We start from the raw sequence: 115,343 nt of genomic DNA, 5'->3' as shown, positions 1-115,343 counted from the left end.
TGAAATCCAAGGCTAAAGAAAGAGGAGAAATTCTCGGCATGTTTGTTTTTTTCGGCATAACCAAAATAGCAAAATCTTTTTTATGATCTTCTCCCCACAAATTATTGGACGGCATTTCCCGGGGCTCAATCAAACAAAAAGCACGCCCATCAGGAATTCCATGTCGAGACCCAAACTTGACTACTAATTCCTTTATCCCAAAAACAACATGTCCCGCGGTGATGATAAAGTAATTTTCTTGGTCTTCGGCAAAAATAAATCCTCTTCCGCTAAATTTATTCGCTGGGTCAGTAAGTTCAACATACGGCAGACTAGAGTCATCACGCCTGATAAAATTTTCTGATCCCGTTGCCGACTCGGGATTAGCATTCAACACCCCCCCTTTTTCCTTCTCCTTGCGATCGTTGATTGGGCCGAAGCGACGCGCGAGCGCCGCTGATGCCCCTGTCCTCGTCGCCTTGCCCTTTGCTACTCGCACGGCCTCGGCCTCGAACATATTCGTCATGAATTCCTGCGTATCCGCCATGGCGCGGGATTCATCGGCTTCGTTATGCGTAATATGGCTGATCAACTCATGATAGAAAATCTCGAGACGCTTGGCGGTACTGACTTGCGTATCGAAATAATACGGATGGAACAATACGCTCGATGAAGGAATATGCGAGGCGGCCACATACGGTGCGCCGGTCGGCGAAGCGACCAAGCGGCCCTTGCCGGTCTTGGTGGTCACGATCACGGTGAAGGCCTGCGGGACGCTGAACGCCGGCGGCGCACGTGAAGCCTTCACTAATGACAGCACGCGATCCTTGATCTGGCCTTCCCAACCAGCTTCAAGCGCGCCCGATTGAGGTTCAATCGTCACCTTCTCGCCATTGACCGTGACCTCGACCGTCGCGATATCCTTAGTGCCAAATTTCGTCACCGCCGCCTGGTGCTTCTCCACCGGCACGGCCGTCTGGCTATAGGGGTGCGTGGTCTGATCCTGGCTGTGAACATCCTGAACGGCCTCGGCGATTTTCTTGACGTCATACAGCACACGGTAATCCCTGCCGCCCGTTCTCTTTTGGACTTCCAGGAGGGCCAGGGCCTGTTTGATCAAATAGACCTTAACTTCCGGCCACTTCGCCGCAACTTCAGCCACATCCGCTTCACGGTAAATCAGCGCGCCGCGGTTCTTCTTGGCGCTCACGGAAGCGGCGCCCATATCGGTACGAATCTCGGGATGGACCACCGGGTGCAGGGTTTCCTTGAACTTCGCCGGATTGCGGCTTCTGGCATACATCACTTCTTCGCTCTCGCTGTCGCCGGCCATCACGTAATCAAATGCGCTGTCCAAACTCATGCCGACGGCTTCGGTCAACACATCTATCAATTCAGCCGGTTTGTAATTCAGCGTCTCGTTGTCATACGTGCCGTTCATCAGCATGATCACCGTGACACCCCGGCTCTTCGCTCGATGCAGGGCCGAGGCGAGACCGTCCACCATGAAGTGGGGCAGGATCGAGGTGTAGAAGCTGCCCGGACCCACGATGATGATGTCGCCCTTCTTGGCGCTCAAAATTTCTTCCAGCACCTTCTCGTTCGGCAGCTGACGGACCGGCATCGCGGGCACACGGCCCTTCAGACCCAGGCCCCTTTCGAGGAACCCGGCTTCTTCGATCTTCGAGAAATTGATGGTCTCGGTGATATTCGTCTGCATCTTCACCAGCGTGGAGCGCAGGTACATCTGCAGAGACACGTTGCTGGCCGCCACCTCAAACAGCGGCTGAATGTCTTCGACCCCGCTTTTGCCCTCATACAACTTGGCGCGGCCCGTGCCGTCCGCGGCCAGGCCGATCTCGGCCGTGACCTTGGTCTCCTCTTTCCCTTCCCGTTCAATTTGCAGCAGCCGGATGTTGTTAATATCCGAATCTTCAACGCGGTAAAGGTCGCGGCCGACAACCAGGTGGAGCTTGCCATGGATAAGGCTCACCGCCACCGGCAGGAGGTCCGTCGGATAATTCTTGTCCAGCTGGTCGAGAACGACGGTCTGCCACTCCTCGGCATACTGAACGCTGCCTGTCTCCGGCGACAGGACGCGCATCCGCGCGCCGTCCCCGGTCTGGACCAGGCCGAAGACGACCGTGCGGATCGAATGGTCCGGCAGCATCCGGGCAATGACCTTTAGGGTATCGTCGTCTTTCTTGAGGCCGAATTTCGCCAGGACTTCGGCGACCTTCTTGTAATCCGGCTCGATCATGCGGCTCAGATACGTGAGCAACGCGGCCTGGGCGGCTTCCTCCATGTCAGCCGCTTCCTCAATATTGTCGCTGATGACCTTACGGACGGCGTTCAGGTCCACCACGCGGTAAAGGAGGGTGTAATCGCGGTATCTGACGTATTCCGTCTTCGGATCAAAGCTGGAGACCGTGACGTACATCTCATGCACGCCGGCCGCCCGGGCCATGGCCTTGGCCGCCTGCTCGTAAGCCGCCTGTTCCTCGGCGGTGTCCACGGCGGGCCTGTTGATCTTGGCGTCGGACGGATTGTTCAAAAGCCCGAATTCCTTCAGGAACCCTAACAGGTAGATGTTGCGGATGCTGACCTGCCTGACCGGCAATTCCGCGACCTTTTCGCCGGCCGTTCGGGACTGGTTCACGGCGCGGATCTGGTCGTTCAGCTCGTCCACGTGGCGGGCGGCTTCGATCAGCATCCGGACGAAATAGAAGAAGTCGGGTTCAATGACCGTGACGTTTTCCGTGTCGTTCAGGGTCCTGCGGACAACTTCAAAGATGGCTTCGACAAATTTGGCCGGGACATTGTCCGCCGGCAGGCGGCCGCTGTCGCCCATGATGTGCTCGCGCTTGTCGGAGGTCATGCGGCCCTGCAGGGTGTTGATCTGGTCGCCCGGAGGAGGAATGATGCCGAACCCGGCCCGGTTGAGGGTATTCACGATGGTATAACTGCTGCCGCCGTCGTCCACGTTGCCCACAACCCCGACCATGTCCGCGTGCTGAAGGGCCGGGATCATGCGCAGGACCGTGCCCCAGAGCGTGCCGGTGGCCGTGCCGCCGGAGATGAGGACCGCCTTCTTGCGGCTGTCGTTCTTTCTGTCCTTGGCGAACCGCTGGCTGTATTTCAGCAGCTCGGAAATGCTCTTTTTCCCGACCTGGTCATGGCTCATGTGCACGATCAGTTCCGTGGTCAGGGCATCCAGCGCGATCCGGGCGCCCTGGTCGCCCGTGGACTTGGCGAAATAGGCGAGCATGTTGCGGACCGCGGCGACCCTGGCGGCGTAATCGCGGCTGGTGGTCAGGGTCTCTATGAACCGGACGTTGCTGCGCAGGCCGTAAATCACTGCGAAGACCTCGGAATCCGTGACGGCCATCTTCTCGTCGCGGATGCCGCGGGTGATGTGGCTGACCAGTTCGTGATAGACGATCTTGAGCTGAACTTTGCCGTCTTGCTCGAAGAAGAACGGATGGAGGATGACACGCTTGTTGTTGATGTCAGAAGCCGCGATGTAAGGCAGGCCTGCCTGGCCGGCAGGCAGGCCTGCGGGGCTGGCGACCAGGTCGCTCGGCGAGACCCTGGTGGTGACCTCGATCATGAACTCCGCCGGGAGCGTGAAGCGCGGCGGGGCGCGCTGGGCCTGCACGAGCTTTTCGATCCGGCTGGTCAGCGTTTCTCTCCAGGCATTGTTCGCCAGCCCGGACACCTGGATCACGTGAACTTCTTCATTGGCGATGATGACCTTGAACTTCGCGACCAGGTCTTCGCGGCCGTCGCTGTAGGCGCTCTTGGCCTGACTGTGCTTGTCCGCCGGCACAGGGATCTGCGAATACGGATGCGTTTCCTTGGACTGCATCACGGCCTGCATATGCTCAAACTGCTGGTTATGGCCGTTGATGACCGCAACAAGATCCGCGTTTTCACCGATCTTGCTGACGGCGTAACGGGCCCTCTTATATTGATTGCTGGTCACGTCTTCCTTGTCCAGCACGGCGGTCAGCTGGACAGCCACCCAGACGATCTGTTCGTGGGTCAGGGATTGCTGCCGGACGAATTCGGTGATGATCTGGCCGGCGTGGAAATGACGATGAATGATATCCAGCACGGTGCGCTGGTCGTCCGGCGTCTGCCACAGGAGGTCATGTCTGACCAACCCCAGGAACTCGCCGCGGCTGATGATCCAGGAGACACCGTGACGGACGTTCTCGCGGTCCTCTTCGAACAGGAGGCGGCGGAGAACTTCTTTGTAATTCTCGACGAATTCCCGGGATTCCTTGTTGTCGAGGAAGAACCGGTAGAACTCGCCGGCCCAAGCGTTGCGGAACGTGCCGATCATGCGCAGGGCCTCGCGGTAGATCTCTTCCTTGTCCATGTGGGCGGCGTAACCCTTGCGGCTCGGCTGACGGGCCTGCTGGGCGCGGGCCTGGGCGGCCTGGACGGCCTTGATGATCGCCTGCTGAACGCGTTCCGGCGTTGCGATCATGCGGAAGATCGGCGGCGCCTTCGGGTCGCGGGCCGGCTGTTTGACCGAGATCATGGTCTCGACGTCATTGACCACCTTGACGCCCTGCTCTTCCAGCCAATCCAGGCCGTAGGCCGGAGCGCGGATGGCGCCCTTGTTGGAGCCGGCGTTGTAGGCGGCCCGGGTCGCCTCGTCGTGCTTGCCGTAATCGTTGACCACGATGACGTCGAAGTAATCGCCGAATCTCTGCTTGCTGCCCATGGTCTCGGAGATGTGCTCTTCGATCTTCTCGATGATGCGGCGGAAGCTGTGGCCGGAGGTTTCTTCGTCGTAGACCGCGTTCATGAAGAACACGCGCACAGCCTTGCTCTCTTTGAGTTCCTGCAGGAGCTCTTTGTGCAGGAGCAGGGTCGCCATCAAGCTGGTGAAGTCGGTGTAGCCGGCCACGATGAGCTTGGCCTGTTCCATCGGCGTGCCGGACCGGGTGGAGATGCCGCTTCTCGGGAACAGGTAGCTGATGCGCTCGATGCGGTTGCCGACCTGGGCGGTCACGTGCGGCACGTGGGAAATGTGGTCCTGGCCGTAGCGTCTCATGCCGTCGCGGTACTGCGCCACCAGGACGTTGGACTCGGTGAAGCTCGGCAGGGCGATGGTGTTCAGCCCGAGGATTTCGGAAAGGTGCCTCATCCCGGCGTAAATCCCGGCGTCGTTGACCAGGTCTTTTTCATAACCCTGGGCGTGCATCCAGCTGCCGATCAACAGCAGGTTGCGCAAGCTGTTACCGGCCAGGTTCAGCAGGCCCGGACGGGTGAGGTTGTTGTCGACAATGTTGTAAAGCTCGATGATCTGCGCTTTCACAATGGCGAAGTGCTCTTTGAGTTGGTCGGCTTCGTCCACGGCTTGCCGGGCGGCCGCGTTTTCTTCCGTTGATTCCGCCAACTGAAGCTGTTGCAAGGCCTTCTTTTCCTGCTCTTCCACCATCCACTGCGCCCAAAGGACCCAAGCCCTGGCCTGTTCGGCGTTGTCCTGGCCGATGGCATCTTTCATACTCCGGGCGCGCTCGGTCACCTCGCTAAAGAGCGTGGCGCCCTGGAAGTTGTCCTTCACGCTGAAGCGCTGGTCGGCCATGACCTTGAGCCACTTCGGAGCGCCGGTCAGCATGGCGCGGGCCGCATCGCCCGGAGCCACGAGACGGACACCCCAGAAATAGAGGAACATCCATTTGAGAATTTTGGTCGAACCGCCATCGTCGTCCGGCGACTGCAGGATGGCGATGAGGCCGTTCGGATCCAGCACCAGGTCCTGCGGCAGTTTGCGGATGGCGCGGACAAAGGTGTCCAAAGCCCCGCCGCCGGAGATGATGACCGCTTCGGGCTGGCCTTCCACGATCTGCTTGTGCTGACGTCTCAACACCGTGACCTCGGCCAGCTGGTGCAGGTTGTTGACGATGGATTCGATGGACTCGAGCAGGGCCGGGATATAGGCTTCCGGCGTCCGGCGGGCCTGCTGGATGCGCTGCTGGAAGGCGATCTTGGCCGATTCCGGCAGAGCGGAATTCTGGATCTTCAATTCATAAAGGGCTCCGGCAAAGGCGATCAGCGTCTTCTGGGCCTGGCGGATGAGGATGACCGGCAGGGCGGTGGTGTTGTCCAGTTCCTTGCGGCGGTCCACCATCCAGCGCAGGGAATCCAGAAGGCCGACGGCGTTATACCCGATCTCCGCGGCGGCTTCGATGGCCTGGCGTCTCTTCTCCACATCCAGACCGCGGTTCCAGATGAGGTCGGCCATGGCGCTCAAGCCCACGGTCCTGGGCTCGGTCAGGTCGAACTGCTCTTTGATACCGGCGGCGTCGTTGACGTTCATCATCTGCTCGCGCACGCGGCGTCTCTTGATGGCGTCGCGGGTGTAGGACGCGGCGGTCTGCAGGAACGGCACCGGGTTGGCGGCTTCGGCTTCGGTCATGAGCACCGTCACCGGCTCGGCGCGGCCTTCGGCGCGGCGGACGTCGGCCACGGCGGCCAGGGCGGCTTCGGTGGCGGCGTCGTTGAAATGGCGCAGGATGTAGGCGGTCTGTTCGCGCAGCCAGTAATACCCTTCGGCGCGGGTACGGCTGTTGTGCAGGACTTCGATCAGCGCCTTGCGGATCTTCACGACATTCACCTGCGACGACGTCTGCAGGATGCCGGTCAAAATGTCTTCAAGGGCGTTGAGCATGAACAGGCCGCGCTCGACGTATTCGGCGGCCCTGTTCTCGACGGCTTCCAGCTCCTGCTTGTCGCGGGCCGTGTGCTCGGACTTGCGGTACTTGACGCGGGCTTCTTCAACGCCGAACAGCGGCTGGTCGGCCGCGCGCTTCACGCGCTCGATCAGAGCGTCGATGGCCTGTTCGCTGACAACCAGCCCCAGAAGATTGATGGCCTGGGTGGCCACGCTCACGTCTTCATGATCGATCCGGGTCAGGAGGATGGCCGCCAGCTCGTCTCTGCCGTAGGCCTTGAACTTGTCGGACGCGAAGGCCTGCGGAACGATCACGTTCCTTCTCAAGGCCTCTTCGATGGCCAGAGGATGGTATTTGCGGACCAGGTCATTCATCTGGTCGGCGTTGACCGCCGCTGACCAGCCGTCGGCCTCTTCCACATGGATCAGGGCCGTCAGGAGATGGTCCTGGGTGTTGGTCATGGCCGCGGCTTCCAGCAGGCCCAACACGCGGGCTTCGTAGGTTTCCGGCTGGACCGGCAGGACGGCTTCGGCGTAGGCCTTCAGCTCGGCTTCGAAGGCCTGGCGGGCCGCTTCATTGCCAAGCTGGCCGGCCATGCCGTTGAACTGGCTGTCCAGCGAGAAGCCCAGCATGGCGAGCCGGGTATCGTTCTGGGCCGCGGCTTCGTCAGTGATGCCGCGGACGATGTGGCTGACCAGCTCATGGTAGAAGATTTCAAATTGCTTGCTGATGGATTGTTCGAAATAGAACGGATGGAAGATGACTTCTTTGGCGGCGATGTTCGCGGCGGCCACATACGGCAGGCCTTCCGGAGAGGCGACCAGACGGCCTGCCTGATCGGCAGGCAGGCCGTTGCCGGCCAGAGTCGTCACGATCACCGTGAAGGAAGCAGGGAGCGTAAACACCGGGGGTGCCCGCTGGGCGTTGACCATCCGCTTGATCTGCTCAACCACAACCGCTTCCCAGCCGCCCTGGAACTGCCCTTCGATGACCGCAACATTCACCTGCCCGTTGCTGATCGTCACCTTCGCCTTGACGATGTCCTTCTCGCCGAACTGCCCCACCGCCGCCTGGTGCTTGTCGGCCGGCACCGGGAGCTTGGAATAGGGATACATATCATCCCTCCAGCTGTTTGGATCTTCTTCTTGGGCAGGAGATTCGTTAGACGGCAGGTCATACGAATCTTGACCTTCCTCGCTCCCGTAATTCGCGGCGGAATCATCGTCATCGCTGCTGCTCTCGGAACTCTCGTAGGTGGTGCTTTCATATTCTGTGCTCTCACTGCTCGCAACTGCCAAACGGGCGGCCTTCTCTTCTTCCGTCACCAACGGTTCGCCGATTGTGCCGACCATCAGCTCTTTCCCGGCCTTGCTCATAATGGCATTCTTCATGGCCGCTTCGTCCCCGAAGTAATCTCTGCTGCCGAGGATGATCCGGGTGACCTTCACCGCTGTCGCCGGTTCCTTGTGCAGGTAAACATACACATCGCCCTCAACGATGTGCACGAGCACGTGCTTGTCGTCTTCCCGGACAAACCACCCGCGCAATTCGAGGCCGTATTTTCTGCCGACATGCTTGCGCAGCTCAATCGGATCATTGCGGAACACCTCTTCATAGAGCGTCTGTCTTTCGAGCTGCGAGCCCATCACGATCAACACGGCTTCTTCCCCGTTGACAAAGACGAAAGCCGCTGTCCGGCTGAATTGATGCTGCCGGTAGAACTCATTGAGTCGCTCGATCTTCCGCTCGGCCTGCGCGTCCGCGCCGGTCTGCGGGAAGGTTTCCTCGATCCGGTTGGCGGCCGCGGAGAACTCACCGCCGGATATAGATATTGTCGTTGGCGTCAAAACCTCGCTGCCAATTGTCAGAGGCGATTTCCAGCCCTGCTCAACGCCCGGCAGGAGGCCGATTTCGCATGCGCACGTGACGTTCTCTCTGACTAACACATACACCTGGGCGATCCTGACCCAGGCCCGCTGATCGACATATTGGGATTTGATGACTTTCTTGCCTTCTCTGTCGCGATACCAGAAGATCTCCGGCCGGTTGGAATATCTGAACCCGGCATATAAGAATTGCCCATCCGTGGTCCATTCGATAAAGTTGTTCGTGATCAGTTCCCAGCGGCCGGTTTCCAAGAGCAGGTTGGTCACATTGGACTTCCCGGAGTGCGGCACGCCCAGGATCATGATCCCCTGCGCTGTTTCGCGATTGCGCAGGATGACCCCATGAGCCCGCCACAATTGCTCTTCCCGTTCAGTTCTTCTAATAGTTTCTTCGGCCGTCTCATCGTCAGCTTTGATGGCCTGGAAGGCCATAGCATCCTTGAATCGCCGGGTATCGGCCTGGGCGGCGGCTTCGTCGCTGATGCCCTTGGCAATGTGGCTGATGAGTTCGTGGTAGAAGATCGTGAACTGCTCGGTGCTGGCTCTTTCGAAGAAGTAAGGATGGACGAGGACTTCCTTGGCGGAAATGTTGGCGGCCGCGATGTAAGGCGTGCCTGCCTGGCCGGCAGGCAGGCCTTCCGGGGAGGCGACCAGCTTGCCGGTGCCGGTTTCGGTGGTGACCACAACCGTGAACTCGGCCGGCATGCTGAAGCCCGGAGGAGCTCTCTGGGACCTGGCCAGGCGGGCGGCGAGGTCTTTGATCACATTTCTCCAATTCGCTTCAAACTGACCTTCCACAACCTCAATGCCCACGCTCTCGCCCGTCACCACAACCTTGGCCTTCACGATGATTTTCTCACCGAACGCCCCCACCGCCGCCTGGTGCTTCTCCACCGGAACGGCCGTCTGGCTATACGGATGCGTCATCTGCGCCGCCCGGATGCCCATCCATTCGCGGGCTTGCATGACCATCAGGGCCAGTCTCTGCGGCGTAAAGAGCCGCTGTTTCAATCCGGCGGCGGCCAAATCTCTGGCAATCCGCACAGCCGCCTTCAGCACAAATGCCGTGCCTGTTTCCAATCCACCCACCCGGTTACGATGGAGTTCTTTGGCGATGTCCTTGCTTGCTTTATTGGACACGGACACCGCGCGGTCAAATCCGATTTTCTTGAAGGCGACAAAATCATTGCCGCTCTCTTCGCCGTTATCACCCAGATAAATGATATCCAGCCGGCTCATGTCGACCGGTTGCTTGAGTTCGCGCAGGGCATTCAGGCGATACCCCTCGGTTTCAACCAATTCTCCATGTCTGTTGAATATCGCCAGATTTGCGGCACCGTTGGCGAAGATAAGGACACGGTTACGCAGATGTTTGGGAATGCCATTCTTTGTCAAAATCCTATGAGCTGTGCGGTTGAGGTCATTGCCGGAGATGACCACATACACGCCGCCGATCGAGAGGAAGTCCAGGAGGTCTTTACGGGCGGCGCTGTCCGCGAAGATCGGCTGGGTCTTATTCGGTTTTCCGTAGGTGGTCCCGTCGCCGTCGGCAGTCGCCACCGTCCGTGTGGCGCGTGCATCGATGAGGCCGGGCGTGTAACCCATGAGATCCAGCAAATCGTTGAAGTTGCGGACAAGGTAATGAAGCGCCAGGGCCTTGTCAACGTTACGGACGTTAAACTCGAGCGTGGCTTCGCCGCCTTTCTTAACGATAAAGGTCAAGGCCTGCAGTTCATCCGTAATCAATTTCTTGTATTCATCGCGCAAAGGATCAATGAATCCGCGCAGGGCGACCTGGGTCCCGTTGCCGCGGATCTCGATACGCACATGGTTCTTGAACACCCCACCCTCGGTATGCCCTTTGGTCATCAGGGCTTCATCGGTGAATTCCTCCGGATGGCTTATGGACCGTTTGGCCTCATCCAGAATTTCTTTGCGCTGATCCATATGGTCATAATGACCTGCGGCCAGGGACGGCTTGCCGGCCAGTTCGGAGAGGTATTGACGCATGAACCGGCCGCCGACCTTGGTCAGGGCTTCCACCTCCGCAGGCGAGAAGGCGGTCCCGTGGTCCTGCCACAATCGGCGGGAAGCGCGGAACCGAAGCGTATCGGCCATGGCCTTGTGCTCGTTCTTTTCGTTATGGACAATATGGCTGAAGAGTTCATGATAGAGGATCTCGATACGTTTGGTCTGGTCGATGAGGGCAAAGTAGATCGGATGTATATAAACCGTGCGGGCGGCAATATCGACCGCCGCTGCGTAGAAGGTTTTCCTGCTATGATTATCACGTAAGTGGGAAGGATTGGTCGTCAGGACAATCTTGAATTCACCCAAGCGGTCAATAATTTTCTTGAGATAAGCCGGCGGGGCTCGGACGGCCTTCTGCAGAAGGGCCAAATCCTCGCGGATCAATGCCCATTCTGTGTTGAATTGCGCCTGGCCGCCGGCCAAATGGACGCCTTCCATCCCCCACACGCCTTCGGCATAATCAATCTCGCGTTCCTGATTGCGCTTGGAAGCGAAATACTTCGCCTTGGCCGCGTCATGCTTGCCGACCGCCACAGGAAGCGCGCTGTAGGTGTGCGTCTGGCCCTGGGTATAAACGTCTCTGACGGCTTCGGCGATCTTGTTGATGTCATACAGCACGCGGTAATCCTTGCCGCCCGTTCTCTTCTGGACTTCCAGGAGCGCCAGGGCCTGCTTCACCAGATACATCTTCACATCCGGCCACTTCGCCGTCACTTCGGCCACGTCCTCGGCATGATAGATCATCGCCCCGCGGTTCTTCTTGGCGCTCACTGAGCTTGCACTCATATCGTCTCTGATCTCGGCATGCACGACCGGGTGCAATGTCGCCAAGAATTTCGCCGGATTGCTCGAGCGGGCGGCCATGGCTTCATCTGTCTCAAACTCAGCGGCCATTACATAATCAAACGCGCGGTCCAAACTCATGCCCACGGCCTCTGTCAGCGCTTCCAGCAGTTCGACCGGCTTATAGTTCACGGTCTCGTTGTCATACGTGCCGTTCATCAGCATGATGACCTTGACGCCCTTGCTCTTGGCTCTGTGCAGGGCCGAGGCGAGGCCGTCCACCATGAAGTGAGGCAGGATGGACGTGTAGAAGCTGCCCGGCCCGATGATGATGATGTCGCCCTTCTTCGCGCTCAGGATCTCTTCCAGCACCTTTTCGTTCGGCAGCTGACGGACCGGCATCGCAGGCACCTGGCCGTTCAGCCCGAGGCCTCTTTCGAGGAACCCGGCTTCTTCGATCTTCGAGAAGTTGATGGTCTCGGTGATGTTGGTCTGCATATTCACGAGCTTGGAGCGCAGATACATCTGCAGGGACACGTCGCCGGATTCGATCTCGAACAGCGGACGGATGTCTTCAACGCCGCCCTTGCCTTCAAACACCTTGGCGCGGCCCGTGCCGTCCGCGGCGAGCGCGATCTCGTTGGTGATGCTGGGCTTGCCTTCAAAACTTTCGATCTTCGCCAGCTGGATGTTGTTGATATCCGCGTCCATGATCCTGTAGAGACCGCCGTTGATGACCAGATGGATGCTGTTGCCGTAGAGAATGGCGGCTGTCGGCGTCATCTCCTGCGGATACGTTTCATCCAGGAGATCCATGCTCACCGGAACGTATTCCTCGACCATGAGCTTTCTGTCAAGCTCGGGAACTTCGACGCGCAGCCAATTCACGTCGTTCTTCCGGGCGATCCCCAGCACGACGGCGCGGATGGAATGATCCGGCAAGCTCTTGGCCATGACCTTGGCAACATCGTTTTCTGTCTTGATGCCGAACTTCGCCAGGGCCTTCTTGACCTTCTTGTAATCGGCATCGGTGATGCGGGACAGGATGTTGACCAGTTCCTGCCGGCGTTCCGGCTCGAGGTCGGCGGCCTCGGCCACGTTCTTCAGGAGCACGTCTCTGACCGCGGTCTTGCTGACCGTTCTGTAGAGCAGGGTGTAATCGCGGTATCTGACGTATTCAGTCTTCGGATCGAAGCTGGAAACGGTGACATACATCTCGTTCACGCCGGCCGCTTTGGCCATGGCCTTGGCCGCCTTCTCGTAGGCCAGCTGTTCTTCGGAGGTGTCGACCGCGGACTTGTTGACCTTGGCCGGCGCCGGTTCGCGGAGCAAGCCGAACTCTCTCAAGAACCCGAGCAGGTAGAGGTTGCGGATGCTCGCCCCGGCGACCGGCAGTTCGGCGAACTTCTGCTCGGCGGCCCGGGCGTGGTTCATGGCGCGGATCTGCTCGTTCAATTCATCCACGTGCCGGACGGCCTCGAGCAGCATTCTCACGAAGTAGAAGAAGTCGGTCTCGACCGCCGGAACGTTTTCGAGGTCTTCGAGGGTCTTCTTCACGAAGCTGAACACGCCTTCGACAAAGCTGGCCGGAACTTCGTCGGACGAGAGGCGGCCGCTGTCGCCCATGATGTGCTCGCGCTTGTCTGAGCTCATGCGGCCCTGCAGGGTGTTGATCTGGTCGCCCGGAGGAGGAATGATGCCGAACCCGGCCTCATTGAGGATCTTCACGATGGTGTAGCTGCTGCCGCCGTCGTCCACGTTGCTGACCACGCCGACCATGTCCACGTCCTTCAGGCCCGGGATCATACTGAAGACCTTGCCCCAGAGCGTGCCGGTGGCCGTGCCGCCGGAGATCAGGACCGCCTTCTTGCGGTCTTCGTTCTTTCTGTCTTTGGCGAAGCGCTCGCTGTATCTCAAGAGATCGGTGATGCCGCGGCTTCTGACCTGGCGGCTCATCTGGTCGATCAGAGCGGCGGTCAGGGCTTCGAGCTGGGCCTTGGCGCCCTGGTCGACTTTGGCGAACTTGACCAGGGTATTGCGGGTGGAGGCGACCTCGGCCGCGAACTTCGGCATGGTCGTCAGGGTTTCAAGAATGCCTGTGTGCTGTTCGAACAGGGTGATGATGACAAAGGCCTTGGTGTCGGCCTGGGCCAGATCTTCATCGCGGATGCCGCGGGTGATGTGGCTGACAAGTTCGTGATAGATGATGCGGAACTGATCTTTTCTGTTCTGTTCGAAGAAGAACGGATGAAGGATGACGCGCTTGTTCTCGATGTCGGCGGCGGCGACATACGGCAGGCCTGCCGGCGTCCGAACGAGGTCATTGGCGGAGATCTTGGTGGTGATCTCGACCGTGAATTCGGATGTCAGCGTGAAGCGCGGAGGAGCTCTCTGGGCCTGCACGAGTCTGCGGAGCTTGCGGATCAGCGTTTCTCTCCAGGCGTCCTCGAGCTGGCCGGAGACCAGAACCAGGTTGACTTCGTCGTTGGTGATGGTGACCTTGACCCTGGCGATCACGTCTTCCTGGCCGGCGGTGTAGGCGATCTTGGCGGCCTGGTGCTTGTCGGCCGGCACCGGCAGGTTCGAATACGGCATGGTGGACGGCGTGACCGGCGGCACCGGCATGACCGGAGCCGGGGTGACGCCGGCCGGGACCACCGGGGTGACCGCCGGAACGTTGACGCCGGGCTTGATCTTTAAGATCGCGCGGTATTTCTGGCTCAATTCTTCTCTGATGGTGCCTAACTTCTCGTCCTTGTCCATGACCTTGATTTCCTTCATCATCTTGCGGACCAGCTTGATGCGCTTGACCTTGTTATCCGGACTGAACACGTTGTTGACAAAATCCTTGGCGTCCTTGAAGCCGGCCTGTTTCACGAACTTGTCGAGCTCATCGCCCAACTCTTTCTTCACGGCGTCTTTGTCCTTGTCCTTGAGCGACAGGAGGCGGAAGATGACCGGAACGGCGGTCTCGCGCTCGGTGATCACGATCTTGATCGCCGCCAATTGCTTCTCGAGGATCTTGATTCTGGCATTCAGGGCGGCCTCTCTCCTCGCCAGCTCTGTGGTTGTCAAAGACTTGTCCACCGGCAACATAAACAATTTGTCCTGGGCCGCAAGCAGTTCGCGCTCAAACGCAACCTTTTGCCTGCCCTTGGCCTCGACTTCTTCGGCCATGTCTTTCAGGGTCTTCTCGACACCGCGTGACCAGACCAGGTTCTGGGCCGGGACGGTCATCACGCGGCCGGTCAAAGGATCTTTCTGCTTGACGTCGAATTTGCCCTTGCCGAGGATGATGCCGGCCGGTGAGGAAGCCACGATCATGGCCTTGGCGTCCTTGCTGAACCCGGTCAGGCCAGCGATCGTGGCGCCCTTGCTCATGAGGATATGGAGCCGGTTCAAGCCCTCGACCTGGGTGGACTCGGCGTTGGCCTGGCCCTTGGTGAGGACCAACACGTCATTCTGCTCGAGGACATTCCTCAACTGCTTCGAGAGGTGCGCCAGATCAATGCCCTGCAAGCCAGGCCCCTGGGTGATGACCTTAAAGCGTTTGGTCGGCTCTGCGGCGTTATCGCCTTCGACATATTCAACCTGTTCGTTCAAGAACACGCGGTCGGCTGCGGACTTGGCATCGCGGACGAAGATGCCGCTGCTGGCTTTGTCGGCCAGGACGTTTCTGACATCCTGCACCGAGAAGTCGTTGCTGACATTGATGTTCTTCACGACCGCGTAGATCGTGAGGTTCGGATTTTCTTCGAGCATCCTCTGGATGAACAGGAGGTCGAATTCGCCTTCGAAGTTGTTGTCGAAGATGTAAGCAATCGTCCTCTTCTCCCGGGAATACACATATTCCTCGAGGAAGAGCCGCACATCTTCGTCGTCATGCTCGGTGGCCAGGGCTTCGAGCGACTTCTTGTAGATGTATTTATTGAAGAACTCATCGAGTTTGCCCTGTTCCTTATAATGGAGGAACTCGGCCTTGATGTCCGGATTGTTGATATCCATGACACCGCCCACGATCACGAGCTTGCCCAGGTATTCGAGGGAGTAACGCCGGGCCGCTCTCTCTTCGTCTTCGGCGAGTTTCTTGATGGCCTTCATCGCGTTCTTGTGGGCGAACTCGTTGTTGTATTCGTGCGGATGGAAGAGTTCATCTTCTTTGACCGTAAAGATATCCAACAATTCAGCTCTCTTGGCATTTTCTTGCGCTGCCTTATCCTTACCCTTCTCCTCCTTAATTAATTTCTTATACATTAATGTCCGGACATCCTCTGTCGTAAGCTCCTTAGCCCTGGCCTGGATGGCGGCTTCCTGCGCCTTTCTGGCAATGCTCATATACTGGACATTGCCCAGGCGGTCTCTCAAATAACGTTTTTCGCTCGCCGGCACCCAGCGCAGGGCGGCGTAAACATATTCTTTGACCTTGTCTTCGTAGAGTTCCACGAAGTCTTTGATATAGGTCTTGATCTTCTCTTCGTTAACAGCCATGAAGGTTTCCAGATCTTCTTCCGTCACCAACCCGAGTTTATTGGCCTGGGCCGTGAGGATCTTGCGGATGCGGATTTCAGCCGTGTATTCCAACTCCGTTTCAACGGCCTCGAGGGCGGTGTTCTCATAATTGAGGTAGAAGTTCTGGTCGCGCTGTTCGCCATGGGAAGCCAGGCCGGCGAAATACTTTTTCACATCAATGCCCTTGAGGGCGAGCTCTCCAAGTTTGTAACCCAGGAGATGGGCCACCAATTTCTCCTCTTTCTTCTCTCTCGTGTCATCAACGTCAAAGATGCGATGGCCGGCGAACAGCTCCAGCATCGCCTCGGTGTTGACCTCGCCCATCACCGGCGCGACAATATCCATCCTCTGCTTCACAAGCTTCTTGTCGGCATCGGACAGGGACTCAAGGATCAGGCCCATCTTCGTGGGCACGCCGAAGAGCGCGACAGCCAGGGACGTGTAACGGCCGGGCTCATAAGCGCGGCCGAGCAATTCCTGGGCGATGGCCACGGCCTTTTCTTCGGACGCGGCGCTCAACTTCGCCATCAGTCTCTGCTCTTCCTGCATAATGGTCTCAATCACGGCGCCCGGCTCAATTCTGCGGCCTTCCGGAGCAACGGTATTTTTCAGGACCGCGTTCATGATCACCGTGCGGCCGCCTTCAACCCTCATCTCCGTGCCGGCGCCCGGGAACACGATCGAGTTCTCGACCGTGCTGTTGATGACCGAGGTGAAGCTGTCGACCAGCTTCTGGTTGTAGATCGGCAGCAACAGGACCTTCTGCTCGCTGATCAAACGGTGATCGACAAAGATGCTGTCCTTGACCTTGCTTTCCAGCACGCCCCAGCCGTGGCCGATATAGCTCACCACGACTTCAGCATTGCGCAGGTAAACGTAGAACCCGACCTTGGAATCGAGATCGATCCACAAGCTCTCGAAGATCCTGGCGGAATCCGGTTCCTTGGACCCGCCCTGGACCTCGTTCTTGAAGACCTCAACCAGCTTCTTCAGGTTCTTTTCATCCAGCTTCACGCCCGCAGGCAGGTAGATGCGAATATTGAGCGGGTTGGTCATGATGCCGCCCTTCTTCACGTTCTCGTCAAAGGCCTTGATGACTTTTTCTCTGCTCTCGTAAATGTCCTTGAATTTGACCTCTTTGCCGCGCTTGGTCGTGTAGCCTTCGCTGGCAATGTAGCCGGCAACACCCTTCAAATCTTCGATGGTCTCAACGCGGGTGTTCGCCAGGGTGAGGCGGAGCTCTTCATACATCTCTTCGCTCACTTCGCGGCCCGCGGCGTCGACCACGCGGCCTTCCGGCGAAACCATCAAGGTTTCGACCGCGCCGTTTTCAAGCAGACGCTTGATGACGCCTTCGTCCTTGAGCCAGATGAAGTTTTTATCGAGGTTGACTACCACAAAGCCCCTGACCTCGTTGAGGCCGAACTTGCGGATGAACTCTTCGGTCAAACTCTTGCCTTCGGTCGTGGCGACCTGCAGGGACAGGGATTCGGCATGTCTGGCCACGCCGGCTCTCTCGAACTTGCGGCCCCAATCCTCCTGGAACTTGCCGAAGAGCTTGGCCGCGTCAGCCATGTTCTTGGTCCCGGAAGACGCCCAGCCCGTGGACTTGTAGCCCGGATACGAAACATCGATCGCCGCCACCGGATACAGGCCGTAGAACGACTGGCGGACCTTGACCGGCAGACTGCGGAAGGTGCGGCGGATGGCCCGGATCGTATCCCAGGCGAGGAACTCGGAGGTCATGTTGCCGGCGTCAACACCGACATACTCGTCGTAAACGGCCTGCTCCCGGAGGAACGGATACACCTTGCTCGAGAAGATGCCCTTGTTGGCGTTGATGGGCATATAGGCCTCGTGGCCCTTCTTCTCGGCCGCTTCCTTCTTCTTCTTGAACTCTCTCAACAATCTCTCCTGCTCGTAGGTGAGCAGGTCCCAATCCTTGAGACCCTTGTCATCCACGCCTTCGAGCCCAAGCTCCTTGATCGCGAACTTGTTGATCTCCTTAAGGATCTCCTGGATCTGGGCGACTTCTTTCTTGAACGCTTCCTTGTCGATCTCCTTTTTCTCCAGCATTTTGTGCAGGTCCTTGCCCTTATACTGCAGCAGCCAGGCCTTGGCCTTGGTCACGTCACCGGGCACTTCCTTGCCCCTCTCGGCCGCGATCCGCTCGAGCTCGGCGATCCGTCTCAAGGCCTCGCCGCGGCGCAGGGAGTCGCGGCTGACCGACGTTCTCTTGTGGATGTCGGTGATGTTCATCAGGCGGCCCATGGAATCGAAGATGAAGTTGCCCTTGTTGGCGATGGTCGTGTCCTGTCTGGAGGACGCGGACACAAGCTGGTTCTTGTAGGCGTTGTGGAACAACTGCTCAAGATAGGTGACCAGTGCGGAATGGATCATGGTCTCCAGGGCCAGCGGCGAGTGTTCGCCGAAGTGGACCTGGAAGGCGACCACTTTGTCCAGCTCGCCCTTGGCGAACACTTCGTCAAAGGCATACTTCTGCTGGCTGCCATGGCCGCCCAACCCGCCTTCGCCCTTTTGGCTGCTCATGCCTTCAGGAGGAACCACGTTCTTTTTCTTGTCCATGTCGGCATATTTTGCATCATCAACAGCGCCTTTGATCTTCTTGACCTCGGCATACATCTCGGCTTCGTTCTTGAGGAACAGGCCGATGAATCTCATGCCCAGCGGCAGAACCGGCTTGGCGCCGACGCTGGTGAATTTGACGGCCTGCCAGACCAGGTGCATGTTGGTGGCGCCGTAGATGGACTCGAGGGCCTTGTGGACCAGGAACATCGGGCTGTAACGGGTGGCCTCGCCGGAACCGATGATGATGTTGACCAGGCCTAAGAATCTCCTGGCTTCCTCTTCACTGATGTCCTCGACTTTCTTGCCGCGGTATTCGCGGTTCAAGCGGATGACCGCGCCGGTTACGGCCTTCAGGGTCAGGACTCTGGCCTCTTTCTTGAGCTTCTCGACAACCACCGGCAATTCCAACAGGCGGTTGATTCCTGCAATGGCCTTCTGGATTTCTTCGGCCTTTTTGATATGCTCGGCCAGGTCGTTCTTCCTGGCTCTGTCGGCAGTCTCCTCTTCCTCTCTGTTCTTGGTGTTCAGTTTATTGACCAGCTGGTTGATGGCCTTGATGGCTTCGGTCAACACGTCCGGAACCTTGTGATGCTCGCCTTCCTGGACCAGGGCCAACCCGGCCTTGATCTGGGCATTCAAATGACGCAGGGCCTTGATCAAGCTCTTGGCCTCCGCAGCCATGTCCTTATTGCCCTTGACCATCTTCCCGATCGCCTTCATATCCTCCAATTTTTCGCGGGCCTGGTCGGCGATACGGATGGCCAATATCTCGAGCTGTTTGGCCTTAACTTCCTGCTCGATGACCTTTTCATCAGCGCCGGACTGTTTCAGGGCGGCGATCTTTTCCTTGACCGCGTTGATCTTGTCAAAGAGATTGAGCAGGTTGTCCAATTTCTTGGTCAATTTCTTAAAGTCTTTTCCCTTCTTCTCGGCGATCCCAAATTTCTTCTTGAGGTCCTCGTCCGCCGGAGCGGCTTCCGCCTTGACCTTGGCTTCGGCCGTCTTGCCGGCCAGATACGCGGCCATCAGTTTCCCAACCTCCTGAATGGCATTGAGCAACGCCTTTTGCTCTGAGGCTTCAAAATTCTTTTCCAAAGAAGCGTTGAACAAAGCGAGCGCCGCTTTATACTTGCTCTTCAATTCATCGCCGATCTCTTTCTTGGCCTCTTCAACGGCTCTCAAGATATCCGCGGCCGCTTCCTTGGTGCCGTTGGCAACTTCACCGCCCAGTTCAAGCTCTTCGTTCAGATACCTTCTCTGGCCTTCGAGGATGTCCTTGCCGTCCCAGAATTTGGCTTCCATGCGCTTGCGGAGATCGACCATAATCGCCTCTTCGAGCTTGCTCACCAGGGCCTGGCCTTCGAGGCCGTCGAAGGCGCTGGCCGGCAGACCGGTCATCTCGATCACGGCGCGCTTGACGTCGGCGATGACGTCTTCCCTGGTCTTGTTCAGGTCCAGAGCATACATCGTCACGATCTCCCGCAGGCCCTTGATATTCCGGGCGATCTTGTTGAACTTCTTCTGGCGGGCCAGGGACTTGCGGGCTTCCAGAATCTCGCTCTTGATGGCCGCCGCGGCATCATTCTTGACCTCGAACTTGCCCTGGTTGTCGCCGCTCGTGATCTCCTGCAGGTAGACCGGAACGATCTCGCCGCGAATTTTGGCCTTGGTTTCCTTGTCATCGACCTGTTCCAAAAGTTTGTTCACATCCAGGACTTCGTCTTCAAACGTCTCTTCCATGCGCTTGGACAACGGCTCGCCGAGCTCGATCATGTTGCGGATGGCGGTCTTGGCATACTCGAACATCAGGGCTCTGGCGACCTTGACGCTGCCTTCTTCGATGGCGGTATTGACGTCCATGCTGTAGGAAGCTTCCTCGCGGTGATTGAACAACTGATGCAGGATCACGGCGATCTGCGGGCTGTCCAAGTTCTCCATCAAGAACAGGGACAGGCGGATCCGGAACGTGCCTGCCGCGGTCTTTTCGATCCTCGCCAGCTGTTTGTTGCCCTTGCTGGAGAGGCGATAGTCGTAAACAATGCGGTGCTCTTCTTCGGCTTTCTTCAGGTTGATGGCTGCGTAGGAATCAACCTTCTTGAGGGCGGCGATGGTCTTCTCGAACACCTCATAGAGGACCGTGTCATGGGCCAGCAGAGGCGCGGTATGCTCATCCGGCATCGGGCTGATCTGCACAGCGCCCTGGCGGACGGCGCGCCACCAGACTAAGTTGCGGCGCGGCAGGTTCATCATGCGGCCGGTCAGCGGATCGGCCTGCTTGGTGTCGAAGGCGCCCTTGCCCAGCACAACGCCCTTGGGCAGGTAAGCCACCACCATGGCCTTAGCGTCCTTGCTGAACCCGGTCAGGCCGGCGATGGTGGCGCCCTTGCTGATGAGGATGTGGAGGCGGCGCAGGCTGCTCACCTGGCTGACCTCGGCGTTGGCCTGGCCCTTGGTCACGAGGATGGTGTTGTCGTCCTCGAGCACGGCCTTGACCTGTTTGGAGATATGGGCCAGGTCCATGCCCTGCAGGCCCGGACCCTGGGTGAGGACCTTGAAGCGCTTGTCGGCCGCGCCCTGGATGTTCTCGCCCGTGATCTCTTCCATCATGCCCTTAAGCCCGGCAAACACCTTCCGGCCGATCGTGTCGTTGAGGACGTCCCGGATATCCTGGACTGAGAAGTCGTTGCTGACGTTGAGCTTCTTCGGCAGAGCGTAAACGGTCAGGTTCGGGTTTTTCTCCAGGATGCTCTGGAGGAAGTAGAGGTCGAACACGCCTTCGAAGTTATTGTCGAAGATGTAAACGATGGTCTTCTTCCGGCCGCTCTTGTCGTAAACGAATTCCTGCAAGAAATTGTTGAGGTCGAGTTCGTCATCGGCCGTGGCCAGGTTCTCTTTGGATTTCTTGAAAATGTATTTCTTGAAGAAGTCTGCGAGCTGGCCGGCCGCCTTGTAGCTCAAGAACTCTTCCTTAATATCCGGATTGTTGACGTCCAGGATGCCGCCGACAATGACGAGCTTGGCCTGGTCTTCGAGGGAAATTTCCTTGCCGGTCTTGGCCGCATCTTCCACAAGTTTCTCAACGGCCTTCAGCGCGCCCTCTTTGTTGGCGAAATCATTGTTATACAGGTGCGGGTGGAAGAGTTCGTCGTCTTTAACTCTATAGGGGCTGTCTTCGGGTTCTGTCAGGGCCACGTCATGGATCGCCGCGGACTGGGCCATGCGGGCGATGCTCAAATACTGGACGTTGCCCAGGCGATGGGCCACCGGCTTGACGCTGAAGTGGTCGCCGTTGGCCATGGCCTTGCCGTAAATGAGCGGCGCCCAGGCGAGCGCGGAGGCCACATATTCATAGACCGTGCCGATGTATTTGCCGACGAAGTCTTCGATATACGGCTGAACTTCATGCTCATGCTCGAACTCATAATTCTCGAGATACTGCTCCTGGGTGAGGCCCTGGGCGCTCAAGTAATCCTCGGCCGTCTGTTTGGCATTGGCGGCGCTCTCGGCCAGTTCCTTCATGGCTTTCTCGAGCATGGCGCGGCGGACGCGGGACTCGGCGAAGTAGGTCAATTCGACGCGGACCGTGGCCAGGGTGTTATTGAGATAGTTCGTCTGGAACTGCTTGTTCTGTTCGCCGAAGGATGCGAGCCCGGCAAAGTAGGAAATCCACAGGTCGTCGAGGGACTCATCCGTGGGTTCATAGCCCAGGAGATACCCTAACAGTTTCTGTTCATCCTCCTGCTCGCCGCTCAACTTCAACTGCTTGCGCAAGGTTTCAGACTTGATGGCGATGTTGCGGAAGTCGTCGAACGCCGTCTTGCGCTGGAAGCGCTGCTTGATGAGCTGACCGGCGGTGAGGACATGGAAGTAGGTGCCGAAGGCCTTTTCGATGACGGCCTTGCGGGCCATGACCTCGCCGCGGGCCTTGCTGTCGACCTTGCTCAACAGCCCTTCATACTGCGGCAGGGCCGCGATGGCCACGGCCACCGAGGTGAAGCGGCCCTTGTCTTCTTCGTTCATGAGGATCTTGGCGATGATGTCTTCGGCTTCTTCCCGGCTGGCCATGTATAACGTCTCGATCAATTTGCGTTCCACGTCCATGAGGCCTGTGATGCGGGCGCCCGGCTGGACCTTGCGGCCTTCGGGAACGATGGTGTTTCTCAAAATCGCGTTCACGATGGCGGTGCGGCCGCCTTCGATCCTCATTTCGATGCCGGCTCCGGGGAAGATGAGCGAATTCTCGGCCGTGGTGTTGATAAGCGACGTGAAGGTGTCGGTGAACTTCTGGTTGAAGATCGGCAACAGGAGGTATTTCTTCTCGCTGATCAAGCGGTGGTCGACCAGCATGGTGTTGTTAAGTTTGCTTCTCACCAGGCCCCAGCCGCGGCCGACATAGCTGACCACGATCTCGGCGTCGCGCAGATAGACGTAGAAGCCGACTCTGGACTCGAGGTCGATCCAGAGATTCTCAAAGACCCTGGCGCCGTCCGGCCCCTTGTTGCCGCGCTCGCCTTCATGCGTGAAGGTGTCGATCAGCTTCTTCAGGGTCTGCTCATCCAGCTTGACGCCTTCGGGCAGGTAGATGCGCATGTTCAGAGGATTGCTCAAAATGCCGCCCTTCTTGATTTCCTCAAGCGTCTTCTTGATCTTTTCAGGGCTTTCGTAAACATTTTTGAATCTGACCACCTTGCCGCGTTTGGAATGACCTGCCTTAAAGTACTCTTCGATGCTCTTGGCCGTTGTCTCGACCTCAACGCGGGTCTTGTCGCGGCCCAGGTTGAAGGATTCGTATTCGGCTTCGGAGATCTCCTCGCTACCCTTAAGGACTTTACCTTCGGCGGTGACGGCCAATTCTTCGAGCGTCTTGTCCGCCAATGCGCGGATGATTCTGTTTTCGTCCTTCAGCCAGATGAACTCTTTATCCAGATTAACAACCACGAACCCTTTGAGCACAAAATCTTTACGCTCGGCAAGTTTGAATTTATTGATGAACTCTTCGTTCAAGGTCTTGCCTGTGGTGGTCGTGACCTGCAGGGACAATGTTTCTTTATGCGTCTTGACCCCGGCGGCCTCGAACTTGCGGCCCCAGTCCTTCTGGAATTCGCCGAAGAGCTTGGCCGCGTTGCCCACGTCCTTGGTCCCGGAGGACGCCCAGCCGGTGGACTTGTAGCCGGTGTAAGAAACGTCGATGGCCGCCACCGGATACAGGCCGTAGAAGGCCTGGCGCAGCCGGACCGGCAGACTGCGGAAGGTGTTATGGATGGCGCGGATGGTGTCCCAGGCCAGGAACTCGGAGTTCGTGTTGCTGGCATCGAATCCGACATATTCCTCGTAGTTTTTCTCGTCCCTGATGAACGGATACACCTTGCTGGAGAAGATGCCCTTGTTGGCGTTGATGGGCATGTAGGCCTCTTTGCCTTTCGCTGCCAACTCATCCTTCTTCTGCTTGAACTCTCTCAACAATCTTTCCTGCTCATAGGTGATGAGGTCCCATTCCTTCTCAACGGCCTTCTTGTCAACGTCACCCAGGCCCAGCGCCTTCATGGCGAACTTGTTGATTTCCTTAAGGTGCTCCTGGATTTCCTTGATCTCTGTCTCAATCTCTTTCTTCAGGGCAGGCCGCTGGTCCTTCGGCGTATCCTGGAACATTCTGTGGAGGTCCTTGCCGCGGTACTTCATCAACAGCGCCTTGGCCTTACCCAAGTCCGCATATTCAAGTTTACTTTCGCCTTCTCTGCTGATGCGTTCAAGTTCGGCGATCCTGCGCAAGGCCTCGCCGCGGCGCAGGGAGTCGCGGCTGACCGACGTTCTCTTGTGGATGTCGGTGATGTTCAACAGGCGGCCCATGGAATCAAAGATGAAGTTGCCCTTGTTGGCGATGGTCGTGTCCTGTCTGGAAGACGCCGACACCAGTTGGTCCTTGTAGGCGTTGTGGAACAACTGCTCGAGGTAAGTGACCATGGCGGAATGGATCATGGTCTCCAGGGCCAACGGCGCGTGCTCACCGAAGTGGACCTGGAAGGCCGCCACCTTGTCGAGTTCACCCATGTCGTAGACTTCATCGAATGCGTACTTCTGCTGGCTGCCGTGGCCGCCCAGCCCGCCTTCGCCCTTCTTGCTCACCAGGCCTTCGGCCGGAACGACGTTCTGCTTCTTGTCCGCGTCAATGTATTCCTCATCTTCAACCGCGCCTTCGATCTTGTTCACTTCGTCATACATCTGCGGATTCTTAAGGAAGAGACCGATGAACCTCATGTTGACCGGCAGAACCGGCTGGGCGCCGACGCTCATCGGACTGACGGCCTGCCAAACCACGTGCATGCTGGTGGCGCCGTAGATGGATTCCATGGCCTTGTGGACGAGGAACGCCGGGCTGTAACGGGTGGCCTCGCCGGAACCGATGATGATGTTGACCAGGCCGATGAACGGCTTGGCCTGTTCCTTGGTCATGTTCGCGACCTTCTTGCCGCGGTATTCGCGGTTGAGCCGGATGGCCGCGCCGGTCACGGCCTTGAGGGTGAGGACCCTGGCTTCTTCTTTAAGTTTCTTGACAGCTTCGGGCAGGTCTAACAAGCGCTTGAGCTCGGCCAGGGCCTTCTGGGTCTCTTCGGCCTTCTTCAATTCTTCCTTCAATTTATTCTTGGCTGCTCTGTCCTTCTCGGCCTTGATCTTCTTGTTCAGGTCGTTCACAGCGTTCAGATTCTTGATAATCAAGTCTTTTAACTGGTCTTCCGTCACGTCGCCTGTGATGGCGATCTTCTTGTCGCTCACAATGTGCGCCATACGGAGCTTCAGAATCTCCGCCTGTTTGGCCTGAATGGCATCCTCTGAAGCGCCCGTCGTTTTCAGGTTGCTGATTTCGACCTTAAGTTCCTTGATCTTGTTCGCCAACTTCACTTGCTCGGCCAGCTTCTTGGCTTGTTTATCCAAATCTTTTGCCTTCTTCTCTGCGCTTTCGAGCTTTTTCTTGAGGTCTTCATCGGTCGGGTTCGCGTCCAACGCGGCTTTCGCGGCAACTTTCTTGGCATTCAAGGCATCGATGAACAGCGCAAGCATCTCTTTCACGGCATCCGCCAGCTCCTGCTCTTCAGCGTCTGTCAGATTCTGTTTCAGCGAAAGCTTGAACAGTTCAAGGGCTCTTTCATACTTGGTCTTCATATCACCAGCGATTTCGCTCTTGGCTTCTTCCAGCGTCCGCAAGGCGTCTGCCTGCAGTTCTTTAACGTTGGTGGCAACACCGCCGCCCAGCTCAAGCTCTTCGGTCAGGTATCTCCTCTGTCCTTCGAGGATGTCCTTGCCGTCCCAGAATCTCGTTTCCATGCCCTTGCGAAGTTCACCCATAATGATGTCTTCCAGCTTCTTCACCAGGGCGTCGCCGTCCAGTCCGATAAACTCGTATTCCGGCATCCCTGTCAACTCAATAACGGCGCGCTTGATGTCTTCGATGACCTCGGCCTCTTTCTTGTTCAGGTCGAGGGCATACATTGCGATGATATCCTTGAGGCCCTTCATGTCACCCGCGATGGCCCGGAACTTCTTCTGGCGTTCCACCAGCGCCATGGCTTCGGCCAGTTCGATCTTAATGATGCCGGAGAGGTCGCTCTTGAGCGCGTATTTGACGTTGCCTTCGCCGGCCGCCACCTTTTCGAAATAGAGTCCGACCAGTTCTCTTTCGATCTTTCCTCTCACATCCTCATCACCGATCTGCTCCAGGATTTTTTCAACAGCCAGCTGATTGATCGCCTCTTCCATCTTCTTGGTGACCTTCATGCGGGCGTTGATGGCGTTGCGCAAGGAGGTTTTGACAAACGCGGTGATCAGGCCGCGGGCGACCGTCAAGGTGCTATTGCCGACCAGTGTCGTGTCGGCCTTGAACTCATACTTCCCTGCTGTTTCTTTATACTGGCTGTAGAGCTGATGCAGGATCACGGCGACCTGCGGGCTGTCCAGGTTCTCCATGAGGAATCTGGAGATGCGGATGCGGAAGCCAGCTTCCATCTGCTCGATGTAGGCGACGGTGTTCATGTAAGGTTCATCGACCATCAAACGGTAATCATAGATGATACGGTGCTCTTCTTCGGCGATCCTCAAGGCCTCGGCAACGTCCTCGTCCTCTTCCTTCAGGGCCTTGATGGTCTTCTCGAAGATTTCATACATGACCGTGTCGTGGGCCAGGAGAGGAACGGTATACACTTTGCCGTCCTTTGATTTGCCGTCTTCCGGCATGGCCAGCGGCGTTCTGGTCATCGGAATGAACTTGACGATGATTTCGCCCCGCTTCTCCCGGCTCGGGTTGATGTCGATGCCGAACTGGGTGAGTTCAACAGGTTTCTCTTCCCAGAACTTCTTTTCGAGGAGCTTCTCATCCGCGGCCTTGACCTCTTCCTTGGTCGGCTGTTTCTCGGAGAAGAAGTAGATCAACGGCGTCCTGATATGCTTGCTACGGCTGACTTTATAGGCCTGGTAGAAGACATTCACGAAGGACTTGGCGGAAAGCTGATTGACCATCGGCCTCGCATAACCCATCCAGAGCTGGGCCATGAAGGCGGTGAATTCCGGATTGTTGATCTCGCGGATATAACCCATGATGGCCTTGATCTCGCTGCTCAACTTGCTCTTGCCGAGCAGGAGGCCGAGGCGCTGTTCCACCACCGCTTCGTCACTCAAAGCGACCTGCTGCTCGATGTAATCCGCGTCCGTCAGCTGATAGAGAATCTCGCGGAGCTTGTTGCTGTCGATATCCCTGCCGTAACCGATGCCGCTGATGTCCGCCACGTTGGCAATGGCTGCGGCGGCCAAGAGGTTCGTCAACTGCTCCGGCGAAATCCAGTCGGCAACGCCTTCGCGCACCAGTTGCTCCCTGACGCCGGCATACGTGTCATACCCGGAATTGAGACGGGTATACAAGCTGTGATGCAGAACGATAAACCTGGCCAGGGTGATGTCGTGCTCATGCGTAAAGCCGAGGCGGACCATCACTCTCTGGGCCAACTCCGGCCCCAGGGCCACGTGCTGCTGGACATCGATGGTCTTAGCCAGGTCATGGAAGAGGATGGTCAGGAAGAAGAAGATCTTGCGGTCAAGTTCGCTCTGTCTATCGGCGCTCTTGAGCTCGATGCTCACGGCTCTCTTATACACGGCGACCAGGTGTTTGAATTCCTCAATGGTCAGCTCATGCAGGCCCGGCACATCCGCGAGGTAGCGCTCATAAACTTCGCGATAGGTATCGGAATCATCCGCGATGCCGGCGGCTTCAAGCCGGGCGGCCTCTTCGATGAAGTAGAGCCGGCTCAAGACCTGGACAACGTGCTTATACATATTGAAGCCGTAATGACTGCTGGTATAGGCGATTTTTTCAAGTTCCTTGAATTCCGGCAGAAGCGCGTTCAACCGGCCCTGGTAGAAGAGGTTCTCAATGACCTGGACCGGGTTGACGCCAACGGAAAGCTCGCGTTTCAGATCGGCGTAATCCTTGATGTCCTGACGGCTCGTGACAGGTTTCTCTTTCATCTCCGTCATCTGCTTATAGAGGGTGGAGATAGCCTTGTCCTCACCCTGCTGGGTCTGGTCTCTCAACTTCTCGCGCTTGATCTGTTCCTTAAGGTCCTCTGTTTGATCCTTGATTTCCTTAATTTCTTTTTCGACTTCGGCTTTGGCTGCATCGTCCTTGGCCTCTTCCCTTTTCATTTTGAAATTCTCTTCGGTATTACTGACCAACAGGTTGTATAAGATGTCGATCATCTCGTCACCGTAAACCGCGAGTTCGCGCAGCATTTCGCTGTAGGAGAACATGTGCATGGCGTTGGCGGCCATACCGACGCTGTTGTCGGCAACGCCCAGCCGGCGGCCTTCTTCCAGGGTGTGCTTGAGACTGCCTTCCTTCATGGCCTTGCCGGCTTCCTCTCTCAAGGAGCCCTTGTGCGACTTGAAGGCGTTGGTGGCGCCGACGATGATGAACTTCACGTAATCCTGGAAGACGATCTCTTTGAGCTCTTCGATCTCCAGGTCTTTCTCGAATCTTTCCTTAAGGGTTTCGGCCGGGATCTCGAACTGGTCGTTGATCAGCTTCTTCAGGACGTCGGCGTATTCCTTGTCGTCCTTCTGCAGGTCCACGATCCAGGCCTTGACGTTGCCGCCCAAATAGGTATAAGCGAAGTGCACGGCCTTGACCGACGGATTCGAGCCGTAGTTGGCCAGGAGGTTCTGCATCCAGCGGTCGAACTGCCAGCCGTTGTTCTCGCGGATGAGCGCGAGGCCGACCTGCTTGACCGCTTCCGGAACGCCCTTCAGGTCCTTGACCATGAAGGTGATACCGGTCGGACCCCAGCGGCCGGTTTCCTGGCTCGGGGTGAGCCGCAACTGCGGCGTCTCGGTGGTCTTAAGGGCGTCGGATTTGTCCAGGGCCTTCTTGGCTCTCTTCTGGAAGCCGGGCTCGACGCCGCCGCGCAGCCCGCCCTTGAGGAGGATGATGGCGCTGGACTTCTTGTTGGCAATCCTGTTGTCCAGGATCGCCAGGATCTTCTCGATGGTGCTGCTCACGCGGATTTCTCTGGCTTTGACAACATCCGCGATCTTTTCGGTAATAGCCAGCGGGTTGTCCTCTTCGCTGGAGACAACTTCAAAGGTCCCGGGATAATTTCTCAAATTCTCGTCCGTGGCGTCCTCGATGTCGCGTTCCGCGATGTCTTTCCTGGCCTTTTCGAGCTCTTCCCGGTTCTCCGGAGCTTCAGGATTCATGCTCTTGGCGCGCAGGGCGTTGGCCGCTCTCTTCTCGATGCTGGCGGTGAGGTAGATATCCAAGTAGGTCTTGTCCAGATACTGGTTCGGATAATACCCGCGGGACGAGAGGATGACCCACGTGGTCCTCGGCACGCTGAAGACGATTTCGCGGTCTTTCTCGCGCAGGAAATCCTCGACCTTCGGATGATCTTTCGTCATCTTGGACAGGGTCTTCCCGACCTCTTCACTGTGAAGCTGGGCATCGGAGAGATACGCGCCGTTCAGGTAGATATTGTTGTCGCGGATGACCACGTGGGCGCCGCGCAAGGCATAGACCAGGTTCTCATCAGATTCAAGAAGATTGACGTAACCTCTCTCGACCATCTCTTTGATATAGAAGGCATAGGCGCGGTAGAGCAACCCGATGTCGATGATCTCGGCGTTCTCGCCGCGCTTCACAAGCCAATCATAGATCAGCTTGGTCTGGGTGGACTTACCGGCGCGGGCCTGACCGACCAGGTTGATGACGCGGAACGGCACAAATTTGTCCAAAAGCTCCACGAGCGACAAGCTGCTCTTGGACTTGCCGAACTCTTCCTTGTGCTTGAGGACAAGCGCGAGGATATCCTTCTGGTAGACATTGACGCCGCTTAAATCTTTACCGGCGTAACCCACCGTCTTGATGACCTGGCCGAGGATTTCAACGCTGATGTATTTATCCAGCGTGAGCTGCCAGATCTGGACAAGAACTCTTTCTCTTAATTTGGCATCTCTCTTCTGGACCTTGTTGGCAAGGCGAACCAAGCGGCGTTCCAACGCCTCCTGGACCGGCTTATAGGCAGCGTGCGTGAGACCGAAGAACCGGCGGGTCGCCTTGGCCAGGCGGATGAGGTCTTTGGTATTCAAGTTGTAAATCTCAACAGCGTCCACCGGCAGGAACACGACCGCGACCTTGCGGGCGTCCACGGCGGCGTTCAGGTAAGCGATGTAATTACCCAGCACGTCGCTCTCGCTTCTGCCGGTGATCCTGGCGATCAACTGCTGATTCTCGGCGAGTTTTTCGCGCTTGATGGAAGCCATCTCATACGAGGAGCGGTTATAATCCGCGTAACCTTCGCTCTTCACCAGATATTCTTCGCGCTTCTTCAGGTCATCCAGGTCTTCCTGGGCGCGCTGGGCCGAGGCGACCAGTTCGGCAAAGCTCACTTTGGCCACCATGTTGCCGCCGGCGCTGGTGTAAGACGGCTCGAGGCGGGCCATGTAGGACGACTGCCAGAGCTGACGCAGGAACTGGTCATCGGCCTGGTCGGCGGACGTGCGGAAATTCTCTAAGGACGGCAGCTCGAGATAGCTCAAGAAGCTCTTCACCTGGGTCTCCTCTTTCTCGAACGTGCCCGCCACCGACTCGACCATGTTGCGCAGCCGGGTGTCGATCATCTCCTGCGGGCCGCGGACAACGGCGAAGAGCATGGACCCGCGCTCGCCGGTCAGGACATAGGCCTTGTCGCTGTCTTCCTTGACCTTGATGGTCTTGACCAGCCGGTCTTTCGCCAACTGGGCCTTGACCGCGTCCTGCCAGCGGGTCAGGTATTCCTTGGCCTCATGGTGGCTCGTCTTCTTGATCAATGCCTGATACGAGTAGGCCTTGCCTTCGTAGTGGAAGATCGGCGAGATGCCGACAAAGAAGGTCTTGTCGCCTTCTTCTGGTTTGGATTCGGGCGTTGTCCCGGCCGCTTCGTCAGCATCGAGCAGGTTGACCAGGAGCTCGAATAGGTTGGTGACTTCCTTGACTTCGCTATGGGTCCGGTTGCCGTAGATTTCCACCAGCTTCAGGCGGGACGACCGCTGGGACTTGACGCGGGCGGCGAGTTCCCGGATATCGGACAGAACGTTGACGATCTTGACCAGGTTGAATTCTTTCCCGCTCATTGTGGTGAAGGCCTCGTAGGTCTGGCCTTCGGCGCCGATCAGCCAGGTGAACACATGATAGAAAGCGTTCAGGTCCTTGAGCTGTCTCATCTCGAACATGAAGCGCTCAAAATGATAGAAGTAGGTCGGATCGGCATGCAGTCTCTTAATTTCGTCCTTGGCCGTCGTAAACGCCGCGCCGGCATTCAGGTTCAGGAGCCGGATGAACAGGGCCAGCCGGACCTTGAGGGCATGTTTGTCGGTATCCGAGATCGTGGCCGCGACCTCGTTGTGCGTGGCCATGATAAAGCTGAAGAGATCTTCTTCTTCGGCCGTCAGTTCGATCTTGCCGCGGAGCACATCGTTCGGTTTCGTTACGGCAAAGGTCTGCGCGGCGGAGATGTCGATATTCCTGTCGAAGGCGGGCACAACGCCGCCGTTCTTGACATAGGCCGCGTTGGAAACCAGGATCGTGCGCAGGAGATGGCCGAGTTGCTTGGTGATGGTGGACTTGATGATCTGGCCGTTGCGCAGCTCGATCGGATGGCCGAGGTTGACTTCGCTGAACGGATAGAATGGCCCATACGCCTGGGCTTCGAGGATGTCCAGGAGGATGCGGTCTGTCAAATGGATGTCGTTCTTTGTTCTCTGGGCGTTGGTCAGGGCGGGCAGGTCTTCATGGGCGTTGAACAACTTGTGGGCCTTCAACCATTCCGTGACCTGCTGCAGGCGGCCGCTTTCGAGACGCTTGCCATCCAGATAAACTGTGGCGACGAAACGGCCTTTCTTTCTAAGAGCATTGCGGTCTTCTTCATACTTCGGCGCGACCACGAATTCGATGACGCTGTTGATGTCTTTCTCGGTCAGGTCGTTCCTCTGGCTGATCAACAGGGCCTTGATGAAGGCCGGCATGATACCTTCGGCCATACTGTCGATGAAGCGGAACTTCGCGGCTTTTCTGGCTTCGGCAGAGCCGACGATGTGCTCGAGACGCGCCCACGTTTCTCTGGCGGCCTTGGCGAACTCTTCGTCTTCCTTAACGGTCTGGTTAAACTTGTTCAGAAGGAGCCGCCAGAAGTTGCCGTTCTCGGCGACCTCGGAAACCGTGGCGACCATGCGTCTCATCACGTAATGGACATAATCCAGACGGTCGCGGGAAATGTGGAAGACCCAGTTATTGTCGAGATACGCGGCCTTGTCGGCGGCCATCTGATACCCGGCGACGAAGTAGTTGGCGCCGTCGCGGGCGACATAGATATTTCTGATGCCGTTGGAATGACTGATCAAGAATTCGGCGACCTCTACCTGCAGGCGGCTGATCGCCACAAGCGCGGTGTGGAAGGTGTAGCGCGGCTGGGCTTTGTCGGCATAGGCCTCCTGGATGCCCTGGGCCAGGTAAAGCAGGCGCTGCTCGAGGTCATACTGGGAATCGATATCCAAGCCGGCAAGACCCGGATGAGTATTGATAAACTCACGGAGGATAACAATAATTTCCTGCGGCTTAATATATTGACCGGCATACGGCGCTAAATACTTATAGGCCTCAAGATAAAGGTTCTGCAGGTTCTTCGGTTCTTCTTCCTTCACAACCGTGACCGTCCCGGCCGGCGGCGCATTAGACGCATAGGTCTTATGGATATCCGGGGTCAGGGCATTGACATCCTTCTGCCAGACAGCCCATTCATGTCCGAGCTCATCCTGATACGGCGTGTGGACGGCGTTGGCGCCGGCAAAGATGGCGTGATACGGCACGTTCATCTTCTTGGCGTTCTCAACGATGTCCTTCAGGAAGCCGTACATCAACTGTTCGCGGACAAGGCCTCTTAACGTGCGGCGGTTCTCAAGCGTCTGGGCAGGCCCGACGATGATGTTCAGGAAGTCCTGGGTGGAGAGTTCCGAAACGTTTTGGATCTCGACCGCCGCGCCGTTGGGCTTGGCGCTCTGGGCGTTGAACCACTTCACGGCTTCTTCTTCGGTCAGGCCGAACTGCTTGAGGACTTCAACGCGGTTGTTGGTATCTTTCTCTGTCACAACCACGGCCTGGACCGGCCTGGCGAGATACTGCCACAGGAAGACCAGAGCGACAAAGTGAGCTGACTCCAGCGGATGCTTGCCGGCCTTGGCGTTCATGTCTGCCAAAGCCATTCTCTTCTCAACCGCGTCAGCCACTTCTTTCTCTTTGGTCTCAATCCATTTCGCGAATCTTTCCGCTTCGGCAGCGATCGGATTCATGGCAATCGTCTTCAACTCCTCGATTTCCTGGAGTGTCTTTTCATCTGTAACATCTTTGGCCAGCGATTCCAATCTCTTGAAGATACCGGTCCTGCCCCAAACCGTTAAGATCTCCTTCGGACTCAACGCTCTGGGCAGGGCGAACCGGACATCGGCCCACGGCTCTAACGCGTTGACCAACAGGCGGCGGACGTAGAAATCAACGTCCTTGAAGGCCAGCAGGCCGACTTGTTTCGCCGTCCCGAGGGCAGCCATCTCGGCCGGCAATTCCTTAACGGCGTAAGGTCTGGTCGCAACAACTGGCTTGGCCTTCGGCGTAATGGCCAGTTCAGGAACCGTTCTCTGGTCCTTGAATGTGACCTTGTTCCCTCCGTTGAGCTTGCTGACATTGGACAGCTTGCTGATCTCGATGGACATCTCATCATACTGCTCTTCCACATCCGACTTCCCATAGAATCTGGTCATGAATTTCTCGGTATCGCTCTGGGCATGTGACTCAATAAAGATTCTCTTGGCGATATGGCTGACCAGTTCGTGATACAGGATCTTGAGTGTCAGATACTCACCCTGCTCAAAGTAATACGGATGGAGGATAACCGTCTTCTTTAAGATGCTGGAAGAGGCGATATACGGCTGGACTTCATTGGCGGCCACCAGATGCCCTACTCCGGCTTTGGTGGTGACAATAATGGTGAATTCTTCAGGCAATGTGAAGCCCGGAGGCGCCCGTTGAGCATTGACCAGCTTCCTCAACTGCTCAATCAGGACTTCTCTCCAGCCAAGCTCCAAATCCCCTTCTTCAATATGGAGAGTGATGTCCTTGTTATCTTTCAAAGTCACCTTAACTTTGGCAATTGTGCTTTCCCCATATTGTGCTATCGCTTTCCGCTGGGTTTCCACAGGGACGGGCAATGAGGAATAAGGATTCTCATCACCAAAATTCAACTTCTTCCCACCTTTTTCTTGAATTCCCTTAAGTGTATTTTTGCTAATATCTACCTTCTTGCCTGTCGCAGCTTCGATTCGAGCTTTAGCTCTGGCAAATCTTTGATCTTCTTTTTCAGCCTGACGAGGATGGACAAAATGATCGTGAGGAACAACAATATCAATATCCGCATTCTCGTCTACCGTTCCACGAGCCCGGCTGCCAAAAAGACGCCAATCTGCAATTCCTTCCTCTTGTAAAATTTGATTTATCTGCCGGTACGATATCTCTTTAACACGTGTCGATCTCGACCTCGACCCTGAACCTCTTATAGGCCAAGCAACCATTTGCGCAAGACGAGTTATCTCCTCTTCATCAAGGGTTATATCTAGACTCCTAATTGCTCGGACTAGGAATCTTACTCTTCGGTCTGTCACGCTCCAATTCGGATTACCAATAGGCGAACTCATCTCCTTATAGGCACTGACTAGTCGCTTCTGCAATTCTCCAATAACGGATTTGTCTCCCAACAGTGCTAGGTGATTCGCAGCCAATTCCTGTACTTCCGAATCCCCGTTTTTCAGAGCAGCGAGAGCAGCCCTCGTTTTTTGTGTATTGTTCGCGCCCAACTTTTGCAAGTTCTCCATCAGGCTTTGATACTGGGCAGCAGTATGAGCATGTCTTGCTTGAATCATCAAATAATTTTTCACTATCCAGTTAAACACATTCAAAGTCCTAGTTAATCGAGCCATCGCAGCTGTACGCACCCGGTCTTGGTGGGCGTACGCATAATCGTGAAGTCCTGCATACCAACTCTCATCAACATAAGAGTACTTGGATTTAATAATATTCCGTATCAATACAACCGAATTCCACAATACGAACGAAAGTAGGACCGCCACCCCTAAAACAACAATGACAATTAATGCAGACAGATACCACGGCCCCAAGACCACCTTAGCGACTATCATCATGAATATTGCACTTACACTGTTCCAGGCCCCTGTTAAAAGTAACGCCCAGATTGCACTCATTCCTAAAATCCCGATAAGAGCAGATATCATGTATATCCGAGAAATGAACCCTCGCGGGTAATGTTTTCCTCGCAGAGCATCGATAATTTTGGTTAACTTTTTATGAAGCATTGTGCTTTTATAGCCCCGAGCATAATACCCATCATCTGGGCCACCATCACCACGGTCCCATACGGAAGGTGAGAATCTCTCGAATTTTGACTCCACCAACCTCAAAAATCCTATTACAATCCAACGAATTACCGGGATAAAAACAACAACTAATGTCGCAATCGCTAACCATGGATAAGCGGCAATTATACCCATTATCAATTTGGCAACCTCGGGTACCCCTAAGAAGGCCAAGAATATGTTGGTATATAACCGGGTACCTTGGGCTTCATGGTCCCTATGTACGACCTGGGAAAGCTTCTCTTTAATAACGTCCATCTTGCTCTTCTCTTTCTTGTATTCCATCGCGCCGATGGACAGCGTGAAGGCGGGCAGGACCTGCATGACTCTGGCCCGGACAGCGATGTTTTTTCTCAAGGTCAACACACCGTTGACGGCCTCGAGGATATGCTCGAGCGATTCTTCGGCGGTGAGCGGGTTCTCGATGTCGAACATGAAGGTGTAGCGGCCGTTCCATTCGACCAGTTCAGCACCCAATTGCGCGGAAATGGCCTTCAGGGATTCCTTGTCCTGGAGGGTCACGTCCGTGATCTCGGCAACGGCCAGGCGGTAAATGCTCTCCTGGACAACGCCCTTGCGGATCTGGTCAAGCAGGGCATGGGCGAGTTCGGCGCTGACGCCCTGGATGAGGATGATGCTTTCGTCGCCGCGTCCCTGCAGGAGCTTGATCTTGAGGTTCGTGAATCGCTTATCCTGCTTTTCCTTGGCCTTATCATCTTCCTTGGCCGCCTCTTCGATCCTGTGGATGACATCCTGCAACATGATGCGGATCTTACCGGCGAGTTTGTGCTGACGGCCCAATACCGCGTGATAACGGGTCAGGTGGTCTGTATCCACAAAAGCCATGACGAATTTCTCCCCGCTCTGCATCAACTTAAAGGTTTCCTCCTTGCCGCTGGCCTCAGGCGTGATCTCCGGATTTCTTCTCATGATCGGGCCGCGATATTCGAGCGAGGTCTTCTTCAGGGCCTCGGCGACCTCGGCCGGGACGACCTTGCCGTAGATGCCCGGCTTCAAGGTCTCGCTCACCGGGCCTTCCGGCAGTTTGTCCTCGTCCTTGACCTTTTTGTCCTTGCTCTCTTCGGTCTTCTTCACGATCACCAGGCGGCCGGAGCGGACAAACGCGCTCAGGTTGATGAATTTCTCTTCCATCAACTGCTCGAGGCCTTCTCTGCTAATGCGTGGCGCGGCCGAAAGATACGTTCTGCCGGCCGGGACGAGGTAGACCTCAACATAAGGATGCTTGGCCATGATCTGCTCGATCTCCTTGAGGGCCTTGACGGTCGCTTTAAGGTCGCCCAGCACGACAACGAGCTTGATGGTATTCTCGTATTCCGCAAGGTTGACCGTGCCGGCCGCGATCGTGCCGAGCTCAAGCTTCTTAATACTTTCCTTCTCCTGCTTCTTCATGAGCTTGGCCGCGTCCACGCCCTTGACTCTCTTCAAAGCGACCTCGACCGCGCGGGCAACCGCGGTCTGGAGCTGTTCTTTGGTCTGGATCATTTCCTTGATCGTCTTCGTCTCAAAAATCGGCTTCCAGGCGAGGGTCTTTCTGACAAATCTGCGGATAGCCGCGACATCTTTAATGCTTAACTTCTGATGGGCCTTCAATTCTTTTTCAATCTGGCTTAACAATTGTTTGATGATATCTGTAATTACCTTTAAGGTAATGGGAGACGTGGCGATATCGGTTTCGGTCATATCCTTCCAGGCCACGCGAATGTTCTTGAAGAAGTCCTTCATCGGCTTCTCGATATCCGTGCCCAGCAGGATCTTCATCAACGCTTCATCGATCTCTTCTCTGGTCTTGTCCTTGATGTCGATGACCTTTTCCTGATAGAAGGCGATCACGGTCTCAACGCCCTCTTCGCGGTCGAAGTTGGCCTTGCCTGTGACCTTGCTCAAAATGTCTTTCTTCTGCCTGGCCTGCTTAATCATGTCCTTGAGATCGATGCCGAAGAGCTCGAGGAAGGCCGTTACCCCTAAGCGTTCCATCACCTGCAGGGCCACGATCGCATCCGGGGCGTGAAGGAAGATGCGTTCGACCATCTCATCGATGCCGTACTTGTCGTTGTACATGGCTCTCAAATCTTTGGCCGCGCGCGCCTGGATTTCTTCTTCGGACAATTTCGGACCAGCCGCCGGAGCCGCTACTGCCGCACCGGCAGGAGCCGCTGCCGCCGCGCCTGTGCCAGCCGCTTTGCCGGCCGCAGGTTTCGCCGCTGCCGCACCGGTTCCAGCCGCTGCCTTGGCACCGGCTGCAGGAGCCGCCGCAGCGCCTGTCCCAGCCGCTTTGCCAGCCGCGGGTTTCGCCGCTGCCGCACCGGTTCCAGCCGCCGCCTTGGCGCCAGCCGCCGGAGCCGCCGCAGCGCCCGTCCCAGCCGCTTTGCCGGCCGCAGGTTTCGCCGCTGCCGCGCCCGTGCCGCTCATCGCCGCCGGAGCCGCTGCCGCAGCCGCCGGAGCCGCCGCGCCACCCTGGGCCTTCAGACGGCTTTCGATACCGGCCTTGAGCTCCAACAATTCCTTAATCACGACAAACTTGTTCTCATCGGTCTCGTCTGTGATGCTGCGGAAGAATTTCTCCAGCAATTCCAGGTCCTTGGGCTCGACCGACGCCTCGCCGTAATGTCTGACAATCTCCATCACCATGCGCATGGCCTGCGGCAGATCGATGTGGCCTTCTCTCTCTTCCATGGTCAGTTCCGGATTGTTCTCGTCATAGCCGCGATACGGGTTGCGGATCGCCAGATGGCGGGCCTGAAGATCGTCGATACTGCCCTTATCGGCCCAGAAGGCGCCGGTCTTCAGGTCAACCGCCACGCGGTCAACCGAGAAGTAGAAGAGATTCTTCTTAAAGAGGTGCTCAAACCCGTCCTTGATATAAAGGTAGCCCTCTTCATCAATGGCGCCCAGGATGTCGATGGATTTATGATCGACAACCTTGACCGACTTGGCCAGGGCTTCCTCTTTGCCCGCGAAGACTTTCTTCATGGCTTCTTCAGCCACGCCCTTGCGCAATGTCCAATAGAGGAAGTGATAGAGGTCCTTGAACGTCTGCACATCATCGCCCTTGGTGGCGACAAATTTCTCGCCGCCGAAGGACAATCCGGCCAGCAGGTATTTCTCGACCGATCTCTCGAAGATCTCTTTACTCCCGCCCTTGAGTTTGGCGGAGATAACGGCCTTGACCTTCAGGAAATACCAGGCCTTGGCGATAGTCAGGATAAACGCCGGCGTCATGGTCCCGGCGATCTTCTCGACCTCCGGCTGGGTGCCGTCTAGGATCGTCTTGTAGGCCGCGATGGCGATGGCCAGTTTCTGCTTTCTGGTGATCCGGACAGGAATGAGGATATCGATGTCGCCGGCCGGATTCAGGAGCTTATCAAGCGTCAAGGTGCGGTCCTTCTTGAGATGAATGTCCCTGATGCTGCCGCCGAACACCATGGCTTCTCCGGCCTTCAGCCCGGCGTCGGCGACAAAGGTCTTGAGCTTCGCTTGCACTTCGGCCTTGACCTGGCCCTGCTTCTCCAGCTTCACGGGTTCTTTGGCTTCCTTCTTCTCGAAGAAGGCCTTGTCCGGATAGGTGAAGGCATAGAAGATGCCGACGATACCAGATACGATCCCCGCAAACAACGGGTGCCCGACATTCTGAACAAACGGCTTGGTCCCGTCGCCGAGCAGGAATGTCACGATCTTCTTGCCGTTGAACATGAACGGCCCGAAGATGAAGGCGAGCGGGAACACATGGAAGAAGAACTGGCCGACAACGCCTAACGGATGCAGCGGAGCCAGGATCAGCGTCAACAGGAGATACACGCCCATGCGGATGGACGGGGCAAAGACCTTGGCCAAAACCTCGAACGGAATGATCGGCTGTTTGGTGATCTTCTCACCGCGGGTGAACACGCCCGGCGTGCCGGCGATGGCCTGGCGGACCTTTTCATCATGGAGCGGGATGAACGGCAGGAACATGAACACCAGACTCCAGAAGATGGTGATGTAACCCATCTTGCCCGTTGTCATGTAGGTCTTCCAGAATTCTTTCTTAACAAATCTGCTCCAGAACCCTGCGGTCAAGATATTCTTCCAGTTGCCGTCCTTCAAAATCTTTTCTTCCTTCGGATGAGCATCCATGAAGGCCTTGACGCCGGCGGAGGTGATGGACTGCGTGAAGATATACTGGACGCCCATCAGGAACAGCGGCCAGGCGATGTGGCTGAACGGCGAGAACAACAGGAAGAAGGAGAACACGAAGATCATGATGTTGTAACGAGGAATGATCGGCTTGTTGAAGTAGAAGTCCCAGAGCATGAAGAGGCCGGCTTTCTCGGTCCAATGGACCTTGTCGCTCTTCATCAGGAGCTGGAAGGCGATGTTGAACGATTCTTCCGTGGTCAGACCCGGGAAGCGGGTGATGAACGACTGCATATACGGCAGGGTCTTTTCACGGCCTCTGCGCAGGACAACCATACGGCTGGAATCAATGCGATAACCTTCCTCAAGCACGGCATTACCGGAGGTACTGTCTTCAATGTAGCTTTCATGACGGAGGTTTCTCGACAAGGCCTCGAATTTCCAGATGGACGGACCGTATTCGGACTGGGCCGCGCCGCGGCTCTGGCCGAGAAGCACGCGCAGGTTGAAGGCGTTTTCGCTGACGGCCTGGTTGCGGCTGGTCGTGGTGATGTCCTCATCTCCGCCCTTGAGGGCCGGGGTCACCAGCCCGAGGCGCTCGTTCGTGCTGATGCCATAAATTTCAAACGGCAGCAGGAAGAAGTCCACCGGGAAGGCGAGGTGATCCCAGTCGCCGGCGAACACCGCGGCCGGCCGTTCTTCGCTGTGCTCGATGAACGGTGCGGCAAAGGCCCAGCGCTGGCTCTTGACGGTGGCGCCTTCCTCACCGAGAGCGTTCTCAAAGTTCACAATGGTCCTGGCGCCCTTCTTGTTCAACTGCCACGGCTCAATACCGTCTTCCATCAATTCTTTCACGAGGTCTTTGCCGTACTGGTCGAGGTTGTTCGGGAAGAAGCTGTAGGTGGCGACGAACCTCACGTAGTCCTCGACCTTCCTGTTGAGGCCTTCCTCGGAAAGGTTCTTGTTCCTGGCCTTGAGGGCGTGCTTGAGGAAGAGCCGGTAGCTCAAGTAGGCCGACGTGTACTGGGACTTGACCGTCTTGTAGTAGTTGGTCGAACGGTAGGAAATCCATTCGGTGATCAGCTGACGGGAAATTTCTTCTTTGCTCTTTCTCACGCCGTTCTGACGCAGGACAATCTGGATGATCTCAACGCTGCGCTTGAAGGTGGTGTCCGCCTTGAACAGCTCCAGCACCAGAGCTGGCGTCGTCTTTTCTTTGTTCAGATCCATGCCCTTGAAGATCTTCTCCCGGATATAAATGTCCCATTCCTGGGCAAAGGTGTCTTTGATCATCCGGAACGTGGTCCTGTCGGCCGGGACCAGTTTGCCGCTGATTTCATCCACGACCTCGGTCGCATCCAGCTCTTCGTCGGTCGGCAGGAACAATTCGTGGACGCCGGTCATCAAGAAGTACAAGCGGCGCAGACGGTTCAAGTCGATGTTCTCGGCCTTCGGCGACAGCCCTTTGGCCTTGTAAACAACCACCGTGTTAAAGAACTGGGTGACCATCCGTTTGGCGCGGGCCACCTTGAGAGGCGGAAGGGCCTTTTTGTCCTTCAGGGCTTCGCGGAGCATCCGGGCCTCTTCTTCGGTGACCATCGAATAGTTCAACAAAGTGCCCTTCACCAGCACTTCTTCAAAGGATTCCTTCAAGAATTCGTCTTCGCGGACCACATCCATGATCTTCTTGCCCTGTTTGCCGCGGAACAGTTCGGCGGACTTGGACACCCGGTTGCCTTCGGCATCGATCTTGGCGCTGTTGACCTGTTGATAGGTCTTGATCGCGTTCAGATTCTCATCTTTCTCCAGCGCCTGGGCCTGGGATTCGACCATCAGATACCACCAGGCCCTCAAGCTGACGCGCAGGTTGATAAGGAAGATGAGCCCCATGAGCGGCCAGGCGATGAGCGGCACCATGCCGATGGTGAACCAGATAAAGGCGCCCAGCAGGACCGAGTTGCTGATCGCCCACCAGCCGAAGTAGGAGTTGAAGAAGTAAATCTGGTGTTTGAGTCTCGCCTGATCGTCATCCGTCCTCGTCATCGGAATGTATTTCGAGGAGAAGATATCCAGGAGGATCCGCGGCAAGTGCTTGAAGTGGAAGGCCAAATACGGCAACGTCACGTAAAATTCCCTGGACAGGAGCGCGAAGATGCCGACCGTGAAGAGCCACTTGCCGAACCCGAGGGCCGGGAAGAGATAGATGGCCAGGCCGATGAAGGCAAAGGTCATGACGCTCCAAACCGCGCGCATCACGGCCCCGCCCTGGACCGGATAACTCGAAAATTTGTAGCCCTTCTTCTCAAGGTTGACCTGGAGGTAATCCTTGATCGCCGGCATGATTTTCTCCTGGATGAGGAGCTGTCTCTCTTCTTTGCTGTCATGGACCATCTGGCGCAGATAACGGGTCCCCAGGAGGCCGACCGCATCGTCATCGTTCTCTCTGGCCAGATCCAGGAACAATCTGAATTCGCGGTCCGTGATCCGGATGTCGAACTTGCGTTCGCCGGTGCTGTAGGTCCTGAACTCGTTGAAGATCTCGGTGACGATCCCGAGGAAGAGCTTGGCCACCGGCTTCACGAAGAATTCGCCCTTGAAGTCGAGCATGGCCTCTTCATCGTCGGCCTCGACCTTTCTGTTCTTGAACTCTTCCTTGATTTCCTGCTGCATCATGAAGTAGATGTTCTTGAGTTCTTCATTGGGGGCCGAGTTCACCGGATAGAACCGGTTCAACAAGGTGTCGATATCCTGCTCATAAATCTCGGCCATGTATGCGACCGCCTGATCGATCAGGGAAAGATGCGGCACCATCTTCTGGATGCGGGCCAGGATCTTCTTGTCGATTTGCTTGATATCGGCTTGCACGGCCGCCGCCGGCTTGGCCCCGCTGGTCTTCCGAACCATCTTGACCGTGCCGAAGATCACGCCCTTGACCAGCGCGCCAATCCAGGCAACCGGCTTACCCACGCCTCTCAATAACCTCATGGCCTTTTTGCTCAAAGTCTTGGACAAAAATTTCGTTGCGCCCAGAAGCAGAAGCGGCAACAGAACGGTGATCAACACCGCGCCGATGCCGACGACCATCACCAGTGTCACCAAGACATTACGCTCGCCAGTGAACTGTTCAGTGAAGTTGGCATACCAGGAGTTTTTGATATGCTTGTTAAACGTGACCCAGAAGTATTCGGTCACCGATTCCCAGCCCTCGGACTTGTAATCTCTCCAGATGACCGGGTTGAACTTGTTGGCGACTTCGTACTTGGCGATGTCGAGATAGTAGACCGTGCCCTTGCGCTGGCCGACCGTAAGCGCTTCGTTTCTCGGCATGATCCGCAGGAACGGCGACTGGTTGTTGACCTTCTCGCCCCTGGCGCTGAACGCGGCGGTGGTCGCCTCGCGCCCGTCGATGAAGTTGTTGCGGAAGATGTCCAGCGAGAAGACGTCGTAGAGCATCGAGCCCCAGCTTCTCTGTCTCCACGGCTTGCGGATATCCTGGTCCCAGACCACGAACACGCTGTGGGTCTTTTCGACGGAAGCGTCGTCCTCGAGATACTGCGGGTTGACCTTCATGGTCGCGGGTTCGACCAGGGCGGTGAAATGTCTGGTATACGGCGTTCTCACGCGGGCGTCCTCGAGGGCCAGGGCCTCGTCGAACCCGGCTTCCGGCCGGTAGGTCTTGACCGGATAGCTGTGGGCGTCGAAGAACACGATCTTCGGCTCGGACGCCAACGGTGTGCCTTCATGGTATTCGGCGAAGAGCCGGCCGTCATCGAGCCGGACCACGCGTCCCCGGATGCTCTGCTTGGCGCGGCGGACGTCCGCGGCGCCGTAGACCACGACCGGCACTTCCTGGCCGGTGATGTCCTGGGCCTTGACGATCCGGCGGTTGGAGCTGGTGACGATGGCCGGGCTGCCTTCGTAATTGACTTCGTCCACGCCCTTGGCCTTTTCATAGAGGACGGTCTTGCTGCCCTCGGCCAGGCGGTCGTCGCCGCTGTCGGCATACTGCAGGAAGGTGATGAAGGCCGCGGAATTGTCCGTCGGGAAGCCGGTCTTCGGATCGAACGTCTGGGAACCGGTCATGGTCAGCACCAGTTTGCCCTGGCCGTTGCGGCGCTCTTCGCGGGTTTCGGACAGATAGCGGAAATTGATGTCGTCGCGCGTTCTCAAATACGTCCTCAGGAAATCATAGCGTCCCTCGCGACCTTCGGAGCGGTTGAGAGCTTCGTTCAACTCATCGTTGACGAACCCGCGCTTGACCTTGTAGATGATGTGGCCGCGGACCTCATCCAAATCCGTGTTGTTGGAGTAAGAGTCGATCGTTTCGCTGCCGTCCGGATGGACCAGCGTGGCGATGGTCCGGGTGGCGATGTCGAACAACCCGTACTTCTTCTCGCCGTCGGATTCGTAAAAGCTGTAAATCTTGTAGGCCGGCACGAACAGGCCGAATTCCATGCGGCCGAAGTGGACTTCATGCACGTTGCCCTTGGCGTCACGGATTTCCTGATAATCGATGCGGACCGGCTCAAGCTCGCCGGGCACGCTGTAATACCGCTCGCCCTGGAAGCGGATCTTCCGGATGCTGTTGAAGATCTTGGTGAGGTCAACGGCGTTGACATCACGGATCGCCTTGCCGTCGGCATACAGAACGGTGCTGCGGTCGATCAGCTCGCCGACGGTGCCGTCGGAGTTGACGAGGTAGGTTTCGGAACGGTTGGCCAAGTCGATCATGCCTGTCGTGCCCTCGTAGTAGATCTTCGTCACCTTGGACGGCACAAATCTCTTGGTCAGGGAGTCGATTTCGCCTTCGAATTTCTCAACCACGCGGCCACGGCCGTCCTTGACTTCCTGCCAGACCAGGCCGGTCTTGTGGGCCTTGATCTGGACATACAGCTTGCCGTTCTCTAACTTCAGCGTCGTGGAGGTCGTGAACGCGCCCTTCTCCCCGCCTTCCAGGATGCGGGTGACGGCTTCCCAGGCAATGCCGTACTTGTCGTACTTCGCAAACTCGATGACTCTCTGCCGCACGAAGCGGCCGTTGTTGTCCAGGATGCCTTCAAACTTCTGGAGAAGCGTATCTTCAGCGTCTTTGAGCTCCTGCCAGACAAGACCGCTCAGATGGTTTGTGGTCTGGTCAAGCACCGCGCCGGTCACCGGATTGACATTGACAACCGTCGTGCTCTTCAGCTTCAGGCCGAGCCCATCCACCGCGTTGCGGTCATAGAGATGCGTGACGCCTTCGTAGAGCGGCTGTTTGTTCAGGCCCAGGGTGGAACTCTCGGTATAGACCGTGACGACCTGACGCTGGAACTGGCCGTTCTTGAGAACGCCGTCGTATTTTCTCTCCTTGCGGCCGGCCACATCGATGACTTCCTGCCAGACCAGGTTGCCGCCGTTGACCTTGGCTTTGTGGTCGGTGATCTCGACCGTGGTCTTGCCGGTGGACTCGTCATACGCGACGGTGCGGCCGGAGCTCACCAGCTCGATCTTCCGGCCGTTCTCCATGATATAGGTTTCGGCCCGGTCCGGAGCGCCGTAGCGGTTGTTGTAGGAGCCGGCCTCGGTGCCGTAAATGTAATAGGTTCTCTTGTCTTTCAGGTCCAGCGTGGCCAGGTCGTTGTTCTGCTCCCATATCTTCTTGCGGGCGTCGGCCTTGAGATACGCCTCGGTGCGGGACTTGTAGATATTGCCGACGTCGTTCAGCTCGTCGCGGCGGACCACCAGAGCTTCCTGGCCGTCCACAACCTCAATGCCGAGGTCATGGGACACGGCCACCGGCTGGCCGGTGAAGCTGAACTGTTTGAAGCTGACCGGCAGTTTCGCGGCTTCAAGAGCCTTGAGCTCTTCCTGCTGTTTCTTGAGCTCGGCCTCGACCTGCTTGAGGTCGTTCTCGAGCTGGCGGATGTCCTGCTGATCATCCGGCTGGGCCGCGACAGCGGCGGCATAGGCGTTACGGACGCCGAAGAGGCGGGCCGGCACGCCGGATTCATCCATGACTTCGCCTTCGCCCGTCAACACGGACGGTCTGGCCGGAACCGCGGCCGCCAGGAGGTAAGACGGATTCACAACCGGCACGGGCTGGACCGGCACAGGCGCAACGCCCGCAGGCACGTTGATCACCGGAACGGCCGGCACGTTGATCTCGACCTGCGGCCGGGCCGGAACGGCCTTGAGCTGTTCTTTGCGTCTCTCGAGTTCCTTCTGGATCTTTTCTTTGCGCTCGATGTTCAGCCGGATCTGCTCTTTCAATTCCTTGATCTTCTCGGCATGCGCAGGAACCGCGACGCCCGGCAGGACCTCGGTCTGCTCGGCCGTCGGGTTGGCCGCGTCAAGCTTGTAATGCTTGGCTTCGCGGCCTTCGATCACAGACACTTCGTTGACGCCGAGGGAAATCCGCTCCACGGTCTTGACGCCGACGCCGCGCACGACTTCGACCCTTTCTACCTGAACGCCCTTGCGGATCAGGTCGTTCCGGTTGGCCATCACATAATCCGCGTCGCGGAAGTAGCCGCGGCCGTCCTTCTCCAGAAGCAGATAATGGGTCTTGGCCATGGCCTCCATGTAAAGCTCGCCCAGCCGCCCGAGCTTGAGCACGGAGCTGTCGGCCGTGACGTCTTTGCCGGAAATGGTCGTGAGCCTGGCGCCCATGATGACCGGACGGCGGGTGGCGTTGCCGTTCTCGTCGTAATCGCCGGTCGGCATGTAGTTGATCCAGCCGTTGGCGCCTTCGGCCATGGCCTTGAGCGTCGCGGCGTCGAGCTTGACCATGCCTTCCGGCGTGTAGACCGCGCCGAAGCCGTTCAGGGCGGCCATGGATTCCGTGATCATCCGCACCGTGGACTGGACCACGACCGGCTTATCGCTCTCGAAGCTCACGACGCCGTTCTTCTTCGCCTCGGCGAGCACGGCCGGCAGGATGACCATGGTGTCGCCTTTGCCGATGCCGTTCTCATCCAGCTCGTCCAGATACTTCGTATACTTGATGCCCTTGTACTCAAGGCGGATGTAATGGCGGCCGTTGACGTCGCGGCGGATGCCGGCCTTGGCCAGGTCTTCGATCGAAATGTCCTTGAGCGGCTTGGCGAGGGCATACTGGCTGTCGGTCAGGGCGGCCGGCTTCTTGCCGTCGAGGAACAGGGCCAAGCCGGCGCCGCTGCCCTGGTAAAGATCTCTGGTCAGCTTCATCATCTCTTCGCCGAACACGACCACGCCGCCGAACGGATCCAGGTCGGCGCGGATGCTGTAGAGGGCTTCTCTCACGCGCTTGGCCTCATCGGCGTTCGCCGCGTCAACCCCGCCCACGCGGAACTTGGCCTCGAGGTCGGTCAACTCGCCGAGGTCATACGGGGCGATCACGCCGTCGGTCGCGAGATCGTAGTCCGCGCCGATGCCCTTGATCTTGATGGCGTCCAGCTTCCTGAACTCTTCCTTGAGCTTGGCCAGCTTTTCTTCCTTCTCTTTCGTGTCGTGCTTGCTCTTGGTCCCCTTGTCCTTCTTGGCCTTCGTGATCTCAGACTCGAGCGTGGCGATCTCGGTGGCGAGTTCGTACTTGGTCTTCTCTTCCTTCTTCCAGAAGGTGAGGAACTTCTTGAAATCATCCAGGCGCAGGAGGTTCAATTTGGCGCGGAACGACGGGGTGCCGTCGCCCGTCATGCCGGCCGCGACCTCGCCGGTCTTGCTGGATTTGGTCATGCTCAAAGAGCCGTTGAAGTTGCCGCGGACGTCCTGGCCGACGCCGATGCGCAGGTAATCGGTCACCCTCAGGTTCATGCCGTAGGTCGCGGCGCCCTCGATGCTGCGGAAGTAGGCGGTCAGGTTCTTGTAGGTACCGCTGAAGCCGTAACGTTCGGCCCCGATGCCGTATTCGCCGGTCACGAACACCGGGCCGAGCCGGGCATCGGCGCCCACGGAACCGAAGGTGCTCGTCTGCTCTTCCCAGAGGTCGAGGAAGCTGCCTTCATGCACGCGGTTCATGGAGAAGTTCAGCGTCAGGTTGTCGTTCACTTCGTGCTTGAAGGTGAGCTTCTGGAAGTCGTATTCATCCTGGCTACGCAGGGTGATGTTGTTCGCCTCGTAGGCCACCTCGTTGGTCAGCGTGTCCATGATCTTGATGTCGGTCTGGGCCGTGCGGCTGGCGTCGGCGTAGCCGATCTCGAGGACCAGGCGGTTGCGCTCGTTGATGTCTTTCTCGATGATCCCGGACAGGCCGCGGGTGGTGCTCTGGTCGCCGGTCGTGTTGACCTTCAGGATGCCGGCGATGCCCATCCGGACCGTCTTGTCGCTGATCGCGATACTGTCGATGATCAGGATGGCGTTCTCTCTGATCTCCTTGTCTTCGGACGCATCGCCGAGGGACGCCAGGGCCGACTGCTGATACTGGTAGCCCTGCTTGTAACCCACGGCGATCTTGTGGATGGCGCGGTCGTTGTCCACGCCGGACGTGGTGACGTTCAACAGCATATAGCGGTTCTGGGCGGCGCCGGGCGCGGTCGCCTGCAGGGTGCCGACGTAGAAGTCGATGTTCGGCAGGAAGTTCTTCAGCGCGAACTGCTGGAAGGTCGGAATCAGTTCATCCATGCCCGTGTGGATGTTCTCGACGCTGGCGAACCCGGCCTCGGCCAGCTCGATCTTGGTCCGGCCGTTGAAGGCGGCCATCTTCGCGTACGGGGAAACATCTCTGGTCTTGGGCACATACACATAAATCTGGTCGCCGATCACGGTCATGGCCGGCGGCGCGCGCGTGAGTTTGCTGAAGTAGATCTGCAGGGCGCGGGCCTGGTCTTCTTCCTTGCTGGTCTGGACCGGCCTGGCATTGATGACTGCCAGCATTTCGCTATGAACGGCGGCCAGCTTGGCGTTGTATTTCAGAAGGTTCGCGGTGTAAAGCTGCAGGGCCTTCTTGGCCTTGTCCTGGGCGGACGTGGCCAGGTTACGGGTCTCGCCGATGATCTGATTTTCCTTCAACTGCTTGAGGTTCGCCTGGTTGATGTTGGACAGCTCGGTCAACAGGTGCTCGAGCGGGTTCTTGCCGAACCCGATTCTTTCGGCCACGTTCTTCAGGGCCTGCAGGGCGGCGTCGGTCTCGAAGTCGAGGATGGCGCCGATCCTCTCCCCGGCCTCCTTACGGAAGTATTTTTTGTTCGCGATCAGGGCTTCCATGGCGTTGACGATGCGGCGTCTCTCAGTCAGCATCTCGATCTCTTTAAGGTAATACGGTCTCTTGCGGGCGATGATGGACTCGATCGATTCGTACGGCGCCGTGTCGATCCTGGCATCTCTCGGCAGCTGGACATCGCGAAGGCCGTACTCGGAGTTCAGGTACAGGTTCTTTTCCTGGTCCAGCGTCGGCAGGAAGGCTCTGATCAAATCAACAGCGTCCTTGGTCAGGAGGGCCTCCTCGTTGACCGGCTTGCCGTCGGCGTCAAAGTCGTTGTAATCGATGACCTTCTGCAGGTACACCCGGTCGTCCTCGTCGATGCGGTACAGGCGGCCCTTGGTCGTCCGGGCCTTGACCTCGGTGTCGTCGACTTCCCAGTAATTGGTGACTTCGGCGATCGTGCGGACCTTGCGGGCCTCGATCGCGGTCTTGTTAAACTCGATCTGCTCGGCCGTCAGCGTGACAGGGAAGATGGGCAGGCCGGTGTAATCGATGGCGCGGCCGGTCTTGGACTGCTCGAGCAGGACCTTGTCGCGAAGCAGCAGGTCATTCTTGCTGCTCAACAGCCCGGAGACATTGCCGAGCAGGGCCGTGGCCTGCTGGAGCTGCGGCGTGCCGTTTCTGATCTCAGCCCAAACGTCGCGGGTCGAATTCGGGTCACTGCTGTGTCTGCGCAGGGCGTCAATGACCCACTTGTAGGCCCAGAGCTGGCTGTTGAACCCGTGTTCAAGGTTCAGCCACGCTTCGGTGTGCGTTAACCATTCCTGGGTGTACTGATGCCATTCCGGCTGGGACATCGCGGCAGAGCGCGCAACCTGTTTCTGCCAGTACGGGATGGCGTCGTTCTGCAGGGAAGCGATGCGGCCGGGCCGGTTCTGGTACATGAACGGATTGAACGGATTATGGCCGTAATAATCCACGCCGCCGGTGACTTCATCCACGGTTGGGATCAGGTTCTCATAATTCCGGGTGGTGAGCATGCCGTTGACGGAAACGAGGTCTCTCAGCACCGGCTCGCCGTTCTTGGTTTCCAGCTCAAGGCCGTCGTCCTTTACTTTGACTTTGTACTGCTGTTTGTCGGCCGGCAGGCGGTCCGTCACGCCCGGCACGTCAAAGCCGAGATTATGGCGCTGGCGGTCGATGCGCACCAGCGACAGGTTGACGGCGGAGATGAAGCCGGCTTCGGTGGTGGGCAGGTGGCCCTGCTCGTCCTTCTCGCCGAGGCCGTGCACCTGGGCCCAGATCCGGCCGCTGCCGGCCAGGGTCCGGTTGAGGATGTCCAGCCCGTCGTTGGCCGCGTCGATCCGCTCGCTCAGGTCGGCGATGGCGTTGATCCCGAAGACCGTGGCCGTGGCGCGGTTCTTGAAGTCCATGATCTCCCCGCGGATGATCTCTTCCATGCTCTTGCCGGTCTTGTTTCTTTCGGCTCTCAACTCGGCGAGGTACTCTTCATAGGTCTTGAAGTTGCTGGCCGCCATGATGTGCAGGACTCTGGAGAGGGCGTTGCCGGAATCAAGCTTCACGTCCTCTTCGCCGAGCGCCTGCAGAAGCTTGTGGATGGCCTGGGCTTCTTCGAGGAACACCTTCTCGCCTCTGTGCTTCTCAAGGATCTGCAGGCGTCTCTGCAGTTCGGTGACCTGCCTGGAAACCGTTTCAAGTTCTTTCTGTTTGCCGTCCATGTCCCTCAGGGCGCCCTGCAGGGTGCTGAGGCCCTTGCGCAGGCTGTCGGTCAGCTTAAAGCCGGCGTCATTCAGGATCTTCTCCATGTCGCCGATGACCGCCTGGCCGTACCGGGCGGCCCTGGTCAACGGAGCGCCTTCGGATTTTTCCTGCGGGACGTTCAGCATGGCCCGCGTCGTCGGAGGCAGGAAGTGACCGTCCTGCAGATACGTCAGCTTGCCGGCTTCCTGGACAGCGGCCAGGGCCTGCTTCTTTCTCATCTGCTCATAAATGTTCGAGAAGTTCACGCTGTAATCCAGGCGGGCGACCTGGTCCTTGGTGCTGTCGAGGCCGTAGCCGGCGAGCATGATCCTCTGCGGCTTGCTGTCGCGGCCGGTCTGATAGTCGAGGATGACGGCGTCCTTCTCCTTGATCTGGCCGTCTCTGCTGTCCGCCAGGTCAACCCTCACGACCGTGTTCTCATCCAGGTCCTTGGCGACCAGGCCGTATCTGTTGGCTTCCTGTTCGCTGTAGAGGTAGATCGAACGGTCGCCGATGAAGTCCACTCTGGCCTTGGGCATCTTGGCCGGTTTGCCGACCAGGATCCCGATCTCGCCGTTGACAAAGGCGCCGCTCTTCAAGGCCCAGACGTTGGCGAGATTTTCTTCCTTCACGCCCTTGACCAGCGACGCGTTCAAGCCGGGCGCGGCCACGACCACCGGCGTGCCGGCCGGCAGTTTGACTTCCTCTAAGCTCTCGGTCTTGGCCTTGAGGTCCGGCTTGGTCATGTGCAGGCTGCGCTTCACCACAGTCCCATCGGATTTCTTCTGGCCGTAGACCAGCATATCCATGACGATCTTTTCGCCCGGCTTCACTTCGATCGTTCTCTGGTATTCGCCCTGGGCGTTGAAGACCAGCACGTGCTCGATTTTCTCGTTCTCAAATTTGGTGTTGTACCAGTAGCCGAGCTCGGCGGCCTTGCGGCTGTAGATGATGATCGGGTGGACCTTGCCCAGGCTCTTGGTGGAATCCACGTCGACCTCGACTTCTTTTTCGCCGAAATAGATCGTCATGCCGTCGCGTTTGGCCATCTTCACCGGGATCACGGAAGGCAGGCCGTCGAAGTCATAGTAGCGGGCCAGGATCTCGCCGGTCACCGGATGAATCGCGGCGGCCAGGATCGTGTTCTTGTTGGCGTCCTCGCCGCGGTAAACTTCGTGCAGTTCCTGCAGATGATCCAGAGAGGCCTTGCTGGGCACGATGTAGGCCTGGCCCGGCTTCATGTCGAACCCGAGGTTCTTCGGATGCTTGAAGAAGTCGGCGGCCACCGGATCGGTCTCGTTCTTCAGGGTGTAGAAGCGCTGGGACACGAACAGGACCTCTTTGCCCTTGATCTCGTTGAGGCCGTTCTTCAGGGCCGACGTCTTGATCGTGTTCAGGTTGTACTTCATGTAGAACACTCTCTGTTCCGGATTCGTGACCGTGGTGCCGTCGGCGAGCTTGACGACCTGGCCGGCCCTGCCGCGTTCGATGGCGTAGACGATGTTCTTGTCCTCGTTCTTCATGGCTTCGGCCAGGAACTCGATCTCCTTGAGGCCCGGCAGGTACACGGCGCGGAACTGCTTGCTCTCCCACACCGAGTCATGGGCGTCGATCTCCTTGTTGCCCGTGTTGCCCAGGATCCTGCTGATGGGTTTGCCGATGAGCGGGATGCCCTGCAGGAATTCACCGACTTCCTTCGGCAATTCCTGGATGCCGCTGGCCAGAGGAATGACGATCATGTTGGCCTTCTTGATGTCCTCGAACGTCATCTCGCCGTTCTTGCCTTCCGTCAGGTACGGGTTGCTGATCTTCTTGGTCGAGGTGTCGAGGAGGAGCCTGCTGAGATCTTTGGCGCCCTTCGGTTTCCAGAACGGATTCTGGCTGACCACGATGAGGCCGCCGCGCTCGTTCAGCTTCAGGCGTTTGTCCTGAAGCATGTTATACACGTCGGCCGCGGCCTTGGCGTAGAACAGGAAGCCCAGGGCCTGGCTGGCGGCCGAGGCGCTGAGGAGATCTTCGAAGCCCATGCCCATGTTGATCAGGTCGAGATACGGGGCGGCGCTGTTCTCGAGCCCGAGCATGAAGTTGGCGTTCATGTCGTCGTTGATCTTCACCGACTGGTTGAAGAAGGCGTTGCCCGGGTTCCAGTTCAGGGCGATCGCGCCGAAGAGATTGATGCGGTCCTTCTCGGTCGGGTTCATTTCCTTATACTGCTCATAGATCGCGTTGGCCACGACCCCGGCATGAGAGCTGACCGTGTGGGTGTAGGCATCCATGTAATCAAATCTGGCCTTGGCCGCCTTGCGGTCGGCTTCGGGCTGGTCGATATTAGCCATCATCTCGAACTTCTTCAGGTCCAGCTCAACCTGGCGAAGCTCCTGATCCAGTATCCTCTGCTCGTCGCCCAGGTCGGCGATCTGTTCTTCGATCGTCTTTTCTTTCCGTTCGATGCGGCCGGTCTCGGCCAGGTAATTCTGGCGTTGCCGGTCATTCATGGCCTTGCGGGCGGCCTCGACAGCGGCGGCGTCAGACACGGCGATCTTCGCGGGCAGAGGCGTGGTGAGGTCTCTGTCCTCGCCGTTGATACTGATCTTCAAGAGATACCGGGACAGGGAACCCTGGGCCGCGGTGATGCCGATCACATCGCCCTGCTTGATCTCCTGGCCGCTCTTCACGCCGCTGAACAGCGATCCCACATGGCCGAAGATCTGCTGGATCGTGTCAGCGCCGACCTTGGTCTCGATCACGACGGTCCAGCCGAAGCGGGTCAGGTCCGTCTCGACCACGCGGCCGCCGGCCACGGCCCTGACTTCGCTGTAGGCCGGAACAACATGCTCGACAACCGTCTGGGTCAGGCCCTGGTAGACGGCGTATTGCGGCTTGTCTTCGACGTAAAGCTTTTGGGCCCTCTCGCTGTCGATGTAATTGCCGATCTCGATCTGTTCTCTGCTGCCCATCTCGCCCTTGGCCGCCGGACGAGTGAAATGATACATCGGGAAGTTCGAGGTGAAGACCATCTGGGTCGCGTGAATGCTGGTCTTGTAAGCCGCGTTGAGATTGACGAACAGTTCAAAGAGGATCTTGCGCAGGAGGGCTTCTTCCCTGGTGCGGTCGTTCTCGCCCACCACCAGCACAACGCCCATGGCCGGGCCGGTCCTGCCGGCGATGACCTTGGTGCTGTCGCTGAAGATCGCGTTCAATTGCTCGACCACGCTTTCCGGCATCTTCACAGCGCCGGTCTTCCGGGTTGTGATCGTTTGATATTGCTTGTCGCCGATGCGCACAACCAGGAACGATTCCTTGAATTCGTTATGTTTATTGACCATCGTATAACCGCGGCCTTCGGCTTCAAATCTGTCGCCCGGCGTGGATTCGATGACTGCGATCACCGGATACGCCGCCTTGCCGTTTCTGGCTTCCTCTTTACTGACGATGGCGTTCAGGGACCTGGCCTTCACCCCGGCTTCGGCCTGGGCGGTCTTGGCCGGCAGGTTGCGGTCGGCGCGGATATTGATGAAGCTCGGAGCCGGCGAGGTGAATTCGACCTGCGGGTTCTTGAGCTCGGCCATCACGGTCTTGGCGAACGGTGTGGCCTCAATGCCGGCGACGACCGGATTGACCTTGCCCTGCTCAAAGTTCACCAGGGCCAGGGTCAGGACCTCATCCATGCTCTTGCCGGCGGCCGTCTTGCTGATCTCGCTGACGAGATACTGGAAGTAGGCCGTGGCCGCGAGCAGGTTGTTCATGACATCAAAGGTCTGTTCATACGTGAGGGCCGTGCGGTGATCCATGCCCAGCCGGATGTTCAGGCGGGACGCCTGCAGGAGCTCGGCGCCTTTGGTCCACTGCTCGGCGGACATCGGGATCAGGCCGCGGCGATCTTCGGCGGAGCGGAAGTCGCTGGTGAAGTTGCTGGTATTACTGATAACACTGAGGAAGAATCTCCGGAACGCTTCGGACGGCTCGCCGAACTTGAAGACCGAGTTGAAGTTGACGCGGGCCGCGTCGGTGCGGACGCGGGCCAGGGTGAGGGCGATCCCGGCCTCCTTGACGGAGACGGTCGTTCCGGCCGCGCCCGGATATCTCATGGCTTCAAAGGCCTTGAACTTGCTGTCCTTGACGACCTTGCCGGCGTTGCCGTTGCGTTCGTTCAGCAGGGCCTGGAGAATTCTCTTGTCGGCGTCGGTGGCTTCGCCGGCGGCCAGCAGTTTGCGCAGGGCCTCGATGAGTTCGTCCTTGGCCACATCGAACTTGCCGGCAGTAGCCGCTTCGACGGAGGCGGCAAACAGGGCCTTGCGGTTTTCTTCGGCCGCCTTGGCCTTCGCCGCCGCGTCTTCGGTCTTCTTGGTTTCTTCGGCATTCACATCAGCGGCCTTGACCGGTTCGGTCTTCACAGCCGCGCTGCGGCCGGTCGTCTGATCCACGACGGCCTTGATTCTCTCCGTGACTTTTTTGATCGCCGCCATGTCCTCGCTGTAGATGGCATCCGGAAGTTTGGCGATTTCTTGGGCCATCTCATCGCGTGTGGCCTGGTCGAGCTTGTGAACAATGTCAAGCAGGTTGGCATTGCCGGTCTGGGTATAAACATCCCCGATCTGCTGCGCCACGGCGGCCAATTGCTCTTGAATAGCGTCGGCCTTCTGGTTGATGTACTCCTGGGCACCGGGTTCATGGTCCACGGTGTTGCGATACTGATCCAGAACACCGTTGGCCGTCTGCTGGAATAACTGCAATCCGAGCAGGCCGGCGTAGGTCAACCGGGTCAACTGACGCTTGGCTTTCTCGATTCTGAATTTGATCTGGTCGCCAAAACTGCTCAAGGACTCATCCGTCTTGCCTTCGATTTCGCTCAACAGAGCTTTATCTTTCTCGATAGCAGCATTCACGCCCTCGGTGACCACGGTCAGCCGCAACGGTTCAAGCTCCTGGGCTTCTTTCAAGGCCTCGGCCGTCTTCTTGTCGGTCAGGCGGACAATCTCGCTCTCAACCAGCCGCTTGCGGAAGTCAGCGTCTTTCTCGGCCTTGGCCAGGGCATTCAGAGAAGTTTCGCGCTGGGTCAATCTGTTCGCAAAATACTGGGCCAACTGCAGCAGGGCGATGGCGTTGTCCTGGGCATCCTTGTTTTCGCTATATTCGATATCGATTGTCGCGCCGGCTGCGACGTTCATGGTCTTGCGGATATACACCGGCAGAGTCCAAGCGGAGACACCGGCTTCGCGGGCGGCCTGACCGGCCACGGTCCTCATCTCGGCCATCGGCAAGCCGGTGTCTCTGGACACCTGCAGGACGACCTGCAGGCGCTCGGTGTCCTTGATCTGATTCTTGAGGAATTCGACGGCGCTGTCCTTGCTGTTTCTCTTGAACAGTCCGGCCACGCGGCTCCAGAAGGACGGTCTCTCGAGCATCTTGACCGCATTCTCGCGGGCGGCCTGGACCAGCATGACCTGGCGCAGGGTCAACTCGGCGATCTTACGGCTGACGCTTTCAATCTTTTCGCTGACAATTTTCTTTTCGTTTTCTTTGATCGTGGTCACGAGCTCGGCCTGCAGGGATTCTTTGGCCTGTCTCAAAATCCTCAATTCGTTCTTCACCTTGCCGACGGCTTCAAGGCGGCGGGCTGTTTCGGCCATGACCGCGGCGAAGGACGCATCCTCGTCCTTCAGCCAGAGACCGGCGAAGAACTCGACGGCCTGTTCCATCTGCTCGCGGGAACTGTGCACAACCGGCCAGCCGGACTGCGTAAAGGCCTTGCGCATCGCGCCGAACAGTTTCGCGTTCTCGGCCTTCATGACCTCGTCCAGCGTCATGCCGCGTCTGACGATCTGCTTGACGTCTCTGAGCATCTGTTCGTCGGCATTGCTGTTGTCCAGCTCGCTGCGGACGGCCGTGAGTTCGGCCAGCGTGAACTTCTTGTTTTCCTTGGCAGGCACGAAGTGGAACTTGCCTTCCATCTTGGCATCCACGGCCTGCGCGAGCTGCTGGACAGCGTAACGGTTCAGGTCCACGAGATAATTGTGAGACACGGTCAGAACGCTGCCCTCGAACTTGAAGTCTTCCATCTGCTCGGCGATGCGGACAGCCACGGCCGCGCCCTTGCCGGCCTTGAGCCCGGCGGCCTTGTTCAGGGCCGCGGCCAGCGGAGCTTCGAGCGTAAAGGTGTTTTCCTTGGAAATGTTCACGGCCGCGCGCAAGTCTTTGCGGGACATCTCGACGGCAATGAACATGTCTTCAAGTTTGGCGTAACCTCTGGCCAGGTCCTGGTCACGCTGGGCCACAAATTTGACAATGATGCTGCTGGAAATCTCTTGCGGCAGGTTAAAGGTCACGGCCTCGACCGGCGTCACCGTGAGGGCGCTGCGGATCGCGGCCAGTTTCTCGGCCAGGCGGCCGGCAATGATGTCTTCCGGAGCGATGACCAGGATCGCGTCCTTGCCGGCGGTCAGCGTCTCGATGCCGTAGTTGGCGGGCAACTCGCCCATGGTCCCGGCCTTGCCGTCACCGGTGATTCTCTCGTAGGTGCCGTTGATCGCCCGGACCAGGACCGTTTCTTCGCCGGCAACCACGGCGGCGATGTTCGCGGTGTATTCGCCTTCTCTGCCGGTTGGCTGGGCGGCGTCTTTCAGGGCCTGGCGGAGGATGGACGCCATGGCCTTCTGCTCATCCAGCTTCTTCACCAGGTCATCCTGGCTGGCAACGGTGCGGATATCAACGGCGCTGGCCGCGGCGCGGACATCTTCAATGGTCTTCAACTGCTCGAGGATTCTGTAAATCTGCCTGTTCTCTTCGGCTTCCTCGACGAATTCGGCGAGCGTGAGGGCGCCGCCATTGAGGACTTCGGCCTTTCTCAAAGCATCCTGGCTCAACACCTCGACCACGCGGCCTTCGACCATGGTGAGGGCGGCGGCGCCGCGGCGGTAGGCCAGATAAGCGTCGGTCAAATCAAATGTTCTTTCCTTGCCGCCGAAGAACGTGTAAACCGCCTTGGCCGGATTCACGATCACGCGGTTGACCTGGTCGCTGTCCTTATTGAAATGCTTGTCAGCCACGTTTTCAGCGCCCTCCAGAATGTCGGCGCCCAGGGTGAGCAAGCTGCCGCGATGATCAACCTTGGAACCTTCGATCGAGTGGATGATCGTTTCCACCGGTCCGCCGATCAGTTCGGCGCCGGAGACAACCCAGTCGATTTCATAGTTGATCGCGATCAGGCCGATGAGGCCGGAGTAGAAGGTCATCTTCAGAGAGCCCATGGTCCTGGCGGCCGCGGCGGTCTTCTTGGATTTGGCGCTGAAGCCGAGCAAGCGAGCCGCCCAATCGAACGGCACGATCAGGTTGGCGAAGAACAACACCGCCGCGGCGGCATACAGGGCAACCTTGACCATTCTGCCCTTGAAGGACGGACGGCCGTATTCGGCTTTGAGCTGGGCCAGCAAGTTCTTGTCGGTCTCGGCGTAGAGCAGGCCGCCCATATAAGCGTTCTTGACGCGGGTCATGCGGGTCCAGTTATTGAGCGAAATGTTGTTTTTCTTGGCCGCGATCAGGATGCGTTCGATGGACAAGGTCGGCAAGCCATGCTGATCCACCAGGCCGCGGGCGAAGAGGCCGTCCGCCAGAACGCGGTTGGCGATCGTCTTCACCTGCGTGCGGACCTGCAGGAGGATGTTCAGGACAAAGGTGTGGCCGATCTTGGCCAGGATCTTGACCAGGACTTCACCGGCGATATACCCGGCCAGGATCGGAATACCGATCGCCGCGACCCATTTGCTGAGGAAGGCCAGGGTCAAGCGGCCGAAGGCGAATCTGAAGGTGTTGTAAACGACCGGGTGCTTAAACTTGTATTCGATCGCGTCGACTTTCACGCTCGATATGTTCTCGGCCTCATGCAGGGCGGAGAGAATCAAAGCGGCCGGGATGATGATCTGCTTCGCGGCAACTTTTCTGTTGAACGCGTAGAGCCGGGTCGCGTGCGGAGCCACAAAGTAATAGGTCACCTTGCCCAGCAGATACACAATCGTGGCCGGCAGGAGCACCGCGGCCACCGGCGTCTTCACGAACAGGCGGACCAGACCGTTTTTCGGCAGGTAGGCGTTGACCGTGCTGTAGAAGTTGTAAGCCTCTTCAATCGCTTCAATGACCTCGCGGGCCGTGCCGATCCTCTTGATGCGGGAGGCCATCCGGGACAGGACGTTGGTGGCGACTTCCTTCTTGGCCGCGCCCAGGTCGGTCTGATCGATCTTGAACTGACGGTTCTTCAAGAGCACTGCGGCGCGTCTGATCAGCTGGGCGTCGCCGGATTCGAGGATTTTCTTGATCCCAGCCACCGCGACCGGCTCGAGACCCTTGATGTTCATCACGGCTTCGAGATACTCCTTGTCATCCAGACCCTTGGGCAGGCCGCCCTGGAAGCTTTCCTTCAGGACAACCGCCAGGGCCACGAAGACCAGACCGAAGACAGCCATGATGCCGAAGGCACTCAGGAACGTTGCGCCGGCGATGAACTTCGCAGAAACGATGGCTAAGACACTGCTCAAGCCCATGAGCCCGAAGAAGGCGGCCAGGCCCTTCAGGGCCGGCTTAATCACGCTGTCCTTGACCATCAGGCCGGCCGCCAGGGCAACCGCAGCCAGGACCGCGCTGGAGGCCACAAACACGCTGGAAGCGAGCATCTTGACCAGGAAGGCTCCCACAACCGGCAGGAACAGAGCCCAAACATTTGGCAGGAGAATCAAACTCACAGCCGCCACAACCACGCCCAAACCGAACTTGACAGCGACTTCGCGGCCTTTTTCGGTCTGCAGGTATTCCTTTAAAGTCTTGCCGCTATCTTTCACATGCCTGTAGGCCACATAGGCCACCAAGGCGATGCCGACCACGACCAGCGCGGCAACAGCCCAAATCACCCAAGGAGCCACGGCCGGAGCGGCTAAGGCGGCCTTGGCCGCAACGTCCGCGGAAACGGCAGCCACGGCATTGGTCCCGGTTGTCACAGCGGCCACAGCGTTCGTGCCGGCCGGAACAGCAACGGCGCCAGCCGCCATGGCCTTGCCGCCGAAGAACACCTTGGCGGCCAAGAGCCCGGATGTGACAACTGTGCCGGTTTTATAAACCCTGGCGGTTGTCGTATTCCGGACAGGAGCATCTTCCTGTCTATGAACCACAGGAGAGATAATCTCGTTGGCCTTAATCGGATATTGTGTCGTGTTTTCGTAGACAACACCGCCCAAGGAATCGAGATAACGATTGACGTAACTCATCGGGATGACCACGTCGATCTTATCGTCTTCTTCCGATTTATTGACGTCGATCAGAATCCTGACGTTCAAACGATCCGCTATCTTCTGAAGGAGTTTCCGGACTGCGGCCTCCTGCACGCCCAACGTGACGTTATCGTTGGTGTAAATCTTTTCTCTCACATACACGAATTCCGCGCCGGATTCGCCCACATAAACGCCGTGCAGCAACACAAAGCCGGTCACCTGGCCATGCTGGTTGCGGATCAGGATAATCAATTCCTGGGCATCGCCGATGAAGCTCATCAAACTATTCTTATTCACGCCCGGCTGGGTGCAGCTCTGGCAGTTTCCTGTCCCGTTATTGCCGTAGCGGCCGACTTTAAGGGTTTCTTTGAGGTCATAACTGACTTCGGCGGTCATGGTTCTTGCGGCCTTGACTTCGGATGTTTCTTCCAGGAATTTCACCAAATTCTGCAGAAGGGCAATCATCTCGGAAACGATCTGGGCTTCCGGCTTTTGCAAGTCCACCAACTGCTTATGAATGACCTTCAGGGCGGAGATGAGATCGGGCAAGAGAGGGGCATATTCCCGGGCAACGGCCACGGTCTGTTGCTGCTGGTTCTCCACGGGCTCTTGGGCGATCCGGCGAATTCTTTCAACGATGTGGACCGCATCCTGTAAGCTGTTTTCCTGTTTGAGAGCGTTCAATTTCTGGATCAGACCCAAGGCACGGTTACGCAATTTATTCAACCCATTGGCCAACGTCATGGCCTTCAGGGCTGTCAGATCTCTTTGTGCAATGGCCTTGGCGAAATCAGAACCTTCAGACGCTTGCGAAGCCAGGGCCTTTAACTCGGCTTCGACTCTCGCGATCTCCTGAGGATCGGCCTTTTTGACTTCCGCAGGATTGAAATGATGTTCTGCGGAGTGACGGTCGTAATTCTCCAATGTATTGCGGAAGAATTGATCGAAGAAGGAAACTTGTTCTCCCTCGCCTTCCCTGGCCTCGGCAGAAAGTCCGGGTAAGGAGGCGATCAAATCTCTGACGGCCTTCGGCGCCTGGGCACGTTTTTCATCCGCAGGCTGGCCATAAACTTTGCCGACCGCGAGGTCATGGCTGATCTTGTATTGGGCCACCCCGTCAGCCCCTTCTTCAAAGTAGACCCTGACCAGCGTCACAAGGATTTCTCTGGCCGTGCCGTTATAATTCTTGGCGAAGGTCAAGAGATCCATAAGGAATTCCGTGTCTGCCAGGGCGGCCTTGGCATCAGCGTGGATCACCGGCTGACCCTGCTCGTCCCGCTGGAATGGAATCCCCAAGACCTCTCCGACTCTTTCCTGGGCCAGACGGGCGATTGATTCTTCAAAGTTGCCGGAGATGACGGCGGTCGCCAACCCTTCATCACTGATGATGCCTTCTCTGTGTAAAGTCGCGGCCGTGGCAAAATAATTGACGGCGCCAAGGAAGTTCTTCTTTTCGTTCACGATCAATTGAGCAAAATATTCGATATCCCTGACGTTCTCAATGAGTATGAACAAAGCGCGGGTGACCAAGGCCCGGCGAATGTTCAACGTTTCTTTCTGCAGATATTCGGTGAGCGCCTGACGGGTCGCTGCGTTAAGAGTCGCCGTTGTGAATCTTCTTCCTTCTCCAGCGGCGTAAGAATATGTGAAGTTGAGCATGAATTCTTCAATGATGTTCAAGCCCGTATTCTTCCGCTCGAACTTGAGAAGCGCGACCAGCATGTACCCGTAGAACGCACCGCCGGTTGTTTTGAGCAGACCAAAATTTTTCAGATGCAACAGCGTTAAGTCTTTATCTTCTGGGGTGATCTTGCCTTGCATCAACAGCAGGGCTGTCCAAACCTCCGCGTCGCCGGTCAAAAGTTGCCTCAAGGCATCCTGATGCTTCACGGACAAGTCAACCAGCGGTTTAATACCGAACGCCTCGATGACCGGGCTCAAAGTTTCAAGGCGCCCTTTCAATTCCTCAAACGCGATGGATCTGGAAGCAAGGGTGGCAATATCTGCCACCCCAAATTCTCTGATCAATGCCATAAATTCTTCAAACGTTTCTTTGCCCTCCACCTTATCCGAGCCAGCCAAGGATGCGTTCAGGAATGCCCCGACCCGACTCGTGATCTCCTCCTCTTTCAATGGTGATCTGCCGCCGTCATCGAATAAGTTTGCCCCATGACCCCTCTCTTTATTTGCTGTGATGACTGCAACCGCTGCTGCAACCGTCTCAAAAGTGACCCGGGCACGAAGCGGTTCAGCGATCTTCGACCTGACTTTCTCGAACAATGTGACAGCATCTTCAGGAGTCTTCCTCACAACAAGTATGCTTGTGGAAGAACGGTTCATTTCCGTTACTAATAACATGAGGCCATGGGGGCCGAACTCCAGAAGCAAGGCCTTGTATTTCAAAAGCCAAGTCAGATGATCGCTGCCAAAAAACTTGAGATTTTCTTGCTCTCTATGACCGAGCTGGATGAGGCCGACAAGCCCGTGACGTTGAATCACGTCTCTTAATTCTGTCAATACTCTATAGGCTGTCGTTGCGCCCAAGCCCAATCTGAGGAGGTCCTCAATGGTGGCGAGATCTTGTTGACCAAAGCGGCCGTTAACTGTTCTCACAAATTCGACCAGATTGATCAGCGGCCGAACATTTGCCTGGATCTCTGCAGCACGATCTCTTCCGAACAAGTCAATAGACATAAACTTCTCTTGAACCATCCTCTTACTTGATTCCTGGTTATCCAATTCCATCAATTTCATGAAAGGCTCAACACCCAACTGCACCACCAGATCGCCGATGGAGGAAGATCTCAAGACATCAGCCATGATTTCCTCGTCTGTGCGCTGATCTTTCGGCTGCGCCTGGGCTTGAGCAGCCATGTTGCTCAAGAATAATTCAAAAGCCTTCTTCTCTGCGTTCTTCTTATGAATGCGATAAGCAAGATATGCCCCGGCGGCCAAGACAACAACCGCCAGCAACACCACACCCCAGCCCAGGACGCCGAGGCCGAGGAACGTCGCCTTGCCTGCGACAGCGGCCTTGGCAACGGCCGTGCCCGTGACCGCAGCCATGGCATTGGTGCCGGCCGGAACAGCCACAGCGCCAGCCGCCATGGCCTTGCCACCGAAGAACAGTTTGGCGGCCAGGAGCAGTCCGGCAACGCCTGTCAGTTTCTTGATCGCTTTCTGAATCATGCCGGCGTTGAAGTAATACTCGAAGGCCTTGCCGGTCTCACTGTAGTAATAATGATCGCCGAGCTTCGTGTACAGTTTTTCGATGGCTCTCAGGAGTTCCACATCCTCGGTCGATTCGTTGCCCTTGTAGAGATCATTCAAAATATTTTCAGCAGCCGTGATCTTCCCGGCTTTCAAATAGGAAGCGGCGATCTCAATGATGGTCTTCTGATATCTGTTGTTCAACTGCGTGACCTTGGCCAGGTCCTCTTCAACCAGGTCGAACGTGCCCTTGGCCACGAGATTCTTCACCACCTCGAGCATATATTCATTCAGGCGGATGACCTGTCTCAAATCATCCGTCGCGTCATCGTTGCGGCCGTTGGCGGCAAAAGTGCCGGCGCGGTCCACAAAGTAAACGGCGGTTCTGTAGGCCTCTTCGAACGACAACGTATGGATCGCGATCTGGCCGGCCTTCAGCTTGCGGGCGATGTCCGGCGTGTTGATCTTGTGGCCCATGTCGAGCAGGAAGTCGGCGTCCAGATCGCGGTTGGCGCTCAAGGTGTCATAAGCTCTCGAAACGCTCTTCAATCTGCGGATAATGAGAATTGTGCCCACGATAGACACCAGCACAATCACCCCAACCCAGCCCAACACGCCCATGCCGAGGAACGCCGCCTTGGCAGCAATCGCTCCCTTGGCCGCAGCCACTGTCGTTGTGCCGGCTGTCACTGCATTCGTGCCGACCGGAACAGCCACGGCACCCGCCGCCATGGCCTTGCCGCCGAAGAACAGCTGAGCGGCCAAGAGCATGCCGGCAATGCCAAGAGCAGACTTGGTCAGCTTGGACAAGGCCAGCTTTGCGGCGCCGCGGAACTCATGGGCGCGCCGATTTTCAAAGTTGCCGGCTTCGGCAAATTGGGTTGCAAATTCAAACGCTCTCCAGAAGGTATCCACCATCTCAACGGCGTCAACATGATCGGCAACCGTCTCGGCATTCCCCAATAGGCGCATGAAGGCAGCGCTGCCGGCCGCATAGGCCTTCAACACATCGTTGACGTCAAAGCCGAGCTGGGCCGACCGCTCTTCGATCGTCTTGAACCACTCTTCCACAACGCCGGCCGCAACGTAATAGTAAGGATGATACGGATTCCGGCTCTCCGCCGCAAAGATCGCTTTCAGATGATCATGAATCTGGGAAATGGTCATCGGCCGGCCGGGCTGCAGGTAGGCCGCCAAGGCCTTCAGGGCGAGGTATTCGGTGATGCCTTCGTTGAGCCACGTTACAGGAATGCCGCGGACGTTGAAATGGATACCCTCGTGCGTCAGGACGTGCAGGGCGAATGTCCTGGAGGTTGCGGCATAGGCTGTGCCGACAAAGATGACGTCGAAATACCAGTTATACTCGGCCTTCACCTCTTCACCGTCGATGAAACGGACATTCTTTGTGAAATCTCTGAATGCGAGGCCGCGGGTGGCCAGGAACGGCCGGACAATGTTTCCGGCCTCGTCAACCCGGGCCTGCTCATGGGCCTGCGGCGGCCTCGACTGAATATAATGCCTCAAGGCCTGCTCAAACCGGGTCCTCATCATGATTCTCAAATCGTCTTCGCCGAATTGTCCGGCTTCATTTCTTGATTCGTAGACCCGGACGAAGTAATTACGGGCACCGCGTTCAGCGCCTTCATCAATCGCCTGTTCGATATTGATTCCGACGCGTTCGGCCAACGCCTGGATCCTGACATCGGCCGCCATCTCGGCCTTGACCTGAGCAAAGGCCTTGTCAACCAGAGCAATGGTTTCAGGCCGATACATGGAGCGGCCCTGCATCGTAGCTTCGTTCTGGCGGATTCTTTCCTGGGCCTTTTCTTCGCGTCCGCTGGCCGGGGTCGCCTTTCTTGCTTTGCTGAAGAATCTGATCGCCCAGCCGATGACGGCAGCCACGGCAACACCAACCCAGAATTCGGGAGCTGTCACCGCTTTATGGAGGAATTCGGACAACGGACCGGCCACCGCTGTACTGGTGGACAACAAGAAGATACCGACCGTCGTCACCGCTTTCTTCCAGCCCTTGCCGGTCCGGATAACGCTGGCGGTCTTGACCGGTTCTTCGGCGACCGGGGCGACGGTCGGGGCGGCAGATTGGGCAAGACGGCGTTCCTTCAATTCTTTGGCCAGCGACCATCCCAGCCAGATCGCAGCGCCGACCATAATGGCACCGGCAATGGCGAGGACAATCGGCCATGACGACATCAAGCGAATGATCGTGAAGGAACCGCCGAAGAACAACAGATAATTCATCTCAGAGGTGAGATATTTTTCGATGGGAAGCTTGTTCTCGTGCCGGAACGTCTTGTCGAATGGCGAAACCCAAATCGACATGGCATTGTGTGCCGCAACAAACTCTTCAACCGTCTTACCTGCGAGAAGGGCGCTGATGCTGACGTCTTCCTCATCCGCCGCCGGCTCAACAGCAGAGGTGTCTTCGCCGTTCTCAAGGCGTTCAACGGCTTCAAGAATCTTGGTCTCAAGATACCTATAGACTCTCGCCAGATCTGAGGCGGTGATGACTTCCTTGTCCTTAAGCTGTCTTACGGCCTCCTTGGTGTCCTGGCGGGACAAGGAGACCATCCTGCGGGCGTTGGCGTTATAGGCTTCCTTATAGAGATGCTGCACAAGACGATGGGCGCTTTGACCGTGTTCCTCCAAGGCCAGCTTCATGGCTTTATGCAATCGGATATTTTTGACGATACGATAAATCAAATACCCGAGCATCAAAGCCACCAAGGTCATCGTTAACAACGGATGGATAGCGACAAAACTCTTGAAGGCCAAGGCAATCCCGCTCTTGACCGCAACCACCCCGCTGGCCGACTGGGCGAGGGCCGGGGTGGCTGTCATCAAGACCAGACTAATTAAGGAGAACCTGCTTAACGTTGAAGCGGTCGTTCGTGAAGTACGGAACGCGCTTGCTGTTGGCGGCTTCGTTAAGGAGTTGGCGGATCTCGCCGCATTCATCGCTGCTGTCAAGCTCGACCCATGTTCCGTTGAGGCCGTTGCGGCTGTAGACCTTGCCGTGCTCGTTGAAGACCAGGAAGAGGCGCGAGCGGCCACTCTCTTCGCGAGCCGAGCAATAGACAAGGTCAAGACGAGGAACTTCGAGAAGATACCGGACGGTAAGGTTACGGACATTGCTTCTGTTGTTTGTGTTGAGGATAACCATGACGAACCTCCTTGTTTGATGGAGACCTTGTTAACGGACGTTGTTCTTCTATAAACAACGACCTGGTCGGACGCGAGATCGGCGCCAACCAGGTCGTTAATGGTGGTAAGGATGGGTTTGCGGTAGGTCGGTGTGCTGAGGACGGAAACCGGACGAACAGAAGAGGTGCGGCTGCGGACTGTTGTGGATTCTCTAAAGACGCTCGGGCCGCGGACAGAGCGGCTGAACTTGAGGATGCTGAGAATAAAGTCTTTCAGGGCTGTGGCAAAGCTTAAGAGGCGACGGACGGAAGCGGTGACGGTGGTGGCGACAGGCGTGACGATAAACGCAGAGAGGGCCTTGTTCTGGCCCTCTTTGGGCAGAGGAACAGAAGCGGCAGGAACGGCTGTTCTGCTGGACGAGCCTTCCTGCGTGGCATTGGCATAAGCCCCGTAAACGGCCTTATCCTGAACCGTCCCTTCCTTCAGGGACACTTCAGGAACTTCAGAAGCCTTGCCGGCTTCCTCTACGGTCTTACGGTTGCTCTTGTCAGTTTGATCCTTATCAGCGTGGAGCCGAGCTGATTCTATAACGGCAACGTTCGTGTCGGCTTCCTCAACTTCCGGACGCACCACACGAACTTCGGATAAGGCGTTTCTATCGTTCTCTTCGCCTGCATCGTTACGGCTGACAACAGAGCTTTCAATTTCTTCTATGGTTTCGTTATCACCAGCAATGCGAACGGCCTGATCTTTCTCTACGGCCTGACCAGGTCTCAACGCGTTATCCCTGTCATTCGCTTCTTCGCGCACGACAGGAACTGAGGCTTCGGCGATTTCACTGATACTGCCTTCACCTTCATTGCCGGCTTCCGCAGCGGCAACGACCGCATTCGTCAGCTGCCCTTCGGCAGATCCAAATGCGTTATTCCTGTCTTGAGCTTCCTCACGGAGGACAGAAACTTCGGCTTGAGCAGTTTCACCGATCTTGCCCTCGCCTTCCCTATTGACGCCGATCACGGTTATGCCGCGACCTTCGGCAACAGCGACCGCGTTCTCAATCCGGCTTTCACCGGCTTCAAACGCGTTATTCCTGTCAGCGCCTTCTTCAGACACCACAGGAACTGTGGCTTCGGCAATTTCGGTCTTTCTGCCTCTACCTTCTTGCTTGGTAACAGAGCGATTGCTTTCAACTTCTACAGCAGTGGCCGCATTCTCGATCAAGCTTTCGCCAGCTTCAAATGCGTTATTCCTGAGAGCCGTCCTTTCAGACACTTCAGGAACGTAGGTTTCGGCAATATCAGAGACACTGCCTACACCTTCACTACCGACTACAGAACGGAACTTGGTTGCTTCACCTTCAGCAGATTTCGCGGTCTTGACCTGTCTTTCGGCAGATCCAAACGCGTTGTTCCTGACCGTGGCTTCTTCAGACACTTCAGGAACTTCAGACGCACCGATTACACCTCGTGCACCTTCACTGCTGAGTGCTTCTACAGAGCGAACAACCTCAACATCAGTTACAGTATTCGAAGCGTCCTCCAGAACCGATTCGCCTTCAGCCGATCCGTTGCCGGGCTCGACATGGGCAGCTTCAGTTCCTTCAACGGTGCTTCGAGCAGAGCGATACTGCTCACTACGAGCTTCTACAACTTGCTTGACTTCGCTTTCGTACTGCTCAATCGAAGCCCTGACATACATCAGGGAAGACTGAACAGATCCGGAAACGAATTGCCCTGTTGTGACGCCTTGCCCAACAGGTTGAGCGTTGGCCGACACTCCAGGAACCACAGGCAGTGCGTTTTCTTCAGCTTCGCCTTCCCCGTTGCCGGAGTTGGACTCGGCCGAAGCAACCACAGAGCCGATACTGCTTACAACCTTACGACTCATGTCCTGAATCGTTGTAACGACAGCATTGGTTACAGCTTTGAGGCCTTTCTGACCTTCGACAACAACCGCCTTCACAGGCAGCTGAATCGAGGCATAAGGTACAGAAGCGTAGCCCTTGCCACCATTATGACGATCCAAAGAACGGGTGCTGCTCACTTCTACGACAGTCACAGTATCATTGACGGCATTGCTGCCATCAATGTTCACAGCCACTTCTACAGCTACTTCTGCATCTGCTTCTTCAGCTTCGGACACGCCATTTCTGGACGCACCGATGGAACTTGTGACTTCCTCATTACGATCGCTCTGGCCTAAGCCATTGCTTTCATAAGAGTTAGATACAACGTTACTTCTACGGCTAACTTCACCTTCATCAAGTCTTGTCCTCGCTTCTCTTAAGTCGCCGACTGGCTGAAGCTCTGAGGAGAGCTCGCCAGTTGAGATAATCGTTGGACTCGTACCAGAACTGTTGTAGTTAGTCTTTGTATCCGTTGAAATATTGCGTTCGTTGGCAATGCCCCTAAAATCGAGATTGGCTTTGTGCATGGCCAGCTGATAGTCGGCCGGCATCGGCTGCAGGTTATTGACCTGTGCAACCATGGCAATGGCAGGCCTGGGCGGCTTGGGCGTCGCCCCGCCTTCTCCGCCACCGCCTCCGCCAGGCTCAGCGTTGGGCAGAATGGGCAGATTGACCGTACCGGAGACCGGGATGGCCTTCTTCTGTTGATGATCGACCGGATTCTGGCCTACAGGCCCTTTATTCGCATCATATGGGGCCACATTCATATTCACCATGCCCAATTGCATGACAACCGGAGTCACCTGCGTGGCCGGGATATTCATAACAGGGGTGCCTGGCATAGCTGGCGCAGGGGCGATAACAGCTGGAGCGGTCGGAGTCACAATCGGGGCGCCGGCAATGGGCAACTGTTCAGGGGCGGGCGGAGCCGCTGGCAATATAGATGTAGTTTCAACAGACGCCTGCATTGTAGCGGCAGAGGAGGCGATCGCGCCAACAACGGTTGGGGTAACGATAGGAGCGCCCGCGATCTCTCTGATCTGCGGAGCAGCGGATTGAGCGGCAACGGCGCGAGCAGCGGTGAGCCGATGCGTCGTCCCCGCAGCCTGCGTGTTCAAACCGGCGGACAAGACCGCGCCGGCCAAAGCAATGCTCGTGGCGGCCTTCCTCCAGCCGCCAAACAAAGATTTCTTTTTGGGGGCAGCAGGCGCGGCTGCCGTGGAAGCGGCCGTCGGCTTCGCAGAGGCCAATTCCGCGGTCGTCGCTGGCCTCGCGGCGGCCGGCACAGCGGCGGGCTCTTCGTCAACCTCAACGCCGGCGAGCTTCATATACGCCTTCTGCGTGGCGGCAACCGTACCGCTATCCGTCGGCAATGATGCCATGCGCAGGACCGCCTCAGCCGATTCCCGCGTCAATTCGGAAGGATTGGCCTGCAGTTCAGCCATAACGCTGTTGACTTCCGGAATGGCGGAAACACGTGGCTCACCTTCGACTTCCGGATTGGACAAGAACAGCAGATTCTTGGCCACGGAAGCGGCCCGGTCGGCATCCGGGGATTCAAACCGCGCGAGCGCGGGCAGCACCCGGCCCAGGGCTTCGATATCGGACAATGCGTCAGGATGGATATGAAGTGAGACAAAATCATCGCCGAGTTTTTCAATCTGGACCTTGGCATTGTTTTCCAAGCCTTCTGCGGAAACGCTAAAGAATTCAACGCCGGCCGGCAAACGCATCTTGCCTTCGTCGATGGCAATCTGCAGGGACAAACGGCGCTGTTCGGCGCTCGCGTCCTGGTCAAGAATCTGGACTGCCCGGCCTCCGGAAACAACAGCCTTATTGCCAAAAACCTCGGTCAAGGCCTTGATCCGGCCTTCAATAATATCTTTCTGCTCAAATCCTGCGACAGCTTGAGCCAGGGATAACGTTCCGGAATCCACATCGCTCATCAGCTCCTGGAAGCGCTGTTCGCTGGCCCGGTAGCGGAAGTAATCGCTTGCCGTCTTTACGGCTTCGGCCTTCCTGTCGCGGTGTTCGCGGAACGCCTGGGCCAGTTTCATCAAATCATCGGCCTGATCAACCGCCCTGGACAAGGAAATGCGCAATGGCCGTCCGGCTTCTCGAAGCCCTTTCAGGCCGGCCGTGGTACGGGAAATCTGGTCAGAGCTCACATTGTCGCGTCCGGCCAGCATGGCGATGACCTGGCGCGTCTCTGTGCTGTTCAGCCCCTCTTGGGCGGCAAATTCACGAACCTGCGCGACCGTTTCTTCCACGGGGAGGTCCATTTGGACCTGGGCCAAAACCGGCATCTCCTCGCCGAGGATCTTGCGGACGGTCTTGAGGCTGATCTTCATGTCCGGCGTAGACGCGATGGCCGCGTTCAAACGGCTGATCTTGTTGGTGAACGGATTATACAGGCCTCCGGCCGCGTGCGGATTGCGCTCAAAATATATCAGCGCCGGGATGACGTCCCAATGGGTCACATACGCGTGCTGATCCATGAATTTCGCCGCGACTTTGGCGATCCGCTTGATCTCTTTCGTCTTTCCATGCTCAGCCAGGAAGGCGGCCCTGGCGGCTTCATTATTGGCCAGAAAGGCGACATGGTTGATCTTGAGATCACGGAATTCACTTTCATCAACCCGGGTCCTCAAATTTTCAAAGAATTTCTCTGCCGCCGGCATATCGGGAATGGCGTTCACCTGCGCGTCCATGCCCAAGGCCCGGGTATACTGCAGCGGTGTTAACTTCGGCGCGGAGGGATTAGCGGCTTCAGCCCCGTCACGCAAAGATTCGATCTCGCCGATGGTCATCTGTGTGGCGGCCGCGCGCTGGGCTGTCAGCTTGCCGAGTTTCTTGAGCTCGCCGAGTCTCTTGAGCCTGTAGGCCATACGGACAGGGACCGGCTCTTTCTGCATATCGGCGTCCGCCCGGGCAATCGTCATTTCCTGGGACTGAATATCTAAATTCAATTTCTCGGCTTTTCTTGTATCCAAGCGGGAAGCCAGGCTGGCATAAACAGGATTGTTGGTCTCATTTAATCCAAACACACGGGCAACGGCGAGGGACGTGCGATGGGGTGCCTCAGCCGTAGACACCCGGACGACCTTGAGGTCCTGAAGCATTTGCTGGACGTCCGCCGCGTTCGGGGTCTTTGCGCCGGGCTGGCCCTGCCAGAAATTCACCATCTCCGCCAATTTCAGGGCGTCATGCCGGTCAACGATCCCGGCATTGAGCAATCTCTGGCTGACCTCAAAGGCAAAATTGGTCAAATCGTCCGGCTTCATGGCGTCAATGTCGGCGCGGCCACGGTTCAAACCTGTTAGGCGCTGCAATTGATCGACCTGCTCCTTGGGCATGGCCGCAATGCCGCGCGTCATCTCCACCTGCTGGCGGCCGCGGGTGGTCAGCAACTCGCCGCGTCCCTCGGACAAACCTTCGGAGTCGGAAAATGCCTTAAGCTCTTTCTCGCCGATCGCCGGGACAAATTCCTGGACCTCGCGGGCCGAAGCACCGGCCAGGTCGCTCGGGCCGCGATCCGTCCAGCTGGCCACTTCTGTCGGAGTTCCATATGTCGGGGTGAAACGGCTGGGCAGGATCTCATAACCCAAATATTTCGAGACCTGCAACACCCGCCGATGGCTGGGTTCCAAAGACTTCGCGGACACCGTCAGGTTCTCAATATTGGTCAAAGCCGTGTTCAAACCTTCCGCGGTAGGCTCAAGGGTGTAAAATTCCTGCTGTTCCGCGACCTTGCGCGCCTGGGCGAATTCAAGCATTTCCCGGATTTTCAAGTCAATCGCCGGGCTTAAATTCTGGCCGTTGGCCTTGGTCGACCTCAAATCGTTCAGCATGCGGGCATAAGAGTCCCAGCTCTGCTGTGAAGCCTCAAGAACAAACGACAAGCCGGACAGCGGCGACTGCATCATCTCCTGATGGAATCCGTAAGCGCCTTCTCTGTCTCTGGCGCGGATCGTATTGATGATCTGCCGGTCATTCGCGGTCACCGGCAGGTCAAGCGTTTCCGCAAGCCCCTGGATCGTCGACGTGATACGGGAGTTTCTCATCCAGGTCAGGACGGTGCTCTTGTTGTTCTGGGACGTCTGATGAAGCTGGAGGAAGTTGGCGTTGGTTTCCAACTGGGCGATAAGATCGTTAGAGTTTCTGTTTTTATTATAGTCTCTGACAAAACCAAGGGCGTCGATGGAATCCGGACTGCCCATGATGCCGCTGAACCGGCGGACACCGAGGGATTCTTCCAGCGAATACCCCAGGTTCGCGACATCCCTGATCACGTCGCGCACATAGCCCTGGTTCTCATTCAATTTCTCGCGGTTGACCAGCGCGATCTTACGGCCGAAATCGTCAGGCCGGCGGATGTTACGGTTGATGCCGTGCGTCAGGAATTCGCGGGTCCAGCCTTCGGCGCCGGCGATGACCACGTCCACGCCGCCCGTGAAGCTGAACTGCTTGGCCACGCGCGGAAGGCCGAGGACGACATAAACTTTGTCCCCTTTGCCGGCCGCGACGGCGATGTCCAGGATGCCTTCCTTATATTGGGGCATTTCCGGCGTTGCCTTGGGCGGCATGTTGCCGTCGATCGTCCTGAATTCCACCCCTTCCAAGACTTTGCTGCCGCGCAACGATTTTTCAATCTGGGCGAACTCATCCTGATTGGCCAGGATCAAAACGGATCGTCTCTGCCCGGCCCCCTGAATTCCGGACGCAATGCCCTGCCCGCCTTTGGCCTGTTCAATGAGCCGCGCGATTTCGAGGTTCATCTCCTCCATGTTCGCGCTGGCCCTCAGATCGATCTTTTTACGGGAATCAAACGTTTCGCCATTTTCGGTCTTGCCCGCCTGGCCGGCGCGGAACTGTTTGATAAAGTCACTTTCGGAAATCAGCACGATCTTCCCGCTGTCCAGGTTCTTCTTCAATTTCGCCTGCAGAATGGTCTCGGTCCCCAGGCGGGTCGCGGACACGCCGGCCACTTCGCCTTCGCCGATAAAGAGAGACTGCAGCGGATTCTCGCGGGTCACGTGGGCGGAAATGCGGATGGCATTAAAATCAAGCGGCCGGTCCGGATGGACAAGGTTGTATTTCCGGGTCTGGGCGACCTTGAAGAAGAGGTTCTCCGGCATCATCCTGGGCTGAGCTTCGCCGCCTTTGGCCAGCGGGACAAGTTCGGTCGGCTTCTCTTTATTGTCTTCCGTCAGGACCGTCCCCAGGTCCGTGACAAGACCCATCGCATAGTTATAGACAACGTGTTTGTCCAAGTCAGGGAACTTCCGGTAAACCGCTTTGGAGAGAGCGAACTCTTCGTGCCCGGGAACGATGGAACTCCCTTTCATGCCGCGGATATAAACCATCTCGCCGGCCTCGTCGGCCTGCGCAAATTCTTCACGAGTCTTGACTTCGCGGATATACCCGGCGGCCTTCTCCGGATCATCAACATCCGCGTCTCCGGCGATCCGGGCCGCGACATCGACGATTTTCGCCAGCTCCTTCAAGACGCCCTCGCTCTTCTCAATCCTCTGCCGCAGCTTGGGGTCTTTGGCGACGCTGCTGTCCTGGGCGATGATGTAGGTCTTTTCCGTGTTGGTGATCTGGTCGATCTCGTCGCCGATCCTCAACGACTGCGGTCCGCGACGAAGATTGATGCCAGCCATGATCACGTCGTTGTGATTAAATCTGTTTTCCAAATGACCAAAGGTGTCTGCGGAAACGACCACAAACGCTTTGGGATTGGTGAGGACCCGGCCGATTTCCGCCTCGACATCTTCCGCTTCCACTTTCTTGCCGGCATCCGCCAGCTCCTGGTGACGCTTGGTCAGGGTCTCGAGGTTGACCATGCTCCCACCGGGAACAAAGCGCTCGACCAGTTGCGGATTGGACAGGACGAGACCTTCCTCAATATTCTTGTCGATCGGTTTGGAAAGCGTAATGTCGAACACGCCCGTTTCGTTAGGCGTAAAGAGCGTAATAATCGAGCCGCGCTCCCTCATCCGGAAGATCCCGCCCAGGACCTGGGCCAAGCTCTTGCCGCTGGCGTTTTCGGCGATCGCGATGTTGGCCCTCTGGACCTGCTGAGCGATGACCGGCTGGCCGGGGTTAAAGTTGAAATCTTTCTTCACGCGGTCCTTGAACTCAGCCGTTTGGGCGATGTCGCGGATATGAACCTGAACCTGGTTGAGAAATGCCTCCAGTTTCTGATCCGGCGCGGAGCGTTCCCAGGTGACTTTGTAACCGTCAAACGCGGGCAGATAACCCGGTTTGCCGGCGAGGCGGCTGACAAGGGTATCCTTGTCTCTCAACATCGCGTTGTCTTTGACGAGCGGCTGGATGGCCGGAGCGATCGTTTGCGGCGTGGGTGTCGGGATACCGATCAAGCCCGGCTTGGACATAACGGCAGGAACAGACGGTGTGGCGATCGGCTGCTGTAGCACTTCGGCCTTCGGAGGCGCCTGGGCCCGGGCCGGCGTGATTTCGCGCTGATCCAGGACCGCGACCGCGGTTTCCACCGTAGCCCTGCTGGCCACCATCGGACGGCCGGCAACCGCCTGACGCTGCACAACAACAACCTTGGACAACAAAATGGATTTGTCTCCGCCGGCATTTCGCTGGGCAATCTCTTCGGCGGTCAAGGGAACGGACCCGCCGATCGTCGAAGACCCCGGGTTCTCACCGGCCAATAAACGGGACCGGATCGCTCTCGGGGCCTGTGCAGACAGGTCTCTGCGGGTTGCGCCGGACGGTTCAAACGAAGACCTGTCCAGGGACGGACGCTCCGTGGCCACGCCGGCCAAGCGCTCGGCCATGGCAGGTTTTTCCAAAATCCTGCTCAACTGAGGAGCCGTATTGGCAAACGTCTTGCGGTCGATCGTTCCGTCCGCTGATAATTTTTTGACAGCGGCGATTTCCTTGCGGACCTCGAGCATGTCCACACCGATCTCCGCCAGATCCGCAAATTGCCTCTCAATATCCGGCATTTCGGCTGTGCGGATGGCGGCTCTGGCGCGGTCGCTCAAGTTCCGCGTCAGGGCTGTCTCAAGGACGGTGCTCTTGGGTTTCAGCAGAGACCTGTCCTGCGGCCCCAGACGGTTGAATCCGGACGGCGGTTCGCGGTCATCATCTGACGGATTCTGGGAAATGTTCTGGTCAAATGCGGCTTCCTCCTTCTCCCACTGGATCGAGAGCTGGGCGGGCCCGGACTTCTGACCGGCCGGCCTGATCTCTCTGGCTTTGGACAACCCCGGAATCGCCAGGATCGCCGCTTCCGGCGTGGCGGCAAACGGCAGCACAGGCATTGTCGGCGCCGCAGGCACAGGAGCGGCCGGGATCACAACGGTCGCCCCGGCAGGCGCCCTGACAACCGGCAAGGCGGCTTCGCGGGCCGCGGCAACAGCTCTTTCAACCTGCGTTCTGGCCGGTTGGATATCGCCGGCGGCCGGCATGGCGGTGAACGTGTCGGCGATCACCGGAGACTTCCCTTGGGCCTTGACCAGCTGATCCGTCACGATCTCATCCAGGCGGCCGTCTTCCATCTCAAAGGCCAGGCGAGGCAGGCGGGTGATCTCCGTGGTCATTCCAAACAACTGCGTCGAGGTGAGCGTAATGTCCGCCTGCGGGATCTCTTCCTTGAAAACCGTCAAGTTGAGCTCGCTGGAATCCTTCACCACGGGCTTCAGGAATTCACTGCTTTTCGCGACGACCAAAAGCAAAATGTTCTTCACGACCTTGTTACCGCTGCTGGTCTCGGCCGCTTCGATGAGCCCAAGAGAGTCGTTGACTCTCAGTTCGTTGGCTCTCTTCTGCTGTTCCCTGGCATCCTGGATCCCGGCCAAGGCGACCTCGCGGCGGACAAACCCGCGGCTGACCACCAGAACGTTCTTGTTATCCAGCGTGCGGGCCAACAGGGCTGAGTTCGGCTCCAGGGCGTTGCCGGGCTCATCCACCTTCACATAATCCACGCGGACACCGTGCTTGGCCTCGACGGCGCGGATCGTCTGTTCCATCACTCCGGCGACCGTCACATTGGCTTTGCCCTCGAACTGCCCCAGGGCCGCATCCGCCTTGACGATGCGCACATTACCGCTGTCATCGATAAAATTAACACGTTCCGAGAACGCCACGGACTCGTCGATCTTGAGGATTTTGCGCTGGTCGCCCGCGTCCGTGCTCGAAACATAGCTCAGCGAACCCAGCAAGCCCAGGGTATTGACCCGGACATACAACTTCCGGTTTTCGGCGCCGCCCACCATCATCAAGTCCTCATCCAGGCGGTCGGTATTGACGGGCAGGGCCTCGATGGACTGGACTGAACTCTTCTCGCTGTCGCTCATGTGGCTGAGGATTTCAAGCGCGGAACGGACCGAAATGCCCCGGAGCTGGATCTGGCGATCCTTGCCGGCATCTCTCACCACCAGGGCGTCTTCGGTCATCTTGCTGGTATCCACCGTCCAGTCATCGTTGCCGATCTTCATCTTAAACTGACCGGGTGTATAGGTCTTGATCTCAAACTTCTGGGAAGCCGCTGTGCGGGGAGAAGAGATTTCCATCCGCAGGCGTTCGGCCTGCTTGGCCAGGTCCTCGCGGGCGACGATGTTGCGCGGAGATTCATCCTGCCAGATTTTTTCCGTGGAGCTGGCGACGTCGGCGCGCACCAGCAGGGTCTTGCCGCCGTCGGTCAGAGCGCTGGGCCTCTTCATGCTGGCCATGGGCACGACCTCGATCGCGGTGATGCCGCCGCGGAAATTCCCGTCCACGGCGCCGACCAATTCTTCCGCTCTCGCACTGGCAAATTCCATGGAGCCGCCGAAGTCCTGCTCGTTCAAGGCAACGCGGTTTCCTGTCTTCAGCGCGACAATCCGCACAGGAATGACGTTAGCCAATTCCGGTCGGTTTGTCTGTTTCGCCAGTTCCTGCCTGCTCACCGGCTTCAGCGGCTCCTGAATCGCTTCGGGATTCGACAAAGTTTCTTTTTTCACAAGCCAGGTCCGGCCGTCATCCATCGTTCTGGCCTGTTCGGCAAAGGCATCGCTGGAAACAACCCTGACCGCGGACAATTTCTGCAGATCCTGGGAAGAGACCAGCTTCTTCTGGGCCAGGGTCTGGACAAATTTCTCGACATCGGCCTTCCGCATTTCCACTTCGTTAATGGCCACCTCGGCCGAAGCGGCATCCAGAAGGCTGATCTGAACGATCTCCATGGGCTTGCGTTGTTTCAAAGCGGCGCGCTCCGCCGTGGAGCCGAAAAGGATGCTCGCGTCGACGTTGCTGGGGCCGGCGCGGCGGACCAGCTCGCGGGTCTGAGCGTGCGACGGAATAAATTTCTCGTTGACAAGAACCGCGCCGGTCGTGACCTCGACCGCAGTGACCTGACGGGTCTCGATGGCGCCGGTCTGCTTATTCTTGAAATACTGAATATAAGGTTTGTCCATGTCGCTGCCGGGATTGAAGATGGTGACCGGCTCTCTGTCGAGGATCAGGGCGCGGGCCGCGCGGTCTAGGTCATCAAAGGAAGCGCTCCTCTGGGACAGGATGATCGGGGCTTGTCCCGTCACCGGCCGGACCAGGTTGACTTTCGCTTCAAGGTTCGACATCTGCCCGAGACGCTCGCCGATGCTGATCCGGCTGATGGTTCTGCGGCTGGTGAACAAATGCCCGCCGTAGAAGTCCGGCTGTTCGGCCTTGTCCTTTAATATGCTCTGGTCTCCGGTCCTGGGGCTGGAAAGGCCGCGCTGCCTCAAATCCACCGGCTGGGAGGCCAGCCGCGTGGTTTCGCGCAGGGCTCTTTCGCGGAGGGCCACTTCTCGCGGCTTCAGGTCGTCGCCGGTCAGGGCCTTAAACGCGGCCCTCACGTCATTTTCAAACTGAGGCCCTCGGGTCCGGTGCAGGAAGCTCGCATACTGGGCCAATTCTCTGGTGGCGTGGGTGCCGAGCCTGTCGACTTCGGGTTTCGCTCCTGCCTCGACGTCTTCGATATCCAGTTGCTGGACACGGTCCATCGTCTCCCAGATCGTGGCCTGGTCAAAATCCTGAGCGCTCCAATGCTGCTGATTTTCCCGGGTGTAATAAGCGAGCTTACCCAGATAACCGCTGTGCGGCTCGTTCACTTCGCCCATAGGTTCAGAATCATCGTCAAAAGCGCGGTCCTTATCGAAGAACTTGACGGTGTCGCCGACTTTCGACTTCTGGACAAAATCTTTCGAAGGATCAGGGACACGCAGGAAGACGTTCAGCACGAAATCAGCCGCCTCCGCCTGTTCTTTCGTCGGCTGCGGCAATGTCTCTTTCTCATCAAGCGAGATTCTGGAATAGGTCTTCTCCGGAGCGATGATTGTTTCCGTGGTGTTGGCCCCGATGGCGCGGCCGATCTTGTAGGCAAAATACTCGCGGACCGGATTGTTGACGTCCATATGGGCCGTCAAAGGCTTCGTCTGATACACCTGCTCTTTTTTCAAGTACAATTGTTGATCCGGCCCCACATAAAGGTTATCTTTCACGGTTTCAAAATGCAGATAATCGGCATCCTGGCCGCGGCGCTTGAGCAATTGCCAGACAGCCGGGGCCAGCGTTTGCTCGGCGTCAAAATCACGGACTGCGACCATGGCGGCCCTGGATTGAGGCAATGTCCCAATCCCCTCCCGGATCCCCTGAACAAGCTGTTGATCGCTGACCGGCCGACCCTGGAATTTATTGATCAGACGGACATGGCCAACCATGTTATCCAGGCTGACAATCTGTTGAGGGCCGTTCTCATCGAGTCTGGAAGCCTGGGCCAGACGGCCGTAGGCCTGCGCGGGATTATTGTCAACCAAAGATTCGATCATCAGTTGTGTCGGCAGACTGATGTTCACATTTTGCCGGTTATATTGGGTCACCAATCTTTCCATCCCCGCGAAATCGCGATCCGTGACCATCTGGGTTACCGCGAAATCGACGGCCTGCGTGTGATAATCCCTTCTTTCATGATCTTCGGCGCCGGCGCTCCTGCGTATCACAAAGCTGTTAATGGCTTCCGCCGCCTTCCCCTCCCGGACTTGCGCGATAAACTGCTCCGGTGTTTCATTGGGTTCCCACGCGATCTTTCTGTTCTGGGCCAACAGCCGATCGGAAACAAGCTTGTTCCATCCTGCGGCCACGACCGGTTTCTCCCGGGGTTCGCCGGATTTATTACGCAACATCGACTGATCGCCGGCTCTGGCGGAAGCGATTGCGGCAGTCCGGGGTTGTTCTGTGTCTTTCTTGGCCTGCGGCATCACGGGCGGCAGAATCGTGGTCACAGGTTTAAGGGTGGCCGGCGCAGGCGGCAAGGTGGTGGTGACCGGCTTCAATGTCGCCGCAGTGGCCACGGCAGGAGGCAGAAGCGGGGTAGTCGTAATCTTCGTTGCGGCCGCCTGAGGCGCTTTGATGTCCGGCGTGCGCACCTGCGGCTGGGCCCTGAGTCCCGCAGTGATGGCTGGCTCAATATTGGCGACGACATTCTTGGCGGCAATCTGCGGGTGGGCCGTCACGTCAGCCGGGCTCGCGGGCTTCATGCTGACCTTTTCACCAATCTTTTCCCCATCCCTCATCAAAGTCTTAACGCTGGTCTGCACATGCCCGCCCCAAAGCTCCGGTTCCTGGACCTTGGCCGTGAGCAGGCTCTTGTCGCCGACCTTGGCCAGCTTCAAATTCTGATCGCTCATCCGGGCCGTTTCAACAGCCGAACCCATGGATCTCTGAAAATCTCTTAAACCCGCGTTGCGCACGGCATTGACATCCGCGACGCGGGTTATCCCAGTACCGTACGGCAGGAAATTGCGCGTCGAGAACGCCAGGCTGTTAGCCGCTCCGGCATTCACGGCGGAAAGCTCCGCGGCGATGCGGTTGGTGGTCATGAGCTCGGTCCCCGGCGGCACAAACGGTTTGAAATCAGTCTTCCAGTTGTCCGCGGCCCCGAATTTGTTATCTTCGCTTTGAGTCGTATACGGCTCGGTCACATACAGTGTGCCTTCGCGGCCGACCGTCTTGATCAGGTTGCTGGACTGCACAGCCGCGATCGTAAAGCCCAACAGGTTCAGATTATTCTTCACCGGCTGCTTACGGGCTTCGGCTTCGTTCAAGGCCTTGTCGAAATCTCCCCACATGGCCTTATGATTGCCGTAATGCGTGTGGCGGTCAAGAATCACATCCGCCTTGACGCCGGGGAGAGCCTGCCGCAGCGACTGTTCATCCAGCAGGTTGGCCGCAACAATATTGACCTGGAGGTTATTCCCGCCGATGCTCTGTCCGGGGAACATGATCTTGATCATGCCGCGGGTCGAGGCGTCAATGACATTCGTTCCGTTCTCCTTGATGGCGCCCTTGAGCGATTCATCGCTGTAATCAATCCCGTAGAACCGGACCTGCCAATCCTGCGGATTCTGGCCGGCGGCTTTCAATTCGTCGTAAAAGGCCTTCATCGCCAATTGAGCCTCAAGCGGCTGGCGGCCGAGCCCGGACGCCACAAGATCAAATGTCCTCTCCGGCTGGTTCTTCTTCGACTCGATAATCGTGCGGAATTCGGCGCGCAACAGCTTCATTTGATCTTCCGGCTGGGTGTAGGGGTACAGAGTGCCCGTCGTGGAGAAACTCGGCGTTTCGGTGTGGGAAACATTGCTCACATGATCGGCCACGCGCGTGGCAAACTGCTGGACCTGGTCGGCTGTGTAGCCCAGGGACCGCACGTCCTGAACCAGCCGGCCATTGGCAAGGATATTTGCGCGAACCACATTCACAACGCGCGCCTTTTCCGCCGCCGGATTGGCAAGGCGCATGTCCTTCAACATCGACTTGTCGGCAGCTTTGGTTGTCGCACGGGCCAAAGCGCTGCTACGGGCAGCGGGGGCGGTCTTCACGGCGATCATCAAATCCTCAACGCCTTCAAACATGGCGACGTTGCTCGGGATGCTCGTGTTGCGGACCTCAAAGCCCATGGACTGCAGGTCGCTGACGGTCAAATGCGTGCGGGTCCCGCCGGTCACGATGAAGACCCCGCCCGGCTTTAAGGTGTCATACGCCTGCTTCGCTAAGCTTCTTGCATCATCGGCCGACATGACCTGCTCGTTCAAAACGCCGATGGCGGTGATCACGTCCTTCGGCCCGGTGGCGGAAATACCCTTCTGGGTCAAGTCCGTCGGCTTCTGGACGGTCACGTTCTTCACACCCTTGAATTTGGCCTCGGCGGCCTTGACACTGCCCTCATTGCGCTCGACCAGCTCAAATTTGAATTTCCGGTCAGGGAAAATTTTCGGCAACTGCTTGTTCAACGATTCAATAAACGCACCGTTATGCCCGCCTATATCCAGGACATCCACTTCCTGCGATGTCACCTGCCCGCCTTCGATGGAAGCGCCGATGGCCTGGGCGACCATGGGGTGGATCTTCTCTTGATAATACGGCTGGTGCTTGGTGACGTATTCTTTCTTGGGCGCCCAGTACGTGTCGGGCTGAAGTTCGCGGCCGGAATAATTCGAACGGCTTTCGAGTTCCTGGCCGCTCAGATTTCTGAACAACCCGACCAGCTCCACGGCGTTCGCCTTGACGTATCTGTCTCCCGTTTTCTTGTCCACGGCCGGAATTCGCACATACATGGTGTTGTCAACCGAAACGACTTCCATATAACTCGGGACAGCTTCGCCGGACGGCTGTTGATACCCGTCCATCCTTAAGATCGTCTCAACCTTGGCAGCGTCGCCCTTGGCCTTTGGAATTGCTGTCAAACGGCTGGGGTCGGCCAAAATGCCGGAAATCTTCGCGGAAACCGCCTGACGTCTCTCGGTATCACTATTGAATTTAACCGGTTCGATGGACAGCGTCTGCGGATTGATGCGATACCCGGCTTCTTCGAATATCGGATTCTTAATGGCGGCCAGCTTCTTTGACAACAGCATCGACTTGTCGCCGATAGCCGATGGGGACCCGATACGGGGGCTGACTTCCCCCCAGGAGATGTCCGACGGGATCTGAACAAATCCGACCGTATCATTTTGGATATTATTAAAGGCCGAACGTTTTTCCCATGCGGCCTTGCGGCGATCAACGACGCGGCCAACGAAAGCGCGCATTTTCGCGTTTTCTTTTTCGGCCCTGGCACGATCTTTATCTTTGATCTCCCGCTTGCCGCGCTGATAATAATAATCCACCGATGTTTTTCTTCTCAGCACAACATCTGCATAAGCCTGGCCAAACGCCTCATCGGCCCAATCGCCGGCGGTAGCCTTCGGGAAGGACAACCTCGACCACTCCCGCTGCTCGGCCTTGGTCATGGTCCCCTGGACCAAATGACCCAATTCATGAATCACAGTGATCAACGCTTTTTCCTCGCCGTCCTTAAGGCCCATCGCCAGTTCCATGCGGTTGGTGGGGTTGAGCTTGAAAAGGTCATCCACATGGACATCGATGGAACCGTCATCCGGGCCTGCCTGTGCGGTTTGGAGATCGGTGTTATCGAGCCTGATCGTCTTAATAAGATGAAAGGCCTCCGGGGCCAAGGCACGGACCTGCACAAAGACATCGGCGACACGCTCCAATTTCTTGACGGTCGCAGGATCATTAACATCCATGCTCTTCCTTGAGTTGTACATGACCGAGACGTCGACTTTTTGTCTTCCGAAATTGACGATCAGCGGGATTGCGTCATTCGTTCCTTTTGTGATCGTGGGTCTCTCAAAAATTGTCGTGCGACGGACGGCATCCAAATCCGCGCCCAGTGTGTTCATCGCCAAAGCCCCGGCCAACATTCCGGCGGCGACTGTCTTCTTGGACAGCATGGAATTATCTTTGGCCGTCTTCGCTTTCCCGCGGACGCTGGTCAGCTCTCTCTGCTGCTTGGCTCTGGGAGAGGTCAACTCCCGGTCTCTCGCGGCCGTGGCCTTGGACGCCTGCGGGTTCGTGATGGAAGACAGCTCGCCGGGCTCGACAGGTCTCAATCCGAAAACGCTGGCCATATCTTTGGAAATGTCGATCCCAGGCTGCGGCTGAGCGCCTTCCTTCTGGGAAGCCATGACGACCTGGCCGACCGTCCCGGGTTGAGCGGAAGTGGAACTCATGCCCTTCTGCATGGATCCGATAACGTTGCCGTAACGATCGGTGAGCTGGGCAGACACAAACGACGTCTGGCGTTCCACCGAAGGCGCCTGGCTGCCGCGGCCGGTCGTGTCAGAGATGTTGCTGGAAGCGACCGCCGCCCCTTTCACCGACTGCATCTGCGGCGCGGCCGAGGCCATGGCCACAACAGGGGACTGGGTGCGCGGAATTTCCGGAACGCTCGGACGGATCAGCAAGGAAGACGGGCTCTGGCTTTCCTGGCGCTGGGCGGAAGCGATCTTCTGCGCGTCGGACTTGGGGGCCTGGGTTAAATTCAGCGGGAGCATCGCCGGGGTCAGACCCGGAGGAAGAAGCGGGGTGGCGGCCTTGATCTGGGCGGCCGGAGGAACAGCGGACGGCTGAACGCCGGCAGGCGGGGCCTTGATGTCCGGCACCTTCACCTGGCCGGCGGCGGAACTGACATCTGCCGTTGTTGTTTGGACACTCAACGTCTGAGGTTTTGCAGCCGTCTGCAGGCCAGCCATGGAAGTTGCCGGAGCAACGGGCGTCAGCTTTTTTAACATTGATTTCTCGGACGCGCCCATGGTTCTGCCGGTGCCCGCGGAAGCGTATGCGGCCGGCTCGGCCTTTTTCTTAAAGACGGACTTGTCGGCAGCGAGATCAAATTCGACCAGGGCTCTCTGGATGTCCACAACCTCATCGTGCGAGAGGGTCACTCTGTTGGCCGGGTCGCTTTCCTTGCCCAGGAAGCTCAGCGCTTCGTGCTCGATGATCATCGCCATTTCATCCGCTTCGGAAAGCCCGGCCGGTTTGGACTGCTCAAGCCGCCCCAGCAGGTCTTCCCTGCCTTTGAAGATCTGCTTTCCGATGTCCGGGCGGCCGACATCGAATAGATACACGTACCGGCCTTCTCGACCGGTCACGTCGCCGCCGGTCCCCTGGTGTCCCTGGAGCATCTTGTCAGCCATAAAATGGGCGATCCGCAGTTTCTGTGTCGGAGTAAATCCTTCCTTGATCTCGTAGGCCGCCGGATTCTGCAGGATGTCTTCCACCATCTTTTCCTGGATTTCGGCGCTATACCCTTCGATCATCATCACGCCGTGCGACTTCTGTCCTGTCGTAAGGGTTTCGCCGCCGGTCTGCATCTTGGCCAGATGGGTCGCCATCGCCTGGATCTGGGCGCGGGTCAGATCCAGCGTTTCACCGCTGCGCAACTGCACAGGCAGGACCTCATCATCCGCCATGTTATCGGCCACGCCTTTCCAATGAGCGGCGGCCGTCTGAACCGCATTCGAAAGAACAGGATGGCTGCCGGGGTTATCGGCAACGGACGTGACCTTGAGCCCTTCGCGGCCCTTATAAGCCCACTTGATGGGAGCGTTGTTCAAAGCCCCCAGGAATGTCTCCTGAACATATTTCTCACCCTGGCCCTGGTCCAGATAAGATTTCAATGCAACTGGGGATGTTGTGACAACGCGCGTACCGTCTGCCTTCACACTAGCGGTTTTTAAAACATCCAGGAAATGCCCGCCGAACTGCTTATCCGCCGCGAGCTCCGGAGAGACTTCCATCTCGATCGTTTCAAACTCGGCCTTCCCTTTATCGATCGCCTGCTGAACGCCGGCTGAGATCTTCAGCCCGACCCCAGCTTTGGAATAATCACTGAGGACCAGCTTGCCGTTGGAAACAGCGCTGGCATGCCCGTTGTCAAAAATCATCCCCTTGATGTTCCCGCTGCTGTCGCGGACAACGCCGCTGCTTTCCCTATAATCTCCCTTGCTCAAGGTTAACACGCCACCCGGCGTCCTGATCTCCACGCGGTCCTGCGGCAGTTCAATGTCCTGCCGGACCAGCTCGTCCATGCCGTCTTCCCTTTCGGTCACCCGATAGGTCGGGCTCATCCCCACCGTGATCCTCTTGTCTCCGTCCACTCCTTTGAGGTCAACAACGTCTCTGCCGATCTGATAGGTCTCGCCAATATCAAAGGCCATGGTGGTCACGCCCAGAGCAGTCGGAATGGCCCGCACCGCCTTGACGTTCCGGCCCTTGGCATCCTGGATCAAATTGTTTTTGAGGTTCCAGGTCTGGGCCGGGCTCAACACAAAGCCGCCGAAATCGATAGCTTTTTTGCCGGCCGCAATGGTGGCCCGTTCGACATCCGCAATTTCATTCTTGTCATTGCGCACCAGCTGCAGCGTGGTGGTTCCGTCCTCCTCATACGGCAGGCGGAACTGATTGGCCCCGATCTGCTCTCCGAACCGGCCGCCGACGATAATCGTCTTGGGCTCCCTGGCGCCCGCCGCGCTCACAACACCGACCCCTTTCGTAAAGGTAATCTGGTCACCCAGGGAAACCGGCGTCCCGGTAATCTTGGCGTCGGTAACTTTCACGGCCAGCCCTGTCGTCCCGCCGATGAGCGAAGACTGGGCCGGGGACACCGCCTCGACCGACATCTTCTGCGTCTGCGGCTTGCCGCCGACGTCGGTGGTGACGGCCATGGCGATCGGGTTCTTCTGCTCTTCGTCGTCCTTGTGATAGAACAGCCCGGAGCGGTAGTTCAGTGTCTGGTTGATGCCGATGAGCTTATTGTTCTCATCGCCCGTGTTGGTGACGCTGATGGCTTCTATCCCCGCAGGACTGGAGGAAGAAAGAACGAAGGTTTCATACCCCTGGCCTGAAGTTGTCGGCACTTGAACATGCTTCTGCCCAGACGCCTCCAAATGATCCCTTGTTGTTCTCTGGTCTGTTTCACGGAGATGCTGATCCAGCTTGGCAAGCAATTCCGGCTTAGAAATTCTTCCAGCAGTCTGCGACGTAGTATGCACGTTGCCCATGATGCTATTCGCTTCCATCCGGGCTTGATGTCCCCGGATCATTCTTGAAAAGGCGGAGCGCACAGCCTGCTCTCGTGCAGCCGGATCAGCGATTTCCAAAGCAGCTTTTGCAGCAGCATATTCAGCGCTCGGTATATGCGGGTCATTCTCGATTAAGATGATCGCTTCCCGAATCTTACTCGGGGAAAGGCGGCCAGTCTGCGGGTCTTCTTTAGCGCGGCTCATAAACTGGCCAATCTCAGCTTCTGCCTCAATCCCAAAAAACAATTCATTGACTTTAGGTAAATTGCGCGCCTCTGCCGGATTTGCCCGGATTTTAACCTTGAGCGCATCAACGATACCCAACAGGTTAGAACCGCTGCTCAACCCCAATACAAGAATATTCGCTTCTTCATTGGGATTATTCTGAATACGCTCGATCAACGACCTGACCGCTTTTTCACTCCCTTCGTTCAGAAAACCAGGATTATTAGGATCTTCCCGCGCGACCAGAGTAACAATCTCTTTGTCTCCGCGCTGATGCCGATAGGCCTCTTCTCCTTCAATATACTCAGGGGCCCGACCTTCGGCTTGCGCTTTAGAGCGCAGCCGGCTGACAGTATCATCAACAGCTTTTGCCAAAAATGTGGAGGCAAGGGTTATCCGCCCTTCCTCGCTCAACTCGGGCCTAGACAAATTCTCCAGAATAGCGTCAGTATAGGACTCACCTTTTCTGGCCCTGGAATCCAAGACCGGCTTAACATCTTTCACATAATCTTTTTCCGGCGCTTTCTGGACAATTTCAACGCCCTCTATTTCATGGGACATCCGGGTTGATTCTGCGGTTGCTGTTGCACCCAGGAACCGATCAAATGCATTAACTACATCATGAGCTGTGGTCGGATTACGGGTCTCAGACATAGTGGCATTGATAAAATGTTCCAATGTCCCGCCTGACCTGACCACTTTTGCCTGAGCGGCTGTTCTGTCGGAAGGAATAGTATTAGGCGCTGTAAACCCTCCCTCCTTATACAAAACGAATCCGTTCTGAGAATTGGCATCGGGCTTTTGCCCCGGATACATCCCCTCCCAAACCTCTTTGGCAAGCGCATCTGCCCTCTTCAGCAACTCCGCCTCTGGAACCGCCTCCTGCTCCCCACTCAATCTCGAGCGGAATCTTTGGAGAAACTCCTTGCGTCCCGATTCCGACTTGAACGTTACGTTAAAACCGTCATTGACTAAAACCTGATGCAATCCTTTTTCCGCGACCATTTCTTCCAGTGACTGATTCGCCTGCTGAAACTGCCGCATGTTGCGATCCAACGATTCAACAGCCCGGGTCGCCTGCGGATTCCCTTCCTTCTGCAACTCTAACAGTGCGCTTCCCTCTTCCCGGCTACCTGTAACATGAGAAGAATGACGGAACAGTTTATCCGTTTCATCAACCAGCAGGATGGTTCGTCTGGAATCGAGCTTCTCGCCGGTCCGCACCGTTTCATGCAAAACTTCGAAGACTCCGTCGAGAGACGTAACATTGATTTTGCCTTTCTCGAATTTTTTGTTGACCCTTCCATCATTGGCGCCGGCCATGTCCGCACGGCCGACAACTTCGCCGACCACTTTCTGCGGAAAAGCCGCCACAATGGTCAAATCCGGATCACTTCTTTGGAAATGTTTGATAACACCCAAGGCCGCTTCGGACTTACCAGAACCCGTGTCGCTGGAGACGGTAATCTTGCCGGTTTCCTTTGCTGTAACATAAAACGAAGCGATGTTGAATACCTGCTCGTCTCTTCCTTTGAGAGATATCGATCCGCCTTTACCATCTCCCTCCGCCTCCATAGTTCGCATAATAGAATGAATTTCTTTGGCATATTTCGTTTCTTTCGGAGACAGACCAGCATCTTGGATCGGTTTCCCCGCATAGAGGTCCTTCGCGGCTTTCGCCAAGCGATCGGCTCGGTCTTTAGTGGGTTCTTTCTTGCTGTCAAAATTGTCGCTCGCGAAGGCGATGACCTCGCGGCCTTCGGAAGCCCTGCCGCGGGAAAGGCCGGGAGGTAACAGCGGGGCGTTCGTGGTAGGCAGACGGAACAGCGGCGCTTCCACAGGGGGGGCCATGGCAGGCGGCTGGACGCGTTCCATCCGCGGGCCGGACATCGCCGGTTCAACAGGCCTCAACATCCCCGAGAATCTGGACGTTTCCTCGCCGCGGAAACCGACCACATCAGCGACATAATCGTGAGAATCTTTTTCGGTAAGATTGCGGGCGTGCTCGGCGGAAGACGCTCTCATGCGGCCGTCCCGGAAAGATCTCTGCTGGAGAATGACGCGGGCTTCGGTCATCTCATGGTTACGGACCGCTTCACTGCCGTCATGGACAATGACGATCTTGTCCTTGCCCTGACGGGTCCCGATAGCATCCCTCGGCGCCAGGGACACATACCCGCCGCCCTTGCGGCCCATGGTCGTTTCCGCGGACGGGTCAACATATTCATAACGGTTCACGCCGTTGCCGCGGAAGATGCGGAGCTTCACTTCGCCGGTCTTCACGTCAAAAAATTCATACGTCCGGTATTTCGAGCCCTGATAGGTCACGGTCCGGCGCTGGATGGTGCCGTTCTTCAGTCCGGCATGGATACTGGCATCCAGACCCTGCGTATGCCCGTCCACAACGCCCTGCCAGGTCTCGCCGTTGCCCTCCGCAAAACGGGTGGTCTTCTGCTGGCCGTTGTCGAAGGCAAAGCCTTGGGTCTCGCGGCCGCCCTTGCCGGACGGCGGGCCGGTGGACGGAGCCGGACCTCTCTCAGGCGAGGCCGGTTTATTGCCGCGGGCCTGATGCCAACCTTCCAACCCGGCGGCCAATTTCGAAACATCAGTAAAGACGGGGAGGGTGGTGACCTCCTGCATCCTTTTTACAATATTACTCAGATCACTGATCTGCCCTTCAATCTTTCCGGCGCCCTCCGTATTCCCCTTTTCTAAGGCTGCGAGGCGTTGAGCATCCAGCTCTGCAATCCGCTGCTTAACAGCATTCTGTCCTTCAGGCGATACTCTCGACGCTTTTTCGAGGGTGTATTCAATGCCCATGAATCCGAGAACCCGTCTCTCAGCCGGCCCGAAATTGGGATGATATTCATACAAAGTCCTCCGGAACATATCCTGCAGTTTAGCCCTAAAGGCGGGGGTCCTGATTTGGGCCAAATCAAAACCTTCGCCGGCAAGCCAGTCCTTCATTCTCAAGGCATCGTTGGCGCCGAAGTTTCCCCCGCTCCACTGCTCTGCCGGAGAAAGGCCCCGCGCGACCGCATCCATGGCGCGGCGGGCATCTGTCTGAATTTCCATTTTGGCGCTGCCATACAGGAATCTTCCTCTATAAGAGTCCCGGTTCCCTCCTCTTGCCGATCTGAACAACTCACCCAATCTGACGTCTTCTGTGATGCGATCAGACCTAAAATAACCCCCGACCGCTGAATACGTCGATCCACGGAAAGCATAGTTGGCGCCGCTGGATCCAATCCTCTTGTGTTTTCCGCGATAAATGGCATCCAAATATTGGAACATCCTGGTCCCGATGTGCACAAACGGACTCTTCTCATAAGCGGCATTGTCCCAATCAATCTTGCCGAGCATGGCATCGGCCCGAGGATTGGCCTTAAACGCTTCCACAACGGAACTGATATAGATCGGGGACATCGACTTCATATCCGCGTCATTGCTGATAATAACGACCTCTTTGTCAGATCCTTCCGGGCGCTCCTGAGATCTCTTCAAAACCAGGTCGGTGGTTGATTTTCTCACACGGCCGATCGTGAATTCCCCCGCGCCGAATGTCTGATGCACGACGCGGACGTTCACATTCGGATTATCCTGTTTGAATCTGGCGACCTCCGCCAATGTCGCCTCGGCGCTGGTCCCTTCCGGATGGTTGACAAAAAGCAGGATCTCAAATGAGTTGGGATTGATCCTGCTGCCGCGGGAATCGCGCTGATCGGCAAAATTGGAAAGTGTGCGGTAAATGTTCTTGGCCTCCTGATGGCCGGCCACAGGCACGGCAACAACCGCTTCCGTATCAGGATGCATTGGTCCTGCCTGCTGGCTATAGCTATCCAGCTCCGCCCTTTCGCCTTCAGGCAACGTGCCAAGATAACGGTCAATTTCTTTTTTAGGATCAAGCTGGGCTTGAGGGTCCTGCAAAAGGGTGGGAGAACGTCTTTCCCGGTATGCAAAGGAGTCTTCACCTTCACGAAAATAACCAAACGCGTCGCGGAAAGTGCGCGGTTGGCCCTTTCCTTCACCGGAACCATGATAGCCGGGGCCATCGTGATAACCGGGACCATCGTGATAACCCAATTCCGGCGGAGCTCTTGGGCCTTTGGCCTGCGGCCAGCCGCCCGGCTGGGGCAGGAGCACGATGGCTTCCCAGAGGGCGATCTCACCGGCCGTCTTCATAATCTCTTCCTGACCCTTCTGACTCAAAGGATGATGGTCCCCGGAAATCTTCTTAGCCATCTCCGGATCTTCCAGGGCCAGGGCTGTCAGGGCATCGGAATTAACCGCGTTCAGGATATCGGTCGCTCCCAGGAAAACCGCCAGGTGATCGACCATGGCCACCTGCTTGGCCAAATAATTTCCTTCCAGTTCTCCGGCGGCTGTTTTGGTCAGCCCCAAAGCTTTGTGCAGCCAGTTGCTGGAATTTGTCTTGGTATATTGCGTGGCGAGCTTCTCCACCGTGCCGGGCCGGAATCCGTTGCGGGCCGCCCTGATCACCAATGAGGTAGTGCCTACAAAACCCTGGTTCTCCATAACAAGATTTCCGAAGTGCGTCTTTGCGCCGGCCATGGCGAACCCGATGAGCGGCCCCATCCAAAGACCTGCACTCATGCCTCCACCGATAGTGTTGGCATACGTGCTCATCAACTGGAATTTGGAATCGAACTGCTCGGCCTTGGAATACATCCCGGGATCTCCGTCGATATAGCGGGCAACGCCACCGATAACACCCTTGGTCCCCTCCCAAAGAACGCCGGCGCCGGCGAAACCGGTGGCGCCGTGCGAAACCATTTTGGGAATGGCCAAAATCGGAATTTTGCTTGCCGCCGCACCTTCACCAGCAACCGTGACGCCGCCCAATCTTTGAATGCCAGCGGCAAAATATTGTTTGGGGTTGCGGAGTTTAATGAAAATCGCGCCGGCCGCAAAAGCGGCAATATTCGCGTCGGTCGGGAGAAAATCCCCGCGAGTCGCAAGACTGTAAGCATTCCCTGCCGCCAATCCTGCCCCCCCTCCCGCTGCCCGCCATAAAATAACATTGCGCACATATGCGAACTTCTGCGCGGATGTAAGAGAATTGTACGGCTGCATGGCCGGGGTTTTCACGGTCTTGGCAACTGCAACCAGGCTTTTTCCGCTCTTGCTGAAAGCAAGAACCCCTCGAGAACCGAGAGTCAACCCTGCGCCGACCCCCATCGCCCAGAGCCCGTATTTACCGCCTTTAAAAGCCGCGTCGGCAAAGCTGATCTCGCGCCCGGCTTGAACGTCATCCGCGATGGATGTTCCAAATCCGTACGCGCCATACGTCACCCCCGGCAACACAGCCGTTTGTAGCGCCAGCTTGCCGTAATCCGCGATCCCGCCGCCTGAAAATGCGACCAGCTTGCTGCCGCCGTAAATGGAGCTGAAAACAACCGGCCCCAACAAGGCGCCGCGGATCGCGGCCGTTTTAACATCCGCCCTGTCCCAGCCCCCCTTGGAAACAATCTCTCCCGCGATGGATACACCGGTTGTCGCCGCGGTCGTGATCGCCAAGCTCGAAGCCGCCGCGCGGGCCGGGGTGTTAAAAAACTTCGAGGTCTGTGCAGCGGCCTGCAATGTTTTCAATTGCTCCGCCAGGGCCACGGTCTTAAGGCCGCGGGCCGCCGCCGTGAACCCGTGGGACAACAAAAGACTGCGGACCACGTTGTCGGAGGACATCAGGCCGCCGGTATAATGGTAGGTGATCGCTTCTTCCAGCCCCAGGGAAACGCCGGAAATGACCAAATAATTTTTCGCATAGTTCAAGCCCACTCTCCCAACCGCTTTTCCTGTCTCGCTCAAAAGGATCTTGGCTGCGTCGGTGGCAAGCTTTCGTTTGACCATTTCGGTCGCCATGCGGATCCCCGCCTGCTTCGCCCCTTCCTTGCCGGCGTTGGCGAGGTTACCCACGCCGGTCAGCGCCAGCGCCACGGTGATCGGGGCGGTGATCGCGTCGATCGATCCGATCCATGTGGCCATCGTGTCCGCGGAATCGCCGGTCTTGAAGAATTCCTTCACGCCGTCATCTCTGTTCAGAACCCCGCGGGCGACAACCACATCGCCGGTCTTGGAGTCCGCATATTCATCGGTGACCAGATGGCCGAGCAGGGTCGGCTCAAAATCGATGATCCCAACATGAGCATTGCCTCCGGCGTCAAAACTGGCCGCGACCATGTTGTCGTCATTCCGGTCGGTGTCAAAGCTGTCAAACAGGTGGCCCCAGAACCCGACCGCGGCCGACTCATTTGCCAGCCTCACATTGGCGTTCTCGCCAAAATAATCCAAAGAAGAGATCTCGATGGGCTCGCCTTTGATTTTTCCCTCGAATGTCCCGTCATCAACTTCGCGGTAAAGATAGGACACATTCCCGCTCTCATCGGCCACGGGCACACGCACGATTCTGTTGTCGCTCCTCCACAGCTTCTGATACCAGGAAACTTCAAAGCCCCTCTCCCATTCTGCCTGAGTTGCCTCGCGCCCAGCCAGGACATCTTCCAGCGAGACCCCCCTGGCGAGCTCGACCTGGTGCCCGTTAAACGCGACTTCGGCGTCGGTCGTGCCCAGCTTGATCTCGCCAATATCCACGGACACTTTTGTTCCGGCGACCCTGTGCCCTTTCGCATCCGTTAAATACATGTCGATATTGTCCGATCCCGTGACATCGTCTTCCGCGGCATATAACAGCTGGTCAACGCGCATGCCGGCACGGATACCGCCCTCGGAAACCAACTCGGCCTTCATTTCTTCCAGCTCAAACTGCTTGCTGAGCCCCGCGATGGTCACCAGCGCATGCGTGTGCCGGAACCCGCCGTATTCCCCCTGGTAGGGAATGTTCAATCTGTCGGTCAAATTGCGCTGTTCCCAATCCGAGGCCCTGACATAAACAATTTCCGTTTTCCCCGACTTGGGATTCAGAAATGTCCCCTGGATCCACTTCTCCGGAGCGCCCATAAGCCGTTCGGCGTCGATCACTTTGAATACGATTTTATTCTTGCCATCTTCGCCTTTAACTGTCCCCTGAACGATCAACTGCCCGCTTCTGACAGGCGTTTTGAACCCAAGCTTGGCGTCCGGAGCAGCGTTAAAATCTTTCTTGGAAACCACACCCATCCTCTGAGTATCCGTATCCACCACAACGCCGTCCGTCTTGGCCGCGCGGATCTGATTGATCTTCCTTTCCAGAACCGGCAGGGTCGGCATGATAATCAATTTCTGGCCGGTGGCCATCATCGTCAACTCTTCGCCGCCGCCCTGGCCTAAGGTGGTCAGCCACCTTCTCGCCGCGTTGACTTCGTTCTGATCCGCAGAGATCGAAACACCCTGCTGGCCGAGGGTCGAAGCGAACTGGGCCCGTCCCCTGACCATGTTCAGGCCGACGAACTCAAGGCCGGCGGTGGAATCTTTGCCGCCGTTGGCGATGCCCTGGCCCAACGCAGCGACAATATTCCCGTTATCAAGAATCCCGTCCTTGGCGACATGGGGCGTTAAAGAGAGTTTTGGCTCTTGATTGGCGCCGCCCTTCCCTTGAGGAGTGTTCGGGGAGAAGAACCCGAGACCCGTGCCCAAGGCGCCAGCATCACCAACCTTATTCATTGTCGAATAGTCGCCCGGTAAGACCACGCGGCCGTTTTCCAACAGCAGATTCCAGGCGCCCTGGTCGTTGAACCGGATCTTCTGCCCGATGCCGGCGTTTTCGTTCCACCCCGACCCGTCAGACAGCGCCGCCGTGCTGACACCCTGCTGGGCGCCCGTCAAATAAATACCCAGCGGCGCAACTTTCGCCAGAGCCTGGCCGGGCTGCAACGGCCCGACAAAGCCATTTCCAGGGACCACGTTACCTTCAGCGTCCACAAAGTTTCCATCGTCGCGTTTGGTCAGATGAACAAATTGACCGTTCTGCAGGACCGGCGTTCCTTTTTCGTTCACCAGAATCAAGCCGGTCTTTGTTTCTGTCAGGGCATTGCCGTCCGGGCCTTCCACGAACGTCCAGTTGGCCGGGCCCCAGACTCCGCCGTCAACGCCGTCCTTCAGGACGCGCGCCTCGCCGCCGGCAAACTGCCAGTTGATGAACCCTTCGCCTGTCTGCGCGCCGTTCAATTTTTTCTGCGGATTATAAAACATCAGGGCCTGGGCGTTGGCTGGCAGGGTTTCGGTCACGACTTTTTCGCCCTGATCGTTGAGATACACATATTTGCCTTCGTCGTTCTTCGTCACCAGGGCCAGATCGCCCATCATATTCGTATCGGTCTGATTGCGGCGGATCGGGCTGCCGTCCGCGGCTGTCAAAACCAATTTTGCGGTACCGATGCCGGCCCAGAGGTCGGAACGGACCAACGCAACTTGCGCGGCGGAAGCGCTGTTCTTCAACCAAAGGTCCGGCTGAGCCAAAGCAACTTCTTCAGGGGACTTGTTTGCCAGGCCAGCCTTCTGATCGGCAGAAAGACTCGGATCATTCAAAACCCTTTGCTTTGCTTCTTCAAGGCTGGCCGGAGATGAGATGTCCAAAATCCCTTTAACAAGATTGACTTTGCCATCTTCTGACAAAGACGGATTATTCAAGACCGCCTGCCGGGCGGTTTCGTCCCCAGCCTGGGCGGCGATCTCTCGGACATCCTGGGCCAAGGCCAGTTTATTGATCTCTGCCATTTCTTCTTTCGGGATGGCCGCGAGAATATCTCTCCCGTCGCTGCCGGAGGTCGTGAAGCTGCCGATCTCTTTCTCTGTCTTCGCGAACTGGATATTACGGAACTCCTGGAGGCCCGGCTTCACGGAATCTTCTGCAGACGCATAGCCGGCAACGTCCGCGCCGCCCATCCTGATCCGGCCTTCCAGCTCGAGCAACTGCTGCCAGACCAAGTTCTTGACCTCGGTCTTGAGCTGATCATTGCTGTTCAGACCCAGAGCTTCAGCAAGAGGAAGAGCTAACGCGTCGATTTTCTTATTCTTATACGCGTTGTATTCCTTCATATCCCTGGAGCTCAAGGCCTTCTTATACAGCTCAATCGCGTGCGTCATCTCGGCCTGCACCAGGGCGTTGACAAAATTCTCGCCGAAGTTATACGGCGTCTGCCCCTCCTGTTTGTTTTTCATCCCCTGCAGGAATGCCTCGAACGGGGCGTCTTTGCTGCCGGCAAATCCATAGGAGTTGAAAATCTTGGCGAATTCACTAACGGCAAAAACAAAATTCTCATCCAGCGCCTGGCGGTTGGACGCCAGATCCGTCAGGCCATACTTCAACCCCTCGATGACCCCGAGGCCGGCGTAATTTTTCATGTTGAACGGAATCTTCTGCCCCTTGTCATCGATGTAAATACCGACAAACCGGGAATCCGTGCTGTTGGCGTCCTTGCGATAGAGACTGATCTTGACGCTGTCCGAGTAGGTGCTGCTCTGGAAAGAAAGCGTTGTGGGGATCCCGGTCGCCGTGTCTGCGGCGCTTTTGTCAATGCCGTAATAGCTGCCGATCCCGCCCGGGGCATGCGTGACAAAACCGGTAAAGACATTGCGGCCCCGCTTCGCGTCCCACTGGCCGAGACGGAACACCAGGCCGCCCTCCACACCTTCGGGAATCTGCTGGTCAGGGCTGGCCTTGTCCGACGCTCCCATGCTGGAGGGAGAACCTCCGGGAACCTCGGTGAGTTCTCCCGCTGCTATTGGAACCGCCGGCGTCAGTTGGGACGACGGATTGTTCAGGAAATTCATGAGTTTCTGTTTTTCCGGCGTCAACGGCGCCTCGCTCTGGGCCGCGCCGGCATTAGGAGCAGAACCAGCCATGGCCAGTTCACCCCCCGTGACCGTGGCCTGCGGAATCACGGTTGTGCTGGAAGAATCATTAGAAACAAGGATCTGCACGTCGCCCTTGGATTGGCTGGAAACATATTCCGAGAAGCTTTGGGCGAATTCGTTCATGACCTTAGGGTCGACATTCTTGCCGTTGATTCGAAACACATTCTGGCCCGTCGCAGGATCCTTCTCCATCTGCATGGTCAAAAACGGCTGGCCGGTTTCCGCGGCTTTGGCGAATTCCGAAGTTTCCTTGGTTTCCGGCACAACACCGTCACCCTGGATGGTCAGAGAATCAACCCCTGAACCGTCCGCACTGGGCTTCAACGCCGCACGATTGGAAATGACATTGCCCAAAATCAACGTCGCCGGCCTATCGCTTTCTGCCGGGAAAGGTTCGCCGAGATTGTCGCCCGCCGCGGCGCCCATAGAATTTGTCCAGTTTTTTAAAATGTCTGCGGCGGATCGCAATAATTTCTCACTTTGAGAAGCATCGGGCTGCTGTTCCGGCTGAACCGGAGATTCGGGAGGAAGTTCCGGTAAAACGGTCGGCTTGGCCAAGGCGAGCATGTCCATTTGGCCTTGATTATCTGCGGCTTGAGGGGCTGGTGCTTCAATCTTTGAGGGAGGTCTATTGGTATTGCTTTGGGAATCCATCCCGGGGGCATTCGGTTGGGTTGGACTCGTTGCACTGTCTCCGGTGGGTCGGAACTGGCTCGGATCGGCGGCGGTAAAGAAATTATACTCCGTGCCAGGAACATGGCCGACAAGGGCGACTTCCCCGGGCGGGCCCTGCCCCTGGGCGGCGGGATTTTCATTCTTGTCATTCAGAACCTGCTGGCTGGCCTGCTTAAAGGCCTCTCTGGCTTCGGGGGTGTTGGCTGCACGGCTTTCGTTGAACACCTTGGCCAGTTTGGTCGCGTCGTCATTTGAAATCTTGTAACCGGCCTCTTTCATGCCGGACTGCAGCTGCTCTGCGGTCGCTGCGCCACCGCGATACGTCTTATCCACCGCCTTCATGAAACTTTCCAGCTGCTCGATCTTGATATCAACGTTAAAAGGATTATAGGTGTCCGCCACCTGACCGAACTGGACTTTGATGTAGCTGCTGGCGATGTCTCCGTCCTGCGACCAGAACGGCGTCACTTTGCCCCACACCTGGCCGGCCAGCAAGATGTCGGATCCGGAAACCTTCACATCGCCCCTCACGATATCAAAATCCGGCTGAACGTCCGCGTTGTTGAGATTCGGCTGGGTGTAATCTCTTTCCGCAGAAACTTCCCTCATCAAACCGGCTGCCGCCGGAAGAACCAGTTTCGCCTTGCTGCCGGTGACTTCCCCGCCCGACAAGACTTCCGGATATTCGGTCTGGATCAAAACAGAATATTCCTGGATGCCGTCCTTCTGATACCCGACGCGCGTCTGGCGCATCTTGACCATGTCCTGCCCGCCGTTCACCAGGCTCGATTTCGTCCCCTCTTCAGAAACGATCATGGTCTCGCTGCCGTCCAAGACCACTAACTGACCGTCTTTGATGGAAATGGCGCCGTTGCCCATGTAGGTCAACTGCTGGGAAACCGGGACAGAAAATTCCAGACCTTCCGGCAAAGACAATTGAGCGCCTCCGGGCAAAAACGCGTTAATAGCATTAACAAGCGGAGCTGCGGCATCCTGCCCTTCCTTTCTCACGCCGCCGACAAACAGAGAATTCTTGAAAAGGCCGGCATCCACGCTGGCCACGTCGCCTTCGTCATTCAATTTGACGACGCGATCGTTGGAATTGGTCGCGTTCGGGGTAATCATGCTTTCCTGGCGGTTCTCAAGATAAAAGCTGTCCAGGGACTGGGTCATGGACGCGTAAGTGATTTTCTCCCTGCCGTCTTCTCCGGTGGTCCGGCTCCCAAAGCCGTATTGGAAAGGATCAGCCTGATAGGTCACGCGGCCTTGACCGGCGCCTTCCCTGTTGAAAACGATGTCTTTCCCCTGGGGCATGAGTTTCGCTTTATGCGTGATGGTCCCGTCCGCATTCTGAACAACCTCAACCCCGACAAAATTCTGGGCGTTGTTGCCGGTGGCTTCTCCCGCAAACAATTGTCCTGAAAAAGATTTTTGAGAGATATCCACCTCATAGATATTCCATGCCTGACCATTGACTGTCTCTGTCCCGACCGGATCAAGCTCATCGAAGATACCAACAATATCGTACCCCTCCTTCTTTTGGCCTGATTTCGCGAGGATGGACTGGTCCTTTTTCTGATCGTCCGGATTTTGCACTTTACCAAGCAACGGAATCATCATAAATATAGGGAAGACGGCCGTGGTAACAGGGGCGGCTTCCATGGTCCAGGCGTTGGGGGCCGTAGTGACGGCCGGGCCGACGGCGTTCACCACTCCGCTGAAGACCCCTTCAACGGTGCCCTGCTCCGTGAAGATCAATTGGCTGCCGGTCCCGGAAATACCGCTGGAGTGGACTTTACTCGCGTCGGCGTTTGGCGCAATATAATCGGGATCAACGGTCAGCACCATTTGATCCTTTTTCGTGCCGCCCAGCAGGGAGACCGCTGTCTGCTCAATTACCGGAGACGCCGTGTAAAATGCCTTGCCGCTGACTTTTGTTTTCACCTGGTCTTCGACCATAACAGCGAACGGACCGCTGTGCGTCCTGCCGCTGGCATCCCCCAGAAGGACTTCGGCGTCCTGCAACATACCCTCGAGCTTGGCCACCTGGGTCACATACTCCGTGCCCAAAACCGTGGTCAACGCCATGGCGGCCAGGCTGTCTTTTCCGAAAATGACTTCTGCCGTTGCCACAGCCGCCTGGCCGGCCGCCGTAGGTTTGGCGGCGCGGATGACCGCCGTGGGCGGCGTGACGTGGAAAATCTTTCCGTCGAAAGCCAGCGTCGCTTCTTTGCCGTTCAGATAGAAAGTCACCCGGCCGTCGTCATTGACCTTGACGATGGCATTCTTGATCTTTTCATCGTCCGACCGCGGGCTCTGCCCAAACTGGCTGCCGTAAACGATGACACTGCCCGGCCCGAGCATGGCGTTGAAATCCCTGACCATCAAGCTGAACGGATGGATCTCATACGCCCCCGGCTGGTTACCGCCAGTGCTGGCCTGGCCATCTTTAGCGGCCGCTTTCGGACGGTTGTCGAGCAGGACCGCAGCCCCGTCCTGGGCGGTCAGCAATTGCACGTTCGTATCAATGATCTCGGCCTTGACAACAGAAGAGCCGCTGGCCCCTTCCGTTCCGGATTTTTCGCCGGCCCGGTTGATATATTCGCCAACCATGGAAAAGGTGAACGAGTCGCCTTTTTCCGCCCCAGAGGTGACCAGGCCATAGGCCTCTCTATTAATGCTGCCATTGGCGTATTTCGAATACACCCGGCCTGCCTCGATCTCGCCTGTCCCTTCCTTCACTGTATAAAAAGCCTCGGCAAGATACACCGTGTTTGCGCCGCTGGGCTTGACGCCGAAATATCCCTGATACAGATCGCCGAACGTAACCCCTTCGCCCTGGGCAATCCCCTGGGCCTTGACGCCGGAACCCAGATCGACAATCTCTCCGTTTTCATTCACTACGGTCGGGTTGCCGTTGGGGTTGGCCAGCGTAAAGACGGTGCGGATGCTGTCTTCGCCCCTTGTTTCCCGGCTGCCGGAGAGCGAGATCACCGTGTTAACATTACCCACGACCACGGGTCTATTCTCGGAATCAAGAATTGTCGTCTGTCCCTCAAAATAAGCCTGCCCGTAATCATTCAGGAACAGCGGCTTGTCCGCCACTTTCAGGTTCACCTGATCAGGATTGTCGTTGAGGGCCGCGCCGAATCCTTGTTTGACACTGGTATCCGCCACAACCTGATCGATCGCTTCCTTGCGGAACTCCGCCAACCTTTCATTCTTCACTCTCGGGTCAGCCGGTTCCAGTTGGAAGCTCGCATCAACCTCCGCTATCATCACCGCCTGCTCGGCCGGCGGCTTGGCCATCGCTTCGGCAATTTTTTCTGGAGAATAATTCGCACCCTGCAAAACCGTAACGAGCTTATCTGTGCTGTAATCCCCCTCCGGCCATTCCTCCGGCGAAGCTCCGACCCCGGACTGCGCCGCCACAGCTTCCTTAAATTTCTTCAAGGCCGCGACTTGTGCCTCAACCGACAATTTCGTTCCCGGCAGCTTCTGGGCCAAATCACCCTCTCCCTCAAAAACGATGGATTTGCCCGGCTCCTTTTTGATCAAATCCAACGTGTTCTGCAAGGACGGCAGGATCTCTCCCAGTCCGGCGCTGAGGGCCAGTTCCCCCGCCTTCATGGTAGGGATGAAAACTGGAGCTTCCTCATGGCCATCCTTGAAGGTTTCCCAGGAGTTCTGCAAAAGCCGATCGGCGATAATAAATCGGCGGTCGGGAAGGCCGTCTGTCCCCAGCCTCATCCACGTCGTCTGCACGGACTGGGTCTCAGTTCCCTCAACGCCTCTCACCGCTCTCGACAGCGCCTTACCGAGCTCCGTGTTTGGGGCAATGGTGATGACCGTCTCGTTAACAGATTCTTTGAGACCTTGGCTGGAAATAAAGATCTTCCCCTCGTCCTCCGGCCCGCTCCCCACCCAGGCGTACATCCCCTTTCCTTTTGCCTCTGCAAGGATCCCGGCTGTCTCATTCGCATCCGCGGGCGCCGCCATGGCATAGACCCCTTGCGACTCATCGCTATAAATAATCGGCTCGCCGCGGTCCTGAATGAACTTCTTGGATTTATCGATGACGCGTGTCGTGTTTTCGATCAGGGCGAGCACCAGGTTGTTACTCGTTTGAATAACTGTGTTACCATTCTCATCTGTGGTCTTATACGCCAAATTAGCATCATCGGGAAAAAGCCCCCTCGCCAGATCAAAAAGCGCCCCAACCGCTCCGGCGGGATCCCGGTTGACGGCGTCCTGATCCACGATGAACCGGCCGGTTGCGGGATCCACGCCCGCAAACAGGGCGGCCGCCAGCGCAAGAAGGAAGCTGTCGTCGCCCGTCGGTTTCTTTCCGCTCCAGGGGTTGAATTGGGAAAATTGCGTGTTCATCGTGCCATCCGAACCCACATAATTCGTCGAAGATGCGGCCGACGTGACGATCCTGTCGCCGTCTTTCTCAGCCGTGTAAGCGACAGCGCCTTCGGAATAAAGCGCGCTGTGGCCGTAAGAAGCAATGCCCAGACTCGACATATTCTCCGGAACACCGGAAATCTTCTTATCGTGCCTGTCATTGTCCCAGGCCGTTTCCGCCTCCCCGCCTCCGCCGATGAACCGGTGGCTCTGCCCGTCGGCTGTCTTGAACGTTTCGTCAGCCGCCCCCCCGAACCATGACTGATACTCGCCGCTGATCACATACATTTCACCGGTCTCAAGATTGACCCACGGTGTATCGATAACCGTTTGATCTGCTTCGAAATTAAAGAAATAGTTATTCATCCCCTTGCCGCTGAATTTCGTGAAGAGGAAAAGGACGTCTTTGTTGCCTGCCGTATGGCCGCGGCAAGGCTGGCCCGGGGCGCATACATATTCCTCAACAACATTGGTCTTCCCGTCCCTGGATGCCCGCTTCAGAATAGGCCGGTATGTGAACCCAAGCCAATCCCTGAAAATTTTGACAGCTTTTGAATCCGGATTAGCGACCATCTGGCCCGTTGCGGGGTCCTCCACCCGGGAGGTGGGAGAATAGCTCAAGATGATCGCGGAAAAGATATATTCCAGTGTGGTCTTCATGCCCTCAACAATACCGCCGGCGGAATATTGATCGGGGCTGATAATGCCGCCGGCGAATTTGGTATTAAAGAATCCGGCTTGAGAAGCCCGATGGGCTTCCATGGCATAGAGATTCACCATGGTGTCGATGGTTTCTTCGTCATACCTTTCGCCTTCAGGCCGCTCCTGATTCTGCTTCTCAAGCTGCTTGCGATAATCCTTGACCCCCTCGGCCCATTGCTGGTTGAATCCGGTCGCGTCCACAAAATGGTCCATAAACTGCGAGAACTGCTGGAGGCTCGAGAAACCGCTCCTGGTCCAGGCCTGCTTAGTGCTGGCTCCGCCATAACCCAGGTCGTCATCCACAAAATGCGTAAAGTTATGCAAAAAGTTATTGCCTGCGTATTGAAGGGCAGACTGTGCGTTTTCCCCATCGGCAACAACGCTCTTTCCCGGAGCGGCAATATTCTTTCCGGAGAAGAAATCAACCACAACAGGGCCAAAAGCGGTTACGACCTGTTGCGACATAAAACCGATCATGCGGCCGGCAAGCATTTTAAACTGGTCCGTGGCGTCGCGGCCCGCGAGCTCATCCACGCCGTAGGCCACGGCCATAGCAAACGCCCCCTGGGACACCCGGGACGTGAAAGCGGACAAAAACTTATTCTCAGTCATTAAATACGTCCTGCCCGTGTTCCCGGCCGCGACGACGTGATCCCCTTTCGCCGGATCAACTGTGATATATTCTTTCTGTGTTTTTATACTCTTGCCCTCTGCGTCCTTGCCGAGGGAGTGTTCTATGTAATACCCTTTCTCATCCTTTTTCACTTCCACCGGATTAGAAAAACCGAGATCATCCGTAAAAGCCCTGAATGTGAGAGCCCCGAGATCACCGATCATGGCACCGAATGCCTGTGAAGCAAGCGTGTCAGGACCAAATTTTTCCTCATCGATTTCTTTCAAAAGGATCTGTCCCAAGGCGCGCATGCCGGCATACACGAAACGTTCGGGAATGGATTTTAACGCCTCGGCAATGCCCTGTCCGAAACTGGGATCAAAATAACCGGTCTTGCCGTCCGCGCCCAATTTCCACTCGCCCATGCCCATGGCCTGGGTCAGGACCGGCGAACCGAACTGGTCCGCGATGCCCGCGAAAGTCCCCATGGCCAGCTCAGACCCCACCGAAGTCGCGATGCCGACGATCGCCTGCTTCAGGATAGGATCAAAATCATCCCCCAGGGCCTCCTCCAGGATCTCGGGCAATTTCAACTGCACAATGGCCTTGATCGCGCCTGCGGCCAAAGCCTTCACCACCAACTGCGCGATCTGACCGCTGGTCAATTTAGTCGCCGCACCCGCCAAGCTTTTGGCGGCCGCGCTTTCGGCCGCGGCCTTCATGGCGTTGGAAGAAGCAGCGTTTGTGACGGCACCCGTCACTCCTGGCGCGCCCGCACCCGCCGCGCCGCCTGACGTTCCCCCGATCATGGTAAAGTTGTCCGCGATGTTGCTCCACAACTTCGTAAATGTCTCGCCCGTGAAAATCCCTTTGATCGCCTCCCACACGCTCTTGATCGCGTCCCAAATGGCCTTCCCGATTTGGATAAAAATATTCCCGATCGCTTGCAGAGCGGTCTGTGCGCCAACCTGAGCGGTGGTGACGACCGCACTTTCAGCCACCGTTTTCCCCGTTTCCGTGACCACCGCTTTTCCCGTTTCCGTCGCTACAGTTTTCCCTGTTTCCGTCGCCGCCGTCTTCCCCGCTTCTGTCCCTGCTTGTCCGGCGGCCTGAAGGCCGGCCGAGATGATTGAGAAGGCCGCCACCGCCGCGGAAAAGGCCGTGGTGACAATAAACGCCGTGTCCTGGTCCACGACACCGGCGGTCACCAGGAGGCTCATGATATGCGAAACGATATATGTTAAGAAACTGATCGGCGAAATGAAGATCATCGCCAATTGGAGAAGCTCCATCCCCACCTGGAGCGCGATATCGCCGCCGTCCATCAAACCAGGCAGATCATCAGAATGATTCACCCACCTGTTCCCCCAGACAAACGCCATGGCCGCATCCGATACCGGCTCATAAGCCACATCTGTTTTGTCCAAATCCGCGGCCAAAACATACCCGCTCAATTTCTTGGCAAAACTTTCCCTGGGCTCAACTTTTGTCCGGCCGATATCCGTGAAATAGACGTTGGTTTCATCAACGGCGTTGACCGTGACAAAATGTTCGGACTCGTAATTTGCGATAAACGGGGTGTTCAGTTTGAGGATCTGTTGGGGGTCGACTTTAACGGCCTTAAAGTCCAGGCCGTAGGAATTGACGATCTGGTGAATCGAGTAAAGGGACGTTTTGAGCTTTTGCTCTCCGGGGCGGACAATGTCATTGAGCAAATCCACCAGCAGCGTGGCCAGGGAAAGATCCTCCAAATTGACGTTCACCTGGCGCTGCGCCAAAAGGTCGCGCAAGGCATAAACACCGCAGTTCAGGGGATGGATCGCGGGGTCCCGCAACCAAGCGGCAATATCGCGGACATGCTCTTGGGAAATCGTGACTTTGGATTCAACAATAACGCTGCGGGAAGGGTCTTCGGACTGAGAAATTCCAGGAAGCGCGATTTGAACGCGGGTGTCCTGCTTGTCAACAATTTGGCCCAGGAAATTCTTGATGCCGGCAGCGATACGCAACGACACCATCTGCTCGGCAGAGGTGGATTGAACGTTGGAAAACTCCGGTTCAATATATTTCTGATCTTCGATGTTCCAAATAACGGCAGGATTATAATTGAAAGCCCAGCTGATCTGCTCGGGCAGAAACGTCATGACAACAAGGAGGGCTACGGCCCTCATCCAGGTCTTGAAACGGCTCTTATAAGGGATTGGTTCGGCAGAAAATTCAGGGGACAAAGCGAGCTCCGAGCTAATAGCAGTATTACTATTACTGCCATTAGCAACAGCGATCTGGTCCTCGATTTTGTCCAATCTGTCGGTCATAAATTAAAACCCGCAATTGTCCAGACTGATTTTTCTTCTAGAATGTCCATTCTGGAAAAGAATAAAACGGCGAGGATCTGCATCCTCAATGACAGGCAACCTCACAACGAACAATCGCAACCGTCTGCTCATCACAAAAGCCGCCAGAGAAGAAAAGCCCACAGAAAGCAGCCAACGCGCCGCTGTTTCCAGCAACGCGTTAACAACGATCTGCCGGGTTTCAGGTGAGACTTGATATTTGACCATTAAACTGCGAAGAAGGTAAGAGGGTAAAATGAAAAAAGACTACCGCGAAATGGTAGCCTTTTTTCGATTTACTGGTGCGAGATTATTTTCGCGGTTTTCAACATATTTTTACTTGCCGAGTCTCGGTTGAGTTAATCTCTTACCTCTTGCTCAACAAGTATAACATATAGTACGAAGGGGACAAGGTTGTGTCAAATTTTTTTTAGAAAATATCCTGTTATATACCAACGACTTACGTCTCAATTGGACAGATTTTAAAAATTTTTATTGCATTTTTTTTACTTATTTTTTTGAAAGCGCTTCCTTTTTCCAGTCATTTTCCGTCGAGAAATCACCCATAAAGATACGGAAGGTTTGTCCACACAGCCCCAGCACCATCTGGCAAAATATCGGATCAATCATTAGATACCACAAAATTATTCATTAATTTAAGAACATATCTCACGGCTTGATTTCAGTTTTTCTCCGACCAGGAATAGCACCAGAATGGACATTAAAACAATTAGATTGGACATTAATCAGATTGGACGTTAAATAGTAACGGCAACTTCAAACTAAAAACGTCACATCGCGTCTCAATAATTTCTGCCATATCAAATGCCGCTCCACAATTAAATAATCCTTACAAACAGGTCCAATGAAACACGCCACCCCATATGTGCAGCCTCTTCACAAGAGCACAGCGTCTTCGAAAAAGGCGCGAACGCTTTTCCGAAAATTAAAATGGCCAGACACGCACCCCAAGGCACAGCTCTTGAAAATTCTGAGAAAAACAGCACTTTCAAAAGCGATCAGATTTGATTGGAAAGATGGATCACGGAACCCAGCGGAAAGAAATGCGGGGATTGCGGATATCAGCGGCGCTTGCGGAGATTAACACAAAACTCCTGAAATTGTTGTAACAACCAGGGGGCGCCGCATGTCGCAAATACAGAGGTAAAATTTGTCATCTGCGGCACCTTCTTTTTGGCGCGCCCTTCCACCAATCCTGTAAGCCCACTGCCCCAGGCGTCGGTAAGAAAAGCATAAGACGTCAAGCACTCAAGACCGCCCGCACCTTTGTAACGGACTGCGAATCTCGCGTTGCTTCCGCCTGGACGAAAGGCGCCCCGGACAGAACGATCCATCGCCTCTTTGAGGATTTTCCATCACGACACGATCCGGAGCGAGGAAACCTGCCGGTTATTGTGCCAGATTTTCGAGCGGATTGCTTTCGATAAAATCGAGGAAGATCGGGCCGGCGACAAGAATGCCGACAACAGGAAAGATAAAAAACAGCAGGGGGACCAGCAGCTTCATCGGGGCCTTCATAGCCATCTGCTCGCCCCGGCGGAAACGCGCAAGACGCATGTCCTCGGACAGAAGATTCAAGGCCTCGGAGACCGATGTCCCCATTTTGTCGGCCTGGATCAGGGTCCGGGAGAAACTGGAAAGATCCGGAAGATTATATTTGGTCGAAAGGTCCTTGAGGGCGTCTCTCCGAGTTTTCCCAACGTTGATTTCCTGCAAAAGAACGTTCAACTCATTGGTCATGACAGACGTCGGAGACTTTTCAACCACCCACTTGAGGGCAAGCATGAAGTCCAGCCCCGCGTTGACGCAAAGGCCCAAAAGATCGATGGCGTCCGGCAACTCTTTGATAATGGTGTTCTTGACCTTCTTGATTTTCCCTTTCAGCCAGTACTCGGGGAGCATATATCCGATGGAAAAGGACATCAAAAACCAGAACGTCATCATGTCCGGCTGGATCATCGGATACGTCAAGAGCATGGTAAAAACAACCCCCATCTCCTTCAAGAAAAAGAATTCCTCCGGCGTCATGACCACGTGCGCCATCGACAAATCCCTGGCGATTCTCTGTCTCAGGGGGCCGGCGCAGATGGGCTTATTGACAAGGGCGATTTTCCGGATGAAAGCAAAAGGGCTTTTCTTCTTCTTGGCAGAGCGCAGGTCATATCCAAAGGCCTGCAATGTGGCGCGATACTCCTCCTCGGCGGGAAAAAGCCCTAAGATAAAAGAAAATCCAGCCAGAAAAGCCAATGTCAGAGCAAGAAAAATCATAAATCGTTTGGCGATGAGCCCCTTTGGATATGTCCGTCGATTGTTCCGGTATCCCGCAAAAAACCGATGGTTTTTGCGGGGATCGGGGGAACAAGCATTGAACCACATTAACCCCACGTCACAGTGGGGTTAATTCGCGCAAATCATTTATGTTCGCTTTCGCTCCATAAATGATGCGCTCATTAATAATCCCTGAACGTGCTGATTTTCCAAATCATAAACGCGCCGACGACTTCGGAAATCGCCGCATAAATCAGGAGAGCCCGCCCCATGTCCGACTCAAACATGTGATTAAAAAAATACGGATTGGTCGAGTAGATGACCATGAAGAAAGCGACGGGCAGCATCGACATGACCACGCCCTGGATTTTGCCCTGCAGGGTCAGGGTGTCGATCTGCTGCTGAATCTTTTTCTGTTCCCGGATGTTATTGACAATCCGCGTAAAAATGGCCGGGAGGTTCCCGCCGGTTTCCCGGGCCAGCAGGATAGCGGTGATGACCTGCTGTAAAGCCGTGGACGTCATGCGATTATAAAGATGGGTGAGAGATTCCTCAAGGGAAACGCCCATTTTGTTCTCGCCGAGGACGGTGAGGATCTCCTGGTTCATCGGGTCCGGCATTTCCTCAACGACAGCTTCCATCGCCTGGATCAAGCTCAACCCGCCCCGGAACGAGCTGGACATGATCATCAGGGCGTCGACCAGCTGGTCATCAAACATGGCCTTATTCTTCAGGATCAAAATCTTGGTATACATGCTCGGGAAAAAAAATCCGCCGACGAAACCGAACACGACGCCGATTAAACGGTATTCTTCAGGAAACAGGACATACATCAGGGCCGCCGTGCCCAGCGGGGCGATCATATAAATCTGTGCCAGCTTCTGAACCTGGGTCTTCGGAAGAACGCGGTCCAGTTTGCTCGTCAGGGTATGGGTTCTTTTCTGGCTGAACGCGATGGATTTATTGTAAACAGGCGGGACAACCGCATACCCGATGAGCGCGGCTGTACAAAAGGCGAGAAAAAGGGCAAAAAGCATGGATGATTATCCTATGGGCTTTCGAACGGACGAGACCACAACAAAGGACCGGGAAAAACAAACAAAGGCTGAACGCAAGAATCCGTAATATTCAAGACGATCACGGGCCAGGAGTAAAGGGCAAGGGGACATTTTGGCAGTCGTTAAGTGCCGTTGTTATCCGGCAACAACATTCCTTTGTCTTATCACCCTGCAACGCACCTACACAGGCGTCAAAATCCCTCACCGAAATCCAGGAATGGGTCGGCGCCGGACAACCCGCCGGGCATGCGAGATCAGCGGGCATGTACATGCATTCCAGCGTCCCGCCGCCCGCGCCCGCAACGCCGTAGGGTTTGGGGTCATACTGCCGGCCGTGGCCGAACGAATCGCCCACAGTCTTCCATCGCCCCAGAAACCCCCGTTTGATATAATCCTGAAAAACGGCAAAAATCCCGATGATAAACATGAGGACGGCCATGTATTCCAGAAGAGACATCCCATGGCGTCCGAAAAATCGTTTTTTCCTCACCAGGATCATTCCCGTCCCCTTCATTATAAATTCATTCTTTCGGCAAATCAATTCCTGGCTCGCAAAATTTTACCGCCCGGAGACATCTTCCTCCCGGGCCGCCGGTCGCGTCAATTTAACAACCTTTTGAACCGGTCTTCGCAGTCTACAAATTTGATGCTGACCCCGATACCTCTATTGGCATAATAATATTCCGCGCAGGAAACCGTGCTGACGCCAAGATCGAGATAGTCATGTACTTCCTGCCAGCAGTCTCTGTAATCTCTCTCTTGCTGGTCTATCGGGGTTAAATCCGGCCGCCTGTTCAACATAAACGCATAACCGTAAGGATACGGGGTCTTGGGGACAGGGTTGAGCCCATAGCCCTGCTGGCTGATCAGAGATTCATGAACCTGCTCAAAGCAAGCGCCCTGGCCTCCTTCTGCAACCAGCAATGAGGCATCCTTGCTGCCCCTGTCGGGATGAGCAAAACGGAACATCCACAGCGGCATGCCGCCGGGAAACTTCAACAGCCTGCCGGTGGATTGATCCTCATCAAAGCGGATGGCCCTCGCCTTGACGCGGCCTTCTGTGTTCACAAGCTCATAACAGCGCTCCAGCCCCCAGGATTTTGTATACGTCCTGACCCTTGGCCACCCGGGGTCCCGGCCAGCCCCAGGACCGCACTCGTAGTTGCACCGGAACGGGGCGCGGACGTCCACTTTCACAATATGCCATGGCCAATCCACACGCGCATCTTTGATTTCATCCCTCCAGGCATAGATGGCCACGGTTGGCAACACAGCGTCACCGATGTTGCCATAATCTTGACGCGCCTTCACGAGTTTCTCCGCCGGAGCCGTGATGGTGCGCGGGTCACCGGGATCCATCGGCCCGGGATCATGGAAAGGGTCAACCAGGGGATCATAGAGGGGATCTGTGTCGTCCGTGGCCGTGTCATTATCATCCAAGAACCTCGTGAATTCCTGGATCGCCCGGGTCAAGATCCCGGTTTGGTCCACACCTCCAAAAGAACTTACCTTGCACGCCCGGTGATAGTCCGTGCCGATCAAGCTCTCGGCTTCCTGCAAACGGCGGCTGAGAAATTCGTACCGTTTTTTCATTTTCGCCACCAGGTTGACGGATTCTTTGACGCTATCCGTAAGGTTCGCGAGAAAAGCGCCATTCGAGCATTTCGTGACATCAAAATTTTGAAACCCGCCCGCCCCAGGATTACAGGTATTCGGGAGTGGCGAGCGGGGGAGATCCCCGCAGGCCGTAATCTTATCCGGATCCGTGCTCACCGGATCCTTGCACACGTCAAAACAGTTTTGAAATCTTAAAGCATTGCCCTCAAGGGTCACGGTGACCGGGACTCCTGATGTAGGAAAATCAACGTTCTTCGGCGCCAAGCCGCCGGCATCCGTGTTCACCCGCAAACACTCCACCACATCCGCCACATCCCCCCGGACGCCGTTATTGTTAAAATCGATGGTCGCCTGCTCCCAGGTGGGCGAGCAATTGCAGGGGCCTCCGAGACCCTGCGTATCATAGGCCGGACACCAGGCGGAATCCCGGCCGGCGGAAAGATTACAACTCTGAAGAACATACTTGTTGACCCGAATCGCATCGTCGGGATTGGCGGGATCCCAGCCGTTAGGGGAATCCAGGGAAACCCAGTTCTTGATCGGCTGACACGTATTCACCAGGGTGTCCCGCCAGGTATACAGGATCCCCCAGTCGCGGTCTGCCGTGTTCGCGTTCCTTGTAAAGCTCTGCGGACAAGGATTATTCCCGCCCGGACAATAATTGGGTTCGACCCAGTAAGCCGCGTCTTCATACCACACCTCAATGCTCCCGGCCAGGGCCGCTGGGGTCAACGTCACAAATCCCTTCGCCCAATCCATGAATTCATCCAGTCCATAAACCAGGTCGTCGAGCCGGTCATCGGGCCAGGCGTTCCCGCCCAAAGCGCCGGGCTCACCGCAGGCGCAGTCCACGGGAACTGGAATCAATTCGCCCGCATCTTGAATTCCGTCACCATTCGTGTCGTCCCAGTCCCACTCATTGCACTGTTGAAGTCCGCCGTGCTTGGAACATCCTGACCCGTAAGGAAATCTTGGCGCGCCTCCGACTATCTGCGTCGTGCAATACCGGTCAGCTCCGCGCTTCCACCCTCCGGTCGTTTGGGCACAATTATTAAAATCGGCAAACAACGGCGCCAGCGCCGCGTCATTGACTAAATCCAACAACACGGGCGGATCCCCGGCGGCAGCTCCAGCCTTGTTCGCATTGTCCACGCACCACCCTCCGGAAAACTGCAAATTCAAGACAGCATCGATCGGATTCAAGGGGAGGACAAGACGCTGTAACTCATTCGGATCCAGCACGGGCCCGGGCGGCGCGGGGCATACGGCTCCTGCGACGGGATTCGGATATCCCCTCTGGTCGCACCAGAAACACTGCTTAATGCGGTTGTCAGGATTTGTGACAACGTCGGAAGCTTCATTGTATGTCAGCTCGGAAAGAGTGAATTCCCAGTCCTGCGCTTTATAAAGGAAGGGGAACAGAGTTGAGGCAACGGGTAGATCGGGAGCCCCGATGGGGCCGGCCCGGTCATCCGCCCCTTCCGCGGGAGGATCCAGGGGATTAAATCCGGCAGGATAATCGAAAGGATTATAAAAACCGGAAACATCCGAGATGATGAACCCCCTGGGTTCCGACTGATAGGTCCCCAGAAATGTCGCGACTTCCTGGCAGCCGTGCCTGTCGCTGTTGTCAAGGCCTGTCACAGGGCAGGTCGTGGTGCCCGGGATATTTTTTAGATATGTATGAATATCATCGTCACGGCCGAGCTGTTCCCGGAAGGACCAAATCGTGTCGTCCGTCCGCTCATAATATCTGTCATAAATCCAGGGATAAGTCATTGCGGGGTTCGGGACCGGTGGCGCGTATGGGGTTCTTTGGCTGCAGGTCGTGGGGTCTCCGCATTTATCAGCATCTCCTGCGGGCAAATCGCAACAATCCGGACGGACCTTGATCCTCTGGCAAGAGGGCACTGGCAATGGCAGCCCCACACAGGCCTCTGTCGCTCCCCAGGCAATGCCGCAGCAACACTGGGGATCCTGAAGCCCTTCTTCGGCGCAAACCCCGCAATAGCTGGGATCTGCCGTCGGGAGAGAGCAGCACGCCGGCGCAACAGCGCCGCAGGAAGGATTCACCATCGGGTCGGGAAGACAGCAGGAGTCGCATTCAGCGGGCATGTCGGTATTTTGGCCAGGGCTTGAGTTCTGAGGACAGCACGCATGAGGGGCACTGCAATCGAACGGATGCCATAACCCCCAATCGGCTGGATCGTCTGCCTTTTCCAGAAAATTCTTCAGGCCAGCTATAAATTCATCAACATTTGCGACACCGGGCCTTACGACATTGCGCAATCTTTCCGTATTATAAAAAGCGAATCGGCTGACAAAATCATTCGCACCCTGCAGCGGATTATCAAGGCTAAAACCCTGAGCCGGATCCGGCCACACACTCTTGGGCGCGCCGGGATTGCCCGGATCTGTCCCCCACCCATAGATCGCATCGGAATCCAGATCGACAACATCGGGAATTTGCACCTGATCCGTGACAACAGTCTGCAAAGCCGTCTGAAGGCCCCGCTCGACAAACTGGTCCTGAATGGTGAGCGATTCGGCGATCATCTTGTTCCACATGGCGGTGATGGACGGGTTGACAAGGACGGCCTGCAATACGGCGGCAACGATGGCAAAAGCCAGGGCCACACCCAGAACAACAACGATCGGAACAGCCACCCCCAGCAGCGGGACAACAATTGCCGCGCCTGCCCCCCACGTCACGATGACGATAATAATAATAATGATGATGATGGCGATGAGGATGAGGGCCGAAAAAAGGGCTGTCCACCCGCACACCTTACGATGCCCGTCCAGCTGCTCCTTAAAAAGTTTCTGCCCGTAGCTGGCATAGTATGAGGCCATTTGGGTAACTGCGGAATTGGTGGCGATCATGGTGATAGTCTTGGACCCCGAAACCCGCCCGAGGTTCAGGACAACGGCATAAAAAATCAGTCCGATGGCAATAATAAGAATGAGAACGATCGCGATCTGGCCGCGGACGGAATCAAGCCGCCGGGCCGGAGAGAGGCGGGGGAGGGAAAAAGCGGGGCCGCGAAAATTGTGGCAACGCAGCTTAATGGCACGGATCCATGAATTAAAGAATTGAATCACGTCATTCTTCCTCTGTAGAGTCCGGACATATCCGCCGGGAGCGAGCAAAGATCAATTGCCGAAGATGTTGCTGTCAACGGCTGCGCCCATGCGCGTCGAATAATAAAACACCGGACGGATTCCGACCGGGGTCCCCTGTCGGAGAACATTTTCATGCGCCTTACGGCGGGCCACAAGGTCTTTCCCGCACCAGACAAATATTTTGATCATGCCCAAAAGCAAAATAACGGTCGCGATCATGCAAAAGGAAAACTCCAGCATGGCTTGGCCTGAGCTATGCCGGGGTTGGAAACTCCAAAACCGTCTTTGACGTCGAAGCGCTCTAAACATAAAAATTCCGCCTTACCATCGTCCTTTATGAGTTGCCGGCCTTCCCGCCGCCTTACAAATCCATCCTTGTAACCCACCGTCGCCCGCGAAGATCACTGATGCGGCTGCGGATAAACAACAACCTTTGGGCCGAGTCAAAACACGTCAGCGTAACCTTGGCCGGTGAAAAACAGTTGTTGCACGCTTCCACGGGATTGTCAAGGCCGCACCGCCCGTCTTTGCCGCGGCTTGCGGAGCACGCGGCCGCCCAGTTCGCAGGGCCCCCTCCGCTGCAAAACCGGCCGGTATCGTTGCTCATTTTAAAAATCCTTTGAACGATATCCACATGGTCCTGGCGGCTGGTGTTCCGGATGAATTGCCCCCCGTGCGCGCCGAGCGGAGACGCCTCAAACAGCTTGCCTTCGTGGATTTGGTAGTATGTGCCCTCGCGGGTGAAAGAAAACATCTGGATTTCATCCTCCAGCCCGGTCGCCCTCATCCCCATGCGTTCGTCCCGGTCATTGATGGTGGCGTCAATGTCACCGCTCTGGCTGTCCAGGACATTGACGGAAGTGACAACCCCCGTAAATGCAGTGCACGCGGGAATGATGACATTGCCCTCCGAATTCTTTCCCGCGACCGTCCATGAATAAACAAGCTCGTCCTTGAGATCGCCGTCCACGTCAAAGCTGTCTTCTTTCGCGAGAGTCCCCATTTGATCCGTCGGGTCAAGCCGGTTCCTGGCAGGTGAAATGTCCGTCAAAATGCTTCCTGTTCTCGCCGCATCGAAAAGCCCCGGGACCAGGACCCACTGCCAATTGAAGTGGGAGCGAAAACTTTCCACGTAAGGAAGGCCGAGATTGAATTGTCCAGCGGGGACATCAACATCCGGAACGTCTGTTTTCCTCTCGGGGATGCGATTGTGATCCAGATCAAACCGGTCGTCATACGGATAGCAGGCGCCGCCGCAGGGTCTAACGGCACGATCATGCCAAGCGGCATTTGACGCATACCGGATCTGCTGTTTATAAAACACCGCGCAGCCTTGATCCCCCGCCCCTATGTTGTAACACGCCGACTCCCAATTGGGTGGAGCCGTACCGCCGATGGTGCTGCAGGTGTGGGTGGCCACCGTCCGGAACCCCCCCATGCGGAAGGGAAACCGCTGGCCGTTGATGATAATATCCGCGACCGGGAGATTAAATTCTTCCCCATAGGCCAATTCTTGAAAAAACTGATTGGAGAAGGCAGCGCCGCCGCTGGCCACGAACGGAATACGGTCCCGCGTGCCGAACTTGCTGCCGGCGTCCACCGAAAGCCTGTCTTCAATAACGATCACCGACGCCGTGTTCCGGGACATGGCTTCGCGGCGCATCGAATAATTGAACGACTGTGTCATGGCGGTCCGCATGGCCTTGAGCTGGTGATTCATGGTCTGGCTGGTACTCATGCCGGCGCGGGCGATAAGGCCAATGACAAAAAGCAGAACGGCTCCGAAGATCGCGAGCTCGGAAGCGGTTTGCGCTTGGCGGGGAGTTGTGAATCCAATTTTCTTTAATATCTTCATCACCTGGCGGGATTATCTCTGTTTCTTTGCAATCTGCATTAAAAAGCGCCGATGGTTGTTCCCCCGGTTTTGATCTCCAGCGAATTGGTTATGTCGTCCCGGAGCGACCACAACCCGCCCTCCGCGCTGATGGTGGTAATCCGGGTTTCCGTATTGGAAACCAAAATATGCTTGATAGACGTGTTGGTCAACCGGGGATCATACTGATCCCCCAGCTCATCGATGGAAGCTTTCCACCGGCCCTGGATGCCTCGTTTGAAATAGTTTCCGGCCGCGATAAAGACTCCCATGATAATAATGAGTAAAGTCACAAACTCCAGGGTGCTCTGGCCCCTGCGGCCGCGTCTCAGGATGTTCATGCCTCACCTCTCCCGTCTATCTGAGAAACCCGTCAATTCCCGCGTTTCTCCGTAAAACCCAAATTCAAGTGGACTTCCGAGTTTGTCGCCGTCCAATCCGACGTTGTCCAATATCCCGTGTCTCCCAGATATTCCGTCTTCAGGGTCTCCCGATACGAATCTGTTTCCATCGTCGTGTTGATGAGATAACCCGATGTGCCTCCGACCTGCTCGGCGTCTTTTTGCGTCCCCACCTGATCAACAACTATCTTGACCATCCCCTGAACCCCGCGCCGCACCAAAGGGGTCATCGCCACGAGGATGGAAACAAGAACCCCAAGGAGGAGCGTATATTCAATGAATGTCTGCCCTCTCCGATATGCTTTACGCAT

Annotated in this window: 10 protein-coding genes (1 of these 10 cut by a window edge); all 10 read right to left on the bottom strand. The window is 56.8% G+C overall.

Translation table 11 applies throughout. The annotated features are described in order from the left end of the window. Positions 1 to 104,653 carry part of the coding region annotated (locus tag Q8Q08_00405) for an inositol monophosphatase family protein (GenBank protein MDP2652474.1) on the bottom strand (this coding region is incomplete at its 3' end). Its footprint begins 38,097 nt before the window's first position, so 104,653 of the 142,750 annotated nt are shown. A 3-nt stretch (positions 104,654 to 104,656) separates the two neighbouring features. After that, positions 104,657 to 104,899, bottom strand: coding sequence for a hypothetical protein (locus Q8Q08_00400; protein ID MDP2652473.1), 243 nt, complete (start codon positions 104,897 to 104,899; stop codon positions 104,657 to 104,659). A gap of 1,182 nt (positions 104,900 to 106,081) precedes the next feature. Then, on the bottom strand, positions 106,082 to 106,960 hold the full coding sequence (locus Q8Q08_00395; protein ID MDP2652472.1) for a type II secretion system F family protein: 879 nt from the start codon (positions 106,958 to 106,960) through the stop codon (positions 106,082 to 106,084). Positions 106,961 to 107,142: 182 nt separating this feature from the next. Next, positions 107,143 to 107,997, bottom strand: a complete 855-nt coding sequence (locus Q8Q08_00390) for a type II secretion system F family protein (GenBank protein ID MDP2652471.1) — start codon at positions 107,995 to 107,997, stop codon at positions 107,143 to 107,145. A gap of 100 nt (positions 107,998 to 108,097) precedes the next feature. Next, complete coding sequence (locus tag Q8Q08_00385) at positions 108,098 to 108,532, bottom strand: hypothetical protein (GenBank protein MDP2652470.1); 435 nt, start codon at positions 108,530 to 108,532, stop codon at positions 108,098 to 108,100. Positions 108,533 to 108,618: 86 nt separating this feature from the next. After that, entirely contained in the window at positions 108,619 to 112,737 is a 4,119-nt protein-coding gene (locus tag Q8Q08_00380; protein ID MDP2652469.1) for a hypothetical protein, read from the bottom strand. Between the two features lie 51 nt (positions 112,738 to 112,788). Then, positions 112,789 to 112,998, bottom strand: a complete 210-nt coding sequence (locus Q8Q08_00375; GenBank protein MDP2652468.1) for a hypothetical protein — start codon at positions 112,996 to 112,998, stop codon at positions 112,789 to 112,791. A 121-nt stretch (positions 112,999 to 113,119) separates the two neighbouring features. Next, a complete protein-coding gene (locus tag Q8Q08_00370) occupies positions 113,120 to 114,616 on the bottom strand; it encodes a hypothetical protein (protein MDP2652467.1) in 1,497 nt (498 codons plus the stop codon). A 35-nt stretch (positions 114,617 to 114,651) separates the two neighbouring features. After that, positions 114,652 to 114,972, bottom strand: a complete 321-nt coding sequence (locus Q8Q08_00365; GenBank protein ID MDP2652466.1) for a hypothetical protein — start codon at positions 114,970 to 114,972, stop codon at positions 114,652 to 114,654. Positions 114,973 to 115,004: 32 nt separating this feature from the next. Continuing rightward, complete coding sequence (locus Q8Q08_00360) at positions 115,005 to 115,343, bottom strand: hypothetical protein (GenBank protein ID MDP2652465.1); 339 nt, start codon at positions 115,341 to 115,343, stop codon at positions 115,005 to 115,007.

This window comes from Candidatus Omnitrophota bacterium (assembly GCA_030688425.1).
GTDB lineage: Bacteria > Omnitrophota > Gorgyraeia > Zapsychrales > JANLHA01 > JAUYIB01.
This window is presented reverse-complemented; position numbering and strand designations above follow the sequence as displayed.

Bases quoted from the DNA above. Each gene is read 5' to 3' on its own strand.
- Q8Q08_00400 (MDP2652473.1), bottom strand. From the start codon at position 104,899: ATGGTCAAATATCAAGTCTCACCTGAAACCCGGCAGATCGTTGTTAAC.
- Q8Q08_00395 (MDP2652472.1), bottom strand. From the start codon at position 106,960: ATGATTTTTCTTGCTCTGACATTGGCTTTTCTGGCTGGATTTTCTTTT.
- Q8Q08_00390 (MDP2652471.1), bottom strand. From the start codon at position 107,997: ATGCTTTTTGCCCTTTTTCTCGCCTTTTGTACAGCCGCGCTCATCGGG.
- Q8Q08_00385 (MDP2652470.1), bottom strand. From the start codon at position 108,532: ATGAAGGGGACGGGAATGATCCTGGTGAGGAAAAAACGATTTTTCGGA.
- Q8Q08_00375 (MDP2652468.1), bottom strand. From the start codon at position 112,998: ATGCTGGAGTTTTCCTTTTGCATGATCGCGACCGTTATTTTGCTTTTG.
- Q8Q08_00365 (MDP2652466.1), bottom strand. From the start codon at position 114,972: ATGAACATCCTGAGACGCGGCCGCAGGGGCCAGAGCACCCTGGAGTTT.
- Q8Q08_00360 (MDP2652465.1), bottom strand. From the start codon at position 115,343: ATGCGTAAAGCATATCGGAGAGGGCAGACATTCATTGAATATACGCTC.